General features: G+C 63.9%; 107 protein-coding genes (2 of these 107 cut by a window edge). 50 read left to right on the top strand and 57 right to left on the bottom strand.

What is annotated here, in order from left to right; translation table 11 throughout:
• The 7 genes from CXQ90_RS07880 to CXQ90_RS07845 form a co-directional block, all read right to left on the bottom strand.
• On the bottom strand, nt 1–1,760 hold the 5' portion of the coding sequence (locus CXQ90_RS07880) for a hypothetical protein (protein ID WP_104138221.1). Its footprint begins 799 nt before the window's first position; 1,760 of the gene's 2,559 nt are visible here — the first part of the coding sequence; it begins with the start codon at nt 1,758–1,760; its stop codon lies off the left edge, out of view.
• Nucleotides 1,761–1,767: 7 nt separating this feature from the next.
• Entirely contained in the window at nt 1,768–2,514 is a 747-nt protein-coding gene (locus CXQ90_RS07875) for a peptidoglycan-binding protein (RefSeq protein ID WP_258064411.1), read from the bottom strand.
• A gap of 167 nt (nt 2,515–2,681) precedes the next feature.
• Nucleotides 2,682–4,922, bottom strand: a complete 2,241-nt coding sequence (locus CXQ90_RS07870) for a S9 family peptidase (RefSeq protein WP_181038481.1) — start codon at nt 4,920–4,922, stop codon at nt 2,682–2,684.
• 611 nt (nt 4,923–5,533) lie between these two features.
• Entirely contained in the window at nt 5,534–5,734 is a 201-nt protein-coding gene (locus CXQ90_RS23155; protein ID WP_181038480.1) for a hypothetical protein, read from the bottom strand.
• A 432-nt stretch (nt 5,735–6,166) separates the two neighbouring features.
• Nucleotides 6,167–7,918 carry a cytochrome c oxidase subunit I gene (gene ctaD, locus CXQ90_RS07855; RefSeq protein WP_104138218.1) on the bottom strand — a complete coding sequence of 584 codons (1,752 nt, stop codon included), beginning with the start codon at nt 7,916–7,918 and terminating at the stop codon, nt 6,167–6,169.
• 131 nt (nt 7,919–8,049) lie between these two features.
• The gene (locus tag CXQ90_RS07850) at nt 8,050–8,514 is read right to left on the bottom strand and encodes a DUF4383 domain-containing protein (protein WP_104138216.1); all 465 of its coding nucleotides are present in this window, start codon (nt 8,512–8,514) and stop codon (nt 8,050–8,052) included.
• A 28-nt stretch (nt 8,515–8,542) separates the two neighbouring features.
• Nucleotides 8,543–8,965 carry a hypothetical protein gene (locus CXQ90_RS07845; RefSeq protein WP_104138215.1) on the bottom strand — a complete coding sequence of 141 codons (423 nt, stop codon included), beginning with the start codon at nt 8,963–8,965 and terminating at the stop codon, nt 8,543–8,545.
• A gap of 311 nt (nt 8,966–9,276) precedes the next feature.
• Here CXQ90_RS07845 and CXQ90_RS07840 point away from each other — a divergent pair, with 311 nt between their 5' ends.
• Nucleotides 9,277–10,692, top strand: coding sequence for an ABC transporter substrate-binding protein (locus CXQ90_RS07840; RefSeq protein WP_258064410.1), 1,416 nt, complete (start codon nt 9,277–9,279; stop codon nt 10,690–10,692).
• A gap of 27 nt (nt 10,693–10,719) precedes the next feature.
• Here CXQ90_RS07840 and CXQ90_RS07835 read toward each other — a convergent pair whose 3' ends face one another.
• Complete coding sequence (locus CXQ90_RS07835; protein WP_181038479.1) at nt 10,720–11,673, bottom strand: NAD(P)H-hydrate dehydratase; 954 nt, start codon at nt 11,671–11,673, stop codon at nt 10,720–10,722.
• Complete coding sequence (locus tag CXQ90_RS07830; protein WP_104138348.1) at nt 11,657–12,415, bottom strand: histidine phosphatase family protein; 759 nt, start codon at nt 12,413–12,415, stop codon at nt 11,657–11,659. Before CXQ90_RS07830 ends, CXQ90_RS07835 begins: the two co-directional genes overlap by 17 nt.
• A gap of 228 nt (nt 12,416–12,643) precedes the next feature.
• On the opposite strand from CXQ90_RS07830, the gene CXQ90_RS07825 reads away from it, so the two are divergent.
• The 3 genes from CXQ90_RS07825 to CXQ90_RS07815 all read left to right on the top strand — a co-directional run bounded on the left by CXQ90_RS07825 (nt 12,644) and on the right by CXQ90_RS07815 (nt 15,662).
• Nucleotides 12,644–13,123, top strand: a complete 480-nt coding sequence (locus CXQ90_RS07825; RefSeq protein WP_104138213.1) for a hypothetical protein — start codon at nt 12,644–12,646, stop codon at nt 13,121–13,123.
• A 144-nt stretch (nt 13,124–13,267) separates the two neighbouring features.
• The gene (locus CXQ90_RS07820) at nt 13,268–14,629 is read left to right on the top strand and encodes a hemolysin family protein (RefSeq protein WP_104138212.1); all 1,362 of its coding nucleotides are present in this window, start codon (nt 13,268–13,270) and stop codon (nt 14,627–14,629) included.
• The gene (locus tag CXQ90_RS07815; protein ID WP_104138210.1) at nt 14,622–15,662 is read left to right on the top strand and encodes a hemolysin family protein; all 1,041 of its coding nucleotides are present in this window, start codon (nt 14,622–14,624) and stop codon (nt 15,660–15,662) included. Before CXQ90_RS07820 ends, CXQ90_RS07815 begins: the two co-directional genes overlap by 8 nt.
• 81 nt (nt 15,663–15,743) lie before the next feature.
• On the opposite strand, the gene CXQ90_RS07810 is transcribed toward CXQ90_RS07815, so the two are convergent.
• The 3 genes from CXQ90_RS07810 to CXQ90_RS07800 are packed head-to-tail and all read right to left on the bottom strand — an operon-like array spanning nt 15,744 to nt 18,675.
• Entirely contained in the window at nt 15,744–16,568 is an 825-nt protein-coding gene (locus CXQ90_RS07810; RefSeq protein WP_104138347.1) for an ABC transporter ATP-binding protein, read from the bottom strand.
• Entirely contained in the window at nt 16,568–17,689 is a 1,122-nt protein-coding gene (gene fepG, locus CXQ90_RS07805; RefSeq protein WP_104138209.1) for an iron-enterobactin ABC transporter permease, read from the bottom strand. The genes CXQ90_RS07810 and fepG overlap by 1 nt, the downstream gene beginning before the upstream one ends.
• Entirely contained in the window at nt 17,686–18,675 is a 990-nt protein-coding gene (locus CXQ90_RS07800; protein ID WP_258064421.1) for an iron chelate uptake ABC transporter family permease subunit, read from the bottom strand. The genes fepG and CXQ90_RS07800 overlap by 4 nt, the downstream gene beginning before the upstream one ends.
• 296 nt (nt 18,676–18,971) lie before the next feature.
• Between CXQ90_RS07800 and CXQ90_RS07795 the strand changes: the two genes are divergently transcribed.
• Nucleotides 18,972–19,970, top strand: a complete 999-nt coding sequence (locus CXQ90_RS07795) for an ABC transporter substrate-binding protein (RefSeq protein WP_104138205.1) — start codon at nt 18,972–18,974, stop codon at nt 19,968–19,970.
• 186 nt (nt 19,971–20,156) lie between these two features.
• Here CXQ90_RS07795 and CXQ90_RS07790 read toward each other — a convergent pair whose 3' ends face one another.
• Both CXQ90_RS07790 and CXQ90_RS07785 read right to left on the bottom strand, forming a co-directional pair.
• Entirely contained in the window at nt 20,157–20,969 is an 813-nt protein-coding gene (locus CXQ90_RS07790; RefSeq protein WP_104138204.1) for a DUF2382 domain-containing protein, read from the bottom strand.
• 266 nt (nt 20,970–21,235) lie between these two features.
• The gene (locus CXQ90_RS07785) at nt 21,236–22,735 is read right to left on the bottom strand and encodes an FAD-dependent monooxygenase (protein WP_104138202.1); all 1,500 of its coding nucleotides are present in this window, start codon (nt 22,733–22,735) and stop codon (nt 21,236–21,238) included.
• Between the two features lie 203 nt (nt 22,736–22,938).
• On the opposite strand from CXQ90_RS07785, the gene CXQ90_RS07780 reads away from it, so the two are divergent.
• On the top strand, nt 22,939–23,367 hold the full coding sequence (locus CXQ90_RS07780) for a hypothetical protein (protein ID WP_104138201.1): 429 nt from the start codon (nt 22,939–22,941) through the stop codon (nt 23,365–23,367).
• A gap of 594 nt (nt 23,368–23,961) precedes the next feature.
• On the top strand, nt 23,962–25,029 hold the full coding sequence (locus tag CXQ90_RS07775) for a hypothetical protein (protein ID WP_219816647.1): 1,068 nt from the start codon (nt 23,962–23,964) through the stop codon (nt 25,027–25,029).
• A 117-nt stretch (nt 25,030–25,146) separates the two neighbouring features.
• Here CXQ90_RS07775 and CXQ90_RS22340 read toward each other — a convergent pair whose 3' ends face one another.
• The 4 genes from CXQ90_RS22340 to CXQ90_RS07760 all read right to left on the bottom strand — a co-directional run bounded on the left by CXQ90_RS22340 (nt 25,147) and on the right by CXQ90_RS07760 (nt 28,024).
• Complete coding sequence (locus tag CXQ90_RS22340) at nt 25,147–25,323, bottom strand: hypothetical protein (RefSeq protein ID WP_181038477.1); 177 nt, start codon at nt 25,321–25,323, stop codon at nt 25,147–25,149.
• An 810-nt stretch (nt 25,324–26,133) separates the two neighbouring features.
• The gene (locus CXQ90_RS07770) at nt 26,134–26,622 is read right to left on the bottom strand and encodes a GNAT family N-acetyltransferase (RefSeq protein WP_181038476.1); all 489 of its coding nucleotides are present in this window, start codon (nt 26,620–26,622) and stop codon (nt 26,134–26,136) included.
• A gap of 90 nt (nt 26,623–26,712) precedes the next feature.
• Nucleotides 26,713–27,252: a DUF2231 domain-containing protein gene (locus CXQ90_RS23150; protein ID WP_308470547.1), complete on the bottom strand. Its 540-nt coding sequence runs from the start codon at nt 27,250–27,252 to the stop codon at nt 26,713–26,715.
• Between the two features lie 148 nt (nt 27,253–27,400).
• Nucleotides 27,401–28,024, bottom strand: a complete 624-nt coding sequence (locus CXQ90_RS07760; protein WP_104138198.1) for an Ig domain-containing protein — start codon at nt 28,022–28,024, stop codon at nt 27,401–27,403.
• A gap of 327 nt (nt 28,025–28,351) precedes the next feature.
• On the opposite strand from CXQ90_RS07760, the gene CXQ90_RS07755 reads away from it, so the two are divergent.
• Both CXQ90_RS07755 and CXQ90_RS07750 read left to right on the top strand, forming a co-directional pair.
• Complete coding sequence (locus CXQ90_RS07755) at nt 28,352–30,154, top strand: hypothetical protein (RefSeq protein ID WP_146068858.1); 1,803 nt, start codon at nt 28,352–28,354, stop codon at nt 30,152–30,154.
• A gap of 153 nt (nt 30,155–30,307) precedes the next feature.
• Entirely contained in the window at nt 30,308–30,781 is a 474-nt protein-coding gene (locus tag CXQ90_RS07750; RefSeq protein WP_146068857.1) for a hypothetical protein, read from the top strand.
• Nucleotides 30,782–30,803: 22 nt separating this feature from the next.
• Here the strand turns inward: CXQ90_RS07750 and trxB are convergent, their stop codons facing one another.
• From trxB to CXQ90_RS07730, 4 genes are all read right to left on the bottom strand, one after another.
• Nucleotides 30,804–31,826, bottom strand: coding sequence for a thioredoxin-disulfide reductase (gene trxB / locus CXQ90_RS07745; RefSeq protein WP_104138193.1), 1,023 nt, complete (start codon nt 31,824–31,826; stop codon nt 30,804–30,806).
• Nucleotides 31,827–31,879: 53 nt separating this feature from the next.
• The gene (locus CXQ90_RS07740) at nt 31,880–32,338 is read right to left on the bottom strand and encodes an arsenate reductase ArsC (protein ID WP_104138192.1); all 459 of its coding nucleotides are present in this window, start codon (nt 32,336–32,338) and stop codon (nt 31,880–31,882) included.
• A gap of 186 nt (nt 32,339–32,524) precedes the next feature.
• Nucleotides 32,525–32,875: a metalloregulator ArsR/SmtB family transcription factor gene (locus CXQ90_RS07735; protein WP_104138343.1), complete on the bottom strand. Its 351-nt coding sequence runs from the start codon at nt 32,873–32,875 to the stop codon at nt 32,525–32,527.
• A 119-nt stretch (nt 32,876–32,994) separates the two neighbouring features.
• Nucleotides 32,995–33,735, bottom strand: a complete 741-nt coding sequence (locus CXQ90_RS07730; RefSeq protein WP_104138191.1) for an MIP/aquaporin family protein — start codon at nt 33,733–33,735, stop codon at nt 32,995–32,997.
• 45 nt (nt 33,736–33,780) lie between these two features.
• On the opposite strand from CXQ90_RS07730, the gene CXQ90_RS07725 reads away from it, so the two are divergent.
• From CXQ90_RS07725 to CXQ90_RS07705, 5 genes are all read left to right on the top strand, one after another.
• The gene (locus tag CXQ90_RS07725; protein ID WP_104138190.1) at nt 33,781–34,455 is read left to right on the top strand and encodes a helix-turn-helix domain-containing protein; all 675 of its coding nucleotides are present in this window, start codon (nt 33,781–33,783) and stop codon (nt 34,453–34,455) included.
• A 180-nt stretch (nt 34,456–34,635) separates the two neighbouring features.
• The gene (locus tag CXQ90_RS07720; RefSeq protein ID WP_104138188.1) at nt 34,636–35,058 is read left to right on the top strand and encodes an arsenate reductase ArsC; all 423 of its coding nucleotides are present in this window, start codon (nt 34,636–34,638) and stop codon (nt 35,056–35,058) included.
• A gap of 219 nt (nt 35,059–35,277) precedes the next feature.
• A complete protein-coding gene (locus CXQ90_RS07715) occupies nt 35,278–36,648 on the top strand; it encodes an FAD-dependent oxidoreductase (protein WP_104138187.1) in 1,371 nt (456 codons plus the stop codon).
• A gap of 40 nt (nt 36,649–36,688) precedes the next feature.
• The gene (locus CXQ90_RS07710; RefSeq protein ID WP_104138185.1) at nt 36,689–37,351 is read left to right on the top strand and encodes an arsenate reductase ArsC; all 663 of its coding nucleotides are present in this window, start codon (nt 36,689–36,691) and stop codon (nt 37,349–37,351) included.
• On the top strand, nt 37,348–37,797 hold the full coding sequence (locus CXQ90_RS07705) for a low molecular weight phosphatase family protein (RefSeq protein WP_104138184.1): 450 nt from the start codon (nt 37,348–37,350) through the stop codon (nt 37,795–37,797). The genes CXQ90_RS07710 and CXQ90_RS07705 overlap by 4 nt, the downstream gene beginning before the upstream one ends.
• Before the next feature lie 52 nt (nt 37,798–37,849).
• On the opposite strand, the gene CXQ90_RS07700 is transcribed toward CXQ90_RS07705, so the two are convergent.
• The 7 genes from CXQ90_RS07700 to CXQ90_RS07670 all read right to left on the bottom strand — a co-directional run bounded on the left by CXQ90_RS07700 (nt 37,850) and on the right by CXQ90_RS07670 (nt 44,334).
• On the bottom strand, nt 37,850–38,572 hold the full coding sequence (locus CXQ90_RS07700; protein WP_104138182.1) for a winged helix-turn-helix domain-containing protein: 723 nt from the start codon (nt 38,570–38,572) through the stop codon (nt 37,850–37,852).
• 8 nt (nt 38,573–38,580) lie between these two features.
• Complete coding sequence (pstB, locus tag CXQ90_RS07695; RefSeq protein ID WP_104138181.1) at nt 38,581–39,492, bottom strand: phosphate ABC transporter ATP-binding protein PstB; 912 nt, start codon at nt 39,490–39,492, stop codon at nt 38,581–38,583.
• A gap of 3 nt (nt 39,493–39,495) precedes the next feature.
• Nucleotides 39,496–40,410: a phosphate ABC transporter permease PstA gene (gene pstA / locus CXQ90_RS07690; protein WP_104138180.1), complete on the bottom strand. Its 915-nt coding sequence runs from the start codon at nt 40,408–40,410 to the stop codon at nt 39,496–39,498.
• Nucleotides 40,410–41,363, bottom strand: coding sequence for a phosphate ABC transporter permease subunit PstC (pstC, locus tag CXQ90_RS07685; protein WP_104138179.1), 954 nt, complete (start codon nt 41,361–41,363; stop codon nt 40,410–40,412). Before pstC ends, pstA begins: the two co-directional genes overlap by 1 nt.
• Nucleotides 41,364–41,395: 32 nt before the next feature.
• Entirely contained in the window at nt 41,396–42,361 is a 966-nt protein-coding gene (locus CXQ90_RS07680; protein ID WP_104138177.1) for a PstS family phosphate ABC transporter substrate-binding protein, read from the bottom strand.
• 173 nt (nt 42,362–42,534) lie between these two features.
• Complete coding sequence (locus CXQ90_RS07675; RefSeq protein WP_104138176.1) at nt 42,535–43,632, bottom strand: LCP family protein; 1,098 nt, start codon at nt 43,630–43,632, stop codon at nt 42,535–42,537.
• Between the two features lie 54 nt (nt 43,633–43,686).
• Nucleotides 43,687–44,334 (bottom strand): low molecular weight phosphatase family protein, encoded by a 648-nt coding sequence (locus CXQ90_RS07670; protein WP_104138174.1) that lies wholly within the window; start codon nt 44,332–44,334, stop codon nt 43,687–43,689.
• 189 nt (nt 44,335–44,523) lie between these two features.
• On the opposite strand from CXQ90_RS07670, the gene CXQ90_RS07665 reads away from it, so the two are divergent.
• The 4 genes from CXQ90_RS07665 (at nt 44,524) to CXQ90_RS07650 (ending at nt 47,376) form a co-directional block, all read left to right on the top strand.
• Nucleotides 44,524–45,375: a formate/nitrite transporter family protein gene (locus CXQ90_RS07665; RefSeq protein ID WP_104138172.1), complete on the top strand. Its 852-nt coding sequence runs from the start codon at nt 44,524–44,526 to the stop codon at nt 45,373–45,375.
• Nucleotides 45,376–45,583: 208 nt separating this feature from the next.
• Entirely contained in the window at nt 45,584–45,841 is a 258-nt protein-coding gene (locus tag CXQ90_RS07660; protein WP_181038475.1) for a hypothetical protein, read from the top strand.
• Between the two features lie 75 nt (nt 45,842–45,916).
• Nucleotides 45,917–46,342 (top strand): SRPBCC family protein, encoded by a 426-nt coding sequence (locus tag CXQ90_RS07655; protein ID WP_181038474.1) that lies wholly within the window; start codon nt 45,917–45,919, stop codon nt 46,340–46,342.
• 167 nt (nt 46,343–46,509) lie between these two features.
• Nucleotides 46,510–47,376: an SGNH/GDSL hydrolase family protein gene (locus tag CXQ90_RS07650; protein ID WP_104138169.1), complete on the top strand. Its 867-nt coding sequence runs from the start codon at nt 46,510–46,512 to the stop codon at nt 47,374–47,376.
• 171 nt (nt 47,377–47,547) lie between these two features.
• Here the strand turns inward: CXQ90_RS07650 and CXQ90_RS07645 are convergent, their stop codons facing one another.
• The gene (locus CXQ90_RS07645) at nt 47,548–49,677 is read right to left on the bottom strand and encodes an acyltransferase family protein (RefSeq protein WP_181038473.1); all 2,130 of its coding nucleotides are present in this window, start codon (nt 49,675–49,677) and stop codon (nt 47,548–47,550) included.
• 295 nt (nt 49,678–49,972) lie between these two features.
• On the opposite strand from CXQ90_RS07645, the gene paaA reads away from it, so the two are divergent.
• From paaA to CXQ90_RS07615, 6 genes are read left to right on the top strand one after another with little or no spacing between them, the layout of a single operon-like run.
• Nucleotides 49,973–51,001, top strand: a complete 1,029-nt coding sequence (paaA, locus tag CXQ90_RS07640; protein ID WP_104138166.1) for a 1,2-phenylacetyl-CoA epoxidase subunit PaaA — start codon at nt 49,973–49,975, stop codon at nt 50,999–51,001.
• On the top strand, nt 50,998–51,435 hold the full coding sequence (gene paaB / locus CXQ90_RS07635) for a 1,2-phenylacetyl-CoA epoxidase subunit PaaB (protein WP_104138164.1): 438 nt from the start codon (nt 50,998–51,000) through the stop codon (nt 51,433–51,435). Before paaA ends, paaB begins: the two co-directional genes overlap by 4 nt.
• On the top strand, nt 51,432–52,349 hold the full coding sequence (paaC, locus tag CXQ90_RS07630) for a 1,2-phenylacetyl-CoA epoxidase subunit PaaC (protein WP_104138163.1): 918 nt from the start codon (nt 51,432–51,434) through the stop codon (nt 52,347–52,349). Before paaB ends, paaC begins: the two co-directional genes overlap by 4 nt.
• An 11-nt stretch (nt 52,350–52,360) precedes the next feature.
• A complete protein-coding gene (paaD, locus tag CXQ90_RS07625; protein ID WP_104138342.1) occupies nt 52,361–52,900 on the top strand; it encodes a 1,2-phenylacetyl-CoA epoxidase subunit PaaD in 540 nt (179 codons plus the stop codon).
• A 10-nt stretch (nt 52,901–52,910) separates the two neighbouring features.
• Nucleotides 52,911–54,137, top strand: a complete 1,227-nt coding sequence (gene paaE / locus CXQ90_RS07620; RefSeq protein ID WP_104138161.1) for a 1,2-phenylacetyl-CoA epoxidase subunit PaaE — start codon at nt 52,911–52,913, stop codon at nt 54,135–54,137.
• Between the two features lie 33 nt (nt 54,138–54,170).
• Complete coding sequence (locus CXQ90_RS07615) at nt 54,171–54,950, top strand: enoyl-CoA hydratase/isomerase family protein (RefSeq protein ID WP_104138160.1); 780 nt, start codon at nt 54,171–54,173, stop codon at nt 54,948–54,950.
• Here CXQ90_RS07615 and CXQ90_RS07610 read toward each other — a convergent pair.
• Nucleotides 54,940–55,434, bottom strand: coding sequence for a VanZ family protein (locus tag CXQ90_RS07610; RefSeq protein WP_104138158.1), 495 nt, complete (start codon nt 55,432–55,434; stop codon nt 54,940–54,942). The genes CXQ90_RS07615 and CXQ90_RS07610 overlap by 11 nt on opposite strands.
• 45 nt (nt 55,435–55,479) lie before the next feature.
• Here CXQ90_RS07610 and galU point away from each other — a divergent pair, with 45 nt between their 5' ends.
• Entirely contained in the window at nt 55,480–56,373 is an 894-nt protein-coding gene (gene galU / locus CXQ90_RS07605; protein ID WP_104138156.1) for a UTP--glucose-1-phosphate uridylyltransferase GalU, read from the top strand.
• Between the two features lie 159 nt (nt 56,374–56,532).
• On the opposite strand, the gene CXQ90_RS07600 is transcribed toward galU, so the two are convergent.
• From CXQ90_RS07600 to CXQ90_RS07570, 7 genes are all read right to left on the bottom strand, one after another.
• Nucleotides 56,533–57,156 (bottom strand): LPXTG cell wall anchor domain-containing protein, encoded by a 624-nt coding sequence (locus tag CXQ90_RS07600; RefSeq protein WP_104138155.1) that lies wholly within the window; start codon nt 57,154–57,156, stop codon nt 56,533–56,535.
• A gap of 166 nt (nt 57,157–57,322) precedes the next feature.
• Complete coding sequence (locus CXQ90_RS07595; RefSeq protein WP_258064409.1) at nt 57,323–59,209, bottom strand: DUF4012 domain-containing protein; 1,887 nt, start codon at nt 59,207–59,209, stop codon at nt 57,323–57,325.
• A complete protein-coding gene (locus tag CXQ90_RS07590) occupies nt 59,209–60,522 on the bottom strand; it encodes a UDP-glucose/GDP-mannose dehydrogenase family protein (protein WP_104138152.1) in 1,314 nt (437 codons plus the stop codon). The genes CXQ90_RS07595 and CXQ90_RS07590 overlap by 1 nt, the downstream gene beginning before the upstream one ends.
• Before the next feature lie 46 nt (nt 60,523–60,568).
• Nucleotides 60,569–61,957: a sugar transferase gene (locus CXQ90_RS07585; RefSeq protein WP_258064408.1), complete on the bottom strand. Its 1,389-nt coding sequence runs from the start codon at nt 61,955–61,957 to the stop codon at nt 60,569–60,571.
• 103 nt (nt 61,958–62,060) lie between these two features.
• Nucleotides 62,061–63,035 (bottom strand): GDP-L-fucose synthase, encoded by a 975-nt coding sequence (locus tag CXQ90_RS07580; protein ID WP_104138150.1) that lies wholly within the window; start codon nt 63,033–63,035, stop codon nt 62,061–62,063.
• The gene (gmd, locus tag CXQ90_RS07575) at nt 63,035–64,063 is read right to left on the bottom strand and encodes a GDP-mannose 4,6-dehydratase (protein WP_104138339.1); all 1,029 of its coding nucleotides are present in this window, start codon (nt 64,061–64,063) and stop codon (nt 63,035–63,037) included. The genes CXQ90_RS07580 and gmd overlap by 1 nt, the downstream gene beginning before the upstream one ends.
• Nucleotides 64,064–64,099: 36 nt before the next feature.
• Entirely contained in the window at nt 64,100–65,398 is a 1,299-nt protein-coding gene (locus CXQ90_RS07570; protein WP_104138149.1) for a glycosyltransferase, read from the bottom strand.
• 771 nt (nt 65,399–66,169) lie between these two features.
• Between CXQ90_RS07570 and CXQ90_RS07560 the strand changes: the two genes are divergently transcribed.
• The 3 genes from CXQ90_RS07560 to CXQ90_RS22070 all read left to right on the top strand — a co-directional run bounded on the left by CXQ90_RS07560 (nt 66,170) and on the right by CXQ90_RS22070 (nt 69,710).
• Nucleotides 66,170–67,288, top strand: coding sequence for a glycosyltransferase (locus CXQ90_RS07560; RefSeq protein ID WP_104138147.1), 1,119 nt, complete (start codon nt 66,170–66,172; stop codon nt 67,286–67,288).
• A 90-nt stretch (nt 67,289–67,378) separates the two neighbouring features.
• On the top strand, nt 67,379–68,407 hold the full coding sequence (locus CXQ90_RS07555; RefSeq protein WP_104138146.1) for a glycosyltransferase family 4 protein: 1,029 nt from the start codon (nt 67,379–67,381) through the stop codon (nt 68,405–68,407).
• Nucleotides 68,408–68,441: 34 nt separating this feature from the next.
• Entirely contained in the window at nt 68,442–69,710 is a 1,269-nt protein-coding gene (locus CXQ90_RS22070) for a lipopolysaccharide biosynthesis protein (protein ID WP_146068856.1), read from the top strand.
• On the opposite strand, the gene CXQ90_RS23200 is transcribed toward CXQ90_RS22070, so the two are convergent.
• Nucleotides 69,671–69,880 carry a DapH/DapD/GlmU-related protein gene (locus CXQ90_RS23200; protein ID WP_368783891.1) on the bottom strand — a complete coding sequence of 70 codons (210 nt, stop codon included), beginning with the start codon at nt 69,878–69,880 and terminating at the stop codon, nt 69,671–69,673. The genes CXQ90_RS22070 and CXQ90_RS23200 overlap by 40 nt on opposite strands.
• Before the next feature lie 533 nt (nt 69,881–70,413).
• Here CXQ90_RS23200 and CXQ90_RS07545 point away from each other — a divergent pair.
• Nucleotides 70,414–71,781 carry a hypothetical protein gene (locus CXQ90_RS07545; protein WP_104138143.1) on the top strand — a complete coding sequence of 456 codons (1,368 nt, stop codon included), beginning with the start codon at nt 70,414–70,416 and terminating at the stop codon, nt 71,779–71,781.
• Nucleotides 71,782–74,087: 2,306 nt separating this feature from the next.
• Here CXQ90_RS07545 and CXQ90_RS07535 read toward each other — a convergent pair.
• The 5 genes from CXQ90_RS07535 to CXQ90_RS07515 all read right to left on the bottom strand — a co-directional run bounded on the left by CXQ90_RS07535 (nt 74,088) and on the right by CXQ90_RS07515 (nt 79,586).
• Nucleotides 74,088–75,335 (bottom strand): glycosyltransferase family 4 protein, encoded by a 1,248-nt coding sequence (locus tag CXQ90_RS07535; protein WP_104138140.1) that lies wholly within the window; start codon nt 75,333–75,335, stop codon nt 74,088–74,090.
• Nucleotides 75,335–76,492 carry a glycosyltransferase family 4 protein gene (locus CXQ90_RS07530; RefSeq protein WP_181038472.1) on the bottom strand — a complete coding sequence of 386 codons (1,158 nt, stop codon included), beginning with the start codon at nt 76,490–76,492 and terminating at the stop codon, nt 75,335–75,337. The genes CXQ90_RS07535 and CXQ90_RS07530 overlap by 1 nt, the downstream gene beginning before the upstream one ends.
• A 202-nt stretch (nt 76,493–76,694) precedes the next feature.
• The gene (locus tag CXQ90_RS22335; RefSeq protein ID WP_181038488.1) at nt 76,695–76,955 is read right to left on the bottom strand and encodes a DapH/DapD/GlmU-related protein; all 261 of its coding nucleotides are present in this window, start codon (nt 76,953–76,955) and stop codon (nt 76,695–76,697) included.
• A gap of 391 nt (nt 76,956–77,346) precedes the next feature.
• Nucleotides 77,347–78,849, bottom strand: a complete 1,503-nt coding sequence (locus CXQ90_RS07520; protein ID WP_104138336.1) for a polysaccharide biosynthesis tyrosine autokinase — start codon at nt 78,847–78,849, stop codon at nt 77,347–77,349.
• Nucleotides 78,850–79,121: 272 nt separating this feature from the next.
• Nucleotides 79,122–79,586 (bottom strand): Lrp/AsnC family transcriptional regulator, encoded by a 465-nt coding sequence (locus CXQ90_RS07515; protein WP_078026289.1) that lies wholly within the window; start codon nt 79,584–79,586, stop codon nt 79,122–79,124.
• A gap of 160 nt (nt 79,587–79,746) precedes the next feature.
• Here CXQ90_RS07515 and pdhA point away from each other — a divergent pair, with 160 nt between their 5' ends.
• From pdhA to CXQ90_RS07440, 18 genes are all read left to right on the top strand, one after another.
• Nucleotides 79,747–81,009 carry a pyruvate dehydrogenase (acetyl-transferring) E1 component subunit alpha gene (gene pdhA / locus CXQ90_RS07510; RefSeq protein WP_104138135.1) on the top strand — a complete coding sequence of 421 codons (1,263 nt, stop codon included), beginning with the start codon at nt 79,747–79,749 and terminating at the stop codon, nt 81,007–81,009.
• Entirely contained in the window at nt 81,006–82,109 is a 1,104-nt protein-coding gene (locus CXQ90_RS07505) for an alpha-ketoacid dehydrogenase subunit beta (protein ID WP_104138133.1), read from the top strand. Before pdhA ends, CXQ90_RS07505 begins: the two co-directional genes overlap by 4 nt.
• A 4-nt stretch (nt 82,110–82,113) precedes the next feature.
• Nucleotides 82,114–83,655, top strand: a complete 1,542-nt coding sequence (locus CXQ90_RS07500) for a dihydrolipoamide acetyltransferase family protein (RefSeq protein ID WP_104138132.1) — start codon at nt 82,114–82,116, stop codon at nt 83,653–83,655.
• Nucleotides 83,656–83,968: 313 nt separating this feature from the next.
• A complete protein-coding gene (locus tag CXQ90_RS07495) occupies nt 83,969–84,625 on the top strand; it encodes an SGNH/GDSL hydrolase family protein (RefSeq protein ID WP_258064419.1) in 657 nt (218 codons plus the stop codon).
• 483 nt (nt 84,626–85,108) lie between these two features.
• Entirely contained in the window at nt 85,109–85,924 is an 816-nt protein-coding gene (locus CXQ90_RS07490; RefSeq protein WP_104138129.1) for an MBL fold metallo-hydrolase, read from the top strand.
• Between the two features lie 87 nt (nt 85,925–86,011).
• Nucleotides 86,012–86,296 carry a hypothetical protein gene (locus CXQ90_RS07485; RefSeq protein WP_146068854.1) on the top strand — a complete coding sequence of 95 codons (285 nt, stop codon included), beginning with the start codon at nt 86,012–86,014 and terminating at the stop codon, nt 86,294–86,296.
• Nucleotides 86,297–86,367: 71 nt separating this feature from the next.
• Nucleotides 86,368–86,511: a hypothetical protein gene (locus CXQ90_RS22330; protein WP_181038470.1), complete on the top strand. Its 144-nt coding sequence runs from the start codon at nt 86,368–86,370 to the stop codon at nt 86,509–86,511.
• Nucleotides 86,512–86,711: 200 nt separating this feature from the next.
• Nucleotides 86,712–86,855 (top strand): hypothetical protein, encoded by a 144-nt coding sequence (locus CXQ90_RS22325; protein WP_181038469.1) that lies wholly within the window; start codon nt 86,712–86,714, stop codon nt 86,853–86,855.
• A 218-nt stretch (nt 86,856–87,073) separates the two neighbouring features.
• The gene (locus CXQ90_RS07480) at nt 87,074–88,312 is read left to right on the top strand and encodes a MinD/ParA family protein (RefSeq protein WP_181038468.1); all 1,239 of its coding nucleotides are present in this window, start codon (nt 87,074–87,076) and stop codon (nt 88,310–88,312) included.
• 235 nt (nt 88,313–88,547) lie between these two features.
• The gene (locus tag CXQ90_RS22320; RefSeq protein ID WP_181038467.1) at nt 88,548–88,715 is read left to right on the top strand and encodes a hypothetical protein; all 168 of its coding nucleotides are present in this window, start codon (nt 88,548–88,550) and stop codon (nt 88,713–88,715) included.
• Nucleotides 88,716–88,833: 118 nt separating this feature from the next.
• Nucleotides 88,834–89,052, top strand: coding sequence for a hypothetical protein (locus tag CXQ90_RS07475; protein WP_104138126.1), 219 nt, complete (start codon nt 88,834–88,836; stop codon nt 89,050–89,052).
• 827 nt (nt 89,053–89,879) lie between these two features.
• Nucleotides 89,880–90,218, top strand: coding sequence for a hypothetical protein (locus tag CXQ90_RS07470; protein ID WP_104138124.1), 339 nt, complete (start codon nt 89,880–89,882; stop codon nt 90,216–90,218).
• Between the two features lie 35 nt (nt 90,219–90,253).
• Complete coding sequence (locus tag CXQ90_RS07465) at nt 90,254–91,450, top strand: S1C family serine protease (protein ID WP_104138123.1); 1,197 nt, start codon at nt 90,254–90,256, stop codon at nt 91,448–91,450.
• Nucleotides 91,451–91,665: 215 nt separating this feature from the next.
• Complete coding sequence (locus tag CXQ90_RS07460) at nt 91,666–92,256, top strand: hypothetical protein (RefSeq protein WP_104138121.1); 591 nt, start codon at nt 91,666–91,668, stop codon at nt 92,254–92,256.
• A 26-nt stretch (nt 92,257–92,282) separates the two neighbouring features.
• Entirely contained in the window at nt 92,283–92,540 is a 258-nt protein-coding gene (locus tag CXQ90_RS07455) for a PqqD family protein (protein WP_258064407.1), read from the top strand.
• A gap of 35 nt (nt 92,541–92,575) precedes the next feature.
• Nucleotides 92,576–93,763: a hypothetical protein gene (locus CXQ90_RS07450; RefSeq protein ID WP_258064406.1), complete on the top strand. Its 1,188-nt coding sequence runs from the start codon at nt 92,576–92,578 to the stop codon at nt 93,761–93,763.
• A gap of 93 nt (nt 93,764–93,856) precedes the next feature.
• Nucleotides 93,857–95,452, top strand: coding sequence for a polysaccharide biosynthesis tyrosine autokinase (locus CXQ90_RS07445; RefSeq protein WP_104138331.1), 1,596 nt, complete (start codon nt 93,857–93,859; stop codon nt 95,450–95,452).
• Nucleotides 95,453–95,461: 9 nt separating this feature from the next.
• Complete coding sequence (locus CXQ90_RS07440) at nt 95,462–96,385, top strand: nucleotidyltransferase family protein (protein WP_104138118.1); 924 nt, start codon at nt 95,462–95,464, stop codon at nt 96,383–96,385.
• Nucleotides 96,386–97,086: 701 nt separating this feature from the next.
• Here the strand turns inward: CXQ90_RS07440 and CXQ90_RS22315 are convergent.
• Nucleotides 97,087–97,233 carry a hypothetical protein gene (locus CXQ90_RS22315; protein ID WP_181038466.1) on the bottom strand — a complete coding sequence of 49 codons (147 nt, stop codon included), beginning with the start codon at nt 97,231–97,233 and terminating at the stop codon, nt 97,087–97,089.
• A 251-nt stretch (nt 97,234–97,484) separates the two neighbouring features.
• Here CXQ90_RS22315 and CXQ90_RS07430 point away from each other — a divergent pair, with 251 nt between their 5' ends.
• A complete protein-coding gene (locus CXQ90_RS07430; protein WP_146068853.1) occupies nt 97,485–98,021 on the top strand; it encodes a hypothetical protein in 537 nt (178 codons plus the stop codon).
• 26 nt (nt 98,022–98,047) lie between these two features.
• Here the strand turns inward: CXQ90_RS07430 and CXQ90_RS07425 are convergent, their stop codons facing one another.
• The 5 genes from CXQ90_RS07425 to CXQ90_RS07405 all read right to left on the bottom strand — a co-directional run bounded on the left by CXQ90_RS07425 (nt 98,048) and on the right by CXQ90_RS07405 (nt 100,992).
• Nucleotides 98,048–98,557, bottom strand: coding sequence for a GNAT family N-acetyltransferase (locus tag CXQ90_RS07425; RefSeq protein WP_104138114.1), 510 nt, complete (start codon nt 98,555–98,557; stop codon nt 98,048–98,050).
• 144 nt (nt 98,558–98,701) lie between these two features.
• Nucleotides 98,702–99,073 (bottom strand): hypothetical protein, encoded by a 372-nt coding sequence (locus tag CXQ90_RS07420; protein ID WP_104138112.1) that lies wholly within the window; start codon nt 99,071–99,073, stop codon nt 98,702–98,704.
• Nucleotides 99,074–99,163: 90 nt separating this feature from the next.
• Nucleotides 99,164–99,592, bottom strand: a complete 429-nt coding sequence (locus CXQ90_RS07415; RefSeq protein ID WP_146068851.1) for a hypothetical protein — start codon at nt 99,590–99,592, stop codon at nt 99,164–99,166.
• 155 nt (nt 99,593–99,747) lie between these two features.
• A complete protein-coding gene (locus CXQ90_RS07410) occupies nt 99,748–100,395 on the bottom strand; it encodes a TasA family protein (protein WP_104138110.1) in 648 nt (215 codons plus the stop codon).
• A gap of 21 nt (nt 100,396–100,416) precedes the next feature.
• On the bottom strand, nt 100,417–100,992 hold the full coding sequence (locus CXQ90_RS07405) for a signal peptidase I (RefSeq protein ID WP_181038465.1): 576 nt from the start codon (nt 100,990–100,992) through the stop codon (nt 100,417–100,419).
• Nucleotides 100,993–101,330: 338 nt separating this feature from the next.
• Between CXQ90_RS07405 and CXQ90_RS07400 the strand changes: the two genes are divergently transcribed.
• Nucleotides 101,331–101,753 carry a DUF2252 family protein gene (locus CXQ90_RS07400; RefSeq protein ID WP_181038464.1) on the top strand — a complete coding sequence of 141 codons (423 nt, stop codon included), beginning with the start codon at nt 101,331–101,333 and terminating at the stop codon, nt 101,751–101,753.
• Nucleotides 101,754–101,771: 18 nt separating this feature from the next.
• Here the strand turns inward: CXQ90_RS07400 and CXQ90_RS07395 are convergent, their stop codons facing one another.
• Nucleotides 101,772–102,500 (bottom strand): hypothetical protein, encoded by a 729-nt coding sequence (locus tag CXQ90_RS07395; protein ID WP_104138105.1) that lies wholly within the window; start codon nt 102,498–102,500, stop codon nt 101,772–101,774.
• Nucleotides 102,501–102,820: 320 nt separating this feature from the next.
• On the opposite strand from CXQ90_RS07395, the gene CXQ90_RS07390 reads away from it, so the two are divergent.
• Nucleotides 102,821–105,037 carry a S8 family serine peptidase gene (locus CXQ90_RS07390; protein WP_104138104.1) on the top strand — a complete coding sequence of 739 codons (2,217 nt, stop codon included), beginning with the start codon at nt 102,821–102,823 and terminating at the stop codon, nt 105,035–105,037.
• Between the two features lie 30 nt (nt 105,038–105,067).
• On the opposite strand, the gene CXQ90_RS07385 is transcribed toward CXQ90_RS07390, so the two are convergent.
• The 6 genes from CXQ90_RS07385 to CXQ90_RS22310 form a co-directional block, all read right to left on the bottom strand.
• Nucleotides 105,068–108,244, bottom strand: coding sequence for a bifunctional cytochrome P450/NADPH--P450 reductase (locus CXQ90_RS07385; protein ID WP_104138102.1), 3,177 nt, complete (start codon nt 108,242–108,244; stop codon nt 105,068–105,070).
• 159 nt (nt 108,245–108,403) lie between these two features.
• Complete coding sequence (locus tag CXQ90_RS07380; RefSeq protein ID WP_104138101.1) at nt 108,404–109,162, bottom strand: hypothetical protein; 759 nt, start codon at nt 109,160–109,162, stop codon at nt 108,404–108,406.
• A 99-nt stretch (nt 109,163–109,261) separates the two neighbouring features.
• A complete protein-coding gene (locus CXQ90_RS07375; RefSeq protein ID WP_104138099.1) occupies nt 109,262–109,984 on the bottom strand; it encodes a sortase in 723 nt (240 codons plus the stop codon).
• Between the two features lie 3 nt (nt 109,985–109,987).
• A complete protein-coding gene (locus CXQ90_RS07370) occupies nt 109,988–110,632 on the bottom strand; it encodes a hypothetical protein (protein WP_258064405.1) in 645 nt (214 codons plus the stop codon).
• Between the two features lie 154 nt (nt 110,633–110,786).
• On the bottom strand, nt 110,787–111,557 hold the full coding sequence (locus tag CXQ90_RS07365; RefSeq protein ID WP_104138095.1) for a hypothetical protein: 771 nt from the start codon (nt 111,555–111,557) through the stop codon (nt 110,787–110,789).
• A 184-nt stretch (nt 111,558–111,741) separates the two neighbouring features.
• Nucleotides 111,742–114,197: the end of an S-layer family protein gene (locus CXQ90_RS22310; RefSeq protein ID WP_181038463.1), read on the bottom strand. It continues 2,506 nt past the right edge of the window; only the last 2,456 of its 4,962 coding nucleotides appear in the window; the start codon falls outside the window, past its right edge — the gene reads right to left on this strand; the stop codon is at nt 111,742–111,744.

Here is a 114,197-nt window from a genome sequence, read left to right as displayed (position 1 = left end):
TTGTCGAAGGGAAAGACCCACGACGGCGCAGGGGCGGCTGTGCGGTCATCCGCACCTTGGCTCGGTTCGTCGCCCTGGGCGGTAGTCGTCCCTGCCCGCGGTACGAGTACCAGGCTGAGCTGCGGCTTGTCCCGGGTGGGCAGCGCGGCGCCGTCCGGCCACAGAGCCACCGTCTGGCCTGCCCGGCCTTCACGCAGGGTCCCGTCTCCGCCGGAGAGGGCGGGATAGATCGAGGATGTGGCGTCGAAGAGTGTTCCCCGTTCGTAGGGCTGCACGGGGAGGTAGTTGTCCGCGGCGGGCCACCAGGCCCAGGCCAGCCCGGCGGCAACCGCAGCGATGGCGGCCATGGCAGTTCCGCGCCGCAGCGGCTTTCCCTTGGTCTTCGCCCACAGGCCGGTCACGAGTTGCCGTGCCAGCCGGAGCAGCATGTACCCGATGCCCAGGACGGGAAGAGCGATGGCGGCAATCGCCAGGACCCGCACGGCCGCGTCCGCGAAGTTGCCATTCGAAAGGCTGCCGGCGAGCATGGCCTGCTGGTCTTGGAAGCTCGCCCAGGCCGTGCCCAGCAGCCGCGGGAGCGTGAGAACCATGAGCACCACGCTGATCAGGAGCAGTGGAACGGTCACCAGGACCCATGCCGTGATGATGGCGCGGGCCCAGGGTTTCAGCGCCTGCGCTTCGGGCTCTGGCTTGCCCCAGCGCCACGGCAGGAGCCCCAGCAGCGTGGGCCGGATCCGCTGGAACAGGTCCGGCACGCCGGTCGCGTCGGCCAGGATGTGGTAACCGTCGAAGCGGACCAGGGGGAGGAGCTGGCGGACCATCTGCAGGATCTGCGTGAGCACCACCAGCAGCAGCGCATCGAAGCCGGTGGCCCACCAGATGCCCATGATGGCCACGGCAACAATGGCATTGAAGTACAGGCCGCCCACGTCGGTCCGCAGGCGGCCGCCCCTGCCCAGGCGGTAGGAGTCTGTGACATCCGTGAAGAACGCGGGCCAGACCAGGTAGAGGCCTGCGCCCATCGCGCCCGGCGTCGCTCCTCCCCGGCGCGCCCCGGCGGCATGGCCGAATTCGTGAAATCCGGCGGACAGGATGGTGACGGCGAAGATCAGCAGCAGCAGCCCGGGGTTGGCGAAGGCGTCGTGGGTGGCCGATGCCAGGCCCTTGACCATGAGGACCCACCAGCAGGAGGCCAAGAAAGCCACGGTGACGGCCGCGACGAGGAGCGGATGGAAGAGCGCCGCGAACGGGGCGGTCAGCCTGCGCGTTCGCTCCGGATCCGTGACGGTATAGCGGAAGCGCATCCCCAGCAGGGGATCGGACTTCCGGACCTCGGGTTGGGATCCATGGGCGAGCTGCAGCAACCCTAGCGGCAGCAGTTGGTCCCCAACGAGCGTCCGGACGTTGTCGGCGCTGACGAGCCGCCCGAACCGGGAGCTGGTCAGCTCCGCAATTTCGTCGATGCCCCGCACGCCGTCGACTGCTTCCAGCACCAGGAACAGCAGCCGGGTCAGCTGGATCGTCTGGCCGTCGGCACGGCGCACCAAAGACGGCGCGTCCCGGTAGCCGGAGCCCTTGGCTTCGCCGATCAGCTGGATGCCCTCGGCGCGGACAGGCACCTCGCGTCGGACGGTGGCGACGGCGGCCGGGGCACCCGGCGCTGATGGGGCGCCCGGATCGGAAGCCGCCGTCGGGATGGCGGGCGTGGGGGAATGCGGCGGGTCGTCCAAGCTGGACGGCCCGCCGGGCGCAGTGCTCATGCAGGAACTACTGCTGGAGATCGGACTGCTGGTCGGCGGAGGCGGTGGCTTCGCCATCGATGTTCTGCGTGATGATGGCATCCTGCTGGGCCACCGCGAAGGCATCGCTGTCGATGGATCCGATGTTGGCGGCAACGGCGGCATCGATCGGCGCGGCCACGTTGGCGTTGGCCGCCACGGCCCCGTTGATCGGCGCGGCGATGTCGGCGTCTGCGGCAAGGTTCACGTTGACGTTCAGGAGGTCGCCGTCGAGCGCTGCGGCAGGATCCACGGGAAGGGCTCCGACATCCGGCAGCGTGCCATCGGGAAGAGTCCCGTCGGGAAGCGCGCCGTCGAGTACCTGGCCGCCGTCCACTGGTCCGTCCACTGTTCCGGTGCCGGGGGACGCCGGAGTCCCGCCGTCCGCGGTTCCCGCGTCCGCCGTGCCCGCGCCCTGGGTGATGGTGCTGTCCTGGGTGGACTCGGCAGTGGCGTCCGCGGTGATCCCCTGGTTGATGATGACGCCCTGGTCGGCAAGGGCCTGTGACTCGGAGCCGAAGGAAAGAATGTTGGCCGAAGCCGCGGCGTCAATCGGGGCGGCGACGTTGGCATTGGCCGCCACTGCGAGGTCGATCGGCGCGGCGGCGCTGATGCCCAGATCGAGGTCGGCATTGAGGTCAAGTACGGACGCGACTTCCTTGTCAGGCAGGGCTGTACCCGCCTGGGCCTTCAGTTCGTCGTCGGAAAGCGGGGTCAATCCCTGTTCATTGCTCACGCTATGCTCCAGTTCCGGCACCGGATGCCCAGCCCCCAGCGGACAGGTGCACCGACGGTGCCCGTATGCGGGTCAATAGTAAGCATGGTTACGATTTATCTGCATCGAATGCTCCGTAGACGCCCTTTCTGAGTCATCAAAAGGGCGTCTACGGAGCAAGCGATGAGCTACTTCAGCCCGGCGCCGGGCAGCAGTTCCGTGGCGCCGAGGGAGTCGGCAATGAAGGCATAATCCCAGGCGCGCTCGTGCCACTGCACGTACCGGCCCGAGGCTCCGCCGTGGCCGCCGTCCATCTCGATCTTCATGACGATCGGCTCGGTGCCCGTCGTCATGGAGCGCAGGACCTGCACCCACTTGGCGGGCTCGACGTACAGGACGCGGGTGTCATTGAAGGACGTCACGGCGGCGATCTTGGGGTAGGCCGCCTCGCGGACATTCTCGTACGGCGTGTACGACTTCATGTACTGGTACACCTCGGGGTCGGTGATGGGGTTGCCCCACTCCTCCCACTCGAGCGCGGACAGCGGCAGCTCCGGATCCAGAATGGTGTTCAGTGCGTCCACGAAGGGCACCTGCGCCAGCACGGCGGCGTACTTCTCCGGCGCGAGGTTGGCCACGGCGCCCACGAGCAGGCCGCCCGCGGACCCGCCGATGGCCGCGATCCGGTCCGGCGCCACCCAGCCGGACGCCGCCAGCCAGTCCGTGGCCGCGATGAAGTCCGTGAAGGTGTTCTTCTTGGTGAGCTTCTTGCCGTTCTCGTACCAGTGCCGGCCGAGTTCGCCGCCGCCGCGGATGTGAGCAATGACGAAGACGATCCCGCGGTCCAGCAGCGAGAGCCGGGCCACACCGAACCCCGGGTCCATGCTCAGCTCGTACGAGCCGTAGCCGTAGACGAGCCCGGCCGCGGTGGAATCCTGGGCGACGGACTTGTGCCGCAGCACCGAGAGCGGGACCTTGGTGCCATCGGGTGCCTCGGCCCATTCGCGGGTGGCAACGTAGTCGGCGGGGTCGTAGCCGCCCAGCACCGGGCTTTCCTTCCGGAGCAGCAGCTCCCCGGCCGGCCGCTCCGGGGTGGGAAGCACGAAGTCGTAAACGCGTGACGGCGTGAAGTAGGACGTGTAGCCCAGCCGGATCACGGGTGCCTCGTAGTCGGAGCCGCCAACGCCGGACGTGTACAGCTCCTCGTCGAATGCCGGTTCCACGGGCGGCTCCTGGGCGGGCGTGCCCAGCCCGGCCAGGGACATCACCTGGACCCGTTCGATGGTGTCCTTGCGGACCGAGACCACCAGGTGCGTGGACGTGACGCCCGCACCGTTGACGCGGACGTCGTCGGAATGCTCGACGACGGTGGTCCACTGCTGCTCGGCCAGCGGCTTGGTGAGCTCGGCCGGGTCAACCAGCGAGACCATCGAGTTCGCAGCGTTGCGGTTGTGCGTGATGAGGATGCGTTCAGCTTTTTGCCCGTCCGGGCCCTCGAGCAGGAAGGGCTCGGCCTCGTACAGGACCCGTTCGTCGCGGGAAATCACGGTGGTGAGGCCGCCGTCGGGGTCGTCAAACCGCAGCAGGCGCGTTTCGCTGTACTCGGAGCAGCCGATGCCCAGCACGAGGTGACGCCGGTCCGAGGAGAGCTCGAAGCCCAGCCACATGGCGACGTCGTCCTCCTGGTAGATCACGGCGTCGTCGGCGACCGGCGTGCCCAGCACATGGGCCTTGACCTGGTACGGCCGCCACGAGTCGTCCACCACGGTGTAGAAGATCCGGGTGCCGTCGGGGGAGAACGAGACCCCGTAGAAGACGTTCTCAATGACGTCCGGCAGCAGCTCGCCGGTGCGGAGGTCCTTGATGCGCAGGGTGAAGCGTTCGTCGCCGGAATTGTCGACGGCGTAGGCGTAGAGGTTTCCGTCCACGGTCACGGCCGTGCCGCCCACCGAGAAGAACGGCTTGCCCTCGGCTTCCACGTTGCCGTCCAGCAGGACTTCTTCGCCGGGAATTTCGACGCCGGCCTCCACCGCCGGGGGAGTCCAGTCGGCCACCGGGTTGGCGGTGTCCTGGGCCCTGACACGGCACTGAATTCCGTACTCCTTGCCCTCCACAGAGCGGCTGAAATACCACCAGCCGTCCTTGCGGTTCGGAACGGACAGGTCTGTCTCCTGGGTGCGGCCCTTGATCTCCTGGAAGATGGCTTCGCGCAGGGGTCCCTGGTGGGCGGTGACGGCTTCCTGGTAGGCGTTCTCGGCCTTCAGGTGCGCCACGACCTCCTCGGATTCCTTGTCCCGGAGCCACTCGTAGGAGTCCACGAAAGTGTCCCCGTGGTGCGTGCGCTCGGCAGGTACCTTCTTGGCGACGGGCGGCAGGGGAACGGCAGCGGCGGGGGTGGTGGCGGAGTGCTGCAGCGGAGTCTGGGTCATTCCCTCAATATATAGAGCCGCACTGACATTTGGGCGGCCGTTCGCTACCGGGGGAGAGCGGGAATCGTTGCCAACCAGGGCACCGCAAAGTCTGTCGCCCGCTCCCGGCCCGGGCGTATCCTGAACTCGCGTCCGCCAAACCGGAACCAATCGAGCAGCCGAGGGGCAGCCATGACAATTCCGCCAGTGCACGAACCCGAGCCGTTCCCGCCGGAGCCCGGCCCCGATCCCATGCCGCCGGATCCCTCGCGGCCAGCGCCGCCGAACCCCTTCCCTACTCCGGAACCTCCGGGCCCGCTTCCGGTGCCGGACCCCGGGCCGGCGCCGCTCCGTCCGGACCCGACCCGCAGCTGACCGGACCGCAGCTGACGGGCCGCTTCGCCGCCGACGCACGGTCGATAACGCGGGGGTACGCACGGCCAGATCCGAAGGATTTCGGCCCATGCGTGTCTCCGCGGTGCTGTGACGTGGGAGAGGTCCACGCAGGAGCGTGACGCAATATTTGGTCTTCTGCTGTTATCTCCGTCACATGCAGGTTATGGTTGTTCTCGGTCGCAGCGTCGCGACCGTGCATGAGGGGAGAAGTTTTCTTGAACCACAAGCTTAAGGTTTTAGTCCGTTTGGACCTCGAATGCGGTGAAGCTCAAGTCGCCGCCCAGGGCCACGTAACCGCCCAAAGCATCCAAGCTCTTTACGTCGTTATGAAGCGCGCCAACCATCTCAGGCAGGGTCTTCAGCTCGTTGTGGACATCTCCCACGCGCGCGTCGAAGCCTCGGCTCTTGAACAGCTCCGGGAATGCTCCGAAACCCACCACCTGCCGCGGTCGATCGACCCGATGCAGTCCGAATGTAACGTCCGCGTTTTGGCACCGTCCGACGTCGGCTCTCGAACCATTGCAGGCAGGGTCCCGGTAGCCGCGGCTGCTTGAGACCCACCGGCAGATAGCCGGCCGCAGTTTTCCGGCTGCGGACAATCGGCTGCTATGACTCGACTGCTGGTACTCGGCAGCGGGGAACGCAGCCGGACAGCCGCCGGAACCAAAACCTTTCCAGGACGCAGGCCTTGCAGGAAGTAAGCCCTGGGGCCGCGTCCAGGATATTAGCCTCCAGGAATTTGGAGTCCGGAACTTGCGCGCTCAAAACTGGCAGCGACGAGGATGATCGGCGCCCCGGATTCGCAGCGCCGGCATTTGCAACGCAGGGATGATCAGCGCCGAGCGGTGATCAACGCCCGCCGGTAATCGCTACTTGTCCGGACTCGGGTTCTTCGGGTCGCGTGAGCCGATGTCGGCCGCGCCCAGGACTTCGGCGGCAGCACTGTGCGTCGTCTCGTGTTCGCGCACCCGCAGCTCCGGGTGGTGCAGGTCCAGCGCCGGGCGTTCTGAACGGATGCGCGGGAGTGACGTGAAGTTGTGGCGCGGCGGCGGGCAGGATGTTGCCCATTCCAGCGAAGCCCCGAAGCCCCAGGGATCGTCCACTTCAACCCGCTCGGCACGGCGGGCAGTGATGAAGACGTTCCAGAAGAACGGGATGATGGACGCTCCCAGCAGGTACGAGCCCAAGCTGGAGAACTGGTTCATCCAGGTGAAGTTGTCCTCCACCAGGTAGTCCGCGTAGCGGCGGGGCATGCCTTCAACGCCGAGCCAGTGCTGGATCAGGAACGTGCCGTGGAAGCCGAGGAACAGCATCCAGAAGTGGATCTTGCCGAGGCGTTCGTTGAGCATCTTGCCCGTCCACTTGGGCCACCAGAAGTAGAAGCCGGCGAACATCGCGAACACCACGGTGCCGAACACCACGTAGTGGAAGTGCGCCACCACGAAGTAGGAGTCGGAGACGTGGAAGTCCAGCGGCGGGGAGGCCAGGATGATGCCGGTCAGGCCGCCGAAGAGGAACGTCACCAGGAAGCCCAGGCTCCAGAGCATGGGGGTCTCGAACGTCAGCGAGCCGCCCCACATGGTGCCGATCCAGTTGAAGAACTTCACCCCCGTGGGGACCGCGATGAGCATGGTCATGAAGGCGAAGAACGGCAGCAGCACCGAGCCGGTGACGTACATGTGGTGCGCCCACACGGTCACGGACAGTGCGGCGATGGCGATCGTGGCGTAGACCAGGCCCTTGTAGCCGAAGATCGGCTTGCGGCTGAAGACCGGGAAGATCTCCGAGACGATGCCGAAGAACGGCAGCGCAATGATGTACACCTCGGGGTGGCCGAAGAACCAGAACAGGTGCTGCCACAGCACGGCACCGCCGTTTTCCGGGTCATAGATGTGGGCACCGAACCGGCGGTCCGCCCCGAGGCCGAACAGCGCGGCGGCCAGCGGCGGGAAGGCCATGATCACCAGGACTGCCGTGACCAGCGTGTTCCAGCTGAAGATCGGCACGCGCCACATGGTCATGCCGGGGGCGCGCATACAGATGATGGTCGTGATGAAGTTGACCGCGCCCAGGATGGTGCCGAAGCCGGAGAGCGCCAGGCCGAAGACCCAGAGGTCACCGCCGACGCCGGGCGTGAAAGTGGTGTTGTTCAGCGGAGCGTAGGCGAACCAGCCGAACGACGCCGCACCCTGCGGGGTGATGAAGCCGGACATCGCGATGGTCGAACCGAAGAGGAAGAACCAGAACGCCAGGGCATTCAGCCGCGGGAAGGCAACGTCGGGTGCGCCGATCTGCAGGGGCATGATGACGTTCGCGAATCCTGCGAACAGCGGGGTGGCGAACATGAGCAGCATGACCGTGCCGTGCATGGTGAACAGCTGGTTGTACTGTTCCTTGGTCTGCAGGACCTGCATGCCGGGTTCGAACAGTTCGGCGCGGATGAGCAGCGCCATCACGCCGCCGAGGAGGAAGAAGATGAATGAGGCGATCAGGTACATGTACCCGATGGTCTTGTGGTCCGTGGAGGTGACCCACTTGACCACCATGTTGCCTTTTTTGCGGGGCACCACGCGGGGAGCAGCGGTAGCGGTCAATCCTGCTGTGTGCTGATATGCGGTCATCGTGCCACTCCCCGGCGTCGCGCTTCACCGCCCCTCGTCAGGGGCTGGGGTGCCGGCCGGACCGTGAACGGTTCGCAGAACCGACGGCATCAGGATATCCCCGGGCGGCACCCCGGCAAAAGGGCAATCGATCAGTGCCCGGTCACTGTCCCGCGGACGCCGGTGTTTTGGCGGGACAGCAGCAGCGCCAAAGCGATCATGGCGACGCCCAACAGGAAGTGCAGCCAATTGTCCGCGGTGTTGACCGGGACAAAGTTGGCGGGCGTGTCGTGGCCGATCAGCAGGCCGTAAATCCAAAGGACCAGGTAGACGATACCGCCGTACAGGAGGAAGTTCTTTGCCTGCACGGCCGTGCGGCCCATGAGGATGCCGGCCACGCCGAAGAGCAGATGGACAATGTTGTGCAGGATGGAAACCTGGAAGACGCCCAGAAGCATTGCTTCAGACAAGTGCCCGGAGAAGCCCAGCGACGCGTAGTTGGTGGTTATTCCGGGGATGAAACCTAGGATGCCAACGAGCAGGAATACTGCCCCGACAGCCTGGGACGCCAGCTGCAAGCGGGACCTTGCACCAGCCGTGTTATGGGTAGTAGCCATTTTGCCCTCTCCTTTATTGTTGACCGGATCAGTCCGGCACTTCCATCCGGAACCCGCAGCCGCATCGCAGCACGCGTGTGGGTAGATGGACATCGTGGATGGTGTGACGCCGGGCCAGCTCATGGCCGTAAATGCTGCTGGTTCCGGAGCTGACCGAGGCCATCGGTGTTGCGCAGTGGAAGTATTCACCGCCGAACTGGAGGACGCCCATCACCTGGCCGTGGCGGTTCAGGATGGCGGCGACGTCGTGGACGCTTGCCGCGTGGGCGTAGAAGAAATCGCATTCAACGCACGTGTAGGACACATCCACCAGGCCCTCTTGTGGCGGATGCAAGGCCTCGATGGACTCGACGATCAGATATTCGTCCGTCCCGCATTCGGGGCACCATAGGCGATCACCGGACGGGCGGTGCGCCCCGCCGGGAAGGTGGGCGTTGGAGATGGTCGACATCGACGGGCTCCTGTTATTGGGCTTCCTTGCCCCTAACTTCTTGAGGTCAATCCCACGCTTAAAATAACCCGCGCCAGCCCGGCAAACAAGAGCCGCCGGTGCGTCGCCGGAGCCCGGAAACCGGGGCCGGAGCCGTCCGCACCCCACGACCGCCGGCAGCCTATTGCGAATGGGACTGATTGCGCACCTGCTACTGACACTCCGTCTACATTTGGATACTCTTGACAGACAAGGTTTCGCGGTTGTAACGAAGCCACACACGCAGCTTTGCTGCACCTGTTCTGCGGTTACCTCCAGGCAGGAGCGACCAAGTGAATAGAACCAGGCGCCGGGCCAAGACCGCGTTCGTTTCTGTGGTTTCGCTGGCAGCAGCCTTGGTGGCGGGTTGCACGCCAAGCGACGGCCAGCAGCCAGATCCCGGTGTGACGGAACCCCACGCCATTACTGTGTGGATCACAGACACGCTTCCGGACCGCATGGCCAAGTCCCGTGCAATCATTGAACGGTTCCGCGCCGACACCGGCGTGAGCGTGGACCTCGTGGGCGTGCCCGCACACCGCTTCAACCAGATCGTGACCTCGTCGGCAGCGTCGGGCAACCTCCCTGACGTGATTGGTTCCATTTCGCTGGGCCAGGTCCGGACCTTCGCCGCCAACGGTCTGGTGGATACGGACGTCAACGCCAGCATCATCCTCGCTCTGGGCGAGCACACGTGGTCCCCGCGGGCGCTGGAACTGACCCGGGAAGGCAGCCAGCAGCTGTCCGTTCCGGACTCCTCCTGGCAGCACCTCCTGTACTACCGGAAGGACCTGTTCGACCGTGCCGGCCTGGCGGTGCCCAAGACATACGCAGACATCATGGCGGCCGCAAAAACGCTAGACACCCCCCAAATGGCGGGCATCGTCGCTGCCAACAAGGCCGGCCAAGCATTCACGCAACAGTCATTCGAGCACATCGCACAGGCTAACGGCTGCGAAATGGTCAACGCCAAGGACGGCATCACGTTCGAGAGTCCTCAGTGTGTGGCTGCGCTCACGTTCTACCGCGACATGCTGAAGAGCTACTCCGTGCCCGGGGTCCAGGACATCGACACGGTCCGGAACGCGTACTTCTCCGGCAAGGCGGCCATGGCCGTCTGGCCCACGCTGATGCTGGACGAGCTGGCGGGCCTGCGCACCGACGTCAAGCCCAGCTGCCCGGAATGCATCGCAGATCCCGGCTTCCTGGCCAGGAACACGGGAGTGGTGGCCGGCCTCCATGGTCCTGACGGCAAACAGCCGGCGCAGTTCGGCGAGATCACGTCCTGGACCGTCACCAACGACTCGGACACCGACCCTGCCCGCCAGTTCGTGGAATACGTCATGAGCGACGCGTACGCTGACTGGCTGGCCATCGCCCCGGAGGAACGCCTCCCCGTCCGTGCCGGCAGCGCCGGCAAGCCGGCCGAATACAGTGCTGCGTGGAAGACCATGCCGATGGGGCCGGGCACAAAGGAACCGCTGGGCAAGTTCTACTCGCAGGATGTGCTCTCTGTCCTGCTGCAGGGCCCCGAGGAGGTCGGGCACTGGGGCATCATCCAAGGCCGAGGTGATCTTGTGGGCGCTTCGCTGGCGGAGCTGCCCATTGCCAAGGCCGTCAGCGACGTTACGGCCGGCCGCGCCGACCCCAAGGCGGCAGCGCACAGGGCCGCAGTCTCGCTCCGCTCGATTCTGGGTTCCATGAGGTGACAGGCTCCGCGAAGCAAAGGCGAAAGCCTACGTATTTAGCTCCATCATGAGCGGCGGCAGCTCGTCGGCCAATTCCCGCGCCAGGAAGCCGAGACTGCCCATCCTGCTGGCGAGCCTGTCCGCCGCGGCGGCGTGAAGGTGGGTGCCCCAGCAGGCGGCCTGGGCGTCGGTGGTGCCGCGGGCGCGAAGTCCCGCGATGGCACCGGCAAGGATGTCGCCGCTGCCTGACGTTCCCAGGCCGCCGTAGCCGGTGGTGATCTCCCAGCGCTCCGCACCTTCGGGAGCATCCCCGCCCGGCGGACGCGCGATCAGGCCCTGGCAGCTCACCACCGCACCGTACTTCTCCGCTATTTCGACGACGTCGGCGGCCAAGTTGTCAGTGTCCCGCCCCAGCAGGATGCCGGCTTCGGTGGGGTTGGGTGTGAGGATCAGGCGCCCCGCCCAGGGTTCCAGTTCGTCCAGCAGCTTTGGCAGGCAGCCCAGCGCATAGGCATCCAGGATCACGGTGGGTCCGCCGGCCTTGCCGCCCCCGGAGCCGCCCTTGGCGCGGGGTCCCGACTCCCGCGCGGCTTCCCGCCGCAGGAGTTCGCGCAGCAGCGCCTCGGTCTCGTCGATGTCGTCCAGGCCCGGCCCGATCAGCACGGCATCGGCCGCATCCAGGTCCTCGGCCAATGCCTTGAGCCCGGACGCGCCCACCGATCCGCCGTCGGATTCGGGCAGCCCGATCACTCCGGCCTCGGGAAGCGTAACGGCCAGCTGCACCGCCACGGACTCCGCCACAGCCAGTGTGAGCCGGCCGGCCCCCGCACGCAGGGCAGCGGTTCCGGCCAGCAGCGCTGCTCCCGGAGTGCGCCGGGCGCCGCCGATCACCAGCACCGCGCCGCGGGAATACTTGTCCGCCCCGGCGGACGGCAGCGGCCAGTCGCGGAGCAGCGACGGCGTGATCTGTTCGGGGGAGGCGGACTCAGCGCGGGTGGACACTGGCATCCCCTGCGTGCTCGGTCACCTGAACGCCCTGCTGGGTGAGGTGCTCGGCCACGTTGAAGCTCTCCAGCGTCCACGGCCCCACGCCGTCAGGCCGCACATACCGGGTGACGGAGGCGTTGAGGACCGTGGTGCTCGCCGCGAGGTCCAGGAGTTCGTGCTCGGACATGCCCTCCAGGACGTAGCGGAACAGCAGCACCACGGCATCGTGGCACACCAGCATCACTCGGTGGCCGCTGCCCAGCGCGTTCAGTTCGCCGAGCACGGATCGCAGCCGCAGCGCCACGTCCGCCCAGGATTCCCCGCCCGGCGGCCGGTAGTAGAACTTACCCAGCCACCGCCGTCGTTCTGCTTCTTCGGGAAGCCTGTTCTCCACGCCGAGGCGGGTGAGCATGTCCAGAATGCCCAGTTCGCGGTCGCGGAGCCGCTCGTCGGTGCGGACGGCCACCGGCCAGCCCGCCGTCTCGACGGCAATTTCGGCTGTCTGGTAGGCGCGCATATAGGGGGAGGAAATCACGACGTCGGGACGCAGCTCTTCGGGGACGTCCGCCAGTGCGCGGCCCAGGGCCTGTACCTGTTCCCGGCCTGTGGAGGACAGCTCCACGTCGGCGTCGCGGGCGGGGACGTCGATCACGTCGGCGCCGGACTCCTGGGCGGCCGTCGCCGCCACATTGCCCTGGCTCTCGCCGTGCCGGACCAGGATGAGTTCCACCGCGCCCGCAGTCCGGCCGGCGGGCACCGTTCTGTCATTTATCGCTGTGTCACTGACCGCTTTGCCGTTGACTGCTCCGTCATTGCCCACGTTTTCCACTCCCCGTTGCCTTTGGCGTGAATCCTCCACGTTACTAGCGACGTACCCGCCCGGCCAGCAAAATAACTCATCCGGCCCAATACGGTCGTGGCGGCCCCTGATAGGGCTAGGGTGGGAAGCGTCGGCAATCGCCGCGAAGACCCTCAAGGAGGGCGCATGGACTCCAAGCAATCCAGCTCCGAACAGTTCGGGAAGCACCTGAAAAGTGTCGGCGGCTCAGAGGGCGACGTCAGTGGCTCCGCCTACGTAGTGACAGAGGAAGACACCGTGGAGAGCGTGGTGTCGGGCATGCGGATGAAGCAGCAGGAGAACGGTGGCGCCGCCAGCAAGCCGTCCATCCTCCACGCCTCCGCGGAGGTTGCGATCAGTCGGCGCGATGAGCATGATCCGGCCCATCACCCCGGGACGTCGCAGCGAGGGGAGTATCAGCTGGATATCCATTTCGGCGGGGACCACAGTACCCGGGAGCCCATCCCGGAGGCAGACCTGGAGGCTGCCCAGATCTGGGCGCAGGGGCGGATTGAAGCCGCGGGCGCGGACTTCGGCGCCATCTACTTTCCGACTGGAGGAGGCATCGCGCCAGGCTCGGGCGCGCTTGAATGCCGTTACGACCGTGCGGTGGGCTGGTACAGGTAGGGCCGCAGCAGTTTTTCGCTCGAAGCGAAGCGCGGTTGCGGGCCGGTAGACTTGAACGCACTATGGACGACCCTCCTTCACATATGCCCTGGCCCCTCGACGTCCTGACCGGTTCCCCGGTCATCAGCGGAGAGGGGCGCCCGAATGTATGAATGGATCATGATCGGCATCGGCCTGATCCTCACGGTCGGAACGGGGCTGTTTGTCGCCTCGGAATTCGCGCTGGTCAACCTGGACCGCAACGACCTTGAAGCGCGCCAGGCGCGCGGCGAGAAGCGCCTGGGGCCCACCATCAAGGCGCTGAAGATCACCTCGACGCACCTTTCCGGCGCGCAGCTTGGCATCACGCTGACCACCCTCCTCACCGGGTACACATTTGAGCCGGCCATCAGCAAGCTGCTGAGCGGGCCGTTGCTCTCCGCCGGCCTGCCTGAATCCATGGTTCCCGGCGTGGGCGCAGTGGCCGGCATCTTCATCGCCACCATTTTCTCGATGGTACTCGGCGAACTCGTCCCGAAGAACTTCGCACTGGCCCTTCCGCTGGCCACGGCGAAGCTGGTCGTGCCCTTCCAGGCCGTTTTCACCGCGGTTTTCAAGCCCGTCATCCTGCTGTTCAACAACACGGCGAATTCGATCATCCGCTCCGTCGGGATCGAACCGAAGGAAGAGCTCTCCGGGGCCCGCAGCGCCGAGGAACTCAGTTCCCTGGTGCGCCGCTCGGCGCTCGAAGGTGTCCTTGACCTGGACCACGCGGCCCTGCTGCACCGGACCCTGCGGTTTTCGGACCACACGGCGGCAGATGTCATGACCCCGCGGGTGCGGATGTCCGCCGTCAATGCCGATGACACCGCCGGGCAGATCGTCAGCCTGGCCACCTCCACCGGCTACTCGCGGTTTCCGGTGATCGGCCGGGACCGGGACGACGTGCTGGGCGTGCTGCACGTCAAGCAGGCCTTCGCGGTTGCCCTCGCTGAAAGGGACGCAGTCCGTGCCGCGGACCTCATGATCAAGCCGCTCCTGGTGCCCGAATCCATGGGCGTGGACTCGCTCCTTGGCCTACTCCGCAAACAGGGCCTGCAGGTGGCCATCGTCTCGGACGAGCACGGCGGAACGGCCGGCATCGTCACATTGGAAGACCTCGTCGAGGAGATCGTGGGCGAACTCGAGGACGAACACGACCGCGCCCGCACCGGCGTCGTCCGGACGGGCCGCTCCATCACCTTCGACTCGTCCCTGCGCCCGGACGAGCTCCTGGACCGGACCGGCATCGCCGTCCCGGACGGCGAGGAATATGACACGGTGGCCGGCTTCGTGGCCGACATGCTGGACCGCATCCCGGAACTGGGGGACGAGGTAGAGGTCGACGGCGGGACGCTGAGGGTGGAGCGCGTGATGGGCACGCACGTGGAACGCCTGCGGTTCACCCCGGATGGTTCGCAGGAGCCGCCACAAAGCGAGCATGACCGGATCGTTGACAACCTGACGCGGGAGCTGACCCATGAGTGAATATCTTCCGGGCATCGTCTGGCTCGCCGTCCTTCTGGTGGTCAACGCCTTCTTCGTCGGCGCGGAATTCGCCGTCATCTCCGCCCGGCGCTCGCAGATCGAACCCAAGGCGGAGGCCGGCAGCAAGGCGGCCAAAACCACGCTGTGGGCGATGGAGCACGCCACGCTCATGCTCGCCACAAGCCAGCTGGGCATCACCGTCTGCTCCCTGGTGATCCTGAACGTCTCCGAGCCGGCCATCCACCACCTGCTGGAGATTCCGCTGGGACTGACGTCCCTGTCCGGTGAAGCGATCGGAATCATCGCCTTCGTGACCGCCCTGCTGCTGGTGACCTTCCTGCACGTGGTCCTGGGCGAGATGGTCCCCAAGAACATCTCGTTCTCCGTGCCCACCCGCGCCGCGCTGATCCTGGCGCCGCCGCTGGTGATGGTGGCCAGGGTCTTCAAGCCGGTGATCTGGGCCCTGAACGGCATCGCGAACTCCATCCTCCGCCTGTTCAGGGTCGAGCCCAAGGACGAGGCCACCAGTGCCTACACCCTGGACGAGGTGGCGAACATCGTTGAGCAGTCCACCCGGGACGGGCTCCTGATAGACAACAGCGGCACCCTGACGGCGGCGTTCGAGTTCACCGCCAAGACTGTCGCGGACGTCGAGGTGCCCATCGGTGAGATGGTGCTCCTTCCGGAGTCCGCCACCCCGGCGGACATCCAGCAGGCGGTCGCCCAACACGGCTACTCCCGCTACATCCTCACCAATGGCGACGGCGATCCCACCGGCTACCTGCACCTCAAGGACGTCATGGACCTCACCAGCCCTGAAAAGTTCAACCAGGCGGTGCCGGCCAAGCGGATCCGCCGGCTGGCCTCGGCGTTCAGCGGCAGTGAACTTGAGGACGCCCTGGCCACCATGCGTCGCACCGGCGCCCACGTGGCCCGGGTGTTCGATGCGCAGGGAAACACCACCGGCGTGCTGTTCCTTGAGGACATCATTGAGGAACTCGTCGGCGAGGTTGAGGACGCCACCAGCGCCTGACCGGAGGGGAGTCACCGGTAGCTGCGCATACACGCTGTCCCGGGCCGGTCGGGACCAGGAGGCTTGAGCCGGTGGGCTACATCACCGCGCCGTTGAGTCGACCATGTGCGGGCGGCCCAGGGGTACCACCAGCGGGGTGCCTGCCACGGGGTCCTCTATGATCCGGCAGGGAAGCCCGAATACATCCTCTACCAGTGCCTCCGTGATCACGTCCGACGGTGCGCCCTCAGCAACCACCGCCCCGTCCTTCATCGCGATGATGTGGTTGGCGTAGCGGCTGGCGTGGTTCAGGTCGTGGAGGACCGCAACGAGGGTGTGGCCCTTGTCCCGGTTGAGGTCCCGGCACAGCTCCAGCAGCTCGATCTGGTGGGCGATGTCCAAGAACGTTGTGGGCTCGTCGAGGAGGAGCAGGGGAGTTTGTTGGGCCAGGACCATGGCCACCCAGACGCGTTGACGCTGGCCGCCGGACAGCTCATCGACCAGCCGTCCCGAGAGGTGAGTGACGCCGGTGGCCCGCATGGCATCCGCGACGGCGGCCTCGTCCTGCGCGGACCACTGGCGGAGCAGCTTCTGATGAGGGTAGCGCCCACGGGCAACCAAGTCGGCAACCGTGATGCCGTCCGGGGCGATGGAGGACTGCGGCAGCAAACCCAGCCTGCGCGCCAGCTCCTTCGCGGGCAGGCTGGCCACGGATTTACCGTCCAGCAGCACTTGCCCGGATCGCGGCTTGATCAACCTCGCCAGCGCCCGCAGCAGGGTTGATTTTCCGCAGGCATTAGGCCCGACGATCACAGTGAAGGACCCCTCGGGGATTTGCACGTTCAGGTTCTCGGCGATGATCCGCTGCTCGTAACCGACGGTCAGGGCTTCGGCGGTCAGCCGGGGCGCGGTGGCGGTGGTGCTGATCATGACTTCCTTGCTTCCCTGGCCAGCAGCCAGACTAGGTAGATCCCGCCGATGCACACAGTGATGACGCCCACCGGCAGCTGGATCGGAGCGAACAGGCGCTGGGCGGCGAGGTCGCTGGCTGACAGCAGCACGGACCCCATTAGGGCGGACGGCAGCAGCGTGATCCCCGCACTCCTGGTGACCCGGCGGGCAAGCTGGGGTGCCGCTAGGGCAACGAATGCGATTGGACCGGCGACGGCGGTGACCGCGGCCGTCAACGCCACGCCAAGGATCATCAGAAGGACGCGCGTGGGTTCGGCCCGGACGCCCAAGGCGCGGGCGGCGTCGTCGCCCATCTCCAGCATCCGCATCCGGCGGGACACGGCCAGCGCCGCAGCGGCTACAACGATCATCACGGCGGCGGCCGGTGCCGCCTGCTCCCAGGTGATTCCGTTGAGTGAGCCCGCGCCCCACACAGCCGCCGCCATGGAGACCTCCAGCTCGGCGCGGAGGATCAGCCAATGGTTCAGGGACGCCAGCATGGCGCTGACGCCGATGCCGACGATGATCAGCCGGAAACCCTGGGAGCCCCGGCGGAAAGCCAGCACATAAACGGCAAGGGCGGTCAGGATTCCGCCGATGAGGGCGCCTGAGGCGATGTGGAGGTAGCTTCCTCCGGCGGTAAGGATCACCAGCAGGGCGCCGGTGTAAGCGCCGGTGTTGAAGCCGATGATGTCCGGGCTGCCCAGGGGGTTGCGCGTCAGGGATTGAAAGATTCCGCCGCTCATGCCTAAGGCCGCGCCGAAGAGCAACGCCGAGAGCACCCGCGGGAGCCGCCAGTCCAGAACCACGGTCCGCGTGAGGGTGTCGGCGTCGCCGGTGAAAGCCTGAAGCACCTGTTGAACGCTGAGGGCGTAGTCTCCGGTGGCCAAGGCAAGCAGTCCGGCAGCGAGCCCGGCCAGGATCAGGGGGATGCTGACGACGATGGTGCGGACATCCAGCAGCAGGCTGATGCCGGGTCCGCCGGTGCGGGGTGCGCGGCCGCGGAGCCCGCGGGTGCTGAAACCGCTGGTGCGGAGCAGCACGGTGCGCCGCCCGAAGTCGACGCGCGGCCGGGACTCCTTGCCCGTCGTCGTCACAGTCCGCTCACTTTCCTGCGGCGCGCCAGTGCTATGAGGACAGGGGCGCCGATGAACGCCGTCACCACCCCCACCTGGAGCTCGCCCGGCACGGCGATCCGGCCCACGACGTCGGAGGCGAGCAGCAGGACGGGTGAGAGCACCAGGGTCACAGCGAGGATCCACCGCTGGTCCGGCCCGATAATCCACCGAGCCACATGGGGGACCATCAGTCCGACAAAACCGATGGCACCGGCTGCGGCCGTGGCCGAACCGCTGAGTAGCGTGATGGCCACGAGACCCAGGAGCCGGGTGCGGTTTACGCTGCTGCCCAGCGCCGTGGCCAGGTCTTCGCCCAGCGCGACGGCATTCATGCCGCGCATAGTAAACAGCGCCACCAGCAGCCCGGCGGCCATGAAGGGCGCAACAGCGAAGAAGGTGTCCATGGTGCGGCTGTCCAACGATCCGACGCTCCAGGAGCGCAGGTGGTCAAACGCCTTCGGGTTCAAGAGCGTCATCCCCGAGCTGACGCCGGTCAGCACCGCTCCCAGTGCCACCCCCGCCAGGGTCAGGCGGATGGGGTTCACCACGATCCGGCCCGAGGTGCTGATCAGGTACACGGCAATCGTCGTCAGGATGGCGCCGGCGAACGCGGACCAGATGTAGCCGCTGAGAGTGGTGACGCCGAACGCCCCGAAGGCAACGACGATGGCGAACGATGCCCCTGCGTTGACTCCCAGAATGCCGGGATCCGCGAGGGGGTTGCGCGTAATTCCCTGGATCAGCGCCCCTGCTGCCCCCAAGGCCATGCCAACGCAAATGCCCAACAGGGTTCTGGGCAGCCGGTTCTGGATGATGATGGCGTGATCGGCCGTGTCCTGGAAGTCAGTGAGGGCTTGCAGAACCGTTCCCGCGGGAATGAACTTCGCGCCGACACCCAGGCTCAACAGGGTGGCCGCGAGCAGTGCCCCGACCCCGCACAGCAGCACAAGCAGCCGCCATGGCAGTTTGCCCCGCACGCCGCCGGTGCCCGGGGCAGGAGCAGCTTCATCAGCAATGGGCTCGGCGCTTCCGCGTGCGCGCTGGCACGCAGGCGACGTCAGTTGGGGCACAGCGGATCAATCTCCGAAAAGCTGGGGGCAGAGGCAAAGGCGGACGGAATCGGGAGGCCAACGGCCAGATGGGCAACCAGTGTGGTCGAGCCACCGTTTGAAGAAACAGACCTGTATTAGGTTAGCCTTACCTCGTGAAAAAAGACGATTCAACAACTCAACCGCGGCGCTTCCCCCGCGCGCGGCACCTTATGGCCAGGCTTGCCGGTTCCGTCCTGGTTCTCGGCCTGGTAGCCGGCTGCGGAACTGCGGCAGGCGCTGGCTCCTCGGCTGGCAACACGGATGTTGCCACCGGCGGATCCAAGTTCACCACCGCCGACCAGGAAACCGCCAAGCTGGGAACGGACGCTGCACCCGGTGAATTCCCGCGCGTCATCAAGCACGCAGGCGGTGAAACGAAGCTGGAGAAGAAACCCAGCCGCGTGGTAGTTCTGGACACCGGCGAACTGGACGACGTGCTGTCGCTCGGCATCACTCCGGTAGGCATTCCGACTACGGACGGCAAGAACTCCATTCCCAGCTACCTGGCCGCCAAGGTCAAGGACGTTGCCACCGTCGGCACCATCCAGAGCCTGAACCTGGAAGCGATCGCCGCGCTCAAGCCGGACCTGATCCTGGGCAGCCAGCTCCGTGCGGACAAGCTTTACCCGCAGCTTTCTGCCATTGCGCCGACTGTCTTCAGCATCCGCCCCGGCTTCCCGTGGAAGGAGAACTTCCTCCTGGTGGGCGATTCCCTCGGTGAGGAGCCCCAGGCCGTGAAGGTCCTCAACGACTACCAGGCCCAGGCGGACGCGCTGAAGAAGGACGTTACCGGCGACCCCAAGATCTCCCTGGTCAGGTTCCTGCCGGGTAAGATCCGCCTTTATGCCAACAAGTCGCTGATCGGCGTCATTCTCAAGGACGCGGGCCTGAGCAGGCCGGAGAACCAGGACATCGATGAGCTGGCCGCGGAAGTCTCGGCCGAGGACATTGACCAGGCCGATTCGGACTGGATCTTCTACAGCAGCTACGGGGATCCGGCCGCCACCGGCGAGACGTCAGTGGTTGACGGCGCGGTCTGGCCGCGGCTCAACGCGGTCAAGGGCGGAAAGGCAAAGGCCGTGGATGACGACGTCTGGTTCCTCGGCCTCGGCCCCACGGGCGCGCAGCTGATCCTGAAGGACCTCCGGGACGTATTGGTCGGCAGCTAGGACCGTGAAAGAACGACGGCGCCCGTCACCTTACAGGTGACAGGCGCCGTCGCGTGTCTGCTGGGGTTCTTAAACCCTCGCCCGGAACTGACACCAGTGGCAGCGAATTGCCCTAAAACTTCGCCAAAACGCCAGGAGCAAGGGCGGATAGCCCTTGCTCCTGGCGTTGGGTGTTACTGCGGGCGCTTAGCGCCGCGTGTCATCGATGCCGTCGGTCTCGATGCGTTCCTTGCGGACTTCCTCATCGACGGTGACCTCGTCGGTGACGGTTTCCTTGCCGAGGCGGACCCGTTCTACTGCGACAGTTTCCTTATCCACGACGGGCCGTTCCTCGTGGAGGACCACCTCGTGCTCTTCCTCGCTGATGTCCGGGCCGCTCATGGCGGCTCCACGGTTGGCCTCGGTGATCGGCTCACGCTCGATGCGTACTTCTTCGCGCTGGACCGGAACAGTCTGGGTGACATTCTCGGTGGTAACGTACTTGCGCAGCCGCGCGCGGCCGGTTTCCTGCTTCTCGGTGCCCACGTCCAGGCGCTCCTCCGAGCGGGTCATGGCATCGTCGGTGGTGGGACCGGAGGTGTCGTGGCCGACGATTCCGGCCGAATCCTGATCGTCGTAACGTCCCGTGTCCGCGAAACCGCTGCCGCCGTCGGTGGTGGCGTCGGTGTAGTTCCGGCCGCCGCCGTTGAGCTGGTAGTGGGCGTAGAGCCGGTCCTCGTCGGCCGGTTCAAGGTACCCGTCGACGTCTACCCTGGGGGCATCCTTGACCTGGTCCTTGGAATACGGGACCACGATGTCGTTGCCTTCGGCGCGGGCGCCTTCCAGGGGCACGAAGGATTCGGAGGTTCCGAACAGGCCGGTCTTGACGGTCACCCAGTTGGGCTGGTTGGTGTCGTCGTCAAGGTAGCCCTGGCCGATGGAACCGATCTTGGTGCCGTCCTGAGAAAGGACGTTACCGCCGTTGCTGAGCAGACCTTCGATGTTTTCCTTGGTGAGCATGGTGCCTCCTTGGGTTGTGAAACTGGGGTTGGGATTCCGGTCAGGCGCCTGTGAAGGCAGGCCTGGCCTATCCCAGGCAGATGGAAGTGATGCTGTCCATCCGAGCGATTGAGACCGGCTGCTTGATCTTTGCTGCACCTACAATAAGCATGCTTACCATCTGATTGGCAAGCATACTTACTAAATTTCTTGTTTTTGTGGCGGCCGATGCGGGCTGCCACCGGCGTCCGGGCCCGGCGGATATTCCGGTCTTGAAAGCCGGCGCCTTACGCCGCGGCGGGCCGTCCGAACCACGTGGTGAGCGCGTCAGCGAGCCCCTGCTGGGCCCGGTCGCCCACCCAGGCCACATAGCCGTCGGGCCGAATCAGCACCGCGGTGGGAGCGGCGACCTCCCCGAGCGCCGGAAGCTCCCACATGCCGCGGTATTTGGCGTCGACCAGCTGGACCCGATCCGGCCGCGGGGTGGCGTCGAAGCCGCCGCGCTCACCGAGGTTGAGCAGGACGGGCCGCGCCTCGTGCAGCAGCGTGAACACCCGCAGCGGACCGTCGGCGGTGACGACGTCGAGATCGGGCATGCGCCGTCCGAGCAGCGGGTGCCCCTCGCCCAGGTCATAGTGGATGTCCAGCCCGGCCTGCATCGCGGCGAACCGCTTTCGCGGCTCGTCCATGCCGAGGAGCTCGGAGACGGTCTCTGCCGCGGCCTTGCTGCGGTCGTCGGGGCGGCCCAGCGCCACTTGCGCCATCGTGTTGCGCAGCACGCGGGAGGCAACCGGGTGGCGCTCGGCGTGGTAGGTGTCCAAGAGACTGTCCGGGGATGTTTGCTTGGCTACCTGGGCGAGCTTCCATCCCAGATTCACCGCATCCTGCACGCCGGTGTTGAGGCCCTGTCCGCCGATGGGGGAGTGCACATGGGCGGCGTCCCCGGCCAGCAGGATCCGCCTGTCGCGGTAGGCCGCGGCCTGCCGGGTCATGTCGGTGAACCTGGAAATCGAGGTGGGGCTGTGGACCCCGTAATCGGTCCCGCACGCGGCGATGAGCGCTTCGCTGAGGTCGTGCAGTGTGGGTGCGCCCGTGGCGCCGACGTGCTCTTCGGTCACCATGACGCGTAGCGGCCCGCTATCTTTGAAGATCACTTCGCCGCCGCGGATCTCGTACTCCAGCCTGCCGAAGGCATGGGTGCCGAAAGCATTGTGGTGCATGCCCAGTTCCGGCTCCTCGGCCATTTCCACCTCGGCAATCAGGCTGCTCGTCGTCGGATCCCACCCGGGGAACTCGATGCCGGCTGCCTTGCGGATGAGGCTGCGCCCGCCGTCGCATCCGGCGAGATACTGCGCCCGCAGCGTCCCGCCGTCGGACAGTTCGACGTCGACGCCGTTGCCGTCCTGCGCGATGCCGGTCACCTCATGGCCGTAGTAGGTCTGAACCGGCAGTTCGGCCACCCAGCCCGCCAGTAGGCGCTCGATGTGGTTCTGCCACAGCCCCAGCACGTACGGGTGCCGGGTGGGGAAGTCGCTGAGGTCCAGCCGGGTCGAGGCGAACCCCGCCACTTGGGCCACCTGTCCCTCCGCGAGGAACCGATCGGCGATTCCGCGCTGATCGAGGACTTCGATGGTGCGCGAGTGCAGGCCGCCGGCGCGGGCGCCGGCGAGGTCCTGGCTGGCGCGCCGCTCGACAATGGCGACGTCGACGCCGGCCAACGCCAGCTCGCCCGCCAACATCAGCCCCGTGGGGCCTCCTCCGGCGATGACCACCGCATGCTCGCGCATCCCGTTGCTCCCGATCCCTAGGTTCTGGTCTTCGGCGAGTATGCGCCTCCATCCGGGGCTTGCCGCAAGCCCCGGTGCGGGGCATAGATTGGAAATAGAAGCCCACGACGGCAAGGGTTCCGTGGGGATTTCTGTTGCACCGCAAACGAACGTAAATAAACTCCAAAACCTACTCGGGCTCACTACTAGAGGAAGGACCCCCAATGTCCGAGAACAACGAGCCCCATGTCCCGAAACACCACATCAGCACACCGAATCCTGCGGTGGAAGGTGAGAGCGGCGCCGGGGCGCTGGACGACGATGCTGCCGCGAGGCGAAGTGGTGAATACGCTGAGGGTGACTACGGCGAAGGCGGGGCGGTGGACGCCGGACCTGCCGCGAGGCGAAGTGGTGAATACGCCGAGGGTGACTACGGCGAGGGCGGGGCGGTGGACGCCGGACCTGCCGCGAAGCGAAGTGGTGAATACGCCGAGGGTGACTACGGCGAGGGCGGGGCGGTGGACGCCGGACCTGGCGCAAGACGAAGTGGCGGATACTCCGAAGGTGACTACGGAGACGCCGGAACGGCACACCAGGGCGGTACCTCCGCAGGCCAGTCCAACGACTCTCCGGAGGAGCAGGATCAGTCCTAGCCCGGATTGAAGTCCACTCCGCCCAGCGGATGGAGTCGATACCCGCCAGACCCGCCGGAGTTGGCGTCGGCCTTCCGACCCGACGCCAGCTTCGGCGATGCTCAGTTCGGTCCAGTGTCGCGGCTCCCTGTACGGGGCGGCCCGGCCGCTGGGGAGGGGGTGGGGTCGCCAGGCCCGGCAGTCATTGGGGGAATGCAGTGCCGGGCCCGGCTGGCTGGTCGAATTAATCCGGTGCATCTTCGGTCCAGATAACTAAAGTGTGCCAACCAGAGCTTGCGGAAAGCTTGCGGCACCCCGGGAGCCTATGCCCCCCGCCCCACCATGCACCCCACGTACCGCACAACGCAGTGAGTGCAGGCCTTGCGCCAATGGCACATCGTTCGTCGGCGGGTTGACACCGTTGTCGGATGGCGGGGCCCCGGCACCCGGATGTGAAATGAGGGTTTACAAGTCTTGTATTGCTGAATTTGCGAGGCGTAGTATCCGAATCGTTATCGGTTTCCGGCGTCGCGGCCGCCGTTGACCTGTTTTCAGCGCAGGTGCTGGCCGGGACCGGTCTGTTGCTTGCGCGTTTTCAGGAACGGAGCAAGCGAGATGACATACAACGATCGATCAGCACCTCAGAGCACATCCCGGGCACAGGCGGGCCCGGCCCGATTACCGGGGCTGTCCGGCCGCGCGGCTGCCGCGGCCCTTGCCGTGGCAGGCCTGGCCGCGGGCTTCCTGACCTTGGCGGCCCCGGCGCAGGCTGCATCCTCCAAGGGGTGCGTAGGCGGCGGGTTCCGGGTCCTGGGGCAGGCCGGCGAGTTCGACGGGACCGTCCCGGCGCCCGGCAGCCGGTTCCTGGTGCAGGGAAAATTCGTCCGGTTCGAGGTGGACCCGGCGAACTTCGCGATCCACAACTACGCCTTCACCGGCGCGGCCAACGAACTCGACATCACCGGCGGCCGGGCCACCCCGGTCTATGCCAGCAAAATCCCGGACCACCGCGGACTCGCCCTGACCAGCAGCATCGAGTTGGAGGTCAAGGACGAAGAGGTGGCGCTGTTCCGGACGGGTACCGGCGGGCTGTCCATGAAGATCCAGGCCAAGGACTGCGCCCAGGGCGGGCTGTTCCAGATGGAGCCCGAACGCGGAGACGCGACCCGGACCCGGATCGTGCACCGTCTCGCCACCGAAGCCTTCTACTTCGATAACGCCAACTTCCGCGCGCGGCTGGGACAATTCGTCGGATCCGCCTGTACCAGCGTGCAGACCGGGCCGCCGAGCCAGTTCTGCGTCCAGGTCAGGCCTAGGGTGAACATCGGCAACAACTTCTCGGCGGACTTCGCCGTCCGCGACAGCGCGCAGGTCGCGGAGCGAGTCCCGCAGCCGGCCTGCGGCCCGGATTTCACCAACAGCCTGGGCCTCCCGGAGAGCCGGGACCACTGCGGCGGCATGTCCATCTGGGACGTCGCCAGCGGCGGCCGGATGGGCATGGTCACCGGTGAGGACGCCGTCGAAGTGGCCAACTCTCCCACGGACTGCATCCAAGACTGCCAGGCGCAGAACCAGGTCCGCGGACGCCTCGCGGTCCTCGGCTTCCCCTTCCCGGTAGCCGACGGCAGCAAACTCACGCCTAGGACCTCCACGGGCGGGCTCACCGCGCCGCTGACCCCCTGACCGAAGGGGAATGATCCGGCAAAGCACGACGACGGCGGGACCGCACCTGGCGCTTTCCCAGCGCGGGGTGTGGTCCCGCCGTCGGCGTCTCAGAGGGCACAGCCGCGGAGGGATGGTTCAGCGGTTGCCGGCCTCTTTCAGGCCGTCCTTCAGGTGGGCCAGCAGAGCCTGTTCGGGGTGGTCGGGGTTCTCCTGAAGTCGGCGCAACAGGCCGGTGCGGGCTTCCGTTGGTGTGTCTACGTTGCCGATCACATCACCGATGATTTTCAGGACCTGCCAGCGCAGTACTGACACGCCGGCTTGTGCTGTAAGTGGAGTGTGTAGCGGTGGCGGGCGTTGTCCATCGTATGGGGGACAGGATTCAGAAAGGGCCACAGGTCTGCCTTTCGCACGTCGGTTCACGCATCTGGGTTGGGCGGGACTCCGGCACCCGCGTGCAGCGCCGCCGGCGGTGCACGCCGTCATTCCCTGATCATGCTCTTGTCTCATGAGGGCAGGTTCTCCCGAAGACGCTGAAAATACCCGGAGGCCTTTTGCAGTGGCGGACGGAGCAGGGCGGTGTCGAGGCCTTGTCTCTATCCGCGTAGTTCACTTGGGGGGATGCGCGGTGTGCCGCGGTTCCGGCGTCATAGGGTCCCGCGAGGTTTCCTCAAGGTGGCGCCCTCAGGCTGTGTCATCTGGCCGGGCAGTTAGACCCGTAACTGGTTCCGGTCAGTGCGCCGGGCGCGGCAGCGCGCCCTTCAATGCCACGCCCGGCGGCCCTCTCCCGCTCCAGGACGTGAACGCCCCACACCGGCAGTGCGTCGCTGGAGCGGCGTCACGGATTGGACCGCGGAAATCACCGATGTTGTTACGGACGAACTCGCGTCCACCTGCAAATGCACCATGGCCGGCGGCGGAGCCGTTCGTGCCAGAATCTGACTGACGGTTGCCCTCGATCTCCTTCTACTGAATCGATTCCCTGACGGGATGATCCGGGTAGAGTAGTGCTTCCTCCGCTAGGGGAAAGAGAGGCCGGGCGTGCAGCACCGGCCTCCCTTTCTGCAAGCTGCCGCTCTCCCTCAAGCTGACGTTCTTCGCCTCAGGCCACGGGGCAAACCGTCCTCAATCGCCAAGTTTCTTGAAGTAGCGCGCTACTGGCCATCGTTCGAATCCAGCTGCCTCATATGCGCGCCGGGCAGGTGCATGGCCGGGATCATCACCGGTCTCTACAAGCACCATGCTCATGCCAGCCAAACGGCCTGCATCGAAAGAATGATTCATGAGGGCTTGACCAACCCCCTTCCTCTGGTGGACCGGATCCACAGCCAGAACATACACCTCACTCATGTTGTCCTCCGGGTGAATCCGAGTACATACCCAACCCACCAGCTGATTCCCCTCAACCGCGATCGCTACGTTTTCCGGCTCACCATCAAGAACAGCCGCCATATCGCGGTACTGGCGTTCCTCCCACCCCGATGGGTAGAAGGCCTCGTAAACAAAGCCGGGCACCGCATCGCGAACTAAAGGGAACACCGGCGCCCAGGCTCTCAGCGAAAGGGCGAGTACTTCTTCCCGATACTTTGGCGAGTAGTCAACGATTCGCACCATCCACCGATGCTAGCCCGATTCAACTGGCGCTGCGCCTCGCCGTCGGGAGGCCGTTAGCCGGTCCCGCCGGTCGGTGGCCCACAGCCGGGGCTAGTGCACGGTCCGGCGGGCGGTTCCGCGATTGAGCGCCAGATGCCCGCCCAGGAACCCGGCTCCTGCAAGTATCACGTTTCCTGCGAGGGCGAGTCCTATGCCGCTGGAATAGCGGCCGCGCATCCGCGCGATCAGGGACCCAAGGAGGAGGAAGATGGCGATGTCGGTGCCCAGTGCGTGCACCGCTCCGATCCGACGCTCGCTGCCCGTCATACCCGCCCAGTCACTGGTGCCTGCGAGAGCGGTCGGTCCAGCCGCCGCGAGCCCGGCTCCGACCAAGAGGGTGGCGCTGGGACGCCCTCGAGATCCTCCTGCCATGTCGAGGATGGATGCGCTGACCCAACACCCTAGCGTCAGGTCGGTTAGTGGCGGATGCACCGAGTGTCCGAGGACGCTGGTGTGAAATGGGCTGCGCCGCGCCCATGTGATAACCGGTCCGTAGATGAACTCTTGGACCTCAGCCACCCGTTCCGACAGGGGACTCTCGCCCACTGCCCGGGCTGCACGTTGCGGTAGTGATAGTCGGCTCACGGTCATTCACGGTACGCCGCGGCGGCTCGGCTGTATAGAGCGCGCGTTGGTCCCCTGACCGAAGGGTCCTCAGACAGGGCCGACGGCGGTACGTCACCAGATGGGGACTCGTGGCGTACCGCCGTCGGCAAGTTTGGCAGGCTTCGGCTGACGCTCAACTGATCGTGATGGAGAGCTCCTTTTCGCTGAAGGCACCCGCGTCGTCGGTGACGCGGACGGTGAAGGTGAACGTCCCGGCAGTGGTGGGCGTTCCCGAGATGGTGTTCTCCCGCTTCGGCAGTTCCAGACCGGGAGGAAGCGCCCCCGCGACCACCGACCAAGTGTAGGGCTGGACCCCGCCGCTGGCGAACAGGTTGCCACAGCAGTAGAACTCGCCGACCATTCCGTTGGAGAGCGCCTGAGTGGTGATCGTCGGCGGTTCAGCTGGCTGGATCTCGATCGTGAAGGTCTCGGTGTCGGTCGCACGGGTCTCGTCCGTGACCTGGACCGTGAAGGTGAAGGTACCGGCAGTCCTGGGGACTCCGTTAACCAGCCCGGAGCTACCAGCGAAGTCGAATACCTTCATACCCGTGGGAACGCGGCCGTCGACGACCTTAAACGACGGCTGCTTGTTCGACGACGCGCAACCGGTCACGGTGATAAAAAACGTGAGCTCGGTCCCGACCTGCCCGGTTACCGGGCCGTCCTGGGGGTCGATCGTGCATGTCGCCGCCTGCGCGGACGGCGCTCCGAACACAAGGAAGGGGAGGACAAGAAGCAATATCAGCACTTTTCGCATGCGGGACTCCTCGGCATTGTGCGAGGTGTCTCCTCGCTACCCACTCAGGATGTGACCGCCAAGGTGAGCGGTCAAGGAAACCTGGCTGCTCGCGGCGCCTCCACTTCATGGTTCCGGTCCTGAGATCTCCTGACCCCGAACGGCTTCATCGCTTATGCGAACGTGGAACGCTTCGCTTGTTGGCTTTTCTTGTGTGCGAACTGCCTGTGACTGTTAGTTGAGAATGGCGATTTTTCACTGCTCGACGGGTGGTCCCCACCCTGCGAATGTCGAGGGTCGGGTGCAGGGGCGCGGAGATATGAATGCGGCTTTCCGGGGTCTCGGTTTATGACACAAGCCCGACTTTTTTCAGGGGAAATACCGGTTCGATTACAAAGCGTTCGGTCGCGCAGAAATGCTTTTTACATTCGATTGAAAAAGGGTAGCCTCCGTGGAAACACGTCCAGTGTTTCTAACAATAATTGGGGAAGGCCCAGCAGCCACGTGAAAAAAGCCATTCTGACCAGAGCAGGGCTGGGAGCCCTCGTCGCCGCCCTCTGCGGCTCAATCCTCACACCACCAGCCCAGGCGGTGGACACGCCCCATACCTCCTGGGATTTCTCCATAGACTCAACGGCTAACGTGGCTGCCTATGATCCCGGCGGTAATCTCTGGTCCTTTTCGAGCATGACTCCAGGAGTGACACCGGAGAGCCGGGTCATCGGGCAGGGGCTACCGATCCCGAAGGCTTTCTTCGTGACCAACTGGAACGCCGACCCGAACGGTGTACCGGACCTGATAGTGCAGGGCCATGACGGCGCCCTGTCATATCGCGAGGGAATCAGCACCGGCGGATTCAATGACCACATCATCGGCAGCGGCTGGCTGAACTATGACATCACTGTGGGCAAGTGGAAGAAGACGGATAAGTACCCGTCCATCATCGCCAGGAACAATATCACCGGTGATCTCTTCCACTACGGCAATCAGTCCGGCAAGGGCCCGTCAGCACCGGTGAAGATCGGCACCGGCTGGAAAGGGCTGTCCTTCCACCTGCTGGACTGGGATAAGGACGGCAACACCGATGTTGTTGGCAAAAACTCATCCGGTCAACTGAAGCTGTTCCGCACCAACGGTGCCGGCTCCTTCATCTCCGAGAACCGCGCAACCATCGGCAGCGGATGGAACACCATGGACTCCATCCATGCTGTCGAAGGGCTGCACGGCAGCGGCTCGGTCGGCCTGAGGGCACGCGATTGGGCTGGCGTTCTTCACTACTACCCGGCAAACAAGAGCGCCTGGGGGCACCGGGAGACGTTCACCTATGGGTGGAATCCCCGCACCATCGCAGGTGCCCAGACAACGGACACGTCGCGAACCCACTGGGACTACTCCATTAGCTCAACATCCAGTGTGGCTGCCTATGACCCCGAAGGCGGTCTCTGGTCCTATGCCTGGATGACTCCGGGCGTGACACCGGAGCGACGGGCTATTGGGCCGGCAGGGACTCCGATCCCGAAGGCTTTCTTCGTCACCAACTGGAACGCCGACACGAACGGCGTTCCGGACATGATCGTCCAGGACCAGGCGGGCACGGGCACTCTGAACGGTGCCCTGACTTACCATGAGGGACTCACAAACGGTCAATTCAAGACGCACATCATCGGCAGCGGCTGGCTGAACCACGAGATCACTGTGGGCAAATGGAAGAAGGCGGATAGGTACCCGTCCATCATCGCCAGGAACAATATCACCGGTGATCTGCTCCACTACGCCAACCCTTCTGGCAAAGCCCTGTCAGCACCGGTGAAGATCGGCACCGGCTGGAAAGGGCTCTCCTTCAACCTGCTGGACTGGGACAAGGACGGCAACATTGATGTCGTTGCCAAAAACTCATCCGGCCAACTGAAGCTGTTCCGCACCAACGGTGCCGGCTCCTTCATCTCCGAAAACCGTGCAACCATCGGCAGCGGATGGAACACCATGGACTCCATACACACTGTCTCGGGGCTCCACGGCAGCGGCTCAGTCGGCCTGAGGGCACGCGACTCGGCTGGCGTCCTTCACTACTACCAAGCGAACAAGAGCGCCTGGGCAACCCGGGAGACCTACACAAACGGGTGGAGTAACCACATCATCGCGGGGAACTGACACCTGCACCCGATCTGCACGACTACAGCCGACCGGGTGTCTGGACTTTACAGAATAACGGGAAGATGTTCATTCGCGCCCAGTCCGTTTCGTTTCTATTCCAACTTGAGGGCCTCAGTAGTACGCGTCCGCGGCTGCGCGTAGCTTCGTTGCATGAGGAAGCTTGTACCGATGGCGCAGGTAGGACTCCTGGTGGCTGTTCTTGGAACCGGGTGCAGTCTCATTCCAGGCAGCGGCGGCGAAACGTTTCCAGGCAGTGGCAGCGAAACGTGCGTGGACTGGGTCCGGTTCGCGACTCCTCAAGACCAATACGACCATGCCGGCATGGTGCTGATCGGAAAGTCTTTGAGCCAGGCAGGCGAGACCAGCATCTACGGATACAGGGCCACGACCCACCTTGTAGAAGTCGAGCGAGTACTCAAAGGTAACCACGGCAGTGGGAACCTCAGCATTTCCTCCATGCCTCAGACCTGCACCGGAGGCGAGTCATACCCGGACGGCGACCCGCTCGACACCGATCAGCGAGTCATCATTTTTGCCAACCAGCAGGGCGGCGAGTGGTTCACCATGACGCCCGCCCAAGGAGTCCTGCCCTTCCAGCAGGGCACAGCGCTTCCGTTTCGCTAGTGGGTCCGGCAGCGGGCGCGGGTCAGGCGTGGGTGGGTTCCTCCACCAGGGCCGTGGCGATGCTGTCGGCGTCGTCCAGCGCGGCGAGGTAGCGCTCCGCGTCCAGGGCCGCGGCGCAGCCGGTGCCGGCGGCTGTGATGGCCTGGCGGTAGCGGTGGTCCACGGCGTCGCCGCACGCGAACACTCCGGAAAGGTTGGTGCAGGTGGTGGGCGACTCCACCTTGATGTAGCCCTCGGCGTCCAGCTCCACCTGCCCCACCACCAGCTCGGTCCGCGGCACGTGCCCGATGGCGACGAACAGCCCGGTGGCGGACTGCTGCCGGGTTTCGCCGGTGCGGGTGTCCTTGAGCGTGACGCCGCTGACCTTGCCGTTGCCGTGGATCTCCGCGACGGCCGAGTTCCACGCGAAACTGATCTTGGGGTTGTCCTTGGCGCGCTGGGCCATGATCCGGGAGGCGCGGAGTTCTCCCTTGCGGACGACGACGGTCACGGACTTCCCGAAGCGGGTCAGGAAAGTGGCCTCCTCCATCGCCGAATCGCCGCCTCCGACGACGATAATGTCCTGGTCGCGGAAGAAGAACCCGTCGCACGTGGCGCACCAGGAGACGCCGTGGCCGCTGAACTTCTTCTCCTCGGGCAGGCCGAGTTCCTTGTACGCGGAGCCGGTGGCGAGGATGACCGCCGGCGCCTGGTGAATCTCGCCGCCGCCGGTAATCACGCGCTTGAGGTGCCCGGACAGCGTCACTTCAGTGACGTCGTCGAACACCACCTTGGCGCCGAAACGCTCCGCCTGCTGCTGCAAGCCGTCCATGAGCTCGGGGCCCTGGATGCCCTCCGGGAACCCGGGAAAGTTCTCGACGTCGGTGGTGTTCATCAGCGCGCCGCCGGCGGTGACGGACCCGGCCAGCACCAGCGGTTCCAGTCCGGCGCGGGCCGCGTAGATCGCGGCGGTGTAGCCGGCGGGCCCGGACCCGATGATGATCAGTTGCTCCGTGTTGAAATTCTCGGCGCTGACGTTCTTAGGCTTCGCGTTTTTGGAACGCACGGCTGGCTCCGTTTCCTCAAGCTCGTTGGACATTGGGGTGAGTGGGCGTGCAGTTACTGGGCGTCGGGGTGCAGTGCGGGCTGCAGTTCGGTGATCAGGCCCTCGATGCGGGTCCGGATCTCGTCGCGGATGGGGCGGACGCTGTCGATGCCCTGGCCGGCGGGGTCCTCGAGGACCCAGTCCTCGTAGCGCTTGCCGGGGAAGTACGGGCATTCGTCGCCGCAGCCCATGGTGATGACGACGTCGGACTCCTTGACGGCCTCGGTGGTGAGGATCTTGGGGATTTCCCGGGACATGTCGATGCCGAGTTCGGCCATCGCCTCGACGGCGGCGGGGTTCACCTTGTCCGCGGGCTGGGACCCGGCGGAGCGGACCTCGATCCTGCCGCCGGCCAGGGACGTCAGGAAGGCGGCGGCCATCTGGGAGCGGCCGGCATTGTGGACACAGACGAACAGGACGGACGGTTTCCTGGCGGTGGCGGTGCTGCCAGTGGTGCCGGCGGTGAAAGTCATTGTGGTCTCCTGGCGGTGAGGCGGTGAGGCGGTTAGACGGTTCGGCGTTTCGGGAACCTAGGCGGATACGGAATCGGTGAAGCAGCGTGTGCGCCCCCAAAGAGCCGCATAACAAGTGCAACAAGCGCACGCACTTCAATCAAGGGCCCGACGCCGCGGTAGCCGTTGCGGGCGCTTCCGCGACTGTCACAAAGTGGCCAGGAGTCCGGCCGTCTTTTCCAGGGCCCCGGGGACCAAGGAGTAATAGGCCCACGTGCCACGCTTTTCGCGGTGCAGCAGCCCGGCCGCGACCAGGATCTTCAGATGGTGGGACACCGTGGGCTGGCCCAGGTCGAGCGGCCCGGTCAGGTCGCACACGCACGATGCACCGGAGGCTTCGGCCTTGACGATGGAGAGCAGGCGCAGCCGGTTCGGGTCGGCCAGCGCCTTGAAGACCAGGGCTTTCTGCTTCGCCTCTTCCGCGCCCAAGGCAGGCATCCCCGCAGGGGCGCAGCAGGCTTCGTCCGCAGCCGGCTCGAGAACGGGCAACAGTTTCATGTACCCATTGTGCACCAACATTGACGATCATCAATATAGATGCCGCACAGCCTCCAGCTCGGGAGCGAGTCCGGAGGAGTCTGCCTGGCTGGAGGGGAGCGGCCCGGTATCGATGAAAGCTACGAGCCAGTCGTCTTGGAACTGTGCGGGAGAATGACGTCGTCCGCGGCGCGGTCCGCGGAGGGGAACAGGATGAGGACGAGTCCAAGTCCTGCCGCCGCGCCGATCAGCTGCGCCACCACGAAGCCGGGAACGGACGCCGGGGCGATCCCGGCGAAGGTGTCACTGAAGATGCGGCCGACTGTCACGGCCGGGTTCGCGAACGACGTCGAGGACGTGAACCAGTATGCAGCTCCGATGTAGGCGCCCACGGCCGGAGCGGCGAGGACGCCCCGCTTGGTGGCGGCCAGGGCGAAGATCAGCAGGATGAGCCCGGCGGTCGCAACAACCTCGCCCAGCAGGTGACCCGTGGTGGCTCGATCCTTGGCGGAGATGGAGGTTCCCACCTCAAACATGGCGTTCGCGACCACGCTGCCGCTGATCGCGCCAACCGTCTGGGCAACGACATAGGTGCCGAGCTCCGGCAGGGTCAGTCCGGAGCCGCTGCGCCGGCCCAGTATCCAGTCGGCGAGGGACACCGCAGGATTGAAGTGCGCACCGCTCACGGGCCCGAGCACCAGGATCAGCACCGTCAAACCCAGCACGGTGGCGGTGCTGTTCTGGAGCAGCTGCAGGCCAACGTCGTTGGGGGAGAGCTGCTGCGCGGCGATCCCGGAACCCACCACGATCATCACGAGCAGGCTGGTGCCCAAAAGTTCGGCAACGGCACGGCGCAACAGTGGCGGCTGGTTCGAAGTCATGACAACAGCTTGACCGAAAGAGTTAGCTCAGTCAAAATTGAACCAATGAATACTGAAGCAGTTTCCGGATTTCACGCGCGGGTAGCCAAGCACGCAGCCCTCGCCGATCCTGCGCGGCTGCGCATCGTTGACCTGCTGACGCTTGGGGACTCTTCTCCCTCGGAGCTGCAGGCGGAGCTGGGCATGCCGTCGAACCTGCTCTCCCACCACCTGCGCGCACTGGAGGGGGCTGGGCTGACAATCCGCCACCGCTCAGAAGCCGACCGGCGCCGCAGCTATATCCGGCTTGCTGCCGGCGCGCTCGAGGGTCTGGTGCCGGGGAGCGAACACGGGGCCCGCCGGATGCTGTTCGTCTGCACGCGAAACAGTGCCCGGTCCCAGCTGGCCACCGCGCTCTGGCAGCAGGTCAGCGAAATCCCCTCAGCGTCTGCAGGAACGCATCCGGCAGACCGCATCGCCCGAGGTGCAATCGAAGTCGCCCGCCGCCACGGCGTGGACCTGGCAGACCTTCCTCCGCGGAGACTTGACGACGTCGCGGGGGAGGGGGACTTCGTAGTGACCGTGTGCGACAACGCCCATGAGGAGCTGACCGGCCTGGGCGGAGTGCACTGGTCAGTCCCGGATCCGCTGCGCCTAGGAACCGAGGAAGCCTTCGAGCGGGCTTTCATGGACATCTCCCACCGCATCACCGGCCTCGCGCCGCGCATGCTCGCCGCCTAGCTCGCGTACGCCCACAGCGTCCACGCGCCCATTCAGATAAATATTGACAATTATCGATCTATGGCCCGAAACTTCTTGTATCGATCATCATCAATATTGAGATGGACGCTGCAGGGACGGGCGAGAAGACCTTAGCCAGACCGATTTACCCGTCACCTAACCGATTCCAGGAGAAACCACGTGAGCACCGAAATCACCAAGAAGCCCTCCGTCCTGTTCGTCTGCGTCCACAATGCCGGCCGCTCTCAGATGGCCGCCGCCTTCCTGACCACGCTTGGCAAGGGGGAGATCGAGGTCCGTTCCGCCGGGTCTCAGCCGGCTGACAAGGTGAACCCGGCCGCCGTCGAGGCCATGGCCGAGCTCGGCATCGACATGTCCTCCGAGATCCCGAAGGTCCTCACCACCGAGGCAGTGAAGGAATCCGACGTGGTGATCACCATGGGCTGCGGCGACGAATGCCCGTACTTCCCCGGCAAGCGCTACGAGGACTGGGTCCTCGAGGACCCCGCGGGCCAGGGCGTCGATGCTGTCCGCCCCATCCGCGACGAGATCCGGACCCGCATCGAGGGCCTGATCGCTTCCCTCGTCCCGGCTGCCACGTAACGCACCACGCCTTAACCCGTACAGGGGGAGGAGGTGAGCTGAATGAATACCGGATGCTGCGGCGACTCGGGCTGCTGCGACGACGATCAGGACTGCTGCTGATCCCCGCCTTTCCGCCCAACTAGGTGGCAGTAGGTGTCGTTTCGGGCCGTCAAAACGACACCTACTGCTACCTAGTTGGGCCACTGACATCACCAATCTGATAGGAATGAGGACAGCATGGATTCAACGGTGAACCTTCCCGTTGCCGTCATCGGTGCCGGCCCGGTGGGCCTGGCCGCCGTGGCCCACCTGCTCGAGCGCGGCCTGGAGCCGCTGGTCTTCGAGGCAGGCCCGACGGCGGGTGCAGCCATTGAGCACTGGCGCCACATCCGGCTGTTCTCACCGTGGCGGTTCAACCTCGACGCCGCCGCCGTCCGTCTGCTCGAAGGCTCCGGCTGGGAATCGCCCCGGCCCACGGCACTGCCGTACGGCGGTGAACTCATCGACACCTACCTTGCCCCGCTGGCCGCGCTGCCGCAGATCGCCTCCCGGCTGCAGACCGGTGCTCGCGTCGTGGCCGTGACGCGGCAGGGGCTGGACAAGACCCACGTCCGCAACCGCGACAGCACGCCGTTCGTCGTCCGCGTCGAGCACCAGGACGGCGAAACCCGCGACCACACCGTGGCAGCGGTCATCGACGCCTCGGGCACCTGGTCCCGCCGCAACCCGCTGGGCACGTCCGGCCTGCCCGCTATCGGCGAGGACAGCGCGGCGGAAAGGATCTCCGCGCCGCTGCCCGACGTCACCGGCCGGGAGCGAGGCACCTTCGCCGGACGCCGCGTCCTGGTGGTCGGTGCGGGCCATTCCGCCGCCAACACCCTCATCAGCCTGGCCGACCTCGCCAGGGAAGAGCCGGACACCAGAATCCTTTGGGCCGTCCGCGGCGACTCCGCCGAGAAGGTCTACGGCGGCGGCGATGCCGACGGGCTTCCCGCGCGGGGGCAGCTCGGCGGCCGGGTCCGGCGGCTTGTGGAGGCCGGAAAAATCGAACTGCACACCGGCTTCGGCATCGCTTCCCTCAAAGCGCTCGATTCCGGCGTGACCGTCGAAGCCGTGGACGGCCGCACCCTGGAAGCCGACGTCGTGGTGCCCTGCACCGGCTTCCGGCCGGACCTGGACATCCTGCGGGAACTCCGGCTCAGCCTGGACCCTGCCGTCGAGGCGCCGGTGGAGCTCGGCCCGCTGATCGACCCCGAATTCCACTCCTGCGGCACCGTTCCCCCGCACGGTGCCGCGGTCCTGGCGCACCCGGACAAGGACTTCTACATCGTGGGCATGAAGTCCTACGGCCGGGCGCCCACCTTCCTGCTGGCCACCGGCTACGAGCAGGTCCGCTCCGTCGTCGCCGCACTGGCGGGGGACCGCGAGGCCGCGGACACCGTCCACCTCGAACTCCCCGAGACCGGCGTCTGCTCCACCGACGCCGGCACCAGCTGCGACGTACCCGCAGCCGTGGCCTCCACAGAGAGCGGCTGCTGCGCCACACCTGAACCGGTGCTGGTCGGCTTCCCCACCGGACTGGCCCACGGCCGCGCCGGCGAGTCCTGATCTATGAGCCCCTTCCAGAACCCAGAGTGGAGCATCTGCAATGACTGACCACCACGACATCAAACTCGGACTGCAGGACAGCACCGAGGTCCTGCACCGCATCAGCAGCCGCCTCTCCGCGCGCTATTCCGGGATCTTCGCCGCCGAAACAGTGGAGCGCTACGTCTTCGAGTCCTACACTGCCCTGGCCCGTACCGCGAAGGTCACCGCCTATCTGCCGGCCACCACCGAACACTTCGCGAATGACCGGCTCCACGCCCTGGCCACATCCAAGGGCGCCATCGCCTCCGAGGTTCCCGAGGTGCTGTTCGTCTGCGTCCAGAACGCCGGCCGCTCCCAGATGGCCGCCGCACTTCTCAACGCCGAAGCTCAAGGCAGGATCCACGTCCGCTCCGCCGGTTCCATGCCGGCATCGGCACTGGATCCTGCCGTCGTAACGGCGATGGCCGAGATCGGCCTTGACCTGTCAGCGGACTACCCCAAACCGCTCACCGACGACGTCGTGCGCGCCTCGGATGTGGTCATCACCATGGGCTGCGGCGACTCCTGCCCCATCTACCCGGGCAAGCGCTACGAAGACTGGGAGCTTACGGACCCGGCAGACCAGTCGCTTGAAACCGTGCGATCAATCCGTGACGAGATCCACGACCGAATCAGAATCCTCGTCACATCCCTGCTCAACAAGGAAGAACCGACACCATGACAGACCAGTCCATCGCGCCCGGGATCGATGCCAAGAAGCCAAGCGTTCTTTTCGTGTGCAGCAAGAACGGCGGAAAGTCCCAGCTCGCCGCCGGCCTGATGAACGAGCTGGCCGGCGGAACCATCACGGTCCACTCCGCAGGCACCAAACCCGGCAAGTCCCTGAATCCGCAGTCCGTGGAGTCCCTCGCCGAAGTCGGCATCGACATCACCGGCGAGCACCCCAAGCCCGTCACCGACGAGGTGCTGAACGCCGTCGACGTCGTGGTTGTCCTGGGCACCGAAGCCAAGCTCGAGCCACGCGACGGGACGCGCTTCGAGGTCTGGGAAACGGACGAGCCCTCTGAGCGGGGCATCGAAGGCATGGAACGGATGCGCCTGGTCCGGGATGACATCAAAGCCAGAGTCCAGGCCCTCTTCGCCGAGCTGACATCGAGCCGGGCGTAACGGAGCCCGCATTACCCAGCGTGCCGTACACGAACGCGTGTCCGGGCGCCGGCTAGAGGGACATTCGATAGCCGACGCCCCGCACGTTTTCAATGGCGGCGGGCATCCCTAGCGCTTCGATCTTCCGGCGGGCCCGGCCCAAGGCCATGCGCAGTCCATCCTGATGCATGGGCCGTTCACGTGCGCAGTGCACCTCTAATTCGTCTAGAGGGACGACTCTGGGGGCTTCGGCCATAAGGTAGGCCAGAGCGTCGAATTCGCTCCTCGTCAGATGCACATCCTGGCCTGCAACCAGCACGCGGCGCGAATGTGTGTTTAGCACGATGGGTCCGTTGGTCAGGACAGCCGCCGCCATCGGGGCCGGCAAGTTGAGTTGGGTGATGGCTCTCGCCAACCCCTCTCCAGAACATGGCAGGGCGAGCAGTCCCCTCGCCCCGCCTTCCAGCGCCCGGAAACCCTGGGCATGGCTCTCGGCACCGCCCCGGACTCCTACAAGGACAGGGACGTCTGCTTGCTCAACGAGAACCCGGACAAAATCGGGCAGCGGAAAGCCTTCGATGTCTGTGTCCACCAGAACCAGCGAGGGCGGGTCGGATCCGATGCTCACGAGCGCGCCGCCGGGATCCTGATAGCGGCAGATTTCGATTCCCCGGGGAATCAGTGACCGGTCAGAGTCGGCGGTGATGGGTGACCGTCCGGTGACCGCCACGACCTTTAGCGGCCAGCGCCATCTGTGGGGAACCGGGCCGGAACTGTGGGCGGGAGAGGTTTTCATGGGCGAATTTAGCCGAAGCGGCCGGATATGTAATCCTCGGTCCGCTGATCGCGGGGTGATTCGAAAATCTGGGTTGTCGTGCCGTACTCAACCAGGACGCCTGTCCGGTCGCCCGTGCCTTCGTCAGCGAGTGCCGTGAAGAAGGCTGTCCTGTCGGCGACGCGGGCTGCCTGCTGCATGTTGTGGGTGACAATCACGATGGTGTAGTTCCGGCGGAGTTCCGCCATCAGATCCTCGATCCTGGTTGTCGCGATGGGATCAAGGGCGGAGCAGGGCTCATCCATCAGGATCACGTCGGGTTTGACGGCAATGGTCCGTGCGATGCATAGCCGCTGCTGCTGTCCACCGGACAGGCCGAACGCGGACTGTTTGAGTTTGTCTTTTACCTCGGTCCACAGTGCGGCGCCGGTGAGGGCCTCCTCAACAAGGTCATCCATGTTCGCGACCTTCATGCCGATCACCCGTGGGCCGTAGGCAATGTTGTCGTAGATGGACTTGGGAAACGGGTTGGGTTTTTGGAAAACCATGCCGATGCGGCGGCGGACCTCGATGGCGTCGACGTTCTTGGCGTACATGTCCACGCCGCGGAAGGTGACCTTGCCCTCTACTCGCGCGCCGTCGATCAGGTCGTTCATGCGGTTCAGGACCCGGATGAGGGTGGATTTGCCGCAGCCGGACGGGCCGATAAGCGCCGTGATTTGGTTGCGGGCGAAGTCCAGGTCGACACCCGTGACGGCGCGGAAGTCACCGTAGAACACGTTTACGTCCTCGCAGGTCAGGATGGCATCAGTCACCCGATCATTGTTCTTGCCGCGCTTCTGTGTGGGTGCCACGTGGACCGGCACGCCGTGCTGCTCGTGCAGTCGAGCCTCCTCTTCCGGTTTGAGTACAGGAACGTCGGTGTCGGTGTCTTTGATCATGGGTTACCACCGCTTCTGATAATGATTACGGATGTAGATGGCCAGGGCGTTCATGAGGACCAGCAGGACAAGCAGTACGATGCTCGCCGCGGCGGCGAGTTCGTGGAATTGTGCCTGGGGACGGCTGGACCAGTTGAAGATCTGGATTGGCATGGTGGTGAACTGGCTCATGATGCCGTCGGGGTCAAAGCTGACGAACACCAGCCCGCCGAGGACCAGCAGCGGAGCTGCTTCGCCCAGCGCCCGGGAGAGCGCCAGGATGGATCCGGTGGCGATACCGGGCACGGCGGATGGCAGGACTTGACGCCAGACGGTCTGCCACTTTGTGGCCCCCAGCGCCATGGAACCCTCGCGAATTTCCTGGGGAACGGACCTGATGGCCTCGCGCGTGGCGATGATGATGACCGGCATGATCAGCAGACCCAGTGCCATTGCTCCGCCGATAACGACATTCTTGTTTTGGAATCCCAGCATGGACAGGAAAGCCAAGGCGAGCAGTCCGTAAATGATGGAGGGGACCGCTGCGAGGTTCTGGACGTTCAGTTCTACCATGCGGTTGAACTTGTTGTGTTTGTCTGCGAACTCTTCCAGATGAATAGCGGCCGCAACCCCCAGCGGGATGGTCAGAAGCGCAGTGACGGCGACAACCCAGACGGATCCGAGAATGGCGGGCCGGGCTCCTGCGTCCCGAGGTGATGACGACGGATAGTTGGTGAACAGCCCCGGCCGCATCACGGCGAAGCCCTCCACGAATGTCGTAATAATGAGCACCAGAAGGAAGATGAAGGACACCGCCAGGGCGGCCCATATCAGGATCAGGAACACCAACGATGCCGGGCTCTTTTCCCCGCTGAGCTTCTTCCCCCGGTATCCGAGTGGTTTGACGGAATCCAGTACGCTTCGCTGACCGGTTGTCATTAGTACGCCTGCCTGTATCTACGGACGAGGGCAATGCTGACGAAGTTGACCAGCAAGGTGATCAGGAACAGCAACAGACCCACCGCGAAGAGTGTGTCGTATTGGATGGACCCCACGCGGGAGTCGCCCAGGGCGGCGTTGGCGATGAAGCCGGTCATGGTTTGGCCCTGTTCAAGGGGACCGGAAACTATGCGGGCCTGGCTGCCTGCGGCCATCGCGACGATCATGGTTTCACCGACCGCCCGGGATACGCCCAGAACGATAGCGGCGATGATGCCCGACAGTGCAGCGGGGAAAACTACCCGAAGCGTGGTCTGCATCCGGTTGGCACCCAGGGCCGCAGATCCCTGACGCATTGCTTGAGGAACCGCCGACATGGCGTCCTCGGAAACAGACGCGACCGTCGGAACGATCATGATGCCCATGACGACGCCGGCAGCGAGGACACTGAACGCGCCGGTGCCCAGGCCAAGCCACTGCCGGAACACTGTGCCCTGCACGAAGGTCAGGGCGAACAGCCCGTAGACCACGGTGGGGATGCCGGCGAGGATTTCCAGGACCGGCTTGAGTATCTTGCGAAGGCCGGGCCTGGCGTATTCAGACAGGAGCATGGCGGCCCCAAGACCGAACGGCACGGCAATTACGAGCGCAATAAGCGTCGTCCACAGCGTGGCTGTAATCAGCGGCACCACCCCGAAGGACGCCTTGGCGAAACGCGGCGCCCAGCGGTCACCGAAGAGGAAGTCGGTCACCGGGATCTCCCGGAAAAATCCGAGCGCCGGCACTATCAGTGCCAGCAGGATGCCGATGGTCGTGGCAATGGTGACGGCCGCGGCCAGGGCAAGCAGGACACGGATGACGCGTTCGCCGTAACGCGGTTTGCCGGCGAACGTGAACGGGGCCGGGCGGCCCGGTGCTTTGGCCGGACCGCCCGTCTCACGCACGGTTGTCATGACAGAAACTGCTGGCTATCGAGCGGCGGCCGCTAGGCGATCGAGGCCAGCTCTTCCTTGGCCTTGACGGACTGTTCTTCGGTCAGGCCGATAAACAGGGCCTCTTTGGCGATCGCAGCTGCGTTCTCGGCGTAGAAGTCAACAAACTCCTTGACCTGGGGCTTGTCGGTGTAGGCCTTGTTCGCAACGTATACGAACAGCGGCCGTCCGAGCGGCTTGTAGGTGCCGTTCTGGACAGTCTCGGTGGAGGGGGTGATGCAGCCTGCCCCGTTGTCCACCGGGACGATCCTGACCGCGTTAGGGTTTTCCTCAGCGTAGGACAGGCCGAAGAACCCCAAGGCGCCCTTTGAACCCTGAACGCCCTGGATGGTTACGTTGTCATCCTCGGACGGGCTGTAATCGGTGCGGATGGCGCCGGTCTCGCCGTTGATGGCCTCCGTGAAGTAGTCGAAGGTGCCAGAGTCGGTGCCCGCGCCGAACAAGTCAAGCTTTTCAGCGGGGAAGGAGGGATCGACGTCCTTCCAGGTCTTGACCTTGCTCTCGGCTTCCGGGGCCCAGATCTTCTTCAGCTGCGTGACCGTGAGGCACTTGGCCCAGTCGTTTTCGGGGTTCGCGACGACGGACAGTCCATCGTTTGCCATCACGATTTCGGTGTACGCAATACCCTTGGCCTTGCACTCGGCGGCCTCTTCGTCCTTGATCTGGCGGGAAGCGTTCGAAATATCGGTCTCCCCGGCACAGAATTTCTTGAACCCGCCGCCGGTGCCTGACGTTGCAACCGAGACATTGACGCCTGAGTTCTTGCCGCGGAAACTCGTGGCGGCGGCCTCAGTCAACGGGGCAACAGTTGAGGAACCGTCAACGGAGACGCTGCCGCTGGCGCCTCCTCCGGTTGTGGTTCCCGACGAGGCATTGTTCTGCCCCCCGCAGGCGGTTAGGACGACGAGCGCCGAGGCCAGGCTCAGGGCTCCGAAGTTCTTGGTGGCACGCTTTGGCATGGTCGATCATTCCCTCCATTAGCGGGCGACGACTCCCGCTGCGTTGCGGTGACTTCGGCGATCAGGTCGCTTAACACAATTGCAGTCGCCCAACATGAATACCGGGTGAACGCTGGAGGTACAGCCGCGGACATTTCTCGACAAGGCGCCCGCCGTCGTCATCAGCAGGAGCGTCAGCGGGGTCTGTTCTGCGCGACGTACGCGCCCACGGTGTCTCTGCCCAGCGCGGCCCCGACCGCGGAGATGGCGCCGTGGTCCGGCAGGACGATGGACTGCCCGTCGGTGCTGAACCCGAATCCGGCCGTGGGCAGGGTGAAGAACACGGCGTCCTGCATGCGGACGTTGCGGAGGCTGTACGCCAGGCTGGCGAGCTTGGCCGCGGTGAGGCCCTTGTCCACCTTCATGTACCGGGACGCCGTGTTGACCACCTTGTAGAGGGTCACGGGGTTGGACAGGGTCTTAGCATTGAGGAGCTTGGCCAACGTGGCGCGGACCATGGTCTGCTGGTTCTCGATCCGCTTGAAGTCGCCGTCGCCAAACGCGTAGCGCTCGCGGACGAATTCGAGTGCCTTCTGGCCCTTCAGCTTGTTCACGCCCGCAGGAAAGTGCTGGCGCGTGTCGTGCGTGGAGGTGAACGCTTCCCTGACGTTGACGTCCACCCCGCCGAGCGCCTCGGTGATGCCCCTGAAGCCCTCGAAGTCCATCGAGATGACGTGCTGGATCTTCTGGCCGAACAGTGATTCCACGGTCCTCACCACAAGGGGCACGCCGCCAAGCGTCAGGGCCGAGTTGATCTTGGCCTCGCCGAAGCCGGGAATCGGCACCCAGGTGTCGCGCATGAGCGAGATGCCGTACACGTGCCGGCCGTCGCGCGCGAGGTGGATCAGCATGATGGCATCCGCTCGCTGGTCGGGCAGGCCGTTGGGCGCCGGCGGGTCGCCGCGGCGGTGGTCGCTGCCCAGGACCAGGATGTTCATGGGCAGCGCGGGCGGTGGCGGCGGCTTCAGCGGCTTGGCCGCGGGAGGCGGTTTCGCGGCGGGCGTCAGCGTGGCTGTGGCCGTCGCCGTGGCGGTTGGCGACGGGCTTTCCGTTTCGAGCGTGGCCGTCTCGGTGTCCCAGAACCGCGCCAGGTTAAAGACGAACCCGGTGGCCACCAGCGGGATCACAATCAGTACCGCCAGCAGCACTTTGAAGGCCGTCCGCTTGCGCTTCGCGGGTCTTCCGGAGGGGGCTGCGCTGCCCGTGTTGTCCGGATCAGGCCGGGAGTCCATGAACGGAAGGTACCACCAAAGTTCTCCGAAAAGAACGACGGCGGCAGGCCAGTTTTAGGAGGGGGCGTTCAGCCTCGCGAAGCGCAGGATGGAGATGATGGACGGGGCCAGTTCGTCCTCCATCTGGTGGTAGTACTCGGGGGTGCGGCGGTAGGGGTCAACGACGTCGTTGTCCGCGGCGTCGGGCGCCAGCGCAAGGTGCCGCACGGAAGCGGCGCGTGCCGGCAGCTTGCGCCACAGCTTGGTGTTGGCCCAGATCTTTTCGCCGTTCAGGAGGCCGTCCTGACCGTGCCGGGCGGCCTGGCCGTCACCCGCATGGCCTTCGCGTTCCCCGAGCACGTCCAGCATCCTGGCGAACTCGCGGATGGTGAAGGTGCGCTTCAGCAGGGAGGCGTCCAACTGGAGGACCTCGCCGCGGTGTGCCGAGGTCATGGTGAGGACCAGGTCCACCTTGCGCAGGATCTTGCCGGTGAGCTGGCGCGCCGCGAAGCCGTCCGCGGTGCCGCCGAAGGTGCGGATGATGCCCGCGGACAGCGGCTGGACCGGATCGCCCACCATGGCCCGGGTCCCGGCGCTGCGGACCTCGAAGCCGCCGGGCAGCACCTGGTCCAACCCGGCCTGCAGCAAACGTTCCGCCACGGGGGAGCGGCAGATGTTGCCGGTGCAGACGGTCAGTATTCGGACGGGCGAAGGCGATTCCACGTGTTGGCTCTTTCCGGGGGCAGAGGCGGACAGGTCTGTCCGCATGTTTCAACTTAACACGAGGGCGCCCGCGGGTTGCGGCGGAACCGCCTGCAGCGCGGCAACCCCCTTAACCAAGGACCCTCCCGCGGGCCTCTCATCCCACAACAGTAGAATGGCCACACACTTCCAGACGGATAGGCGACAGGAATGAGCGACACCGACGGCGATGCACGACGGCGGGAACTCGGCGACAACGCAGGCCCGGTTGAGGAGGAGGTGGAGGAAGCCTTCGACCGCACGGTTGAGGAAGGCGCGCAACGGCTGAACCGCTCCTTTCGGGACGTGCTCCTCACCGGATTGTTCGGCGGGATCGAGATAGGCATTGGCATTATGGCCTACCTCGGAGTTCTCCATGAGACCGAGAACCACCTTCTCGCGGGGCTGGCATTCAGCGCAGGCCTCATCGCCCTCCTGCTAGCCAAGAGCGAGCTGTTCACGGAAGGCTTCCTGGTGCCCATTGCGGCCGTCGCTGCACGGGAGGCAAGCTACGCGCAGCTCGGGAAGCTCTGGGGCGGCACACTCATTGCCAACCTAGTGGGCGGTTGGCTGTTCATGGCATTGATCATGACGGCGTTCCCGCAGTGGAGCGAGACCATCACGAAGGAAGCCAACTACTACCTCGACGCCGGGTTCAATTGGAGAACTGTGTGTCTTGCCGTGTTGGCGGGGAGCACCATCACGTTGATGACCCGCATGCAGCACGGGACGGACAGCGTGACCGGCAAGATCGCGGCCGCCGTCGTTGGCGCTTTCCTGCTCTACGGGCTGCAGCTCTTCCATTCGATTCTGGACTCGCTGCTGATCTTCGGTGCCATCCACGCGGGTGCGGACATCAACTACCTCGAGTGGCTCGGCTGGTTTTCCTATGTGGTGGTCTTTAACGTTTTTGGCGGGATCCTGCTGGTGACCGCGCTGCGGCTGGTGAGCGTCAGCAAGCTGGTGAAGGAACGGCGTGATAGCTCACCTGAGGACCCTGAGGACGCGCACCACTCCGGCTAGGTTCCGGTGGGTGACAGGGACGTGCGGAGCCGGGAACGAGCAGGGCTCCGGACAGCAACAAACCACCCGGAGACCTGTCGAAAAGGGGGGCCACTACCAGGCAGCGAATGAGTGATTGCCCGCATTCATGAAGAAGTCATCAGGGCGTCATGTCGATGCAACTCAGGGAGCCCACACTGGTGCCACCAAGACAGGGAAAGGAACCGTCATGGACCTTCAAGGCAGGCAGATCCGCTCCTGTGCAGAGCTTTCCCCGGGGGACCGGATCGAAGCGTTCCACGGTGAACGGCCCCTGCACCGGGGCCGCGTGCTGGCAGTCGTCCCGGAGCTGGACATGTTCTGGATCCTGGATTCACGGACAGGAACCCGCCAGCTGCTGGACCTCGATCAGCTGCGCGTCCTGCGGTGCCCGCTCCGGCTTTTGCCGTCCACTCCGGACCGGGATCCCGGACCGGCAGCCGCCTGACCGCCCAGGCGAACACTGAGTGAACTTCGCCCGTAACGGCGATATCGCCAACACCCGGCCCCTAAGATGTCCGGCATGCATTCCCTCGAATCCGAAGCCCTCATCAACGCGCGCCCATCGACCGTTTGGGCTGTCCTCACAGACGCAGGCAACCTGAACGTCTGGGAATCCGGCATCGCCGCTGTCGACGGAGAGCTGCGCAACGGCGGACGGATCCGGATCCGCCCCGCCGGCTCGGAGCGCCGGAACATTCGGGTGCGGGTCCAGCAACTGCCCGGCCACGTCATGATCTGGACCGCAAGCCTGCCCCTGGGGCTGTCGAAGACGGCCCGGACGTTCACAATCGAACCCATGGAAGGCCTGACCCACTTGCACGTGAAAGACGAGCACAGCGGGCTTCTTCACCTGCTGGGCGGGCACACGCTGCACCTCACGAATCGGCCCATGGCTGGCTTCGTCAAGTCAGTCAGGAAGCGGGCCGAGCTGCTCGACCGGATCTAGGGCCGGCTTTACGGCTGGCCAGCCGGCCTCCCGTACCCCGCGGGCCGAATTCGGGCGAAGATTCTCTGGATTTCGCGGGCTCTTGCGGAATTCCGGAGGCCTCTGGAACGTTTTGTCAGTAACGCCCCTGGCGTACCGCACCGGGGCGGCGAGGGAAGGACGAGGCGATGCACAACGTCGGCCGCTTTGAACCCCGAGGCTCCGCTGCGAAACGAACAGCGGCACCCCACCCCTGGAGCCGTTACGTGGCCATGGGGGACTCATTCACCGAAGGCGTGGGCGATCCCGAGCCCCGCAGCCCGGGCGGCCTGCGCGGCTGGGCGGACCGAGTAGCGGAAGAACTCAGCATCGGCCATGAGGACTTCGCGTACGCCAACCTGGCCATCCGGGGACTGCTGCTGGAAGAAATCCTGGACCAGCAGGCCGGGCCGGCGCTGGCCCTGAAGCCGGACCTCATCACCTTGTCGGCGGGCGGGAACGATCTTGTCTTCCGCGGCACGGACCCGGACCGCCTGGCCGTCCAGCTGGATGCCGGCGTCCAATTGCTGGGGCTATCGGGCGCCACGATTGTCCTGTTCACCGGGCCGGACTGGGGATCCACTCCCGTGCTGGGCCGCAACCGCGCCAAGTTGGCCATCTTCAACGAAAACATCCGGACCATCGCGTCCCGGCATGACGCCCTGATCGCGGACCTGTGGGCGCTGCGGCAACTCACGGACCCGCGGATGTGGGATCCGGACCGGCTGCATTTTTCCCCGCTGGGTTACCACACCATCGCCATGATGGTGCTGGACACCCTCAACGTCCCGCACACCCTACAGCCGCTGCAGCCCAAGGACTTGCCGCAGAGCAGCTGGCGAGCCGCCAGGGTGGGTGACCTCGTCTGGGCGCGGAACTACCTGCTTCCATGGGTGGTTCGGCGCATTCGGCACGAGACTGCTGAGGAGCTGAGGGCGAAGCGTCCTTTGGCGGGGCCGGTCTTCGGCGCAGGGATGCCGCCGGGCACGTTCATCGAAACAGCCGGGCAGGCCTAGTACCGGTCAGAGGGGTTCTGCGGCGGCATCGCCCTGCGCGAGCTGCGGTTCCGCCGGCCTGAGATGGCCCCTGACGGCTGCCCTGAAATAGAAGCCTGCGCTCTATTAATCTGGGTTTTGGTCTCGACCTTTCGCCCAGCTTGGCCATGGGCGAACCCCTGAAACCTGTGTTTACTTGACGGCAAGCACTTCGGACAGCACGGGACTAAGTGACTTTGAATAGGCTGCCGTGAGGTGGGCACCGTCTGCATGCATAGGTGACGTTCCGGCGAAAGCGGGGCAGTTCCCGGCTACGCAGAACCATCCAACGGTATCCACGAAGTGAACGTTCGGCTGCCTGGCAGGGTCAAGGCCCGACCGCCCGGCGGCCGTCATGTCCAGTGAGAGTTGCTGCACCTTCGACGCGCAGTCCCCAGGCGTGCTTATCTTCGTGGCGCACTCAGCGAACTTGCGGCCGCGTGGAGGCGGGTCAAGCACAAAGACTTGTTTAGCCGAGGCAGAGAGTTCTGCGTACAGCTTTTTAGACGCCTCGGCCCACTCGTCGGCCGCCGCACCGCCCGTCGCTCCACTGGCAAGACGCGCCAACGTTCCCGTTGAGCTGGAAACGACCACCATGTCAGGCTTTATGGAGGCTACTTGCTGAAGGGCCCAGGTCCGGAATGGGGCGCACTTGGGGTGGGCCGATTTGGAAGATTTGATGACATCAACCTCCGCAGCCGGGCACTGCTGCATAGTGTAAACAAGGACCTTGAATCCCCGCGGCTCAAGTGCGGCGCGTATGCCTGGAACGTAGCTGATGGCCACTGAGTCGCCGAGAACTACTGCCGTCTTCTTGGCCGCTGCGTCTCCGTAGGTGCAACGGGCTGCATTCTCTGTGGGGTCTTCCAGTGCGCCTCGCTCGTCGGCCAGACATCCGTCCTCGACCCATTCAGGCGCTTTCGCCTCGTTTCCAAGCGTGTCGATCGCAGGCGTAAGCTCCGGCCACTGAGACGCCGAGAGAGCGAGAGTGAGTTCCTGGCTCAGGTTTGCTGCGGGGGTGTTTGCAGCAGCAGAGGAGGAAGCACCCGGCGACACGACCGGGGGCGCAACAGCCGTTGGGGTGACCGGGGCGGCCTTCGCCAAGGTGAAGCTCACGACGATGGCGGCAGCCAGGGCAAGAGTAGTGACCGCTCCAAAGACTAGCCGGTTCCCGGTCTCGCGCGGCGCTTTGGCTGCCTTGGTTTCAAGCCATTGCGAGTGCCTGACTGGCTCTTCGATGGAGTGATAGGACCATGCTGACAGCGCCAAGGTGAGGGCTGCAGCAATGGCGTGGTCTACGACGCCACTCGATGGCCGAAGTGCTTCAAGAAGAATGATTACGGGAAAGTGCCACAAGTACAGGGAGTATGAAATGTCGCCCAGGTAGCGGGAGGCGCGATTCGTCAGTGGAGCCAGCAGCCGTTGCTTCCCTCCGGTCCCTGCGGAGATGACCGCCATGGTTGCAAGGACCGGCACCGCTGCCCATGGACCCGGGAAGGTCAATTCCGGCGTCATGGCGAAGGCGCCGAAGATGATTCCTGCGAGGCCGAGATAGGCTAAAGCGGGCCTGACACGGTCCGGGATGCGCAGCAGAACCGGCGCGAGGACGGCCAACAGACCGCCGCAGCCGAGCTCCCAGGCACGGGAAAACGTAGAGAAGTATGCGACTGTGGGTGCAGCGGAGCTTTCCCACATGGCGAAGACAAACGATGCTCCGACCACGGCAAGCATGGCTAGACCAAGTGATCGCCGGGCTCCGGAAGACGAACGGCCCAGCTTGGAAGCCCCCCACCCGAGCATGAGCACGATTAGCCATGGCCAAACAATGTAGAACTGTTCCTCGACGGCCAGCGACCAGAAGTGCTGTAGCGGGGACACTGTCCCTCCGGCCTGCATGTAGTCAGTTCCGATAATGGCCAGATGCCAGTTGGCCGCAGACAGGAACGCCCACAGGCCGTCCTGTGCAATGCCCGCGAAGCGCGCAGTGGAGAACACAGCCCATGACGCGATGAGCGACAGGACGATAACTACCGATGCCAGCGGCAGGATACGTCGCGCCCGGCGCCGGTAAAAGTCCGCCAAGGAGATCCTGCCGTTTTTGTCATGCTCCCGGATCAGGCTGGCAGTGATCACGAAACCGGAGATCACGAAGAAGACATCCACGCCGATGAAGCCGCCGGTGGGGTAAGCCAGCAGGTGATCCGCAATAACCAGGACAACTGCCAGTGCGCGAAGGCCCTGGATGTCATAGCGCTTTCGTCCGCCGGAATTGTCGGTCCTCACGGCCGAGAAACTCGCTTTGCCTTGAGTGGCCCGCCTTAGCGGCACGCGGGCATGAGTCATAGACAAGAGATTTCCCCCAAATGAGACCGACGTTGGTGATATTTTACCCGCCAGACATAGTCGGATGCCCTATTACTGTGACGCTTGGCCTTGAGGCTGAACCACATGCTGGCAAGGTCCCTTGCCTTCGGTGTGAGCGGTGCATGTGCTTGACGGCCTTCCTCGCTTCCGCATATCCTGAACGAACGGTCGGTAAATAATTTCCGAGTACGGACGTGAATGCATAGGAGCAACCATGGCAGCGCAGAATCTGCAGTCAGTGCCTGACCAGCCGGCGGTCCCGGGAAGGGACGAAGCTGACGAACAGGCACGGCTCGAAGCCGAAGGCCAGGCATACTTCGACAAGGTCATGGCTGAGGACTCCCGGATCGAGCCGAAGGACTGGATGCCGGCCGCGTACCGCAAGACCCTCCTGCGCCAGATCTCGCAGCACGCGCACTCGGAGATCATCGGCATGCAGCCGGAGGCCAACTGGATCTCCCGCGCGCCGAGCCTGAAGCGCAAGGCCATCCTCATGGCCAAGGTCCAGGACGAGGCCGGCCACGGGCTCTACCTCTACTCCGCCGCCGAGACGCTGGGCCAGAGCCGCGACAAGATGATGGACGACCTCATCGCCGGCAAGGCCCGCTACTCCTCCATCTTCAACTACCCGGCACTGACCTGGGCGGACATGGGTGCCATCGGCTGGCTGGTGGACGGCGCCGCCATCTGCAACCAGGTGCCGCTCTGCCGCGCCTCCTACGGGCCCTACGGCCGGGCCATGGTCCGCATCTGCAAGGAAGAATCCTTCCACCAGCGCCAGGGCTTCGAGATCCTGCTGGAACTCTCCAACGGCACGCCCGCGCAGAAGCAGATGGCCCAGGACGCCGTGAACCGCTGGTACGCCCCGGCGCTGATGATGTTCGGCCCGCCGGATGACGATTCGCCCAACTCCAAGCAGTCCATGGCCTGGAACATCAAGCGCTTCAGCAACGATGAACTGCGCAGCCGCTTCGTCGGCATGATGGTGGAGCAGGTCAGGGTCCTGGGCCTCACCCTCCCGGACAGCGAAGTCCGCTTCAACGAAGAGACCAAAAAGTGGGAGCACGGCCCGCTGGACTGGGAAGAGTTCAAGGAAGTCCTCGCCGGCCGCGGCCCCTGCAACGCCCAGCGGCTTGAGCGCCGCCGCGAAGCGCACGACGACGGCGCCTGGGTTCGCGAAGCAGCCGCAGCTTATGCGGCAAAACAGGCACGCAAGCACGCAGAAAAGGAATTCGCAGCATGAGCCCCCACGGCAACCCGGAAGTACCGGCCAGCTCCGCCGGCGACGTAGAAAGCTCGGCGGCGAAGGTCCCGGCAGGTCCGGCAGGCCCGGCCTCGGCAGACTCGGGTTCCACCAGTTCGGTTTCGACGAGCTCAACCAGCCCAACCCCCGACCGCAGCGTCTGGCCGCTCTGGGAGGTCTTTGTCCGGTCCAGCCGCGGACTCTCGCACGTCCACGCCGGCAGCCTGCACGCGCCGGATGCCGCCATGGCACTCCGCAACGCCCGCGACCTCTACACCCGCCGCAACGAGGGCGTGTCCATCTGGGTGGTCCCGGCCGATGCCATCGCCGCCAGCGATCCGGACGCAAAGGGCTCGTTCTTCGAGTCCCCGCAGGGCAAGGACTACCGGCACGCCACGTACTACACCAAGAGCGAAGGGGTGAAGCACCTGTGACCACGCCGGAACAGACGGAACACACTGAGGAAACAACCGGCCACGGCGACATCTCCGTGGGCGTCGCCGGTAGCGGTGATTCGTCCGCCAGCGCCACCCGCATCACGCCGGGCAACGCGCTCCGCCCGGAGGACATCGCCCTCGAGGTCCGCACCGGCCTGGTGAAGCCCTCCGAGGACGTGGCCGAGTACGCCCTGCGCCTCGGCGACGACGCCCTCATCCTGGCCCAGCGCCTGGGTCACTGGATCTCCCGAGCCCCCGAGCTGGAGGAGGACGTGGCCCTGGGCAACATCGCCTTGGACCAGCTGGGCCATGCCCGCTCCTTCCTCACGTACGCCGGGGGAGCGTGGGAGAAGAGCGAGGATGAACTCGCCTACTTCCGCCGCGAGCACGAGTTCCGCTCCGCCCACCTGTTCGAGCAGCCGAACGGCGACTTCGCCGTCACCATCGCGCGGCAGTTCGTGGTGAGCTACTACCAGTTCGAGCTGTACCGCCGCCTGACCGAATCCACGGACGCCACGCTCGCCGCCATCGCCGCCAAGGCCGTGAAGGAAGTGGACTACCACCGCGACCACAGCGCCCAGTGGATCATCCGGCTGGCTCAGGGTACCGAGGTGTCACGCGAGAAGATGATCCATGGCCTGAAGCTCGTTTGGCCGTACGTCGCCGAGCTCTTCGCGGATGATGAGCTGACCACCCGCCTGGCTGACGCCGGTGCCGCCGTCGAGCCTTCCAGCCTGAAGGCGGACTTTGACCGCCTCACCGGCGAGATCCTGGCCGAAGCCGAGCTGGAGGTGCCGGAGACGCCGGCAGCGCCGGGCGGCGGACGCCGCGGCAAGCACTCAGAGCACCTGGGGTACATCCTCGCCGAGATGCAGGTGCTGGCCCGGGAGCATCCCGGAGCAAGCTGGTGACCGCCGTGGCCATGTACGTCTCGGACTTCGAAACCATCACCGGACCCACCGCGGAGGAGAAGGCCTGGGCCGTCGCCGCCACGGTGTGTGATCCGGAGATCCCGGTGCTCACCATCGAGGATCTGGGGATCCTGCGCAGTGTCCGGCTGTTCGACGACGGCGGGCTGGTGCCCGCTGTGCAGGTCACCATCACGCCCACGTACTCGGGCTGCCCGGCGATGGACGCCATCCGGGACGACCTCAAGGCCGCCTTCCGGAAGGATGGCTACCCCAGCGTCCACGTGGAGCTGGTGCTGGCCCCGGCCTGGACCACGGACTGGATGACGGACGCCGGCAAGGCCAAGCTGCAGGAGTACGGCATCGCCCCGCCCAGCGGCAAGGCCGCCGCCGGCGGACACTCCGGACCGGTCCGGCTCAGCCTGGCCGTGAAGTGCCCGCAGTGCTCGTCGCTGAACACCAAGGAACTCACCCGCTTCGGTTCCACCTCCTGCAAGGCGCTGTACGTGTGCCAGGACTGCAAGGAACCGTTCGACTACTTCAAAGTCCTGTAAGGAATCTGCCATGCCCGTTGTCCGCCAGACAGCCGCCGAACAGGCGCAGGCCACCGGCCGCCGTCGTCCGTCCTTCCACAGCCTCGCCGTCGCGGAGGTGCGCCGGCTCACCGAGGACGCCATTGAGGTGACCTTCGCGGTGCCGGCCGAGCTCGCCGGGCACTTCGACTACCTGCCGGGCCAGTACGTGGCCCTGCGCACCACGCTCCCTGATGAGGCCGGCGAGCCGAAGGAAATCCGCCGCAGCTACTCCATCTGCGCCGAGCCGCGGAGCTTCGAGGACGGCAGCAGCGAGATCCGGGTAGCCATCAAAAAGGACCTGGGCGGGCTGTTCTCCACGTGGGCCAACGCGGAGCTGAAGGCCGGGGACACGCTGGACGTCATGAGCCCCATGGGCGCGTTCGTCTCCAAGCACGGCCGGGACGGGCAGGCCGTTGATCAGAACGTCATGAACTCCATGAACCATCCGGAGGACCTGGCGGGGGAGCCGGGGAACTTCGTGGCGATTGCCGCGGGCTCCGGCATCACGCCGGTGATCGCGATCGCCCGCACGCTGCTGGCAGCCAGCCCGGACACCCGGTTCGACCTCATCTACGCCAACAGGGCCGCTATGGACGTGATGTTCCTCGAGGAGCTCGCGGACCTGAAGGACAGGTACCCGTCCCGCCTGGCGCTGCACCACGTGCTGTCCCGCGAGCAGCGGATCGCGCCGCTGCTGAGCGGCAGGATCGACGCCGAGAAGCTCCGGGCCCTGCTGGGCACCGCAATCCACGCGGACGACGTGGACGAGTGGTTCCTGTGCGGGCCGTTCGAGCTGGTGCAGCTGTGCCGGGATACCCTGGCCGAGCGCGGCGTGAAGCCCGAGCACGTGCGCTTCGAGCTGTTCACCTCCGGCAAGCCGGACCGTCCAGAGGGCAACGCCGGCCGGCCCGTCGTCGAGGACGAGTCCAAGGAAACCTACAAGATCACGTTCAAGCTGGACGGCCTGCAGGGCGACGTCACCAGCCCCACGCACGCCCGCGAGTCCATCCTGAACGCGGCGCTGCGGGTTCGCCCGGACGTGCCGTTCGCGTGCGCCGGGGGAGTATGCGGCACGTGCCGCGCCAAGGTGGTCACCGGCAGCGTGACCATGGACGAGAACTACGCGCTGGAGCAGGATGAGCTGGACAAGGGCTACGTCCTGACCTGCCAGTCCCACCCGACGAGCAAGGAAGTCACAGTCGACTTCGACGTGTAGGTTTTCCCCGGTCTCAACTTTTTAGGAGCCTCCATGATCTCCCTCTCCATCGCCAACGGCATCGCCGAAGTGGTCCTCAACGCCCCGTACAAGCTGAACTCCCTCGACGAGCAGGCGCTCAGGGATTTAACACAGGCGTACGACGACGCCGCTGCCGCCGCCTCACGCGGTGAGGTGCGGGCCCTGCTGCTCAGAGGAGAAGGACGCGCCTTCTGCGCGGGCCGGGACATCGCCGGCGTGACGCCGGAAAACGACGACGCCGAGGCCTACCTGGGCGGTCTGGTGCAGCCGCTGCTGCAAAAGATGAGCGCGTTCCCGGCCCCGACGTTCGCCGCCGCCCAGGGCGCGTGCCTCGGCGTGGGCCTAGGGCTGCTGCTGGCCACAGACGTGGTGTACGTGGCGGAGAACGCGAAGTTCGGTTCGCCCTTTGCCAAGTTGGGGGCGACGCTGGATTCAGGCGGGCACTGGTACTTCACCGAGCGGCTGGGCATGCACCGGACGCTGGACCTGATCTACACGGCCGAGCTGATGAGCGGCGCTGAGGCGGTGGCAAAGGGCATGTTCAGCCGGGCGATGCCTGCGGACGAACTGATGGACTCCACCCGGGCCATTGTGGCGAAGGTGGCGACTGGAGCGACGGGTGCGTTCAAGGCAAGCAAGGAACTGGTGGCGCACATCCGCGACCAGCGCCTGGGCCTGTGGACGTCCATGAAGGAGGAGAACGCGGAGCAGGCCAGGCTCTGCAAGAGCGAAGACTACGCGGAGGGTTTCCGCGCGTTCCAGGAGAAGCGCGAGCCGCAGTTCAAGGGCTAATCCGCTCGTTGCGCTTGTCGAACCAGCTCTCCACCACACCCAAGATCCAAAGGCCCAGCATGGCCCCACTCGTGTTCGCCACGATATCCATAGCGCTAGGGACTCTGTCGTGCAGAAACGTCAGCTGCCCCAGTTCCATCGCACAAGAAGCCAGGAACGCGGAGAGGACAATCCGGCCGCGGTGAAACGCCGGAAAGGCCAGCGCAGCTAGCGCCCCGATCGGCGCAAACATGAGGATGTTGGACGCGAACTCCACGAAGTTGTAGTTGATCAGCATCGGCAGCCCGGCCTGGTGCAGGGCGAAAAGCAGGGTCTGGAGCCGGCCTGCAACGGGCCGGTCAACTGGGGTTGGCCAGAATGCCACTCCGGCGAGCCCCACGAGGTAAATACCCAGCAGCACGCGCGCCACGCGTTCTGCCGTTGACTGCCCCCACTTGCCCATACGTACGAAGCTACGCGAGCCATGGAGCTCGGCAGAAATCATCCCGTGAAATTTCGCATTTCGAGCGTCAATTTATATGGTTCTCTCATGAAAACATTGGGGAAATCGGTTCGTAAGGCAGTTATTCCGGCAGCGGGGCTCGGCACGCGTTTTCTGCCTGCCACCAAGGCCATGCCTAAGGAAATGTTGCCGGTGGTGGATGCGCCGGCCATTCAGTACGTAGTGGAGGAAGCCGTGAAGGCGGGGCTGACCGACGTGCTGATGATCACCGGCCGCAACAAACGGGCCCTGGAGGATCACTTTGACCGTGCACCAGCCCTCGAGCGCACCTTGGAACTTAAGGGTGACCAGACCCGCTTGGACGCCGTCCAGCACGCCTCGGGACTCGGTCCCATCCACTACGTCCGCCAGGGCGAGCCCAAGGGCCTAGGACATGCCGTCCTGTGCGGCCGCCAGCACGTCGGGGACGAGCCGTTTGCAGTATTACTCGGTGATGACCTTATCGACGAGCGGGACGAGCTCCTGACCACCATGATGGACGTCCAGGCCAAGACCGGCGGTTCGGTGATCGCACTGATCGAAGTGGAACCGTCCCAGATCAGTTCCTACGGCTGCGCCGACATCTCAGCGATCGCTGGCGAGGAGTACGTCCGCGTCAATAGCCTCGTGGAAAAGCCATCCGTCGACGAAGCGCCGTCCAACCTGGCAGTTATCGGCCGCTACGTGCTGCACCCTGCGGTGTTCGATGTCCTGGAGACGACGGAGCCTGGCCGCGGCGGCGAGATCCAGTTAACTGATGCTTTGCAGACTCTGGCGGCCGGAGATGGGCAGGGGGCCGGTGTCTACGGTGTCGTCTTCCGCGGACGGCGGTATGACACCGGCGACAAGCTCAGCTACCTAAAAGCAGTGATCACTCTGGCCACCGAACGCGCGGAGTTTGGTGAGGACTTGAAGTCCTGGATGAAGGAATTCAACGGCTAGTCCAACTATTTTGAACAAAGAATGCACGGCGCGAATCTCGCGCCGTGCATTCTTTGGATTCGGGTGTGGAGTTGTGCCGAAGGGAAAGAAAAGAGGCGGTTGATTCGCCGGAACCCGGAGAATCAACCGCCTCTTCTTGGAGCTTTTGGTTCCTAGTGCTTATGCAGAAGCATCTGCATTGGCGCGGCGGCGAACTACTACCACCGAGGCGGCGCCAGCTACCAGTGCGCCGCCACCGACCAGCGACCACAGGATGAGGCTGGAGTCAGCGCCGGTGTTGGCCAGGCCGGTGCCAGTGCTTGCCAGTTCAACGCCGGCGTTTCCTCCGTTGTTCCCGCCGGTGTTAGCAAGCCCGGGCGCGACCCTGATCGTTACCACCGGGGTGGTGATACCAGAGGTAGCACCAGTCGCCGTGAGGGCGTAAACGCCTGGCTTACTAATTGACATCGGGAACGCGAAAGCTCCATTAGCATCCGCTGTCGTGGTGTACGTCTCCGGAGCAAGAAGAACATTGATCTTGCTAGGTACAGCGCGGCTGGCACCGCCGCCTGCGATGCTTGCCCCGGTAGATGCGGGCCTAGCGCCCGGCCTCACCGTGATGGTGAGTCGTTCTCCGGCCAGAAAGCCGCGGCCTGAGAAAGTGAAGGTTTCGCCCGGACCAACGGTGCCATCCGACACGGCGGCACTTAGGGGCGGAGCCGGGTAGCGTGCTGCCATGGCCGGCACGGCTCCCGTGAGCGCAATGGTACCTGCGAGCGCGAGCGCTGCAATAGACTTCTTCAATTTGTCCCCCTGAGACCTTTACACGGATGTCACATTATTGTGGAGATTCCCCATCCCCATGTGACCGTGGGGTGAATCTCGTTGTCTTGCCCAAAAAGAGATTATCACCCTAGTGGGGATGCCTCCAAAGTGAATCCAGACACTTTACATACTGTTAATGAGCTAGCTACGAAGCTGGCACACATTTTGCCGGAATCGTGTCCAAAACCACGTCCGTGAGCGCCTGAACTGTCGGGGTTACGGACAATTTTGGCTCGGTGTGCTGCACTATCTTGCCGAACGTGAAGTCGACAGTACTGCTCTGGCCTGGCGCCAAGCGGACTGTGACGGAGCCCACCGGACGGTCACCATGCTGATGAGAGGCGAAGCCAGTCTTCTTACCCTCCACAAAGGCTGTTTCCACGTTCGACTGCACAGGTCCGTAGGCGATGATGTTCGTTTGAACGCTTCCCGCGGGAACGCCGAATGCGCCGCCTCCTGTGACGTACTCCGGCAGGGATATTGCGGCGTCCTTCGGCGCAGCATTAGTGCTCGTAATACGCACCTTCACCTCGGAGTAACCACCAGCAGGGCACTCCTCGATGAGCTGCACCGTTCTCTTCACGTGGTAGTCCATTTTCGCGCCCGTGCCATCGTTGAAGTAAACACCGAACTGGGCGGGAGAGACGCTAGGGCCAGCGATCGATCCACTCAGCGGATACTTCGCAAACATTGTTTGTTCATTGTCCGAGTCAGACCATAGAAGTACGCGGCCCTCCGCGGCACCGTGGACTATACCCGCGACGAGGTTTTTGGCGTCACCCCTGCCGCTTGATAAGGCTGCGAAAATTTCTTGCGCCACGCCTGCGAAGTAGGCGTCCTGAAGCTTAGGTTGTTCGATCTTCGCGTAGACATCTGACAGTAATGTCGGAACAACATTGTTGCCGGTGAGCTCAGTTGGTAAGCGACCGCCGGCTGAGGCAACGAGCTCGGGGTTCCTGATTTTGACCGCGCCCGTTGCGTCCAGTACGTACCCAAGTGCAATTGGGTCGATGGACACTACTCCGTCAACCCGCTGGCCAGTTTTTCTCTCCCACATTGCTTGGGCTGTGCTGGCGGCAGTTGGAAAGTCCGGGGTAAGGTTTACGTCCTGCATATATTTGCCCAAGCGTGGCGAATAAATCTGCTGCTGTTCGGCGTTGACAGCCAAAGTAGGTGACATCACGCCAATATCCGCGGCGCTCTTCTGTTCACCCAACGACAGTTTGCCCCGGTCAAGTGTCAGCACCGCTACTGCGCCGGGGATGCCGCCAGACGCGCGTGCTTCAGCGTTGTTCTGAATCAGTAGCAGGTAACGTCGGGGACCATCAGCGCCCATCATGCCCGGGGCCACAGCAGCCGCATCCGCCGCCGTTTCGAGACCATCGCCCAGTGAGGCGAGCTGGTTCCTAACCTCCAGGAGTGGTGTGGCGACCGGCGGTAAGAGTTCATCCGCATTGATTGCGTTCAATCGGCCCAGGGATTGCGTTACCGCATGCGACGCAACAGATAGTTTTGGAGCAGCCCGGGTAAGGGGAAGCAAGTCGACCCTGCCGTCCTTGGGGGCCAGTGATGCCCAATTGAGCGACTGGAAAGTGTCTACGAGAGGAACAGCCGCGAGCCCGGCGATGTCGTCAGCGGATGCAGCAACTTCACTGGCCGCTTGGAAATTTCTTCCCAGCCAAGGTAAAGATCCAGCAATCGTCCAGATGGGATCAGTTGCCGCCGCATGAGCCTTGGCGGTATGCAACTTTAGCTCATCCACGGCCAAGGTCGCGCCAGTCACGTCATTCCTTAGCATGCTTGCTCTGAGCGGAGAAAGCAGCTGTGAAGCGGACTTCAGTTCGGCGCTGATAATCGTGGCCTTAAAACTTAGCCACACAGTAGCGGCACCGAGCAGACCAATGACTGCAATGGTCCACGCGGCGACCATAAGCAAACGGCGGTTGCGCTTACGACGGGATGTTGCCCCTGTTCGTGTACGACGAATGGTGCCACTCGACGCATCACCATTGTCTTCGAGTCCTACGTTCATCAGGGCCGCCCAAGTCCCCGATATGTCCATCCCGCAGCCCGCCACTTCCCTGCATCGAGGACATTCCGGCCATCGAGAATTCGCGGTGTAGTAACCGCCATTCGAGTTGCATAGGGGTCCATGTCCCGGTACTCCTGCCACTCGGTTAAGAGGAGCAACGCGTCTGAGTTGGCCAGCGCAGCATCCAAGTCAGGTTCGTATTGAAGTTCCGGAAATCGCTTGGCTGCATTTGAGAGCGCTTTGGGATCGGTCACAGTTACAACGGCTCCTTGCAGTTGAAGCTGTGCCGCGATGCTGAGAGCCGGCGAATCACGGACATCGTCGCTGTTCGGCTTGAAGGCTGCTCCAAGGACGGTGATTTTCTTACCGAGAAGTCCTCCACCGCAAAGTTCGCGAGTCAGTTCGACGACGCGTGTTCTGCGCCGCATATTAATGGCATCTACTTCGCGTAGGAAAGTCAGAGCCTGATCGGCCCCCAACTCGCCAGCACGTGCCATAAATGCACGAATGTCCTTGGGCAGGCAGCCCCCACCAAATCCGATACCAGCGTGCAGGAACTTTCGACCGATTCGGTCATCCATCCCAATAGCGTCTGCCAAACGTGTGACGTCGGCTCCAGCGGCTTCACATACTTCCGCCATGGCGTTAATGAACGAGATCTTGGTGGCCAGGAAAGAGTTGGCGGCGGTTTTGACCAGCTCTGCAGTTGGGTGATCCGTGACGAGTCGGGGAGTTCCCGTTGACAACGTTGAAGCGTATACCTCGTCGAGTATGGTCACCGCCGCGTGATCTTCCGAGCCGGAGGCAACGCCGTACACTAGGCGATCAGGCCTTAGAGTGTCAGCAACAGCGTGACCCTCACGGAGGAACTCGGGGTTCCATACCAAGTGTGCCTCAGGCTCCCGATCCAAGACCAATGCCTCCAGACGTGCCGCAGTACCAACCGGAACGGTTGACTTACCGACGACAACATTTCCCGGCTGAAGGTAGGGCAGCAACGCTGCAGTGGCAGCATCGACGAAAGTCAGGTCTGCGCCATTCTCCCCCTTCTTCTGCGGTGTGCCAACGCAAACGAAGTGGACTTCGCTCCCGGCCGCGGCCGACATATCGGTCGTAAACGAAAGCCGTCCTGTCTCTTGAACATCACGCAACAGTTCTTCGAGTCCAGGTTCATAAAAGGGTGCAGAGGCTGCTGACAGCTCGGCAATCTTGCGTTCGTCTACATCGATCCCGACCACTTCATGGCCGAGTTTTGCCATGCAGGCAGCGTGGACCGCTCCCAAGTAACCGCAACCAACTACTGAAATTCGCATGTTTCTTCTTTCGTCCCGCAGAGGGAGGTATCACAAACCGGACTACTTAATAAGCACCTGTGCCGCGGAATACGGCTCGGATGGTTCTCAGCAGAATGATCAGGTCTCCTGCCAGAGACCAGTTCTCGACGTAGTACAAGTCCAATCGCACGGAATCTTGCCATGAAAGATTTGAGCGGCCACTCACTTGCCATAGGCCGGTTAGACCAGGTTTCACCAATAACCTACGGCGGACGTCATGTTCGTACGCCTCGACTTCTTTGGGGAGAGGTGGGCGAGGGCCGACGAGGCTCATCGACCCGGCAAAAATATTGAACAACTGAGGAAGCTCGTCCAAGCTGAACTTCCGTAGAAAACGGCCGATGTTCGTTACCCTCGGGTCGTCTTTGATCTTGAATAGAACGCCGTGACCTTGGTTTTGTTCCGCGAGTTGTGCCAGTCGTTCCTCGGCGTCCACGACCATCGAGCGAAACTTCAGCATTCTGAAAGGCGCTCCTCCCATCCCCACACGCTCCTGCCTGAAAAGGACTGGGCCGGCGCTGTCCAGCTTTACGAGCAGGGCCAGAACTGCCATCATCGGGCAAGCAAAAACAATCATGACCCCAGAAACGATCACGTCAAAAAGGCGCTTGGCAACCCGTTGCCCGCCTTCGAGTGTTGGCGTCGTTACGTGAATAAGCGGCAGTCCAGCAACTTGCTGAGTGTGAATGCGCGGGCCAGCGATATCGGTCAATGCCGGGGCCATAATTAGGCCTATGTTCCTAGATGCAAGTTCCCAGCCCAGGTGCCGTAGCGTTTGTGGATGGAGTTGGACGCCGGCAGATACGGCTACGGCGTCGGCGTCGCAAGCCTCAATTGCGGCCAGAATGGATTTAGTTTCTGGCCTGTAGCCCAGAACGCGGAGCCCAGAATCCGGCTCGACGGTTGGCCCATCATGGGCACCGGGAGTGTAAGCAGCAACTGGGAGGTACCCGGCATGTTTGGCGCGCTCTAAGGACGCTGCCAGGTGCGCTACTGCACTTGGACCGCCCAATAGCAGCAGCCGGGACATGCTGCCGCCCTTCAGGCGTTCGACGTTCAGGTGCTGTCGTAAGAGCCAGCGCGCCGCCAGAAGTCCAGCGAGCCCTACGGGAAGGGCGATGCCCACATACCCTCTAGCGGTGTCCACGCGGACCACGTACGAAATAATTGCTACCATCCCAAAAAGCCAGAGCGAGGCGGCCGCGACCCTCTTGTATTCATCGGGCCCTGCTCCTAGAATCCGACTTTGTCTGCTATTCCACGCCCCTAGCATGAACCACCATGCAACGGCCAACAGCACAGACAGCCAGGCGTACGTAAACTCCTGGCCGGACACAACAAAGTTGGGTTCGAGTCCGAACCGGACTATGAAGGCTCCGACGACGGCCCAAGATACGACAAGTGCATCAACCACGCCCAAGAGGCGGGACGTCCGGATACGCCAATTCGCGTCGCGACTCAAAACAGAATCCCCCACTGGTAGTTGCCGCTGGAATAGCGAGTTTGAAGCTTGTCGATTATCGCCGAAGGGCTGTCGAGTTTTCGCGGTACCAGTTGACGGTCCCGCGGATGCCTTCTTCGAGACCGATCGACGCGGTCCACCCTGTAGCGGCAAGTTTGGAGACGTCAAGCAGCTTTCGGGGAGTCCCATCGGGCTTGGAGGAGTCCCATTCAATTTCACCCTGATAAGCAACGGCACCCGCTACGATTGACGCCAGGTCCCGGATGGTAACGTCGCTCCCTGTTCCAACGTTCACGTGCGAGGAGCCATCGTAGTGCTCCAACAGGTGCAGACAAGCGGCAGCCATATCGTCAACGTGGAGCAACTCGCGTCTTGGTGACCCGGTACCCCAGTTTGTGACACTTGTCGCACCCGAAGCTGCAGCCTCGTCGTAGCGCCGAATCAGAGCCGGAAGGACGTGGGACCCTTCGAGTGAGAAGTTGTCACCGGGCCCGTATAGGTTTGTTGGCATGGCAGAGATCCATGGCAGGCCATATTGGCGCCGAATGGCCTGTATCTGCATGATTCCGGCTATCTTCGCTATAGCATATGCGTCGTTGGTGGGCTCGAGGTGCCCGGTGAGCAGCGATTCTTCCCTGATTGGCTGATCAGCAAACTTGGGATAGATGCACGATGAGCCGAGGAACAGCAGCCGCTCGACCCCGTATTCCCGGGCGGCATCGAGAACATTCACTTGGATGCGTAGATTATCGCTCAGGAAATCTACAGGGTAGGTGTTGTTGGCCAAGATGCCACCCACCTTTGCCGCAGCAAGCACTACGTATCGCGGCTTGTTCTCCGAAAAGAACGCGAAAACGTCGTCACGGTTCTTTAGATCGAGCTCCGCTGATGTGCGTCCCATTAGGTTGCCGAAACCTTCGTTTTGAAGTTTTCGCCAGATCGCTGAGCCGACCAAGCCTCGGTGACCAGCCACGTAGAACTTTGCCGAACGATCAAGCGGCGCCGGCACGAACTCCAAGCCTGCAGCCATCAGCTCTTCCAGCTCTCGAGCTGCACGGAGTCAATCCAGTGATTGCCGGCGTGCTTCAAGGCCTCGACGTCCGCGTCTACCATGATCCGCGCCAACTCCGGCGTGTGGACCGATGCTTTCCAACCCAGTTTTTCTTGCGCCTTAGAAGCATCGCCTACGAGCGCGTCGACCTCTGTCGGGCGGAGGTACCGCTCGTCGAAGCGAACGTGATTCTCCCAGTTCAAGCCAGCGTGTTCAAAGGAGATCTGGAGGAAGTCACGCACGGTGTAGTTGCCTCCAGTTGCGAGGACAAAATCGTCCGGTTCGTCAACTTGAAGCATCCGCCACATGCCTTCAACATATTCGGCCGCGTAACCCCAGTCGCGCACTGCATCCAGGTTACCCATATAGAGCAGGTCCTGCTTGCCAGCTTTGATGGCGGCCACGGCTCGAGTTATCTTGCGAGTCACGAATGTCTCGCCTCTCCGTGGGGATTCGTGGTTGAAGAGGATTCCGTTAACTGCGAACATGCCGTACGCCTCGCGGTAGTTCTTGGTGATCCAATAGCTGTATACCTTGGCCGCACCGTACGGGGAGCGGGGGTAGAACGGGGTTTCCTCGCTTTGCGGCGGAGGGGTCGCTCCAAACATTTCGGAAGAAGAGGCTTGGTAAAACCGAGTCTCAATGCCGGACATGCGGACGGCTTCAAGGAGGCGAATCGTTCCTACGCCGGTAGTATCCGCCGTGTGCTCGGGTTCGTCGAATGAGACACGGACGTGAGACTGGGCGGCAAGATTGTAGACCTCGTCTGGCTTGATTTCAGCCAACAAAGTGACCAATCGGGCTCCGTCACTCAGGTCTCCATAGTGGAGAAAGAGTTGCGCTTTGGGGTCGTGCGGGTCCACGTAAAGGTGGTCGACTCTTGCCGTATTGAAGGTCGAAGCCCGCCGGATTAGGCCATGAACCTCGTAGCCTTTGCGGAGGAGCAGTTCGGCCAAGTAGGAGCCATCCTGTCCAGTGATGCCGGTGATAAGTGCTCGCTTAGCCATAGTGCCCCCATAGTGCAGAAAGAAGAGTCGCACAGCCTAGCGGCTGCGCGACGGTGCCAGACTCGTGATGAAATCATCATAGTGGCCAATCGCGGCAGCCTCCGCCAATGTTTCGTGACGATAGAGGAGGCCTAACTTTCCGAGTTCGGCCCGTTTCAGTGGGTTCTCACCGAGGGCTTCAGCTGCTTCCACGAGTGCGACGGGATCTGCGGGGTCCACCCGCACACCACCGCCTGATGCCGACAATTCGGAGGCCGTGACGCTCTGTTCATCTGTTGCTGCGATCACTGGGCGCCCAGCGTTGAAGTATGACGTTAACTTGCTGGGCACCGCCATCTCCTGCACGCCCGGGAGTTCATTAACGAGCAAAATGTCTGCTGAGGCCAGGGCTAACTGGAAGTCTTCTCCGGGCAATGGGTCTACAAAATTCAATCTACTAACGCCGTACGCGGTTGTTTCCAGTTGCCGGCGCTGGTTCCCGTCACCCATCAAAACGAACCGAACCCGGCTATCTCGCGAGGCCGATACGCGTGCCGCATCGATTACATTCTCGAGGCCTTGCTTCTTGCCCATGTTCCCAGCATGGAGAACAACGATGTCAGTTTCGCTCCAGCCGAGTTTTTCGCGCATTTCTGCACGGCCCGAGCTCGGTGAGGGCGGCAAGTGAGTCCAGTTGCGAATTACTCGTACCTTGTCCTGAGACACTCGCAACGTTCCGACGACGTACCTTGCAAAGCGGTCGTGGATAACCACTACACCATCTGAGGCCCTGAGAATCCACGACTCGAGGCGTGACATCGCCCTGGCCGACACGCTGTTGCCCGTTCCGGTTTCGATGATTCCACGACTGTAAATATCCTGTACCCAGATCCCGACACTCGGGCGGCCCCTCTGCAGATGCGCTCTGAGTACAACCAACCCACTGGAAAATAGCGCTGGGCTGACCACGAGTACGAAATCGGGGTCCGCCCAATTTGAGAACATTGCACGGACTCCGAAGCTTAACTCCATGTGCATCCGGTGAAAGATCGAGGGCTTCAGCGGAACATGATGCCTGAGGCGCTTAACACGGACACCATTGATTACTTCATTTTTTGACCAACTACCGTAGCCATCTCGCAGGCGCCACTCCGGGTAGTGGGGGACTCCAGTAATGACCTGAACGTCATGCCCGCCGGCAGCAAGGCCCTCCGCCAAGCTAGTCGTGTACGGGGCATTTCCCGTTGGTTCGGGCGAGTAGTTCAAACCAACGATGGTGATCCTGAGTTTCGAAGTACTCTTTGCTGACGGCGTCTCCAATGGCCCCTGACTTTCTATTCGGCTACGATTCCCCATGTATCGTGACACGAACGGCAGTCGTTCGCGTCGACGTGACGCCACAAAGATCTGTCGGTCGACGGCTTTCCGGACGGCCGCCCGCGAGCCCGAGCGTCAATCGGACATTATGACGCCGTGAGCGGTGCGAAGCACACTCAGCATGACAGTTGTCTGCAGCTTGGAGTCGAAACAGGGAATGGAGCGCGAAATGGGGGAACCGAAAGGCAGTCCCGAGCTGGCTCGGAAGCCAAAGGTGATCAATCTGGCAGAGGCCCCGGGCGAACGGGAGGCTTGGAACCGGCCATCTTGGTACGTATACGTATGGGGCCTCGTCGAACTCATACTCATAACGAACCCGCTTCAGATCAGCTCCAAAATCCGCATTACGGTCCTGAGAATGTTCGGTGCGTCCATCGGGCCCGGCGTCATCTTCCGGCCTCGAACTAGAGTTAGGTTCCCTTGGAAACTTGAGATTGGGGCCCGATCTTGGATCGGAGAAGGCGTCTGGATCCATAATCAAGAGAGAGTCGTAATTGGTTCTGACGTCGTTATCTCTCAGGAGACTATTCTCACGACTGGCAGTCACGCGCACCGACGGGATATGGCGCTAATAACAAGCCCGATCTCCGTGGGGGATGGAACCTGGATTACAACAAGGTGCCTTGTCCAAGGTGGAACGACACTTGGACAGTCGTCATTGTTGACGCCGCTGACTGTTGTCCGGGGATCGTTTCCGCCCAATTCGATTATTTCTGGGAACCCGGGCACCGTAGTAGGGCCTCGATTCAAATGAACAACGCTGAATCCAAAGCTTCCAAGATCACCCACGTCGTCTCGTACGTTTCTATAGACGGCGCCTATGGCGGACCAGTAGCTGTAGCTATGGGTCAGATCGCTGAGTTGGCTCGCCGCGGGCATGAGACCGAACTGATGGCTGGCTGGGACGGTTTTCAAGAAGTGGACATCCCAAATGCGCATGTGACTTTACTTGCAGTTCAGCGGATTGGCCCTGGTTTCATCGGGCTTGTATCGCCGAAACTTTGGATGCTGCTACTGCGTAAATCTAGGCCGAGCGACGCCTTTCACATTCACATGGGGCGGGACCCCATAAGCCTCATAAGCGCATGGATATTGATGCTCAAGCGTATTCCATACGTCGTTCAAACTCATGGAATGATAATGCCAAGGCGATCCCTTCGCGTCCGATTAATCGACACCGCTATAACCCGTCGCGTCCTCAAGTCCGCCCGTCGCGTCCTTGTCCTCACAGGCGCTGAGGCCAAAGGTATCAACCACATCTGTCAAGGTGATGCGAAAGTCGAACTCATTCCGAATGGCATTACCCTGGCGCCGCGGCAACCGATCGAGCGCCAGACGAATAGAATTTTGTTTTTGGCGAGGCTTCACCCAAGAAAACGCGTAATGGCGTTCGCTGAAATGTGCCGAATTCTAGTAGAGGCGGGGGCCGAGTTCACAGCACACGTGGTGGGTCCCGACGAGGGTGACCTTGCATCGCTGCGTGCTTATATCCGAGAGTTTGGGCTGTCTCGAAACCTCACATACGAAGGTCCAGTAGGGCCTGGAGACTCACTGCAGTGGCTAGCGAGTAGCGCGGTCTTCGTTCTGCCCAGCGTAGGCGAGGTGTTTCCTATGACCGTATTGGAGGCACTCGCTGCCGGCACGCCTGTAGTGACAACGGCAGATTCAGGGTTAGCGCCAATGTTGGTGAAACTTGGGGCAGCGGCAGTGACCAATGGATCTCCTCAGGAACTCGCGAACGAAGTAGCGAAGCTGCTAAGCGATGAGGGCTACCGGAGCTCGCTGGTCCGCCAAGGCTATCGGGCTGTTGAACAGGAACTCAATATTGGAGCAGTAGCGGCGCAGCTTGAGACCGCCTACGACTCCTGAACCGCTTTCCAGCTGGCCAAGCACGGCGTCCCACAGGCCGTCCTGTTGCACCTACGACGTAGATCGGAATGACCTGAATTGGATAGACGCATGAGAATTGTCATGACTTCTGAGCGGTTGCCGCCAAGCCGTGGTGGACTTTCTACAGTTGCGGCCATACTTGATGCCGGGCTGACAGCACGAGGCCATGAACTGGTCATAGTTACAGGTGAGCGAAGCCGCGAAGCCTACGGGACGACTGCCCGGATTATGAGACTGAACTCGCTCAGGCACTGGTGGCTATATTTTCGTCTTCTTCTTCAGGCTGATGTTGTGCTGCAGAACAACATCTCAAGCAAAACGCTCATTCTTCCATTGCTGCTGCGTAAGCCCACGGTAGTTGCATTGCACATTTGGCTTGAGACGCCTGATGGGCGAATTACATGGCGCGAGCGACTGAAGATTCTATTGCTTAGGAGATGCACAAGGATCATCACTCCAAATCTTGAGATCACCGATCGATTCGGCGGTGATGGACAATACGTGACAAATGGCTACGATGAAGCGACTTTCTCGCAGAAACGTGAATGGTGCGATCGTGAATATGCATTTGTCGTTGTCGCCCGCCTGATCGAGGATAAAGGCGTGCGGCAGCTTTTGGAGGCGTTCGCATTGGTAAGCCAGGATCGCCCCGATTACGTTTTGAATGTAGTCGGCACGGGTCCGGAGGAGGCTAAGCTTATGAAACTTGCCACTGACCTAAATATCTACACAAAGGTCAGGTTTCTTGGCGCCCTCGATCCACAAGGCGTCTCTGAGGTCTTGAACAACTCACGAGTTTTGTGTGTGCCGTCCATGTGGGATGAAGTTTTTGGGATAGTAGCCTTGGAAGGAATGGGATGTGGGCTGCCAGTCATCGCCACAAACGTGAGCGGGCTCACGGATGCTCACCATGGTTACGGACTGCTCGTTGAGCCCAATGAGGAAGTGATCAAAAACTTTGCAGAGGCGATGAAAACGATCACTTCAACACCGAACAGGCCGCTGGACTACCTCACCGACGTCGAAGCGTATTTGAAGACTAGGAATAGAAGAGCCATGGTCGATGCCTATGAAACCGTGATGCGTGAGATTTGCTGACAATAGATCACTGTTGCGCGGGCAGGATCTTTCTGTGAGTAGGGCATGGTTGCGCAAGGGACTATCTTTTGTTAGCGGCAATGTACTGCTTCAGGTACTAGGGTTCGCAACCGGGATCATCATTGTGCGGGTCCTAAGCATCCAAGAGTATGCGCTTTATAGCATTTACATAGGTCTCATATTTGCTATGACAAGCCTGTCGGACGCCGGCGTCGGCAGCACCTTGCTGGCGCATGGGGCAAAGGTGAAAGACAGCCCCGATGAGTTGGGAGCCTGGTTCAGAAGTGGGCTAAGATTCCGACGCCGAGTCGGTCTGTGGCTCTCGTTTTTTGCTCTGGCATGCCTGCTATTCCTGTTCAACACCAACGGTGCATCTCTATGGGAGATGCTCTTGGCAGCAGCACTGATGATTGTGACATTGGAGTCTGTATACCAGCGCGGTATCTGGCAGGTGTACTTTCGGCTTCAATTGCGAGCGAACGAAGCCCAAAACGTTCTCGTTGGTTCAGCAGTTGTGCGGCTTGTGCTGGTGATTGCTGCTATCGTCATTCCACAGCAAATTCTCCCATATCTTCTTTTCACCACTGCTGTTACATACTGGCTAGAAGCGTGGCTTCTTACCCGTAGGGGACGAATCACCTCTGCGTGGGGTAACGCGGATCACCCTGACGCGCGGGTTGCTTTGCGCAAGGCTTTCACCCAGGTGTTACCAATGAACCTGGTAAATGTCCTGCGCGGTCAGTCAGTCGTGTTTGTGCTGAGCGTTCTTGGCTCTACCGTCGTTGTATCGCAAGTTGCCGCCCTGTCACGCTTCTCGATGGTCTTCGCGGTCCTGAACGCCGTGGTGCTTGAAATGCTCTCTCCTCGAATCGCGCTACTGGCGACTTCTAGGCAGAGTGTGGCCGCTGCAATGACCAAAATTTTGACGGTCTATTTACTTTGTTCCTCGGTCGTTGTGCTATGCATGGTCCCGGCTTCTAGCCTCATACTTGGGCTCCTGGGCCCCAATTATTCAGGGCTAGATCAGGAATTGATTGTGATTTCTGTTGGGAGTGTTGGGATTAACCTCGCCATTGCTTGGGGTTCACTCAATCATTCAAGGCTCTGGCTCGCAGGATCTTGGTCGCTATTTCCGCTGACCGTGCTTTGGGGGTTTGTCGGTGCAACTTCTATTGACTTGGCGACCAGTGCGGGTGCAGCACTCTTTACAGCTACGCAAGCCATTCCATTGCTGATGACAGAGGGCATCAGAAGTGCACTCGGTTATCGTTCTGCGACGGGAGAGTCGAGAGATATGCGTTGACGGATGAGCCGGGCTGGGGAACCAGCATAAATTCCTTCGGGGGGCAGACTCTTCGTCACAACGGAGCCAGAGCCAACGATCACATCATTACCAAGGACGGCACCGGGCAGGACGATGACTCGGGTTCCAAGCCACGCGCGTGATCCAATTACTATCGGTTTCTCATACATTCCTTGATCTTGGATCGGTATGCCAACATTCGGGGACCGATGCGTGTGTGTGAGAAGGATTGATTCGAAACCGATAAGAGCGGAGGACTCCAAAGTTAGTCCTCCACGTGCGTCGAGTACCGAGTCTCTAGCTACGACCACACCTGCTTCAAGGACCAAGCCGGCGGGCCCCATGATTCTCACGCCTTGGCCGATGTAGACGGACTCTGCAATACTCGCGCCCAGCCGCCTAAGCACCGTCTGTCTCACATCCCTGACGAGCCGACCAGGCAAAACCCGAAGCAGGTAATTGTCGATTTTCAGAAGCAGACTTTCAAGTTTCAAGCAACTGTCCTTACGTGAGACGCCTAGGTGGCCGAGTTCCAGTGCGCGGCCCGCCTTCTGAAGCGTGTTAACTGGCACTGAGAGACTACACTGGCAAGGGGTCCCGAGTGTTCGCCTATTCGATCATAAGCAAAACTGCCGGATTACGCGGCCTGTCCAGGGCTTCCTTGACAGCCCCTATAGCCGTTCAACTCTGAAGGAAGACTGAAGTGGGAAAGACTATTGGCATGGCCACTTTAGTGTTTGCAGCGGCCATCGTCACGTTTCTACATCAAGATGCTCTTCTTCCGGCATTTTTGGTCCCAGCCGCCACGGGTATGTTTTGGTGTCTCGGGGCTAAAGGTCACCGGAAGTATCCCTTGGCCGGGATCGTCGTATTGGCATTGAGTGGCTGCTTGGCGCTGGGATACAGCCTTTACCCGCTTATTGAGAATGAAGCCCTTGTTTCGATGCGCATTCCGTTTTCGAGGCTGGCCTACGATGCCGCTTTTGCTGTCATATTTCTTTCGATTGTGAGTATCTTCTTCGGTGGATTGTTTTTCCTGCGCCCCCCCGCACGCAGGCAAATTGAGGATGAATCCAATCGGCTCGAAGTGCTGGTCAGCTTGCATGCAGGTAAGTTGCTTGCTTTGTCGGTGATTCCGCTAATTCTGTACATAGTTGGTTACGGCCCGGCCGGTCTGTTAGAGAGGCGCCACTACTTGGAGATGGCCGGGCCGCAGCTTATTGTCAGCGCAAGCTCGATCTTCGGACCAGTCGGAGCAGTCTTGGCCTCAATTGTCCTAATTGTCAGGCGGTCCCCGCGGCACTTGCGAACGACTGCGGGGTTGTTGCTCGGGGGATACTTCGTTGTGATGATCTCCACCGGATCAAGGGCCGTTGCTGTATTGCCGCTCATTCTTCTCTGGCTGTTCATCGAGTTTCGAAAACCAGGAAAGCTTGGGGCCGCAATATCTGTTGTTGGTAGTTTGTTCAGCGTTGTAGTTCTCCTCAATGCTTCATTAGTTTTCAGGCTGGAAGCAGTTGGTGCCGGGCTACTGCCTTACCTCGATGTCCTAACTGAAAAGTCCGACAGACTTTTCGAAGTTCGGTTCGGGCAGTTGGTTGGTAACGTTTTGTTTGGGGTTCCCCTGACCGGCGATATCGTTATGTCCGGCCAACTGGACCAACAATATTTTTGGACGTCAATTAATCCATTGCCAGGAGGGCTGACGGACTGGAGCTCGATTCTGGGAGAACTCAGCTGGGGGCCTGCGACGCCATTCAATACCTTCGGTGAGCTCTACGCATATGGCATTATTTATGTTGTTATGTTTATGTTTTCCGTTGGTGCCTTGGTATCCGGATTGGACAATATCATTTCTTCATTCGATGGTGCGCTGAGGCAGACTCTCACCTTGGTTGCCGTCATTTCCCTGCTGCTCTTCGCTTCTGCGGTGTTTCAGTACCCTGTGCGCAACGCATCGAGAATCGTCTGGTACCTAGCCGTTGTTGTAGCTGGATTGGCTATGTTGAAGAGCAAGGCATTGTCGTCGCAGTTCGGTACGCCGTCGTTGGCGCGCAATTTCGATGGCTGATGTCTCGGTCTGAGATTGCAGAACAGTCGTCCGATGCAAGCGTCTCTTGAAGGGCGTGTGAAGCCGTCAAAGGACCTAGCTTGTAGCTCCATGAATCAGTTTCTCGCCGTCTGCGCGGTGTCCCTTCCTCATGGAGCCCGCCGGTTCGCTTTCATCTGACCGCAATGGAAGCAGGTCACCTTCGGGCCAGTGCCGTCGCTCGAAGCGACGGCACTAGCTAGGCCAAAATATGTAACGCTTGGTTGTAGTCGTTGTGCCTCGACGTCGCTGTAGTAACCCACATTGCCGGTGCTGTGCGGCATACTTCGAATCGCAGAGGCCGAAGGGAAGGCCAGTAAAAGCGCTGCGCGTCGGCCAGGGCGACTTCTCGGCGGCCCTCACTGTGCGGGACCACCCCAAATACCCGGTCGCCCATTGGCGCCAGTTCCGACTCCACGCAAACGCTGAGCCCGCCTATGGCAGCGCGCAGCGATGCCCGCCTAGGTTCCGAACAACGTCGGGGCCTTTGACAGCCTTTCGGTCGGCGGCCTGGTCGTTGCGGATCTTGGATGCCTCGCCGCATCTCACCCCGAAACCAAGCTCACGCCGGCGCGCCGCTCGCATCCACTGGAGATGCAGCGAAAGTTGACGACCTGATGCGGGGAACCCTGACGAGACAGCCATGATCAGCTGGGTCCGCCGTGGAGGGCCAGCTGCCAGCGTCCCTTCGGTGCTAGCCGCATGGCACGAGCGGTCTACTAGCAGTGATGAGTGTCGTTGCGACGACAGGGGAGCCGAGGTCGTCGAAGCGGCCAGCTGCGGGGGGGCCACTGACAGATTTTGGCGGCTGGGAAGTCGCACAAGTAGATCTTCATGGAGTAGCTCGCGGAATTGGAGTTTTTTGCCGGCGCAAGGCTGGGGCATCCCCAGCTGTTCCCATGCCCTCGCACCGGCTGCCGGTGGTCCAATAGGTCCTCGAACGAGGGCTCGCCGTCGCAGGCCTAATCAGTAAGTGGCCCCCGGCGAGCAGGCGGGTCGCACGACTCCTCGGACACGCAGTTCAATGGGCATACCGAGCCCGTATGGTCGCAGCAGCGCGAACTCTCCTTGTACGGATCGTGGCAGAAGATGACGAACCTGACGTCGCGGGAGTGCAGGCAGGACAGGTCGAGCAGGTGGCCGGTGTTGAACGCAGCAGTCACACGGCTGGGGGTGACCCGGCGTGCCACATGCGGTTCGACGAGAACAGCTACCGCCTGTGCTCGAAGGCATCGATCAGCGGGACCAGCAGCGGCTGGGTCGACCCCGACCATTGGCAATCGCCGGCAGGGCCGCTGCGATCACGTCCCCGTGCGCCGCCTCTCGGACCATCAGCGAGTCGGATTGCTGATGCAAGGAATCGCGGTCGATGAGGTGCGGCGACGCGGTAAGGCCGGTCTCCTCGTGGCATGTTGTCGGATGATCCCTGCTGTCACCGTCGGCCCCACCGAACCTCGTCTGGGCCGGCCCGGTGGCGGAAAGGTCGGTGCCGGTCGCGCGCCCGCGGAGGCGAGGCCCCGGCATTTCGCGGTAAGTAGCTCTGTCAGCGAGCGTCATCGCGCTGGCGTTGGCGCCCATCCAGCGCAGTGCACTCCCGACTTCCAGATCAATTCCCGCACTGTTCGGGTCCGGCGGCCCGGCCGACGTTGCATTAGCAGGCTCAACCGACCGCTCGAACCGCCCTGAGGCCGTCGCTAACCTTAACGGAATCTCGATACCCACCAGAACTTGGATGAGCCGAAAAAGTGCCCACGCTGCTGGGCGGAAGTGCCGCTCCATGTCCATCGACGACGGATCACATGGGGCCGTGGATTTGTCGGAACTTGAGGCGAACCACAGATATTTCTGTCACGGTAAAACCAACGTTTAGCGGAGGGGCCACCGGTCCAACAGCGGATTTCTGGATGTGCGGTTCTGGTCGGAAACGACGGGCGCGTCGTCCTTCCCGTCCGATTCGCAGTTTCCCTCATTGTGCGAGCGTAGGGTGCCGGTGGTGTCTCCGCTCTACGTCTGGACATCGCACTCCGCTTGGTCTGTCCGTCAGTACCACCACGTAGCTTCGCGCGACTTCCAGGCCCGGTGCTGCGCTGGATGCAGCGCGGCCAGCGGACCAGATCACCGGTTCCTGGCGCTGACACTAGTGTTGGGAGAACTGCTAGTTCCCACGGAAACACTGCTCGGCGTCAAGAGCATCGATTCCGTGCCTGGACGGGCCATGAATCCCCGATGATTACCAAGTCGGAGTGTATGAGCCCGTTAGATACTCGACGCCAGTAAACGAGCCGCGTCTAGCGGCCTGCCGGAACTATCAAGGCACCAAGCTGTGACCAAACTTCGGCGCTATAGGCCTCCCAAGAACACCCAAGGCGATTGCGTGCAGAGGTAGCCCGATCACGGAAGGATTCCGCCCGCGCTCTCCTGCCTTCTACAGTCAACTTGGACAAGGAGCTGATGGCACTGACCAGAGAACTGGCGTCGGCTGCGGGAACGATGAGGCCTTCCTCGGGTGATAAGAATTCGGCAGCTCCAACATGGTCAGTGACGATTACAGGCAAGCCACAAGCCAGTGCTTCCGGTACTGCTAGTACAAAGTTGTCTTCCAGACTCGGATATACGAAGGCGTCCGATTCATTCATGTATGAAACGAGGCGATCGGTAGACATTACGCCTAAGTACCTGCAGTTGTCAGGCAAGTCCTCCAGCACAGCTGGATGCACGGTGGGGCCAACTAGGCTCAAGCGAATATCCGGCAGTCGGCGCATTGCGGTAAATAGAAACGGCAGTCCCTTGCCGTAGCGAATCTGGCCGGCATAAATAAGCTCAATTTTCCGTGATTCACGCGGGTGGTTGCCCGGTCTAAAATGAGTGAGGTCCACACCGTAGGGGACTTGTACAATTTGACGATCGGACTTTCCGTAAGTTTGCATCTGACTTGAAACGAAAGCCGAAGGAGTCAAGACGTAATCAGCGGCTTCGATCTCTGCGGTAATGCGGGAAATATGATCCATAGGATGGAGGTATTCTTCTATTAATCTCTTGGGATACGCCTGCAAGAGCAATTCATTATGTACAGCAGGATGCGAGTCCACTTCGTGGAATACTCTGACTAAGTGTGGATTGCTAGTGAAGGTTTCTAAGCTGGCGCCAGGCATGCCGACAACAATTGATGTTTCGGTGGGTATCCTACGACTGACGACGTGGTCGAATTCGGCTTTCCAGCTATTGAGAAATGCTCCAAGCTTTACGCCATTCCTCGAAAATTTGTACAGGAGCCGGCGGAGTTCCAGGGAGGGCATGACCTCTTCGAGTTGTGGCAACTCGGGTAAGCCTCGGTTTAGCCGACCTGACAAGTTTCTTAGTCCGGGGATCCGTGCAGTGGCCTTGGCAACAATACGATTGCCACCACGTGATGGTGTAAGCACCACATCAAGTAGGGATCTATTGGATAGGTATCGGGACTGCTGAAGAATCGCACCCTCGGGGTAGGGGACCGATAAGGAAACTCTTGGATGCTCGCCGGAAGCCAAGATCTTCATTAGTGGTCCTCTTTGCGCGAAAGGTACTCCGACATGGCTGATTCGACGTCTGCGGCAGCCGCCTTCGCATATGACTCCCAGTCCAATTGTGCTGTACTGACGATGGCTTTTTCGGAAAATTCTCTGTGTAATTCAGGGGAATCTATGAGGCGACGTACAGACGTTGCAATCGCCTTGGAGGATTTCGAGGGTATGACAAAACCGCACTTGTCATGAACGCCTAGGTCGGTGGCAGCAGTGAGCGGTGTTGCGAGTACGGGGAGTCCGTTGGCCAATGCTTCCACAATGACTAGCCCGTAGCCTTCAAATATGCTGGGCAAAACGAAGAGGTCCTGGTCGCGAAACTCTTCAAATAGCTCACCGCGGGGCATTGGAGGCACGACGCGAACATTTTCGGTGAGGTCTCTTTCGCGGACCATTTGAGATAGCTTTTCAACATCGCGGGATACGGCCAAGAGTTTGACCTTTCTCCCCTCATCAATCAGCTGCTGAATTCCATCCAGCAAGTAGGGAAGACCCTTTTGCTCACTTGCCCGTCCAACATAAACTATACGAAATGCTCCCGATTTCTCCTCTCCAGCCCATTTTCGTGTCCGTTCGCCACTTTTGATTGCTGGAAACCCCAGTGATCGTCTGATGATGGGTTGCTGAAGGCCTGCGTCTCGGAGTGACTCGGCGACGAATGTACTCGATGCAAGAAAATGTGTTGCACCAAACAACTCAGAAGCCTTAATGCGCTCCTCGGGCAACATCGTATCCACCTGCTTTGGATCCAGTTTCCGCACTAGCCCCATGGCTGGTTGGGGTAAATACACCAACAGAGGTATGTTATTTGCGAAACAATACTCGGAGAGAATCGGGTTCATTGACCCGGTCGCGATTACAAAATCTGGCCTCGATCGTTTGATTCTGCGGATTGCTTCTTTTTGAACCCGGAGGATCATCTTGTTGTGGACAGCGAGGTTGAGGCCAAGGCGATCGGTGCGTTCCAGTACTACACGACATATATCGTGGGCGACTCCGGCGTTGTGGACGTTGGAACGGACTAAAGCACCGGGAAGCCGTCGCCGCTCAAGCTCCCGGCGGATTGGGGAGACTATGAAAGGCTGCTCGAGATTTTGGTCGGCGGGAACTGCGAACGACGTGATGAAATCCACGCTGTGTCCTCTGCCAACCAATCCGTGCGACACCCACCGGACGGCAGGATGGCTCGATGGGGCGCTTACTAGTATCTTCATCGGTTAGCCGTTCTCGTTGCCTTGCCTAAAACGTGCCTGGATACGGTTGGACGCTTCCCAGTATTGCCTGGCCGGCTAGCCGGCTCGGGCGCAATCCGCCGCTTCATGCGGTCCAACGACGTTAGGGTCGCCTGGCTTGGCGCGTGTACAGATGGTTACTCTTCGTCCAGTACTCCTCGGTCGAAGAAATGCGTCGGGCGGGATTTCCTGCCCAGACTTCGTCATCCGGGACGGAACGCGTGACCACCGCCCCACTACCGATGATTGCGCCGTCCCCGATCGTGACGCCCGGGAGAATCGTGACGCCTAGACCCACGAAGGCAGCATTCCCGATTTTTACAGGCGCAATGCGCTTGATCTCAGTAGCCTGATCCCCACTCATGCGTTCTGAAACGCGATCGAGGCTGAAGTCATGCGTCAGTATTTTGACGTGATGGCTAATGACGCAGCGATCACCAAGTTCGATAGAGCCTGGACTGGATATGTCCCAGAAGGTCGTTGGACTGATCCATAGGGGCAAACCATTGATAGCAATGCCTGACCGTCTAAGTAGCGACGCAGATACCTTGCGGTACGCGTGCTGACTAAAGCGATCAATAACTGACGCAGGCGCCAAAAACCGATGATACACAAGTACTCCTCTATTAGCTTTGAAGGTTCGTCACGCCTGGTCGTTCAGATAAGGACCGGTGGCGCCGTCACGCGTTGTTGTTCCGCACGCGGGTATCAATTGCATCAGCCGGTATCTTCAGGAACAGCGGGCGACCAACAGCCTAGTGGTCGTCTCGGGGAAACCTTCCAGCCGGTCTCCCGGCCGCCGCCAAATCACCAGGTGATGTGTCATGGGTCGTTGGTCGGACGTCATTGCTGGTCTTCTTGCCGGTTCGGGAACGAGCTGAATGAGGGGCGGCACCCGAATCCGTGTCAGCGTCGTTGCTGTAATACGAGTATTCGTAGGCGTCGGGGCCCTTGACTGGCAAACGATTCAGTACGACGCCGAGTAGTTCAGCGCCGACAAGATTTAGGGCGTTGACCGATTTTTCCAGATCGTGCCGCTTGAGCCTTTGAACACCCACGACGAGCAACACGCCGCCAACGTGTTGCGAGAGCACCGCTGCATCTGTAACTGGCAGGAGAGGCGGGGCGTCAATAATTATGGTGTCGAAAGCCTGTTCTAGGCGCGACACAAGGTGCTTCATTTCGTCGGAACCGAGCAGTTCGCTCGGATTCGGGGGTATTTGACCCGATGTCAGGACGAAGAGGTTGTCCTCACCCCAAGGCTGAAGCAGATCATTCACGTCGGCAGATCCAACGAGGGCCGTCGTGAGTCCAGCGCTACGATCCAAACCCAAATATTCACTCACCATTGGGCGGCGCAGGTCAGCGTCTATCAGGCAAACGGTCTGGCCAGCCTGAGCCAGAGCAATGGCCAGATTCGTGGCTGTGGTGCTCTTGCCTTCGCTTGGGAGTGATGATGTAACCAGTACGGATTTGGCGCGTCCTGAAACATTTGCGAATTGCAGGTTGGTCCGCAACTGCCGAAAGGACTCCGCCCGTGGACTTTGAGGCCCAGTCTGGGTCAGAAGCGGCTTCCTAGTGGCATCCTGATCGAAGGCAATCCCTCCCAGTAGGGGCGCGTCCGTCACGAGTCGCACCTCATTTTCACCTCGGATTCTGTTGTCCAGTGTTGTCCGCAGTACCGATGAGGCAAAGCCCAACGCCAGTCCGACTATCAGGCCCAAAATTAGGTTTAAGCGGGTATTCGGTGACGAAGGAGAAACAGGAGCCGTAGCCGGTTTTATGATTGAAAGGGCGACCGGTGAAGTCCCCCCAGCTTTGGGCCTCTCCAGCTTGTCAATGGCATTGACCAAACTACTGGCGACAGCTTGAGCGATGGCTGCCGCCTGGACCGGTGAATTATCTACCACAGAGATATTTATCAGTACGGTGTTTGCCTCGGTGCTGGCCGTAACCTTGCCGGCTAGTTCAGCGGCGGTGAGCTCGAGCCCCAAGGTATCGATTGCCGGCTGTAGCACCACCGGCGAGTCCACCGTCTTGACGTAAGACTGCACGCGCGCCTGCGTAAACGTGTTGCCCTGCTGCAACTCCTGGACCGAACCTGAGCTCTGGATAGCCACAAAGAGTTGCGTCTCTGCTGCGTACGTGGGCTTGGTGAGAACAGATGCCAAGCCACCCGCCAAGATCCCGGCCAACGCCATTGCAGCGATCAAGATCCAATTGCGCCGCAGGATGCGCAAGTTATCGCGAAGATCCAAAACCGGGGTCCCCCTGTATTGAGTGCAGGGGGCCGCCATTTGGCACGCCCCCAGAACGGCATTATTCGTGCGGTCTGATTGATTGTACCCGGCGCATGTGCTGAGAGTCTTTCTCCGCCATGATCGTTGGTGGTGCTTGTGGATTTCTTTAAGGGGTTTGGCCTCCTTCCGGATGGCCCACGCGTGCAGGTAGACGTCCGATGTTCATTCGGGTCTCCAAACGCGTCGCATTCGCGATCGACCGTGCCGGGCGGGTGTTGACCCTACCTGTACTACCGCGTATCCACATCCTCAAACACCAGAAAAGTCTGCGTATCCAGCACGCCCGGCATGGACTGTAGCTGATCAAAGATCACCCGGCGCAGGTCCACGTTATCCACTGCCCGCACCAGCAGGATCACGTCGAAGTCGCCGCCCACAAGCGCAATGTGGTGCACCTCGGGGATGGCCCGCAGCAGCTCCCGCAGCTCGCGCCAGGAATGCTGCCTCACCTTGAGCGTCACATAGGCGGATGATTTCAGCCCCGCCTTAATCGGATCCACCAACGCCGTGAACTTGGTCAGCACGCCCTCGCCGGTCAGCCTGGCAATGCGCGTGTACGCGTGCGCCCGTGAGATGTGGACGTTCTCGGCCACCTGCGTCACGGACATCCTGCCGTCCCGCGTCAGCTCCGCGATGATGTTGCGGTCCACGTCGTCCAGCGGCACGGCAGCCTGCTCGGGTTCGGCTCCAGCCATATCGTCTACAACCCCTGTCGGTAATGCAGCTCACACTTACGATTCGTCTTCCAGAATAGGTGAACCGGCCGTACTTCTCCACGATTCGCGGCGGGACTGGATACGAAACATCATCCGGGACCATACTGAAAACGAATAGTGGCTACAGAAGGACGGACCAATGACGATCTCCGCGGACCACACTGCGCCCGGCCAGACGGGGCAGGGCCGGCAGTCGCCCGACCACAGCGAGGAACCCCGAAACGAAGGCCCCGTCGCCGAGGCGGTGCGCAAGTTCGGCATCACGGCGGAAGACTACATGCTTCCGGCCCGCCACCAGATCCAGATGGTGGACCAGCACGGCAACCTGAAGCCCCACTCCGAACAGGGCGCCGAACCCGGACACGAGTACCCGCTGCCCGGCGACGAGGAACTGCTCGCAGCCTACGAGCAGCTCGTCGTCGGCCGCCGCGTCAATGACCAGAACTCCGCCCTGGTCCGGCAGGGCCGCATGGCCGTCTACCCCTCCAGCCACGGCCAGGAGGCCTGCCAGGTTGCGGCAGCACTCTGCCTGTCGGAGGGCGATTGGCTCTTCCCCACCTACCGGGACTCTGTCGCCGTCATGACCCGCGGCGTGGACCCCGTGCAGACCATGACCCTCTTCCGCGGCGACTGGCACAGCGGCTATGATTCGGCCAAGTACAAGGTCGGCATCCAGTGCACCCCGCTCACCACCCAGCTGCTCCACGGAGTCGGCGTCGCCCACGCCGCCAAGCTGCGAGGCGAGGACACCGTGGTCCTGGCAATGTGCGGCGACGGCGCCACCAGCGAAGGCGACTTCCACGAGGCCCTGAACTTCGCCGCCGTCTTCCACCTGCCCGTCGTCTTCTTCGTACAGAACAACCAGTACGCCATCTCCGTCCCGCTGGCCCACCAGTCCGTGGCGCCGTCGCTCGCCCACAAGGCCGTGGGCTACGGCATGGCCGGCGAACGTGTGGACGGCAACGACGTCGTCGCGCTTCTCGCCGTGCTGGACCGCGCCGTCAAGCTCGCCCGCGAAGGCTCCGGCCCGCTCCTGGTGGAAGCTCACACCTACCGCATGCAGGCCCATACCAACGCGGACGACGCCACCCGCTACCGCCAGGACAGCGAGGTGGCCCAGTGGGTGGCCCGGGATCCGCTGACGCGGATGAAAACGTACCTCGCGGACAAGGGGCTGCTGAACGACGACGGCGAGGCCCGGATCGCGGAAAAGGCGGAAGCAGTTGCCACGCAGCTGCGCAACGGCCTCAGCGAGGACGTTCCGGTGGACCCGCAGGACCTCTTCAAGTACGTCTTCTCGACGCCGACCCCGCAGCTCAAGGAACAGTCCGCCCTGCTGGCCGACGAACTCGCCCGCGAGGCCAGCGCCAGCGCTTCAACCAACCCGGAGTCCGCAAAATGAGCACCGTCACCTCCGCAGCCAACGGCAACGTCAGCTCCGCCACCGCCCGGGCAGCCGCCTCGGCCGCGGCCACCGCGGAAGCGACAGGACCGCAGCCCGTCACCATGGCCAAAGCCCTGAACACCGCCATGGCCGACGCCATGCACTCCGACAAATCCGTCCTGGTCTTCGGCGAGGACGTCGGCATGCTGGGCGGCGTCTTCCGCATCACCGACGGACTCACTAAGACCTTCGGCGAGCAGCGCTGCTTCGACACCCCGCTCGCCGAATCCGGCATCGTGGGCATGGCCGTCGGCATGGCCATGAACGGCATGCGCCCGGTCGTCGAAATGCAGTTCGACGCCTTCGCCTACCCGGCCTTCCAGCAGATCGTCAGCCACGTGGCCAAAATGCACAACCGCACCAAGGGGGCCCTGAAGCTGCCCATGGTCATCCGGGTTCCGTACGCCGGCGGCATCGGGGGAGTAGAGCACCACTGCGACTCCTCTGAGTCCTACTACGCCCACACCGCGGGCCTGAAGGTCTTCGCCCCGGCCACCGTTGCCGACGCCTACCTCATGCTCCGCGAAGCCATCGACTCCGATGACCCAGTGATGTTCATGGAGCCCAAGAAGCTCTACTGGTCCAAGGACATGGTGGACGTTGAGGCCCTCCGCGACCAGCACGCCGCGAACGCCGAAGCCGGCACGTCCACCGAAGGCCGCGCCGCCGTCGCCCGCCCCGGCACCGACGCCACCCTCATCGCGTACGGGCCGACCGTCCCCACCGCACTCGCCGCAGCTGCCGCTGCCGCGGAGGAGGGGCGCTCCCTGGAAGTCATCGACGTGCGCTCGATCGTACCGTTCGACGACGAGACGGTCTGCGCCTCAGTCCGCAAGACCGGCCGCGCCGTGGTGATCGCCGAGGCGCACGGGTTTGCCTCCGTATCGTCCGAGATCGTGGCCCGTGTGCAGGAGCGTTGCTTCCACTACCTGGCCGCGCCGATCCGCCGTGTCACGGGCTTCGACGTCCCGTACCCGGCGCCGAAACTTGAGCACTACTACCTGCCCGGCGTGGACCGCATCCTCGACGCCGTAGACGATCTCCAGTGGGAAGACTGATCAGATGAGTGAAACGAAAGTGTTCCTGCTGCCCGATCTTGGTGAAGGCCTAACCGAAGCCGAACTCGTCAACTGGCTCGTCGCCGTGGGCGATGAAATCCGCGTGGACCAGCCCATCGCCGAAGTGGAGACGGCCAAGTCCATGGTGGAAGTCCCGTCGCCGTACGCCGGCACGGTGGCGCAGCTGCACGGCGAGCCCGGCCAGACCCTGGACGTAGGCAAGCCCCTGATTTCAGTGACCCCGGCAGGATCGGTAGTTGAGCCTGTCGCAACCAAGACTCCGGTGGTTGAGCCTGTCGAGACGCAAGGCGTCGAAACGGAGCCCGTCGACAGCAAGGCCGCCGAAACCTATCGTGAAGAGGAAAAAGCCGGCTCCGGCAACGTCCTCATCGGCTACGGAACCCCGGGTGGAGCGGCAACCGTCCGCCGAACCCGTCCCCGGCGCACGGCCTCGCTGGTTGAGCCTGTCGAAACCCGGGGAGCTGCAACCAAAGGCTCCGACACCAAACTAACTACCTCCGCCGATGACCTCCTACTCCAGCGCACGCGCATCCCGGGCAAGCTAGGCGCGGTCATCTCACCGCTGGTGCGCCGCATGGCCAAGGAGCACGGCGTCGATCTTGGGCGGATGCAGGGTACTGGAGACAGCGGGCTGATCATGCGCCGCGACGTGGAAGCCGCTATAAAACCGGCGGTCGAGCCCGGCCCGCTGGTTGAGCCTGTCGAAACCAAGCCAAGTTCTGCGGTTGAGCCCGTCGAAACCCGGCCGCGTTCGCTGGTTGAGCCTGTCGGAACCCGCGATCATCACATCGACCCTCGCACCGGCCTTGGCATCTCAAGCCGGACCCCAGTACGCGGCATCCGGAAGGCTGTCGCCACCAACATGGCGCGAAGCCGGGCCGAAATTCCGGAAGCAACGGTGTGGGTGGACGTGGACGCCACGGCCTTGGTTGAGATGCGCGCCAACCTCAAGAAGACCGACCCCCACAACACACCAGGCCTCTTGGCCTTTATTGCCCGTTTTGTCACGGCCGGGTTAAAAAAGTACCCGGCGCTAAACACTCGGATCGTCGCCACCGAGGACACCGCTGGCGGGGAGCAGCAGGAGATCGTCGCGTTTGACGGCGTCAATCTTGGGTTCGCCGCACAGACAGACCGCGGCCTAGTTGTCCCGTCTGTCCGCAACGCGGACAAACTCAGCGCCCGCGAACTGGATGCGGAGATCCGTCGGCTGACCGCGGTCGCCCGTGACGGCAAGGCAACGCCTGCAGAGCTGGGCAGCGGAACGTTTACGCTGAACAACTACGGGGTGTTCGGTGTCGACGGTTCGGCGGCGATCATCAATTACCCGGAGGTGGCGATCCTCGGCGTCGGCCGGATCATCGACAAGCCTTGGGTGGTGAACGGCGAACTCGCGGTCCGCAAGGTCACCGAGCTCACTCTGACGTTCGACCACCGTATCTGCGATGGAAGGACGGCGGGAGGCTTCTTGCGATACGTTGCGGATGCCATCGAGAACCCGGGTTCCTTGCTCTCCGACTTGTGAAGAAATAGGCACCGATAACGGGTTGGGTGCTGGCCAAAGAAACTTGCCGCTGCCGCCCGGGTACGCTCGGATTACGGACAGCGGGACCACGACCCTCATTGCCAATTGAATTTCCTGAAGCTCTGCCTCGTGCTGTCCGTACTGTCGCCTACGGCCCTCTGCGCCTCACAAGGGGTAGGTAGCAGTGGTCACTGCTACGCTGACGTAGAATTCGGTCGAACAGTACTGGATTTTTTGTTTGGGGGAATTCTTGGGCCGCTGGAAGTATGCGTTGTTGGCGGCATTGGCCGTAATCGCGTTGATTGTGACCGCAATGGCCCTAATAAGAACTCCTACTCCTGCCCCCGTGTCTGGAAGGGTTGCATCGTTCACACCAACTCCCGCGCCTACGCGGGAGTTGCAGACGCTAGCAGGTTTCCTTGGGGACTCTTATGCCGCCGGCATCGGTTCCTCAGTCGGAAACAGGCGGTGGACTGCATTGCTTTCGTCAAAACGGGACTGGGGAGAAATCAATGGTGGCTACGGAGGTACGGGATACGGCACAGCGGGGCAAGTAGACGGTGGGAAGTCCTATGCTGACCGGGTGTCGGCATTCGCTTCGCGGGTGTCTAATGCTGAAACGAGCCTAGTCATAGTTTCGGGTGGCCGAAGCGACCTCAGCAGCACGGAAGCTGAAGTGACGGCTGGAATCGCTCAGACGTTTACGTCTCTCCGCAAATCCCTGCCCAACAGCAAGATCATTGCTCTGAGCCCCCTTTGGGATGACGACAATCCGCCAGAACGACTGTCCAAGATCGCGGAGCAGGTCAGGGCAGCGGTAACACGGGTTGGTGGCCAATACGTCGATATTGGCCAGCCCTTCACCGGTCGACTCGATCTGATCGGTCCTGACGGTGTACATCCGAATGACGCCGGATACGAGCTCTTGGCGGAGAAAATCGATTCTGAACTTCCCAAGAACTTGCCCTAGCTACCGCCAGTGCGAAGGTTACATTCGCTGAGGGTGGTCGTCCTCCGAGGTCGCAGTGGTAGCGCCTAGTGGTTGTGAAAGTCTGGCTGGCCGGTAGGGCTGTGTGCGGTGGTCGCTGGAGTCCCAGGCGCAGTTGCCGGCCCGGACTTCCTTTTGCGGTGCGCCCGTTCTAACGCCGTCGAGCACAACAAAAGTCGCGTACTGCTCCCTTTCGGCTCCGTGTCAGTGGAAGGTTCAGTCACGTCCGGGATGCCGCGCTGCGTCCTTGCTCTCTGACTGTTCACCGTTGAGACCGCACAGAAAATGCGGACAATCGCGCTCCGCGTTGAGAAGGTATGGCCAGACCAAGGCTGCCCACGATAGGGCCGGCCGCATGCATCACGGGAGCTCGCGAGCGGTAAACCGCTCCCTGATAAACCCCAGCTTGATGGGTAGAATCGAGGCCTGAACTACGCAACTGCTCCCCGGGGTTATGGAGAAAAAATGTCACGATGGCTCGAAGTCGGCGCGGACAACTATGTGCTGGTTACCGAAGGTTCGAAGCTCAACACGGGCCTGATCGTAGGAACCGAGCGGGCCATGGTGGTCGATACCGGGTGCGGCCCTCGGCAGGGTCTGGAAATCCTGAATGCCGTGCGCGAAATAACTCCTCTCCCTCTGGTGGTTGCGAACACTCATGCGCACTACGACCACTTCTTTGGCAATGCGGTGTTCGCGGAAGCTGGTGCCACCGAGTTCTGGGCGCATGAAAACTGTGCGGAGGAGATCAACGAAAACGGCGACGCGCAGCGTGCCGCCGTGGCTGATCTGGAGCCAGAAATGGCAGCCGGCGAAGGCGACAAGGTGGAACTCGTGGTGCCCAACGCGATCGTCAGGGACCAGCCAGTCCTCGTGGACCTGGGTGCGCAGACCATCACCCTGTTCCACCTGGGCCGAGGGCACACCGACGGCGACCTCCTGGTCGGCACCTCGACCACCCTGTACGCGGGCGATTTGGTGGAGCAGGGATCGCACCCGTCCTTCGAGGACTCCTACCCGGAGGAATGGGCCGACGCGCTCCGGCACCTGTCAGCTCTCCGCCACCGCTACGAGTTCCTGGTGCCCGGGCACGGCGAGCCCTGCAGTGACCGGTTCGTGAAGACCATGGCGGACACCATGACCACGGCGGTGCGGCAGGCGCGGCAGTCCATCCGTGACACCCCCAGCGACGCCACCAAAGCAATCCCGGTCCTTCCCTACGGCCCGGAACAGTCGCGTTGGTTCATCAAGCGTCTGCAGGAGACGCGTCCCCAGCACTAGATCCAAGTAGTCGGGCTAACTTGCCGCCTGAAGAAACAGGTAGTGACTACTCTTGGGACGTTTGGCTGCCCGCCCTATTTTTGGGTTATGAAGACGGGTATCAGCGCAGCCATCCGACGCTTTCTCGAGCAGCATATCGTCGCCGACGATCCCTACCCGGAGCGCTCCTGGCTCGACCTACAGGACATGCCGTGCGAGCAGACGCAGTCACCCGTGGCGGTGGCGGGCCTTCCCGTGGAACCGCTGCCTTCCCTGCCGCAGCGGTTCGGCCACGGCCGCGATCGGCGAGGCCTCCGCCGCATTATGGGCCGCCATAGTATTCCGACGAACAGGCACGACGGCGGACCGGCAGTTGGGAACGGGTGGCGCTGACGGCGTCCAGCGGGTGTCACAAACCGTTTGACTTGATTTTCCTGTAACGCTGCGCGTGTACCATCGCCGCCATGGGGAAAACTACAGGTAGTGAAGTCACCAAGGAATCCCGGCGCGAACTCCGCCGCCGTCAGCTGCGGATCCTGGCCCACGCGGGGCTGGTGTCGCTGGCAGTTGCCACGGCCATTGTGACGGTGATGGCGCTACAGCGGTAGGCCCGCTTCCGAGGGGATCCAGCCGTCGAGATGACGGATACTGTGGAACGCCGTGTCGGATTGGACCTTCACCCGGACGCTAAGTAGTCTTACGAACGATCCATTCATGGGGGATCCCACTACCAGTTACTGTTGCCGCGGCCAGGGCAAGACTGCCTAAGCGCGCGTCGGGAGTGTTACCGCGTTCCGGAGGTTCTTCCGTGGCTCTAACCGACTTTGTCCTCGCCTTATCCGGCCTGCTCGGCAGCCTGCTGATTCCGTTTGCCGGGCTCTACTGGATGCTCCGGCTCAAGCGCCGCACAGAGGCGCCCGCTGCCGCCTCGGCTTCGGGACGGGCGAAGTAGGCATGCCGTACGTCGACATCAACCCGCACCGCAACCGCTCCAAATGGTGGAGCTACTTGGTCCTGGGCATCCTCCTGGTGGCCACCGTCGCCGTGGTGGCGGCGGCCCTGATGCGGGGCTGAAATCCGTGATGGGCTGCCAGCGCCTAGACTTGCTCTTTGAACCAGACCAATCGACAAGAGCAGCGGGACATTGCTGCGAGTCCTGGGGGACCGAACATGCCCAAACCAGCGGATAACCAATTGGCCGACGCCGGCAGCGAGACGGAGCAGCCCGAGCTCCGCCGCCGCCGTTCCCGCCGCCGTGACGGCGATGCCTCCGACGACTGGACAGGAACGCTTCCCGCCGTGACATCCGACACCACCTCCACGCCAGTAATCCCTGTCCGCAGCTCTTCCTGGGCGGAGGCCGCAGCCGCGGCGGACGCCGTGTCCGACGAGTCTCCCGCTCCGCCGGCTCCGGCCCGCAGGCCGGCGGGAGCACCGCCGTCGTACGCTCCGGAACCTGCACGCGAACCTGAAGCGCCGGCGCCGGACCTCACGGCGCTGCCGACGTCGTTCGTCCGCGAACAGAAGCCCCGGCCCAAAGGCGGCTTCCGCGGCTTCCTGTACCGCGCGACCGGCGGCGCCTGGAATCTGGGCCCCAGCGCGCAGGAGCGCGAGGAGGACGAGCTGGCCAAGCGCATCTCGCGCCAGCTGCAGGGCAGCTTCAACACCGCCGTGCTGAGCCTCAAGGGCGGCATCGGCAAGACCTCCACCACGGTGGGCGTTGGCCTCACCCTCGCCGAGTTCCGGGGCGACCCGCCCTGCGCCATCGATGCCAACCCGGACTCCGGTGACCTCGTGGAACGCGCCCTGGGCGAGGGCATCTATCAGCAGGCCACCCCACGGACCATCACGGACCTGCTTAAGAACATCGACTCCATCGACTCCCTTACAGGCCTGTCCCGCTACATGCACCATTCCGGCCGGCTGCACCTCATCGCCGGCGAGCAGGACCCCGAGGTGTCCGACTCCCTGACCGCCGAGGAGTACCTGCGGATCCGCAAGGTCATCTCCGCCTACTACTCGGTGGCCCTGACGGACTGCGGCACCGGCGTGACGCACAATGCGATGAGCGGAATCCTGCAGTCGGCAGACAACCTGATCATCGCCGCCGGCTACGCGGTGAGCGGGGCCAAGCGCGCACGCAGCACGCTGCAGTGGCTTGCCAGCCACGGCTACGAGGACCTGGCCCGCAACGCGATCGTGGTGATCACGGACAAGGACGAGGTGTCCAGTCGCGTGGACAAGGATGCGATCGAGGACCACCTCGCAGGCATGTGCCGGCAGCTGATCGCCGTGCCGCACGACAGGGGAGTGGCCGACGGGGACCTGGTGACCCTGGACGTCCTGAAGCCGGAGACCCGGCGGGCGTACAAGGAAATTGCCGCGGCTATTGTGGACGGGTACCGGTAAGGTCTTGGGGCGGATGATCGGCCGGTTGGTCACTGCCGCGCTGATCCTCGTGCGTTGTCCCCACGCCGGTCCAAGCCGCTGGCTACAAATCGCCGGAACCTCGTCTGAGGATAAGGGCACCTCACCGGCCTGTCGCGCCGTGTCCTAATCGTGAGCAATTCCCTCGGCGATCCTCCGCCCGTGCCACCTTCAGACGGGTAGTTTCAGGGCACCACTCGATGGAAGGTGCCCGGTCATGACTATCACTGAAAACATCTCAGGCGTTGCCACTATGTTTGGATCCCTGGTGGCCGTCCTCGGTCTTTCCGCCGCGATCGTCGCCTCAGGTCCCGCCACTAAGCGTGTGACCCCGCGCCTTACAAACACAGCATCGACCCGCGACGTCATCTGCGCGGCAGTTTGATGCCGAAGACCATTTCGCTGGCATGTGCCGCCGCTGATTGCTGCAAGGCACGGGTGGTCGACGGGTGCAGCAGGAACTCACCGTGTGCATCTGGCGGACTGTCGACTAATCTCTTGCCATGGCTGACGAAGAATTCAAGGGTCGCTTGGACCGCGTGGAAGAGCTGTACCGGGAAGTCGTTGCACTGCGGGAAGGCGGCAAGGGCGGCGCCCACCCCGGCAAAGAAGAGGAGCTCGTCTTGGCAGAACTGCGGCTGGACAACGCCTGGCGTGAACTGTACGAGTTCATGGACCTTCCGCTTTCCCGTGAAAGTGGAACCGGCGCCGGCCCTGCATGACTGTGCGGCGGCGGTGACCCGCGCCGGCCGGACTTTCAATTTTCCGTTGTCCAAGGTTTACCCAAGGTGCGGTGCCTAGCGTCGTGGCATGGCATACCGCACGCGCAACTACTACGACCGCCAACAGCAACGGGAAGCCCGCAATCGCCGTGGGAGGGTACTCTCCTACGCTGCCCTGGGTTCCTTGGCAGTAGTGACGTTGGCCGTTGTGTGGGCAGCGCTCTCGAGATAACTGGCTCTGACCCCGCTGACGGCGCCGCGGCGACGCCCCACGAGTTCTTGACGAAACCTTGATGCATTCCGGCGTGTAGTCCTGAGCCAGTAGCGGCAGTGTTCTTGCAATAGGCCTTGGGGGAGAGCCGGTGTTCTGGTGCTTTTAGAAGCCCGCCGTTTTTCCTCGGGTCCAGCCACCGTGAGGGGACACGCCGTGAGCATCGCGATTCCACAAGTATTTTGACACCTGCGGGCTGCCCGGTAATTGAGCCTAAAGCTGCGCCGCCCGCCGGGGACCGATTCAGACCGAGGCCGACAGCAAATTGGCCGCGGCCGCAGTTCGGCATGGATAGCGGCGGTCAACGTAGCAGCCGCCGGCCTGCTGCTGATGGCGTGCCGTCACTGCCCTTGCACTAGTCGCTGTGCCCAAGACCGCCGGGTTCCGTGCAAACGAACTCCTCGACGCTGAAGTATCCGGCGGTAACATTGCTGGCTGTGAAACCGGTGGGGTTCAGCGATCTGAAATCCGGACATTGTTACCTTCCAGCTCGACCGGAACGGACGTTGAAACACTGCGGATCCGTAGGATTCGGCATCACGCAGCCGGCGAAAAAGTGCTCATCATCAGGGGTGACAACAACGGCGTCGCCTCTCCGGCGCCCGTCTACGCACGCCAGATCAGGGGGCAGCTTTTCTACGCGGCGCCCTACGTCGCCGACGGACTGGGGAATGCGGACCGCGACCTCTGGATGACCGTTGCCGCCGCCGGCCAGGTCGGCCTCAGCGGCCTGTTCATCTTCCGGCCCGGCCCCGCCGGGGACGGGCCCGAAGCCGGGTCTGACCGCCCGCCTCCCGGCCCGCCGTCGGCGTCCTCCCTCTTTGAATCGCTCACAGCCCGCTCACAGCAGCACAACAGGCGCACGCTAGTCCCGCGTTCAAGTATTGGGTCATAGCCTTCGAGCAGTCGGAGCGGAACCCAAGGAGCACCATGATGAACGCCAGTGCAGGCACGGAGAGCCACGCAGCGGAAACCCGGAAAGCCGGCCGGAAGGCCGGGAAACGGGTTGGGCCGGCGGTTTTTGTCACGAGCTTGGTGGCCGCGGGTCTCCTGGGCGGAGGCACCGCGGCCGGGGCGGCATCCCTGTGGGGCACGCCGGCGCAGACATCGGCCAGCGCGCAGACTGCGCAGTACGCGCCGGTGATCGTCAACAACACCTCCAGCGTCAACGCCGTAACGGCTGCCGCCCAGAAGGCCTCGCCCAGCGTGGTGACCATCAGAGCCAGTTCCGGCAGTTCCGGCGGCACCGGCTCCGGCATCATCCTGGACACGGACGGCCACATCCTGACCAACACGCACGTGGTCACCCTGGACGGGCAGGCCGAGGCGGCGACCATCGAGGTCCGCACCAGCGACGGAAAAGTCTACGCGGCGACCATCGTGGGAACGGACCCGCTCTCGGACCTGGCCGTCATCAAAATCACCACCCTGGGGCTGGTTCCGGCCACCCTCGGCGACTCCGGCACCGTCAAAGTGGGTGACACCGCCATCGCCATCGGAGCGCCGCTGGGACTCAGCGGCACCGTCACTGACGGCATCGTCTCGGCCGTGGACCGCACCATTGAGACGGAATCCTCGGCCGCGGGCAGCTCCGACTCTTCAACCGCGGCGCAGGGCTCCATCAGCATCAACGTCATCCAGACGGACGCGGCCATCAACCCCGGAAACTCCGGCGGCGCCCTGACCAACACGCAGGGCGAGATCATCGGCGTCAACGTTGCCATCGCCTCTGCCGGTTCATCCTCCTCTGACCAGGCCGGCAACATCGGCGTCGGCTTCTCCATCCCGATCAATATGGCCAAGCGGGTGGCGCAGGAGATCATCGCCACGGGCGCCGCGACGCACGGCCAGCTGGGCCTCTCGGTCCAGGACAAGGCGCCCGGAACCTCCGAGTTCACCACCGGGGCCGAAGTGGCCTCCGTGTCTCCGGGGTCCGCGGCAGCCGAAGCCGGACTGAAAGCCGGGGACGTGGTCACCGGATTGGCCGGCCACACGGTGACTGACGCGTCCGGGCTGACGGCGGCTGCCCGGGAACAGGCCGCGGGAACCACCGTGAAGATCACTTTCCAGCGAGGCAGCCAGGATCAGACGGCCGACATCACGCTCGGGGCGGCCACCGCGGGCTGACGCCCCGGTTATTCGACGCCGGCCCGGTGGATCAGGCGGCGAAAGTCCCTCGGCAGGTACAGGACAAGCCAGGGCAGGCAACCTTGACGAAAGCTTGCAAAACCCTTGACGGAACCCTGAGCGTGGCTGGCTAGCCTTTGGACAGTCCTCGATCAATGTCGCAGGCCCGTCGTCGGCCAATGAGGGCTGGCCCCGGAAGCTATGAAGGAGCGCAATTGTCTGAGGTTCTGAACGCGAAGGTCACTAACAGTGATGAGAATGCCGGTTTCAGTCGCCGCAGGGTAGTCAAAGGGGTGGCCTGGTCGGTGCCCGTTATCGTGACCGCCATCGCGGCTCCGGCGGCGGCCGCGTCGGGTCTCCACGCAACGGCAGGGTTGGTGGGAGCCGGCTCGACGGTAGCGTTGGTCAGCTCCGCGGGGACCGGAAGCGGCACTAACCGCACCGGTGCAGGTCCCACAGCATTCCAGATCCAAAATGCGGGCGGCGCCATCAATGGCCCGATCAGCGGAACCATCACCATCACCCCGGTGGGAACGGTTGGGGCCGGCCTCGGTGTGCAATCCATTTTGCCGGCTGCCTTGGCGGCGCCGTCGTACTCGGCTGCCCATGCTTACAGCGCGTCTTTCACGTACACCGCTGGCGTTGCGAGCGGGCAGACAGCAAACCTGCCGATTCAGTTCCAATACGAAACTGTGAACCCGCTGCCCAAGAAGGGTTTGGTCTATTCCTACGACATGACCATGACGGTGACCCTGCCGGATGCAACAACGCAGGTTTTGGCCGCTCAGCTGACCGTCACCTTCTAATCGTGGTCTGGAGACACGGCCGCCAGGTGGCAGAAGCACGCGCCGAATCCGTGGACCGGGTTGCTTTGCTGCATCTGGACTCAACGCAGCCTGTGGTCCTGTCCGGCCCCGCGGCGGCCATATGGGACCTGATTGACGGCTGCCGCGACCAGGCCGACGTCATCGCTGGACTGGAAGCAGCCTTCGAGGACACGGCCGGCCAGCTTGCCCAGCAGGTGGGGGGTTTCCTGGCAAGCCTTGCAGCCCAGCAACTGATCGAAGCTGCGGATGAGGCAGCGAAGTAACGACTTGCAGTAACCAGCTGGTCGTGAGGAGAGTCATGAGGGGTACGGACACGCAGCACAGCAGCGACCTCTTGTGCGTTGACGTCCTGGGCACTCGGTTCGCCGTTCGCTGGGGCCGAGGGGTGACGCAGGAGCAGCAGCAACGCATGGGCGCGGCCTGGGCGCGCTGTGCCGGGGACGGCGCGCCGCTGATCCCGCCGATTCCCATGGAACCCACGGAGTCCCTTCCGTTCTCTGCTTCGGTCGCGTACCTGTCGCAGGCGGACGACGGCGGCACCTTGAACCTGCAGGCAGCCTCCTTCGAGGCGCTGGCGGAGAACCTCACCTCCCGCCTGACGCTCGCCGCCATCCTGGAGAACGCCGGCAGGCTGACGATGCTCCATGCCTGCGGTGTAGCGTCTCGTGAGACCGGCAGGGTGGTGGCGCTCGTGGCCAAGTCTGGAACGGGCAAGACCACGGCGGCTTCGGTGCTGGCACGCACATACGGGTACGTTTCGGACGAGACAGTAGCCATCAAGCCGGGCGGCTGGGTGGTTCCCTATCCCAAACCGCTGTCCGTGAAGCAGGGGCCCGGTGCGCCCAAGCGCCAGGTGGGTCCGGACGAGTTAGGGCTGCAGCAGGCACCGCCCAACGTGTTCATCCAGTCCATCGTGTTGCTGAACCGGGTAGACCGGCAACCCGGGAGTGACGGACAGGACCGCCCGGGGGCCGCCGTCCTGCACCGGCTACCGTTGGCGGATGGACTGTTGGCTCTGGTCCCGGAATTGTCCTCGCAGGCCGCGATGGACCAGCCGCTGCAGTCGCTGTGCCGGCTGATCGACCGCGTCGGAGGAATCTGGCAGGTGACGTACTCGGAGGCCGCTGACCTGCCGCAGGCCTTGGAACCGCTCTTCCGGGAGCGCTGTCCCCAGAAGGCTGAGTGGGATGCGCCCGAAGTTGAAGTCCCTTCCGCAGGCGTCCCGGACGGGTGGATGCGCCGGATAACACCCAGGGATGCCGTGACGGTGGACGGTGACCTGCTGGTCATGCTGGAGACGGAGATCGTGCGGTTGAGCGGGATCGGGCCGGCCATCTGGGACGCCGCAACCGCCGCAGTCCCGCTGGAGCTTATGGCCGAAGAAGTGGGACGGGTGCACGGCCGTCACGAAGGTTACCGGGCCGACGTCGCTGCCGCCGCCGGGCAGCTCATCGCGAAATCCGTATTGGAACAGGGCGGCGAATAGCTGTCCGCCACGCGGGGACAGTTCGGCGCACGAAACCCGGCACTCACTGCCGGGCTGGGAACACGAACTTGGATTGAAGTGGAAGGAACCATCATGAGCGTCAACAGTGCGCCCGGAGACGAAGTACCCGCGGGTTTGGACCTGGCCGACTATCTGCGGCTGCTGCGGGTGTACTGGAAGGCAATCGTGGCCTTTACCCTGCTGGCCACGTTGACGGCGTTTGGCTGGACGGTGCTTCAGCCCAAGATCTACTCCTCCGATTCCAGCGGCATTGTGGTCACGCCAGGCTCGGACAACGTGAGCCTTTCGCTGGCCGGTGACAGCCTGGCCAAGGCAAAGGTCAAAAACTACGAGTCCGTGGCCAAGTCGCGGCTCGTGGCCGAGCGGGTTATCGCCTCGCTGGAGCTGAAGACCACGGCCGACGCTCTGCTCGGAACCATTAGCGTTAAAGTTCCCCCGGACACAGCCGAGATCCGGGTGACAGCACAATCACCCGATCCGGCAACGGCACAGCGCGTGGCCGACGCCTGGGTCAACGGCCTCGCCGCCCAGGTGGAAGCGATTGAAACGGCGACGCCGGCGGACGCCGCAGCGCCCGAGGCCGGAAGTGCGGCCGACGTACCAGCTGCGGCTGCCTCACCTGCGCCAGCCGTAAGGATCCTCCCGCTCGGCAAAGCAGTCCTTCCCAGCAGCCCGGTCTCCCCGAACGTCAGGCTTACCCTGATGCTCGGGGCACTCACCGGGCTTGCTCTTGGCGGGGCCTATGCCATGGTCCGCCGCCACTTGGACCGGCGCATCCGCAACGCCACGGAAGTTGAACGGCTTTTCGGAGTCCCCGTGATCGGCACCCTCCCCGTCGACCACCGCCTGGACGGCAAAAGCACCATTCTGGAACCGGGAGCTTCCGCACAGCTCCATGAGGCGGGCGCCGGCGGTGCGATGGGCGAGGCCCTCCGGGAACTGCGCACTAACCTCAGCTTCCTGGACGTGGACCAGCCCCCGCGGATCATCGTGGTCACCAGCTCGCTCGCAGGAGAAGGCAAGTCCACTGTCACGGCCAACCTGGCGGTCACCCTGGCGGCCGCCGGCGAAAACGTCGTGGTGGTCGACGGCGACCTGCGGCGTCCCACGCTGGTGGATGTTTTCAACCTGGTTCCGGGCGTCGGGGTCACCGATGTCCTCGCCGGCACCGCTGAACTGGAGGACGTCCTCCAGCCCTGGGGTGCCCTGCCGAACCTCTCAGTCCTCGGGTCCGGCCGCATTCCGCCGAACCCCAGCGAACTGCTCGGGTCCCTGGCCATGAAGAACATGCTCAGCGCCCTCGCGCAGAATGCAACGGTCCTGATCGACGCCCCGCCGCTGCTTCCTGTCACCGACGCCGCTGTCCTGTCTCGCGTGGCTGACGGGGCAATCGTTGTCATTCACACGGGCAAAACCACGCAGGAGCAACTGGGACAGTCCCTAGGCAACCTGAGCAAAGTGCGAGGCCGGGTTTTGGGCACTGTCCTCAATCGTGTGCCGACCCACGGCACCGACACCTACTCCTACTACGGAACGTATGCGTCCGCTCCGGAACCCGCTCGTCGTGACTTGTCGCTTCGCGCTTCCGCGGCTGGCGCAGTCCGAGCGGACAACGGAGGAAACGTCGGCGCAGCGCCTGTGCTAGCAAGCCGCCGGGCAAGGGGCTAGGTCCCCGCCATGGGAGTCCCCGCAGGTGACGCGCGGCTGAACATTGATGAAGCCGTCTTGCTGGGCCATGCCCTGGTGGCAAGGGTGGCGGACAGCCGCGGTATCCGAGCGTTCTTCATCAAGGGGCCAGCCAGCGTCGCCCAAGGATTGCGCCCGCCCAAGACTTCAGTGGACGTGGATGTCTTCGTCGCACCGGCGGACCTCGAATTCCTGCTCGCCGGTTTGCACCAACGCGGCTGGCGGAAGCGCACCGCTGACGAGGACGAGAGGGTGTTTCCCACGCATTCGGCCACGCTCAACCACCCGTTCTGGCCGTGTCACATCGACATCCATTTCCGATTTCCGGGAATGGAAAGGGATCCGGCAGACGCCTTCCAGGCGATGTGGGCACACACGGAGTTCCTTGAACTTGCAGGGCAAGGGGTGCGCGTCCCGTCAAAGGCGCTGGGAATCGTCATTCTTGCCCTTCATGCCCTGCGGGCGCCCCACTTGCAGGTTTCGCAGCGGGAGCTTTCCTTCCTCAGGGACCTCTCGGCGCGCGAAGCGCTCGGCCCCACCGTCCTGGAAATCAGTGCTGCCACGGATGCGCTGGCTGCCATGCGGCCTTTCCTCGAAGAACTTGTTCCGGGACCTGCAATGGTTGACTGGCCCTCGGCATCCACGGAGTGGCGCAACCGGCTGATCTCCAAGGAACCGGGCAGCGCCAGAATCATCGGCATCCTTCAAGCACCGCTGCGGGACAAGCCGCGCATGCTGCGAACCGCATTGCTGCCGCCGGACACCGTCTATCTATCGAAGGATCCCTATGCCGACCTGTCGCAGAGGGGACGCCTACGGGCCTACGGCTCAAGATGGGCACGCTTCCTGCGCGCGTCCCCGCGGCTGGCACAGGACCTCGCCACTTACTGGAAGGACAGGAACACGCGCCCCTGAACAAGCGCGACTACCAGCCGCGCACGTTGCCGGCGGCGGCACCGACGTCGAACGTTCCGGAACCTGACCGCGAACCGGACATGCCGGGAAACGGTGGTGTTAATTGGTTCGCGCGGATCAAGGTGGGTTCCGGCTGGACCGGGTTTGCCGCCGTCGTCGGACGTGGCGACATGAACGGCGACCGCAAAGCCGACGCACTGCCCCGCGACAGCGGCGGAGCATTGTGGCTGACAGTCTCCTCCAAGGTGGGGAGCAGCCTGTATTGTCAAACACGTATCCTTGATCGAAACCGCTTCGCCCGCAAACACATAGAGGTTCCTAGCCATGAGCGACAGCCCGACGCCTGCAGGGTCTGAGTTCCGCAGGCCCACCGATAACAACCGGGGGCCAGAGCCTTGGCCGGCGGAGGCCTCGACCTCCGGCGGGAAGCTGAAGTTTCATTTCGACAAGGATCCCTCATTAGGAATCGTCGTTACGGTTGAATCCGCACCTGGCGCCCAATACAGCCTTCCCGAGATACAGCGGCTTCACGCAGCTCTCGGAAAGGTGTTGGCGCAGCTGGACTAAGGCCTGGCTTGTGGACCGGGACCTGGTCCGCAACGCGATCGTGGTGATCACGGCAGGACGAGGTCTCGTCCTGTGTGGACAGGGACGCCGCGGACCCTGATTGCCTTCAGGCGCCTCGGCGGACGGGCCGGGCCTTATATGGCCGACTCGCTGCGATGGCTGATCGAGATGCAGCCGTCCCCCTCGTCGTCTGCGGAAATGTACGCCGTGAAGTCTGCCAGCGACATGAAGCAGTAGAAGTCGCAGTAGCGGTAATTGGATTTTTCTGTCCTGGTTGCCACTTTGACTACCTTCGCTTTCAACGTTGATTGGTGCGTCGCTGCCTGCAGAAGCAATGTTGGGTGGCCTTCATCAAGATTCCCGTCGGATAACTGCACAGTTCCCGCACGACTTCGGCAAACTCTGCGCAGGATGTTTTCGTGCCGATGCGGTCCCTGGAGAAGTACAGGACCGGACGTCAGCCCTGCTGCAAAGCTGGGGCGAGGAGGTCACCGCCGAAGTCGAAAAGGCGCTGGCAGCGACGGCTTTCACCATGGAGACGACCACCGTGCTGCGGGCCGATGGCGGCCGTCTCGGACCAATCGACGTTGCCGAAGTGTCCCTCCGGTACGCCACCACCGTGGGAGCATTTCAGTCCGGGCCGCCGCCTGCACCTACCGTGTCCACCAAAATCCTGGGACTAGGGCTTCCGGGGTTGGACGTCCTCGACTCCGTCACCGCAGCCCTGCTCGGAGGGACAGGGACGGTGGTGGCCGGTGCCCTGAAGCAGGCGTTGTCCGCTCCCGGCTCCCTCATCCTTGCGGCAGCAGCGGCGATCCAAACAGCTGCCTTCCCGGTCGCGGAAGCGGCGGAGTCGGCACTGCCGCCACTGGCGGACACCTTGACCCTGACGGTCAATGTCCAGCGGGACCAGCCCGGAGCACCGGCGAGTCCGGCAGCCGCGGGTAGCTCGGCCGACGGGCAATACAAGGTCTCTGCGCTGAGGATTGCCGCAGCCGGCACCACGGCCGAAATCTACTTGGCAACAGCTTCAGCCGGCCCGGTGGTCTTCCGGCCCGACACCGGGTAAGGGCAGGCTCACCCTTCGCGGCGCCTCTAGTCGACGCCGGCCCGCTGCGTCAGGCGGCGGAAGTCCCTGGACAGGTACAGGGCCATGGCTGCGGCATTGGTGCTGTGGACGGTTACGGCAACGGTCCTGTGTCCCAGCTTGTGCAGGACATCCATCGCATGGCGCAGGAGGTCCTCGGCCAGGCCCTGCCTGCGGTGGTCAGGGTGGGTGAAAAGCTCGGCGATGTAGGCAGTCCCTGGAGTGGTGCTGCCGACGTGGCGGTCCGTGACGAGGATGGCCGCGGTGATCTGACCGAGCGCGTTGACCACTGCCAGGGACGCCTGGGGGATGGGGGTTCCGTGCGTGCCGGCCAGGATCCGGCTGATCCGGCCGGCTGCCTTTTCGGCGTCCAGGCGGTCCGCTTCGGGATGGTAGGACCGGAGATACAGGTCCGTCAGTTCTGCCAGATCCGTGGATTCCACGGGCCGGGGGATGCTTGCGCCTTGCCTGGGTTCCTGCGGGCCGATGAGAGCAGCAAGGGGGATGAGAGGGGCCATGGTTGAACTGCCTTCCGCCGATGGGGGGAATGACTCTTGCGCTAAGTGTGGGGCATTCGGGGCGCCGGGGGAAGACCCGGGCGTGGGCGCGGAACGCTACACCGGAACCAGGCCATTTTTGACAACTCACCGACCGTGTCCATCTCAATCCTGTCTGTTCCTTGCGTCCTCCGCGTCCTGCCAGCCCGCAAGGAACTTCTCCAGCGCGAGCGCGAGCGGTAGGCAGTCCTTGGCCACCTCGCCGGCGGCCCGTGCGGCATCGGAATCTCCTTGGCGGAGGTTTTCTTCCAAGACGCGGCAGTCCTGTTCCATCGCCAGGCCGCCGACCATGTGGGCCCTGACTTTCAGGCTCAGCACCGCGTCAAGGGCGCCTGGCAGATCCCCCTCACGAACTGTGGAAAGGATGCGCCCGACTCGTTCCGGCAGCATTCGCAAGAACGTGGCGGCGTAGCTGATGGCGACGGCATCGCTTTCGACGTCCTCAGCGAGCCGAAGCAGCCGCGAGGGGGAGAACACGGCTTCACTACCTTGAAGTGCCACTGTTTTTACCGTTCGACGAGGATTTTGGCGTTCCCTGGTTTGTGTGAGGTTGGGCCGCACTCCGGGTCAGCTTCCGGTGACGGTGGCCCCGCGCGCCTGGGAACGTGACACGTCCACGCCCACGGTCAGCGTCGGGGTGGTCGGGTTTCTTGGAAAGGCTGTGGCGCTGGCCCGAAGCCGGATGGAGGAGCCGGCGGCCATGGGGACCGCCGAGGAAAGAAGACTCGACGCCGGTGTGTTCAGAACGGTGCTTCGCCCGGCCGCGCAGGTGTCCGCAGCCTCGTTCCATCCGCTGGCGCAGGCCTCAATCCTGAACGCGAAGGTGCCGGGGGTGGCGGTCGCCGTGTAGCTCGCCGCGGTGATGTCCAAGGTGCCGGTGTTCGCGACCGTGAAGAACTTGGCGGGGAACACCGGATGCCCGTTGGTGCCGGTGTTGGCAAAGCTCAGCACCAGCGGACCTGTGCCGAAGGGCGCAGACGTGCTTGCGCTTGCCACGGCCGCCCAACTGGCGCTGCTGATGGTTCTGGCTGGAGATGCTGCCTGTGCGGAGCCCGCCGCATCCGCCGGTGCAAGTGAGGTGCACACCAGCAGAGCGGCGACCGCTACGGCGGCCCCCGCTCTGCCGTTTGGAGCGTGCACACTCACCGTCATCAGCTTCCGGTGGTGGTGGCGGTGCGCTGGGTCTCGCCGAAGGTCCACGTCAGGGAGGAGGACAGGCCCTGGATGGTGCCGGCAGGAGCTGCACCGTTGACCGTGGTTTCAGCCTGGTCCGGCAGGGTCAGCGAGATCTGGAGGTTCAGGGTGCCGCTCGCCGCGATGGCACTCTTGATGGCGCCGGGTGTGGTGCTGAGCGTGCTCAGTGGTGCGTTGGTGAGCAACGGGGTGGCCGTGCCGCTGCACGCCCCGGTTGCCGGCGTCCAGGCGCCGGGGCACTGGCTCACGGTGACGTGCAGCCCCTTGGCGGCGCTGGTGGTGAGGAGTGTCGGCGTTGCGTCCGTAACGGCGAGGGTCAGGTCCTTGCCGTCCAGGTCGGCGCCCTGTGTCAGGGTCACGTACCGGTTCACGACGTCGCCGGGGGCGAGGTTGGAAACCGCCTGGCTGAAGCCGGTTCCGTTGTTGGCCATGGTCAGGCTAAGGATGCCGCTGGTGGCGTTCTGGGCGGTGGTGTTGGAGGCAGTCGCATTCAGTGCGGCGAACACGCCGCCGCCGGTGATGGCCAGGCCTGCGGCGCCCACCGCGAAGGCAGCGAGGAGACGGGGGTTGGGGCGGCGGACGGAGCGGGTTGCGGTAACAGACATGACAGGTCCTTACTTGGGGGGTTATACGGTGAGGGAAAGGCTGGCCTGCGTCGGCGGTGCCCGGAGGATCCAGCAGACGCTGGCACCCGTGACAGCCAACCCGAACAGGGCGGTGAAGATTGCTCGCTGGACCGGGCTCTGCGCCCAGAGCAGTACGTTGCCGACCATAGGGACAGTGGTGACCACCACTGGCACCTGGTCTTGGGTCAGCGTGGCCCGCCAGTGGTCCGGCGAGGGATTCGCATCGCCTTTGGTGATGATCACCGGATGTTCAGAACTTCCGACGACGGCGGTGATGCGGTGGGCGAAGGGGGTGCTTTCACCCGGAGGGGTGAAAACCGCGATCTGCCCCGGCTGGAGGCTGCTGACCGCCGTTGGGGCAGTGATCAGCAGGTCGCCGGGGGCGAAGGTGGGAAGCATGCTGCCGGTCAGTACCGGGGAGAACCCGATGTGGAGCAGCGGGGCCGCGATGCAAGCGCCTAGGAACAGCAGCGTGACTGCCGTGCCGACCGCGAAGCTGGCAATGCGGCGTACCGCAGCAAAGCGGCCCGTGACCGGCGTGGTGCCGGTTGGAGCTGAGCTGGATGCAGCGCGCATGGGGGATGTTTCCGTTTCCTTCGAGACCATTGGTGGAACAGAACCCAACGATGCACGGCGCCGCTCAAAAAAGTGTCTGCTTCGGGTCAAAAACGGATCATCAGTTGATCAAGATTTGATCAAGGGAGGGCCGAGCCGTGAATCGCAGCGGATCCTGATCAGTGGGCGCGTGTCCACCGGGAGTGACCCGGTTCGAAGGGTTGTGGCACGATGCAGGCATGCGCGCCATGATGTGGGCGAAATCATTGGCATTTCAGACGCCCGGGGGCCAGCCGACTCCCGCTCACCAGTACCCCCGCCGGCCGTGAAAATCCCCAGCGCGGCACACCAGGATTCGATTGCCCGAGCCCGGGCCGCTGGACGGGAGGCGCGGAAATCGTTGCCTCGCAGGGAGCAGTCGGCTTTCGCTGTTCCGGAACGGGACCTTCCTTGGCTGGATAAAGGACGTGCCCGGGGAAGACGGGCTGCCACGGGATTTCTACATCCGGCAGTTCCGCGACATGAAGGGAACTTTTACACTGACCGAGATGAATGCCAAGGAGACCGCGGCCTACGCCGGGCTATGCGGCGGGCTGCTGGCGCGAGCCCACTCCCAAAGCCCCGGCAGTGCCTTCATCCTCGGTTATCTGGGAAGCAGCGCTGTATTTGACGACACAATCGCAGATTGGGCCAGAACCTATGCAGACCAGACGGAAGCAGATCACGCACTGCTGCATCGAGCCGTTCAATCCGGACGGCTGCATGCTGAAACAGGGGTGTAGTTCGATACGGCCGGATCCTCACCCTGCGGCGAGGGCCGCGTTGACGAGCTTGACCAGTTCGGGGGCGGAGTCAGCAGTGACCGCATTCACGGCCCCGGTTTTCACAACTGTGGCAGCCAGGGTTCCCTTGACCCCGGTGACGGTGACCATTGCCTGCTTCTGACCCGTGGACAGCGTCTGGATCGTCAGGGCACTCAGCGACTTATCAGCCTGCACCGCGGCCTCGAGCGGCTTCATCTCGCTGGTGATGGTCTGCCCCTGCAGTTCGACGGTGAACTTCGAGCAGGCGCCCACCGCCCCGGCGCTCTTCTCGAACTGGGTAGCCATCCCCGCCGCGTCTTTCACGGCGAACACTGTCACGACCGTCGCCGTCTTGGCCTTCGCTGCCAGGCTTGCCCCCGCCGCATAGGTGCTGCCCTCGGGAACCTGGCTGTTGTTGTCCGCCAGCACGCCGCACGCCTTGGGCGTGATGACAGCCGTTTTGAGCAGTTCCCGGGCCGCGATCAGCCCCTGGTCGATCTGCGCTGCCGGGACCACGGTCAGGGGCTGCCCCTGGGCATCCTTGAGTCCCGTGACTATGGTGGTCAGTTCCTCGTTGGTGTAGGCCTTGGCCGTCGGGGACGGTGCCGGTGCTGGTGAGGACGTGCTTGCGGACGGCGACGTGTTCGCCGGCTCGGGACCCCCGCAGCCGGCGAGAGCCACTGCGGCAGCGATTGCGAGCGTTGCTGGAGCGATGCGACGGTGCATGTGTGGATCCCCATTTCCTGCGCCGGCCTGCCCGCGTCATTGCGGGCCCATTCCGGAATGTCGCCGACCACAGGCGGAAAGGCGGTGGTCCCACGTGGCCGCTCGGCGGCATCGTCGGTTCCCCATGTGCCGTGGTGAGCGAGATTGCTCAGAGCCTACAACTCCGGGTCGCGGCTGTACTAGAGCTGGAGCTGCCCGAAATGTGCCGCACCACAAAAGTCGGAGCCGCCGGTTACACTCGGTTTGGACGCGGCGGGGGCCGCGCTTCGTTTCTGCGTCCCGGTCACGAGTGGCCAGGGGCGCCGCACAGGATGGTCTCAATGTCTCAGACGCGCCGCCGCACGTACTTGTCCTCCTTACTGACCTCGGCCGGCATTGCCGCCCTGGTTGCGGGCGCGCTGATTGCGCCGCCGGCCTCGGCCGCAGATGATCCGACGCTGCTGCCCGCAGCGCCGCGCCGGGCAGCCCCCGCCGTTCCGGCGCCCACAGACCAGTTCATCGTGAAGTTCAAGGACCCGGCCGCACGGGGCACTGCGGAGCGGGCCAGGGCCTACGGCCGGGCCGCGGCCAGGCTGGGCGCCCCCGTCAAGGACATCCGTGCCACCGCAAGCGGAGCCCGGGTGCTGCGGACGGACAGGAAGCTGGGCGCCGGCGACGCGGCGAAGCTCCTGGCCTCGCTGCGGGCCGATCCCGCCGTGGCCTACGCCGAGCCGGACACCCTCTTCCAGGCCAAGGCTGCCGACCCGAACGATCCCGTCTTTGCTGACCAGTGGAACCTGTCCCCGGGGCCCGCCGGCATCGGGGTCACCAAGGCCTGGGACATCACCCGGGGCGGCGGAGAGGTGGTGGCAGTGGTGGACACCGGCATCACCAGCCACATCGACCTGCAGGCCAACGTGCTGCCGGGCTATGACATGATCGCCGACCCCGCCAACGCCCGGGACGGCAGCGGCCGCGACTCCACCGCCAGGGACGAAGGCGACTGGACCGACATCGGGCAGTGCACCGATGGCATGCCGCAAATGGCGTCGTCGTGGCACGGCACCCACGTGGCAGGCATCATCGCCGCCGTTGCCGGCAACTCGGCAGGCATCGCCGGAATTGCCCCGCAGGCCAAGATCCTGCCGGTGAGGGTTCTGGGTCCCTGTGGCGGCCTCATGTCCGACATTGCGGACTCGGTGCTGTGGGCCTCCGGTGCCACCGTGACGGGAGTGCCGCGCAATGCCACTCCGGCACGGGTCATCAACCTCAGCCTCGGCGGGCCGGGGGCGTGCCCGCAGACTCTCCAGGCGGCCATCAACACCGCCACCGGCAGGGGTGCTGTTGTGGTCACCGCCGCCGGCAACGAAAGCGGGCAGGCGGCGGACTCCTCTCCCGGCAATTGCCAGAACGTCATCAACGTTGCGGCCAGCGGGCCCAGCGGCGCGCTGGCACCCTATTCCAACTTCGGACCGGCCGTGGACGTCACGGCACCCGGCGGCGACATGTCACCCGTCCCGGGCGGCGGGCCGGACAGCGGACTCTTCGGCGGCATCTGGTCCACCGCGAACGACAGCAATGCCAGGCCCACCACAGAGCCGGGCGCAAACATCTATGCCGCCGAAGGCTCGTCCTCCGCGGCCCCGCACGTTGCGGGAACAGCCGCGCTGCTCATGGCGCAGATGGGTCCGGGCGCCACCGCCGCCGCCGTCGAGGAACGCCTCAAGGGCACCGCCCGGCCGGTGCCGGGAGGCTGCCCCGAAGGGTGCGGAGCCGGCCTGGTGGACGCCGCGGCCGCGGTGCCGCGCACCACCATGGTGGTTGCCGCCGGCGACCTGAGCGGCGACGGGAAGGCCGACGTCCTGGCCCGCGACAACACCGGTGTGCTGTGGCTCCACCAGGGCAACGGACGCGGCGGCTGGCTCGGACGCGCCAAGGCCGGGTCCGGCTGGAACGCGATGACGGCCGTCGTGGGTTCCGGGGACATGAACGGGGACGGCAGGAACGATGTGCTGGCCCGCGACGAGTCCGGCGCCCTGTGGCTGTACCCGGGTAACGGCCGGGGCGGCTGGCTGGGGCGGATCCAGGCGGGCAACGGCTGGAACGCGATGACCGCCGTCGTGGGTCCCGGGGACATGAACGGCGATGCCCGGAACGATGTCCTGGCCCGCGATACTGCCGGGGTGCTGTGGCTCTATCCGGGCAACGGCCGGGGCGGCTGGTTCGGCCGGGTGAAGGCTGGTTCAGGCTGGAACGCGATGACCGCCGTCGTGGGTCCCGGGGACATGAACGGCGACCGGAAGGCCGACGTCCTGGCCCGCGACGCCGCCGGCGTGCTCTGGCTCTATCCGGGCAACGGCCGCGGCGGCTGGCTCGGCAAGGCGCAGGCCGGCACCGGCTGGAACGGCATGACGACCATCACCGGCCGCGGCGACTTCAACGGCGACGCCAGGAACGACGTCCTCGCCGTGGACACCGCCGGTGCGCTCTGGCTCTACAAGGGCAGCGGCAACGGCGGCTGGCTCGGGCGCGTCCAGGCGGGATCCGGCTGGAACTAGGCGCGGCACCGCTGCCTTGATCAGGCGAACTCAGGTGAAGATGTCCGCCACATAGCGCCCGTGGGTGCGTTCCACCTCATCGATCCACGCCTCGGCCTCCGCCTCAGAGGCGCCGGTCGCTTCTTGGTAGATGCGCTCGCATGTGTCCCGGACCTCCGGCGCCATGTGCTTGCCGTCGCCGCAGACGTAGACGGTTGCGCCCTGTTTGACCATCTCGACGACGTCCGCCCGGTCCGCCCAGAGCCGGTGCTGGACGTACTTCTGGCCGTCCGTGGGTGCGGTGGAAAAGACCGGCCGGAGGTCGAGGTTGGCTTCGTCTGCCCAGGACGCCAGCTCAGCCTGGTAGAGGAAATCGGTGTCCGGGGCCCGGCAGCCGAAGAACAGCATGGAGGGCGCCGGCTTGATGCCCTCGGCCTCGGCCCGCAGCGCCCGGTCCTGGACGAACCCGCGGAAGGGCGCCAGCCCGGTCCCGGCACAGACCATGATGAGCGGAACCTCCAGGGACTGGGGCGGGTGGAAGGCGGCATTCGAGGGACGCACGGTGACCGCCACCCTCGTCCCGGGCCTGGCCTGGGCGAGGTAGGTGGAGGCGGCGCCTTCGAACACGCCGCGGCCCGACCACGCCGGAGCCTGGACGACGGCGAACGTGAGGGTCACATGGTCCGGGCTCCAGAGCGGGGACGAGGAGATGGAGTACCGCCGCGGTGCCAACTGGGTCAGCAGCTGCAGGAATGAGCTGAACGACAGCTGGCAGGACGGATACGTCTCCAGCAGGTCCAGCAGGGAGACGCGCTTGTCCAGGATCTCTGCCGCATGGCGCTCGCGGTCCTCCGCCAGGGCCTCAAGCTCCCGGCGCTGGGCAGGATCCTCCGCCACATCGGCCAGGTACTCGAGCTGGGTCCGCGTGGCCGGGACCGCAAGTTCGACGTAACTGCTCAGCAGTTCGCCCACAGCCACGGGCATGCCGGTGGGCAGGAACGTGTCACCCTGTTCCATGCTCAGCAGGACGTGCGAGTCATAGTCGAGGTTGAAGCGGACCAGGGCCCGCTGCACCAGTTCGCTGGGATTCAGCGGCAGCACGGCCAGGTAGTCGCCGGTCCGGTAGCTCATCCCTTCCGGCAGGGCGATCTCCACATGCCGCTTGGACTTGGCACCGGGCCTGGCCAGGTCCACGAGTTCGCGATTCGCCACCACCGTGCCGAGGGCCAGCCCGTTCTGGCGCAGCAGCGGCTCCCGGACGTTGCCCACGAACTGGATCTCCAGCTCGGGCTGCGCGGCAGGCGAGCTGGTGCTCTGCCCCAGGGCGGCGTCCACGGCCGGCCAGAACCCCGCGTACCACTCGTCGAAATCGCCGAAGAAGTCGCCGCGGGCGTTGGCCTCGCCCCGCTCATAGATCCGCGCAGCACCGGCGGCCTCGAGCCGGGCGTCGATGGCCTTGGGCACCTCCTGGTAGGTCCGCGCCCAGTCCTTGTTGCCGTTGCCGAACACCGTGTACCGCACCCCGGCGAGGCTGTCCGGCCGCAGGCCCTCGGTCCAGGTCATGAATTGCCGGGCGTTGTCCGGCGGCTGCCCCTCGTACGAGGAGGCCACGATGGCAACCACCCCCTCCGTGGGCAGTCCGCCGGCCCCGGCGTCGAGCGGGCCGATCGTGGGGCTGTAACCGCGCCGCCCCGCGTCGTTGGCAATGCGCTGGGCGAAGTCCTGGGAGGTTCCCGCATTGGAACCGTAGAGCACCCGGAGCGGGACGCCGTTGGCGGCTGCCGCAGCCGGCGCTTCCGCCTGCCGGGCAAGTTCGACGGCGGCCCCGCCGGCCGCCTCGATCCGGACGTTCCGCCGGCGCACGTTGATGAACAGCCCTTCCGGCTTCATGGTCAGCGTGTGGTGGATCTTCAGCTCGTAGCCGGGGTCCGCCGCCGTGATGTCGAAGCGCTGCAGGAGCTTGGCCAGGAACAGCATGGCCTCCTGCAGGGCAAATCCCCGGCCGATGCAGGAGCGCTGCCCGTTGCCGAAGGGCTTCCAGGCGTTGGCGGGGATTTCCGGTGCACGTTCGGGGGAGAACCGGTCCGGATCGAACATTTCGGCGTCCTCGCCCCAGGCTTCCTTGTCCCGGTGCAGCCGCGGGATCAGGACCAGGATGGGCTGGCCCGCCGGGACCTCGTAGCGGCCGCCGAGCATCGTGTCCTCGAACGGAGCCACGTTGAACCCCGGGGCGGTGGGCCACAGGCGGAGCGTTTCCTTAAGGATCTGGTCCAGGTACCCCAGACGGGGCAGATGCTCGAAGCGGGCGCTCTCGGTGCCGAGGACCTCGTCCACCTGGGCACGCGCCTTGGCCAGGACATTCGGATGGCGCAGCAGTTCGTAGAGTGCAAAGGAGAGCAGGCCGCTGGTGGTCTCATGCCCGGCCACCAGGAAGGTGACCATCTGGTAGCGGATATTGTCCTCGTCCAGCCGCTCGCCGGTCACCGGGTCCGCCGCATTGAGCATGGTGTCCAGGATGTCTTCACTGCCGGCGGGGCTGGGGTTGCGCCGCCGGTCGCTGATCATCTGGTCGGCCACCTCGAACATGAGGGCGTTGTCCTCCTCGAGCTGGTGGCGCCGGCGGAGCATGATCTTGTTCTGGACGGGGAGCCTGCGCCCCCGCTGCCCGGACTCGACCAAGGCACGGACCATGGCCCCGACAAAGGGATGCAGCTCCTCCCGGTAGAGGCTGTTGAATCGGTAGCTGAACGAGCACAGCGCAATGGTGTCCAGGGTCAGGCGGGTGGTGTTGTCCGGAGCGTCGATCCGGGCCGTGGGGCCGAGCCGCTCCCACTTGAGCAGCAGCTGCTCGGCGATGTCGTCCATGCCGCTGAACATCCGCTTCAGCGCCGCCGGCCCGAACGCCGGCATCAGGATCCGGTGCGCCTTCTGCCAGTTGGGTTCTTCCGTTCGTGCGGTGAACAGGCCGTCCCCGATAAACTCCCGCACCTCGCGCAGGGAGACGCCCAGCACCTTTCCGAAACGGGACTCGTCGCACACCTCGTTGACGAGCTGCTGGGAGGAAATGGCAATGAGGCTGCGGTCGAAGACCTGGAGCCGGACAATGGGGCCGTACCGCTCGGCCACCTCGGCGATTCCCAAAAGTCCCTTGCTCGAATCGATGTCCGGCAGGTTGCCGACCACCGGCTTCGAGGGAGGCTGGGGGATGGGGACGCTGGGCGAAGTCATGGCCCCTCCTAGGCGATTTATCAATTGAGGCTCTGTGAGCATTAATTGCTGCCTGGCCGGACGGCAGTGTCCGGATTCGACACAGGATACTCCCGTCAGGTCCGGGGCACTACGGGAAATTTCCGCACCGCCGCGGGTCTCTAGCGAGGGGTCTGGCCGCTACCCGCAGGAGCCCCGCCGGATCTCGAGCTGGAGGTTGTGCCGCACGGAATAGTCGTGCTCGATGGAGGAATAGTTCACTTCGACGTCCCGGGCGGTTCCCCGCACGGCGCCGGCGTCCAAGGCCACATCCACGGTCAGATCCGCATGGGCTCCCGGCGCGAGTTCGAACCCCGCCACGGGTTCGGGCACGGCGGGCGTCGCTGGCGTCGAGGGGGAGGACGACGGCGGCTCCGCGCTCCCGCTGTGATGTCCGGTTTGTCCCGGCGAGTGGGAGCTGGCCGCCGTAGGGGTTTCGGCACCGTCGGCCGGTTCTGCGCCACCGTCCGCCGGCCCTGCACCGTGGTGGCCTTGGCCTTCACGGTTGGCGGGCGTTGCCAGGGCCGAGACGATGCCCAGGGCCTTGGGGGCCAACAGTTTGATCTCGCCCATGGTGAAGGACTGGTCCGTGTTGTTGTGCAGCAGCACCGCGAACCTGGCGAAGCCGTTTGAGGTCTGCACGGCGCAGAGCTTCGCCGGGTTGGCTCCGACGCTCAGCGGGTCCTCCGGGCGGGACGCCGCGGCGGGTGCCGGGATGGCGGTGCCGGTGGGGCCGGCCGATGGTGCCGGGCTGGCGGACGCTGCCACGCCGGCAGCGTTCGCGGCGGCGGGTGCCGGCTGGGCGCGGAGGGACTGTTCGATTCCCGGCGCACCGCAGCCGGACAGCACCAGCAGTGCCGCGGCGCCGCCGAGGAGGATTCTGCCTTTGATGGTGAACATGGTGCTCTCTTTCGCAGTGTGCGGTGTATCGGAACCGTCGTCGAGTATCCGCTGGTTGAGCTTGTCGAAACCGACGGTTTCGACAAGCTCAAGCCGGCGTTAGCCCGCCGTCGTGGACTTGAGCTTGGCGAAGACCACGTAGTTGTCGTCGAAGAGGCCCGTTGCGGGGTCGTACCCGTCGCACGTGATCACGCGCAGCTCGGGGCCTTTCGTGTTGCCGTACACCTCGAGGGTGGGGAAGTTGTCCTTGCTGTAGGCGGCGGCCCTGGTCACGGTGAACAGCGCCGCGGAGCCGTCGGCCCGCTGCACTGTAATGCCGGCGCCGGTCCGCAGCCCGCGGAGGTCCGCAAACACTCCGGGTCCGCCGCCCACCGCGTTGACGTGGCCCAGGACCACCGCGGGCCCGGTCTCGCCGGGGGACGGGGAGCCGGAGTACCAGCCTGCGGGTGCGCCGGGACTGTCCGGCGGCACCTCCAGCGACCGGTTTTTCCGCAGCCCCAGCTTCAGCAGCGTGGACTGCACGCCGATGTCCGGAATGCTGAGGGATACGGGGGCTGGTGCCGGCCGGGCAGGTGAGGGGACGGCGGCTGCCTTGCCGGCTGCCGCCGTCGTGCTTTGTGCCGTTGGTGGGGGCACTTTCGACTCCGGAGCGGCGGGCTGCGTCGCGGCTGTTGCCGCCGAGGATGAGGTGCCGGTCGGCGTCGGTTCCGCGGTCGTGGCAGCGGTTCCGCAGCTGCTCAGAACGAGGCCCGAAAGGACAAAGAGGGTGGCTGCCGCGGACGCGGCACGGTGCCGGCTTCTGCGTTGGGTCGGGGTGCTCATGGCCTAGTGGTGTTCCGTCCAGCAGGCCAGAATGGTGGTGGACACCTGGTAGGCGAACGCGGTGGGCGTCACCTTCTGGGGCCCGACGGCGGCCGGCAGCCTGGTGGCGTTGACGTACAGGGTGCTGTTGTCCTTCAGGAAGACGACTGATCCGTCCTTGGTCTGGTAGGCGGGGAACCCCAGGTTGGAGAGGCCCTTGATCGGCGCTGTGGTGCCGATCCTGCTTGCCAGGGCGTCGAAGTACTTCCGCGCTGACGCGGGGTCCGGCGATTCCTTCACCGAGATCACCAGCGGGCCGTCCGCGAGGTGGTAGGTGCAGGCGTAGGTGCTATCCGCCCAGTCATCGACGGCGTGCGGCGCCTCTTTGAGGGCCAGGATCGAGGAGATGTCGTCCTTGGTTTCCTGCCCGCAGATCATTTTTGACGCCTCGGACGGACCGCCGGCAGACGTGGTGGCCGGGCTGGTCGCGGCCGCGGAGTGGCCGCCTGGGTGTTGGACCTCGGCAGTTGCGGGAGCGTCCGACGGCGGTGCTGCCGCCGTCGTCGCGGGTCCGGTGCTGCCGGCGGCAGCCGCGCAGCCGGACAGCAGCAGCGATGCCAGCGCCAGCGACGCCATCATATGTTTGCGGTTTCTCATTGGATTGCTCATCTTCACGTCCTGTTCTGCAGCATGCTGTCCCTGCTGCGTGCGGTACTGCTGCGTGCGTCGGGCAGAATCCGGCCGCCGCGGCCCCAGTTAGCCGCGGCAGCCGGAAGCCCTGCCCATCCGGGCATTTGCCCGGGCCGGCGAAAGCCTAGGCGGCTTATGCGGCCTTGCGACGGCGGACGATGTAGGTTCCGCCGGCAGCGGCAGCCAGCACGAGGCCACCACCCAGAGCCAGCACCCCGGCGTCGTTGTTTTGCGGAGTCTGCTTAACGCCGGTGTCGGCGCCGCCCACCGGCATGGCCATCTGGCCGGCGACGAGCGTTCCGCACAGCGCCGGCGACGTTGCCGCGAGCGGCAGGCTGGGCACAAGATCGCTCTTGGCGGCCTGGCCGGCAGCGCTCAGGGTTGCGGGATCCAGGCCGTGAACCACCACGACGGCGGTGCCGTTGTGCAGGGCTTCCTTGGTCTCGGCGTTCAGTTCGAACGTCCGGTCAATGGTGTAGGCGCCGCCCTGGCCGGCAAGCTTGAGGTCCAGCCCGGCCGCGGGGCTGGTGTCGCCGCTGGTGGAGAGTGTGGTGCCGATTTTGCCGTACGAGGGGGCGCCTTCGGTGGTGGAGATGACGCCGTCGCCGTTGGCGTCAGCGGCGGGGGCGGGGCACTGGCCCTTGGCGCCCACGTGGATGTGCTGCACGTGCGGGTACGGGGCGTCCATGAATGTTTCGGCGAGACCGGAGACGTTGAGGGACACATGGGCCTGGTTGCCCGTGACGTGCACGGCGACGGTGCCGGAAGCGGAGCTGCCGTTCAGCTGGCCCAGCGTGGCCTGGTAGGAGTGGTCGCCGTCGTGGGCCATGGCGGGTGCGCCGGACAGGGCGAGGGCGCCAAGCGCCAGGGTGGGAACAGCCATGAAGCGCAGAGTCTTGTTCATCGGAAGTATTCTCCTCATGCAAGTGGGTGGTTCTCCCAGAGGTGGGACACAGGCAGTTCGGAGCGGTGCTGGTGCCGGATGGGAGAAAAGGTGATTTGTTTCACTCGGTCCTCCTTGGGCGCACGAAGCCCCCGCCCAGAATCATCTGGACGGGGGCTTCGGGTTACTGCTTTGGGGCTGGCTCCTAGACCACCTTGACGGTGCCCGCCGACGTCTTGGCAACGGCGGTGTAAGCCGCCTTCCGGCCAGTGACGGTGACCGTCAGAATCTTTCCCCTGACAGCGGCGGCCGGTTTGTACGTGCTGGCGGTGGCGCCGGTGATGGCGATGCCGTTCGCCTTCCACTGGTAGGTCAGCGTGACCGGTGCCGGTCCCCAGAGACCGCCGGCCGTGAGGGTGGAGCCGACCTTGACAGCGCCCGTGATGGTTGGTGTCGGGGCGGTCAGGGTGCCCACTGCGACCGTGGCCGTTGCCGCGCTGGTCTTGGCCGCGGCGGTGTAGCCGGCCTTGGACCCGGTCACGGTGACGGTGATCGTCTTGCCAAGCACCGCTGCTGCCGGCCGGTAGGTGCTGGCGGCGGCGCCGGTGATGGCGATGCCGTTTGCCTTCCACTGGTAGGTCAGCGTGACCGGCGCAGGTCCCCAGACGCCGGGGGCTGCGGTGAGGAGGGACCCCACCTTGGCGGTGCCCGTGATGGCGGGCACCGGTGCCGTCAGCGTGCCCGCTGCCACCTTGACCGTGGCCGCGCTGGTTTTGGCCACAGTGGTGTAGGCGGTCTTGGCTCCGGTGACGGTGACCGTCAGGGTTTTGCCCACAACGGCCGACACCGGCCGGTACGTGCTGGCGGTGGCGCCGGTGATGGCGATGCCGTTGGCCTTCCACTGGTACTTGAGGGTGACGGGTGCCGGCCCCCAGGTTCCTGTTGCCGTCAGCGCGTAGCCCACCTTGGCGGTGCCGGTGATGACCGGTACCGGTGCGGTGAGAGTTCCCGCCGCGATCTTGGCCGTTGCCGCACTGGTCTTGGTGACGGCGGTGTAGCCGGCCTTCGATCCGGTGACGGTGACGGTCAGGGCCTTGCCCAGCAGAGTTGCGGCCGGCTTGTAGGTGCTGGCCGTGGCGCCCGTGATGGCGATGCCGTTGGCCTTCCACTGGTACTTGAGGGTGACGGGAGCCGGTCCCCAGGTTCCTGCGGCGGTCAGCGTGGAGCCGACCTTGGCGGCGCCGGTGATGGCAGGTACCGGCACGGAGAGCGTGCCGACTGCGACCTTGGCCGTTGCCGCGCTGGTCTTGGCGGCGGTGGTGTAGCCCGCCCTTGTTCCGGTGACCGTGACAGTCAGCGTCTTAGCCACGTCCGCCGCCGCAGGCTTGTAAGTGCTGGCGGTGGCGCCCGCGATGGCGATGCCGTTGGCCTTCCACTGGTACCCCAGCGCGACAGAGACAGGTCCCCAGGTGCCCGGTGCGGCGGTCAGCGTGGAGCCGACCTTGGCAGTTCCGGTGATGGCGGGTACCGGTGCCGTGAGCACAGGGTTGAGGGCCATGACAGTTGCCGTGCGCGCCGACGTCTGGGCCGCCGTCGTGTAGCCGCCCTTGGTGCCGGTTACGGTGACGGTTATTGTCTTGCCGACGTCGGCCGCCGTCAGTTTGTAGGTACTGGCAGTCGCGCCGGCGATGGCGAGTCCAACGGCTGTCCCGTTGGACTTCCACTGGTAGGTCAGCGCGACTCCTTCCGGAGCCCACGTGCCCGGGACGGCCGTCAGCGTCGATCCCTCCTTGGCGGTTCCCGTGATGGTGGGAACCGGTGCGGTCAGGGACCCCGAGGCGTACGACAGATCGTGCGTGGTGGCGTTGCCGCTGGTCACTGTCACCGGTGTTGCAGTGGCTTCTGTGGCGGCGTTACCGGAGTAGAGGTCGCCGGTAACCGGGCCGCCGCTCACCCGCAGGATGTAGTTTCCTGACGTCAGGCCCTTGATGGTGTACTTGCCGTCCGCATCGCTGAGGCCGGCGCGGGTCACGAGTGAGCCGTCGATGGTGTAGGCCTGGACGAACGCGGAGAATGGCTTGCCCTCCTTGTTCAGCAGGGTGCCGGTCACGGATCCGCCGGACGTCAGGGTTGCGTCGATGTTTTGCACCGGCTGGCCCGGGGTTACGGGGATGGACTGGGCCTGCCCCACACCGGCGGACTCGGGCTTGTTCTGGAAGAACTGCGCCTCCTCCAGCGAGTAGCCGCTGGAGCGGTTGAAGGCTACCTTGTACGAGCCTTCCGCCAGCCCCACCACGCTGTAGTTGCCGCTGGGGTCAGAGACGCCGTTCTTGACGGTCTTGCCGCTGTTGTCCAGCACAGAGACGAGGTATCCGGTTGCTGTGCTGGCTCCGGTGACCTTGCCCTGGATGGAGGCTCCGGTGACTGCAGTCATGTCCACGCCCGTCACGGTCTGCGAGACCGTTACGGTCACCGGGGTGGCGCTGGCTGCAGTTGCTCCGCCGTGCCAGGCATCCGCAGCGCCGCTTTGGCCGCCGGAGAACCGCACGGTGTACGTGCCTGCCTCGAGCCCGATCACGGAGTACGTTCCGTCCGGATTCACATAGCCGTACGCGGGGGCCGCATTGCTGGCCCCGTTCTTCGTCGCGATGATCTGGGATG

Origin of the sequence: Arthrobacter sp. ZGTC131, assembly GCF_002929275.1 — a bacterium.
Taxonomy (GTDB): Bacteria; Actinomycetota; Actinomycetes; order Actinomycetales; family Micrococcaceae; genus Arthrobacter.
Note: the sequence above shows the minus strand (reverse complement) of the source record. Positions and strands in the feature narration are given on the sequence as shown.

Coding starts and splice junctions, on each gene's coding strand:
- CXQ90_RS07725 (WP_104138190.1), top strand. CDS start 33,781: ATGAATACTGAAGCAGTTTCCGGATTTCACGCGCGGGTAGCCAAGCAC.
- CXQ90_RS07610 (WP_104138158.1), bottom strand. CDS start 55,434: ATGATTTCTGCCGAGCTCCATGGCTCGCGTAGCTTCGTACGTATGGGC.
- CXQ90_RS22335 (WP_181038488.1), bottom strand. CDS start 76,955: ATGAGTGGGGATCAGGCTACTGAGATCAAGCGCATTGCGCCTGTAAAA.
- CXQ90_RS07395 (WP_104138105.1), bottom strand. CDS start 102,500: ATGCACCGTCGCATCGCTCCAGCAACGCTCGCAATCGCTGCCGCAGTG.
- CXQ90_RS07730 (WP_104138191.1), bottom strand. CDS start 33,735: ATGACTTCGAACCAGCCGCCACTGTTGCGCCGTGCCGTTGCCGAACTT.
- ctaD (WP_104138218.1), bottom strand. CDS start 7,918: ATGACCGCATATCAGCACACAGCAGGATTGACCGCTACCGCTGCTCCC.
- CXQ90_RS07440 (WP_104138118.1), top strand. CDS start 95,462: ATGGGAGTCCCCGCAGGTGACGCGCGGCTGAACATTGATGAAGCCGTC.
- CXQ90_RS07370 (WP_258064405.1), bottom strand. CDS start 110,632: ATGAGCAATCCAATGAGAAACCGCAAACATATGATGGCGTCGCTGGCG.
- CXQ90_RS07850 (WP_104138216.1), bottom strand. CDS start 8,514: ATGGCTACTACCCATAACACGGCTGGTGCAAGGTCCCGCTTGCAGCTG.
- CXQ90_RS07450 (WP_258064406.1), top strand. CDS start 92,576: ATGAGGGGTACGGACACGCAGCACAGCAGCGACCTCTTGTGCGTTGAC.
- CXQ90_RS07425 (WP_104138114.1), bottom strand. CDS start 98,557: ATGGCCCCTCTCATCCCCCTTGCTGCTCTCATCGGCCCGCAGGAACCC.
- CXQ90_RS07870 (WP_181038481.1), bottom strand. CDS start 4,922: ATGACCCAGACTCCGCTGCAGCACTCCGCCACCACCCCCGCCGCTGCC.
- CXQ90_RS07485 (WP_146068854.1), top strand. CDS start 86,012: ATGAAGACGGGTATCAGCGCAGCCATCCGACGCTTTCTCGAGCAGCAT.
- CXQ90_RS07570 (WP_104138149.1), bottom strand. CDS start 65,398: ATGGGGAATCGTAGCCGAATAGAAAGTCAGGGGCCATTGGAGACGCCG.
- CXQ90_RS07705 (WP_104138184.1), top strand. CDS start 37,348: ATGACAGACCAGTCCATCGCGCCCGGGATCGATGCCAAGAAGCCAAGC.
- CXQ90_RS07750 (WP_146068857.1), top strand. CDS start 30,308: ATGAGGAAGCTTGTACCGATGGCGCAGGTAGGACTCCTGGTGGCTGTT.
- CXQ90_RS07650 (WP_104138169.1), top strand. CDS start 46,510: ATGCACAACGTCGGCCGCTTTGAACCCCGAGGCTCCGCTGCGAAACGA.
- CXQ90_RS07770 (WP_181038476.1), bottom strand. CDS start 26,622: ATGGTGCGAATCGTTGACTACTCGCCAAAGTATCGGGAAGAAGTACTC.
- CXQ90_RS07365 (WP_104138095.1), bottom strand. CDS start 111,557: ATGAACAAGACTCTGCGCTTCATGGCTGTTCCCACCCTGGCGCTTGGC.
- CXQ90_RS07655 (WP_181038474.1), top strand. CDS start 45,917: ATGCATTCCCTCGAATCCGAAGCCCTCATCAACGCGCGCCCATCGACC.
- CXQ90_RS07755 (WP_146068858.1), top strand. CDS start 28,352: ATGACACAAGCCCGACTTTTTTCAGGGGAAATACCGGTTCGATTACAA.
- CXQ90_RS07480 (WP_181038468.1), top strand. CDS start 87,074: ATGCCCAAACCAGCGGATAACCAATTGGCCGACGCCGGCAGCGAGACG.
- paaB (WP_104138164.1), top strand. CDS start 50,998: ATGAGCCCCCACGGCAACCCGGAAGTACCGGCCAGCTCCGCCGGCGAC.
- CXQ90_RS07760 (WP_104138198.1), bottom strand. CDS start 28,024: ATGCGAAAAGTGCTGATATTGCTTCTTGTCCTCCCCTTCCTTGTGTTC.
- CXQ90_RS07595 (WP_258064409.1), bottom strand. CDS start 59,209: ATGAACGTAGGACTCGAAGACAATGGTGATGCGTCGAGTGGCACCATT.
- CXQ90_RS07735 (WP_104138343.1), bottom strand. CDS start 32,875: ATGAAACTGTTGCCCGTTCTCGAGCCGGCTGCGGACGAAGCCTGCTGC.
- CXQ90_RS07500 (WP_104138132.1), top strand. CDS start 82,114: ATGAGTGAAACGAAAGTGTTCCTGCTGCCCGATCTTGGTGAAGGCCTA.
- CXQ90_RS07390 (WP_104138104.1), top strand. CDS start 102,821: ATGTCTCAGACGCGCCGCCGCACGTACTTGTCCTCCTTACTGACCTCG.
- CXQ90_RS07795 (WP_104138205.1), top strand. CDS start 18,972: ATGGCCAGGCTTGCCGGTTCCGTCCTGGTTCTCGGCCTGGTAGCCGGC.
- CXQ90_RS07535 (WP_104138140.1), bottom strand. CDS start 75,335: ATGAAGATCTTGGCTTCCGGCGAGCATCCAAGAGTTTCCTTATCGGTC.
- CXQ90_RS07665 (WP_104138172.1), top strand. CDS start 44,524: ATGAGCGACACCGACGGCGATGCACGACGGCGGGAACTCGGCGACAAC.
- CXQ90_RS07790 (WP_104138204.1), bottom strand. CDS start 20,969: ATGCTCACCAAGGAAAACATCGAAGGTCTGCTCAGCAACGGCGGTAAC.
- CXQ90_RS07560 (WP_104138147.1), top strand. CDS start 66,170: ATGAACAACGCTGAATCCAAAGCTTCCAAGATCACCCACGTCGTCTCG.
- CXQ90_RS07820 (WP_104138212.1), top strand. CDS start 13,268: ATGTATGAATGGATCATGATCGGCATCGGCCTGATCCTCACGGTCGGA.
- CXQ90_RS07775 (WP_219816647.1), top strand. CDS start 23,962: ATGACATACAACGATCGATCAGCACCTCAGAGCACATCCCGGGCACAG.
- CXQ90_RS07410 (WP_104138110.1), bottom strand. CDS start 100,395: ATGTCTGTTACCGCAACCCGCTCCGTCCGCCGCCCCAACCCCCGTCTC.
- CXQ90_RS07495 (WP_258064419.1), top strand. CDS start 83,969: ATGGCCCTAATAAGAACTCCTACTCCTGCCCCCGTGTCTGGAAGGGTT.
- gmd (WP_104138339.1), bottom strand. CDS start 64,063: ATGGCTAAGCGAGCACTTATCACCGGCATCACTGGACAGGATGGCTCC.
- CXQ90_RS07785 (WP_104138202.1), bottom strand. CDS start 22,735: ATGCGCGAGCATGCGGTGGTCATCGCCGGAGGAGGCCCCACGGGGCTG.
- CXQ90_RS07590 (WP_104138152.1), bottom strand. CDS start 60,522: ATGCGAATTTCAGTAGTTGGTTGCGGTTACTTGGGAGCGGTCCACGCT.
- CXQ90_RS07380 (WP_104138101.1), bottom strand. CDS start 109,162: ATGTTCACCATCAAAGGCAGAATCCTCCTCGGCGGCGCCGCGGCACTG.
- CXQ90_RS07515 (WP_078026289.1), bottom strand. CDS start 79,586: ATGGCTGGAGCCGAACCCGAGCAGGCTGCCGTGCCGCTGGACGACGTG.
- CXQ90_RS07430 (WP_146068853.1), top strand. CDS start 97,485: ATGGAGACGACCACCGTGCTGCGGGCCGATGGCGGCCGTCTCGGACCA.
- pstA (WP_104138180.1), bottom strand. CDS start 40,410: ATGACAACCGGTCAGCGAAGCGTACTGGATTCCGTCAAACCACTCGGA.
- pdhA (WP_104138135.1), top strand. CDS start 79,747: ATGACGATCTCCGCGGACCACACTGCGCCCGGCCAGACGGGGCAGGGC.
- CXQ90_RS07465 (WP_104138123.1), top strand. CDS start 90,254: ATGATGAACGCCAGTGCAGGCACGGAGAGCCACGCAGCGGAAACCCGG.
- pstB (WP_104138181.1), bottom strand. CDS start 39,492: ATGATCAAAGACACCGACACCGACGTTCCTGTACTCAAACCGGAAGAG.
- CXQ90_RS07680 (WP_104138177.1), bottom strand. CDS start 42,361: ATGCCAAAGCGTGCCACCAAGAACTTCGGAGCCCTGAGCCTGGCCTCG.
- CXQ90_RS07825 (WP_104138213.1), top strand. CDS start 12,644: ATGGACTCCAAGCAATCCAGCTCCGAACAGTTCGGGAAGCACCTGAAA.
- CXQ90_RS07700 (WP_104138182.1), bottom strand. CDS start 38,572: ATGAAAACCTCTCCCGCCCACAGTTCCGGCCCGGTTCCCCACAGATGG.
- CXQ90_RS07710 (WP_104138185.1), top strand. CDS start 36,689: ATGACTGACCACCACGACATCAAACTCGGACTGCAGGACAGCACCGAG.
- CXQ90_RS23200 (WP_368783891.1), bottom strand. CDS start 69,880: ATGTATGAGAAACCGATAGTAATTGGATCACGCGCGTGGCTTGGAACC.
- CXQ90_RS07580 (WP_104138150.1), bottom strand. CDS start 63,035: ATGGCTGCAGGCTTGGAGTTCGTGCCGGCGCCGCTTGATCGTTCGGCA.
- CXQ90_RS07715 (WP_104138187.1), top strand. CDS start 35,278: ATGGATTCAACGGTGAACCTTCCCGTTGCCGTCATCGGTGCCGGCCCG.
- CXQ90_RS07615 (WP_104138160.1), top strand. CDS start 54,171: ATGATCTCCCTCTCCATCGCCAACGGCATCGCCGAAGTGGTCCTCAAC.
- CXQ90_RS07780 (WP_104138201.1), top strand. CDS start 22,939: ATGTCCGAGAACAACGAGCCCCATGTCCCGAAACACCACATCAGCACA.
- CXQ90_RS07555 (WP_104138146.1), top strand. CDS start 67,379: ATGAGAATTGTCATGACTTCTGAGCGGTTGCCGCCAAGCCGTGGTGGA.
- CXQ90_RS22320 (WP_181038467.1), top strand. CDS start 88,548: ATGACTATCACTGAAAACATCTCAGGCGTTGCCACTATGTTTGGATCC.
- CXQ90_RS07445 (WP_104138331.1), top strand. CDS start 93,857: ATGAGCGTCAACAGTGCGCCCGGAGACGAAGTACCCGCGGGTTTGGAC.
- CXQ90_RS22330 (WP_181038470.1), top strand. CDS start 86,368: ATGGGGAAAACTACAGGTAGTGAAGTCACCAAGGAATCCCGGCGCGAA.
- paaE (WP_104138161.1), top strand. CDS start 52,911: ATGCCCGTTGTCCGCCAGACAGCCGCCGAACAGGCGCAGGCCACCGGC.
- CXQ90_RS07740 (WP_104138192.1), bottom strand. CDS start 32,338: ATGACTTTCACCGCCGGCACCACTGGCAGCACCGCCACCGCCAGGAAA.
- CXQ90_RS07375 (WP_104138099.1), bottom strand. CDS start 109,984: ATGAGCACCCCGACCCAACGCAGAAGCCGGCACCGTGCCGCGTCCGCG.
- CXQ90_RS07815 (WP_104138210.1), top strand. CDS start 14,622: ATGAGTGAATATCTTCCGGGCATCGTCTGGCTCGCCGTCCTTCTGGTG.
- CXQ90_RS07675 (WP_104138176.1), bottom strand. CDS start 43,632: ATGGACTCCCGGCCTGATCCGGACAACACGGGCAGCGCAGCCCCCTCC.
- galU (WP_104138156.1), top strand. CDS start 55,480: ATGAAAACATTGGGGAAATCGGTTCGTAAGGCAGTTATTCCGGCAGCG.
- paaA (WP_104138166.1), top strand. CDS start 49,973: ATGGCAGCGCAGAATCTGCAGTCAGTGCCTGACCAGCCGGCGGTCCCG.
- CXQ90_RS07660 (WP_181038475.1), top strand. CDS start 45,584: ATGGACCTTCAAGGCAGGCAGATCCGCTCCTGTGCAGAGCTTTCCCCG.
- CXQ90_RS07475 (WP_104138126.1), top strand. CDS start 88,834: ATGGCTGACGAAGAATTCAAGGGTCGCTTGGACCGCGTGGAAGAGCTG.
- CXQ90_RS07385 (WP_104138102.1), bottom strand. CDS start 108,244: ATGACTTCGCCCAGCGTCCCCATCCCCCAGCCTCCCTCGAAGCCGGTG.
- paaD (WP_104138342.1), top strand. CDS start 52,361: ATGTACGTCTCGGACTTCGAAACCATCACCGGACCCACCGCGGAGGAG.
- pstC (WP_104138179.1), bottom strand. CDS start 41,363: ATGACAACCGTGCGTGAGACGGGCGGTCCGGCCAAAGCACCGGGCCGC.
- CXQ90_RS07505 (WP_104138133.1), top strand. CDS start 81,006: ATGAGCACCGTCACCTCCGCAGCCAACGGCAACGTCAGCTCCGCCACC.
- CXQ90_RS23150 (WP_308470547.1), bottom strand. CDS start 27,252: ATGACCGTGAGCCGACTATCACTACCGCAACGTGCAGCCCGGGCAGTG.
- CXQ90_RS07845 (WP_104138215.1), bottom strand. CDS start 8,965: ATGTCGACCATCTCCAACGCCCACCTTCCCGGCGGGGCGCACCGCCCG.
- CXQ90_RS07405 (WP_181038465.1), bottom strand. CDS start 100,992: ATGCGCGCTGCATCCAGCTCAGCTCCAACCGGCACCACGCCGGTCACG.
- CXQ90_RS07490 (WP_104138129.1), top strand. CDS start 85,109: ATGTCACGATGGCTCGAAGTCGGCGCGGACAACTATGTGCTGGTTACC.